This is a genomic window from Mesorhizobium sp. YC-39 (assembly GCF_025753795.1).
Lineage (GTDB): Bacteria > Pseudomonadota > Alphaproteobacteria > Rhizobiales > Rhizobiaceae > Mesorhizobium.
On sequence record NZ_JAOWPS010000002.1, the window covers coordinates 450,287 to 560,811 of the forward strand.

A 110,525-nucleotide genomic window follows, 5' to 3' on the forward strand; every position below is an offset into this window, starting at 1 on the left:
GCCTGACGCGCTTTTCGGTGGGTCTCGACCGACGAGAGCAATTCCAGGAAGAGTGTGAAGCGGTTTTCCCGGGAAAAGCGCGTAGCGCTTTCCCTAGGGAATTGCGTCAAAGCAAACAGACAGACCGGGCATTCTTTCCCTTTTCCCGGTAGAGCAGGTTGAGTTGAGGTTGAACCGGTCATCCTGCTCTAGGTCTTTATTTTTCGCATAATCTTGTCCGAAAAGTCTGCAACTTTTCGGGATCATGCTCTATTGACGCGATGGGCCAAAAGTGGTGTATGCGCGGCTTCGGATGGGCGTGTAGCTCAGCGGGAGAGCACTGCATTGACATTGCAGGGGTCACAGGTTCAATCCCTGTCACGCCCACCATCCGGTCCAGCCTTCATCGCATCGTCTGTTGCCGCTGCCTCCCGGCTTGCACGATGCCGCCGGCCTATCTCCTCCAGAACGCCCATCCGGGTTTCTTGCGCGCCCGGTTTCCCATTGGATTGACCGCCGCCGGGAAGTTGTTCCGGTCGCCGGCCTCGGCGAGAAACCGCCGCCGCCAATCGTCGTTTTGCGCGTTGCGCTGCTGTTGCATATCCACCTGTGCCGTCGCGGGCATGGGAGCTTCAAGACCCAGAAGCGCGCCCATGCGCTGGCAGGCGCTGTCGAAATCATCGCGGATGTCTTCGTAGAAAATACGCACCGGTTCGATGCCGATTCTGGCGAAATAGGCTGACCAGCGCCCGTTGCCGGCAATGATCTTGGCAAGTGCTGCCTCTATCCCCTCCACCGTGTATTCGGCGTCTTTTACCGCAGGCTCGCCACTGGTCCACGCCCGATCCTGCATCGCCTTGGCCAGCGAAATGGCCTGGCCGAGCAGATCGCGCCTTTCAAGATGGACCCATACCGGGTCGGGAAACCATTGCGTGAGACGAATATCCTTTTGCAGCCTGTCGAAATGTTCGGGAAACAGCTTGAAAGCGACGACGCCATTTTCGGTTTTGCCCTCGCTGGCCGCCAACAGACAGCGATCCACCGTCGTTACCTCAGGAGTATCCCAATGACGGAAATATTCGCCCGGATTGCCCAGCACGCCGGTGCTCGAAACCTTGTCGCAAAGAAGATTGCTGCCGCTTCGCGGCGTGCTCGCTATGATGAGCGTCTTGCGAGGTCGTTCCCAGCTTTCAGGCGGGCTGATCGGCATGTCTGGCAGATAATCCCGGGAGAATGGCGGAGTCCATCCAGCGCGGGTCGGTCCCGAAGCACAAACCTTCCCGGCGCGAGCCTAGATCCTGATCCCGGCCCTCCAAAGCTGCGTCCGTGCTTTCGGCAGCAGGCCGGACTTCGGTGGGGTGATCGGCCGTATCGACCTTCTGATTTTCTTGAACAATGTATTTGTCGGTTCCGCATTCATCGACTGTGCGATCATGTGCAATGCAGGTTTCAGCTCGCCAAATGCACGGTGCAAGATATGAGCCGAACACGCCGCGGCATAGGGGCAGCCCGCCCGTGCCGCCGCAAAGAAAGGCTCAAAATCCTTTGCCATGACATGACCGCGCCACAACCGGACGGTCAGAACCCGCATGGCTCTCAGAGGCATTGCAGAAGAGACGAGAAATTCCTTCGTCATAAGGGACTTCAGAATTGCCTCGCCTGAACGATAGTCGTTCTCGCGAAAATAGGACGCAACTATCTTCAGGGCGTAGACATCGTTTTCCGGATCAAGCCCGTAGGCCTTCTCGAGAATTTCTCTCGCCTGCGCCGAACTGATCCGGTCTTCCAGAGTGAGGAAAGCGGCTTGATAGCCGAATGCAGCCTCTAGCGGATGATAGTCCGACTGATGAGTCTCCAATTCGCCCAGGATGAGCTCCGCGGCTCGGGAACTGTCGAACAAGGTTGTTGTCTTGGTGGAGGGAATATCACCCATCATCGACGCCACCGTCGCAAAGACGCTGCTCCCGGCATAGATTTTCTGGCATCGCGCCATGAGACCCATCTCAAAAAATGCCTTGAGTGTCGGATCGTCGAATTGCCGCGCTCCGAAATCATCGGTCAGCAAAGCTCCGGTTTCGGATCTCAGATATTCGAGCGTGGCGCGGTCCTCGCCGATCAGCAGGGTCGAGAGGCCCTTCGACGAGAGTTCCGACACGATCGACTTGGCCAAGGTGGAAGGGATCACCTTGTTCGCAAAATCCAGACTTGAGCGGTACTTGCCGCGGACGATATCGCCACTACGAAGATGCAGTGCAGCCATCGGCCTGGGAAAACGGCACTTGTCGGCGGCGTCGAGCGCCTGTCTCACATCCCCGGAGAAGCCAAAACCCCGCAAGGTCTCGGATCTTCGGATCGTTTCAGTGCCCTCGTCCCGAAACTCCTCCAGAATGCGAAATTCGTTGCAAATCCAGCCCCGGAAATTCCCCTTTACTGCAGCAGCATCCAGGCTGGACCGTGTGAATGGCATCTTTTCGAGAATGGCGAAATCGGATCTTTTGATCTTCTCGCCCAGCCAATATTTCTCGATGAAATCGGCTGAAAAGATCTTCTCAACCGCGTCGATGACATGGAACTCTTTGTCTCTGATGGCCTTCCAGGTGAACCCAAAACGATAGCCAAGCGCGTCGGCGAGCGCCTTTGCATTGGCCATGGCCAGAAGCCGGCCGCCCAAGCCGTCATCTCTGGTGGCGGCAATCAGCGTTGATTGAGGATCAGGCCGCCCCGAGGCGGAGATCACCTGTCTCAATATGCTGGAGAAACCACGCATAAGTCTGTTCCAAGCCGCTGCGAAGCGAATAGCGCGGACGCCAGCCGGTGGCAAACAGGCGCGACACATCCATCAGCTTGCGCGGCGTGCCATCCGGCTTCGTCGAATCGAATGTGAGCACGGCGTTGGCGCCGACGACGGAGAGCATGGTCTGGGCCAGCTCGGCAATGGTGATATCTTCGCCCGAGCCGACATTTACATGGCTGTCACCGCTATAATTCTTCAGCAGCCAGACCAGAGCGTCGGCGGCGTCGTCGACATGCAGGAACTCGCGCATCGGCGTGCCCGATCCCCAGACCTCCAGGGTCTTGTCGCCGGCACGCCTGGCCTTGTGCGCCTTGCGCATCAGGGCGGGCACGACATGGCTGGAATCGAGGTCGAAATTGTCGCCCGGACCGTAGAGATTGGTCGGCATCGCGGAGATGTAATCGACGCCATGCTGGCGCCGATAGGCCTGGCACAGTTTCAGCCCGGCGATCTTGGCAATCGCATACCATTCGTTGGTGGGTTCGAGCGGACCGGTCAGCAAGGCGTCCTCGGAGATCGGCTGGGCCGCGAACTTCGGATAGATGCAGGACGAACCGAGAAACAGCAATTTCTGCACGTCGTTGCGGAAAGCACTCTCGATGACATTGGTCTGCATGACGAGATTGTCCTGCAGGAAATCGACCGGCAGCCTGTTGTTCGCCAGGATGCCACCGACCTTGGCCGCCGCCATCACCACCGCATCCGGTCTGCGGTCGGCCATCCAGCGCCGCACGTCGGCCTGGTCCTGAAGATCGAGTTCAGCGCGGGATGCCGTCAGGACCTCGCAATCCTCATCAGCCAGCCTGCGCAGGATGGCGGAGCCGACCATGCCGCGATGCCCGGCCACGAAAACACGCTTGCCCTGAAGTTCGAAACTCATTGGCGTATCCCTATGCAGAACGGCAGCCAGGCCATCGGCGTCGGCGCCATTCGACCTTGCGTCGGACGCATAGCGCATACGGATTTACCCAGACAAGGCAAATCGCCAAACAAGGCAAAATCAGACGCCTGCCACGGCACACAGACTCTTCATTCTGGCGATGGCCAGTTCCGGGTTGGCCAGCAATCCCGCCTGATCGGCAAGGCGGAAGACATCGGCATAGTGGCGGATGCCGCGCGCTGATTGCATGCCGCCGACCATCGAGAAATGCGCCTGGTGGCCGTTCAGCCAGGCCATGAGGACGATGCCGGCCTTGTAATATTCGGTCGGCGCCTCGAAGATCTTGCGCGACAGAGGCACGGTCGGCGCCATCAGCGCGTCATAGCCGGCGCGGTCGCCATCGGCGAGCTTCGTCAGTGCTGCATTGGCGACCGGCGCGATGGCGTCGAAAATGCCGAGCAGCGCGTGCGAGTGTCTTTGGCCGTCGCCGGCGATCAGTTCGGGATAATTGAAGTCGTCGCCGGTGAACATGACGACGCCTTCCGGCAGCCGGTTCCTCAGCGCGATTTCCTTGTCGGCATCGAGCAGCGATATTTTTATCCCCTCGACCTTGCCGGCGTGGCGTTCGATGATGGCGACGACGGTGTCGAGTGCTGCCTCGAAATCGTGGGCGCCCCAATATCCCTTCAGCGCCGGATCGAACATATCACCCAGCCAGTGCAGGATGACCTTGCCGGAGGCTTGTCCAAGGATGCGGTTGTAGACCTTGACATAGTCTTCGGAACCCTTGGCCACGGCTGCGAGCGCACGGCTGGCCATCATGATCGCCTTGCCGCCCAGACCTTCGATGAAGCCGAATTGTTCCTCATAGGCCGCGATGACGTCATCGAGATCCCTGGCGGCGCGCGGCGCCAGATGGTCGGTGCCGGCGCCGGAGGCGAGATCGGCACCCGGCACGGTCCGTGCCTCGGCGATAGAGCGCCGGATCAGTTCCCTGGCGTTTGCCCAATCAAAACCCATGCCACGCTGCGAGGTGTCCATCGCCTCGGCGATGCGGAAGCCGAGCCGCCACAGATGATGGCGAAACGCCATCGTGCGCTCCCAGTCGACCGCCGGCCTGGACCAGGGATCGGTCATACAAAGAGGATCGGCAACGACATGGGCAGCAGCGTAGGCGATGCGCGAAAACCGCGCGCCGATCACCGGCTGAGCCGGCTGGCCGACGAGGCGGTAGCGGGTACTGCCGCCGCCCTCCCCGGGCAAGATAATATCCATAGCTCTCTCCCTTGATGGCGCTATTAAATGGAACGTTCCAATAAATCAAGAACCTTTACGATTCTCGATCTCCCATGGCTCAATGTTGCACCGCAGCACCAAAAGCCTTGAGGACCAGGGCATTTAGTTGCCGTGTGTCAATTTTCGAAGCCAGAAGAAAATCCCGATTGACTCAAATCCGCCTTAAGGATTAGAACGTTCCAATAAATTCGACCCAGAAAATGCCGGGAGGACGTATCTGGATGGCCAGCCGGGCCAAGGCGACGATACTCGACATTGCCCGCGAGGCGGGCGTGTCCAAGTCGACCGTGTCGCTCGTGCTTCAGGGCAGCGGGCTGATCCGGCCTGAAACCGCGGTCAAGGTTCGCAAGGCGATCGAGGATGTCGGCTATGTCTATAACCGCGGCGCCGCCAATCTGCGCAAGGCCCATTCCAACGTCATCGGCATGGTCATCAACGACCTCACCAACCCCTTCTTTGCCGAAATGGCTGTCGGCATGGAACGCGTCTTCCAGTCGGCCGGCATCGTGCCCTTCATCGCCAACACGGCCGAGAATCCGGTGCGCCAGGAAGAAGTGCTGAAGTCACTGATGGAACAAGGCGTCGCCGGGCTCATCGTCTCACCGGCGCGCGGCACGACGTCTGGCGCCTTCCGGCGACTGGAAACCGCAGGCCTTCCCGTCGTCTTTGCCATGCGCCGCTTGCCTGAAAGCCGTATTCCCGTGATTGCGCCCGACAATCATCGGGGCGCCTGGCTCGCCACCGCGCATCTGATCGGCAAGGGCCATCGCCGGCTGGCTTTCTTCGGCGGCTCGTCCGATCTGGTGGTCTATCACGAGCGTCTCGGCGGTTTTCGCGAAGCGTGCGAGGCGCTCGGCATCGCCAAACGCGATACGATCGTCGTCGAGGGCGAGACCAGCCGCAAGGGCGGCATTGCCTGCCTGGACACGGCTCTTGCGGCGGCTGAGCCACCGACGGCGGCCCTGTGCTTCAACGATGCGGTCGCCTTCGGCGTCATGCTGGCGCTGCGCAAGCGCGGACTGGAACCCGGAGCGGATTTCGCCGTCGTTGGCTTCGACGACGTCATTGAGGCTCAGCATTACATGCCGGCGCTGACCAGCGTCGCGGTGGATTCAGCAGGCCTTGGCGAGCGCGCCGCCCATGTCATGCTGAAGATGATCCAGTCGCGCACGACGCGCGCCGAGGACCATATCGGCGCGGTCAATCTTGTGGTCAGGGACAGTTGTGGGCCAAACCGGCGGGCGGAAACAGGAGACGCTGCGTGAGCAAGCTCGTCTCGGCGGCTGAGGCCGCCAGCCTGATCAAGGACGGCATGGTCGTGTCGGTGTCGTCGTCGAGCGGCCTCGGCTGCCCGGACGCCGTGCTCGCCGCTGTCGGCGAACGCTTCGATGCGGAAGGCCATCCGAAGGGTATCACGACGCTGCACCCAATCGCCGCCGGCGACATGTACGGCATCAAAGGCATCGATCATCTGGCCAAGCCCGGCCTGCTGAAGCGGACCTTGTGCGGCTCTTATCCCTCCGGCCCGTCATCCTCGGAGCCGCCGCAGATCTGGAAGATGATCGGCGACAATTCGGTCGCCGCCTACAACGTGCCGTCAGGCATATTGTTCGACATGCATCGCGAGGCCGCCGCCAAGCGGCCTGGCGTTTTGACCAAGGTCGGTCTCGACACCTTCGCCGACCCGCGCCATCAGGGCTGCGCCATGAACGACGCCGCCAGCGAACCGATCGTGTCCGTGCAGCAGTTCGACGGCGAAGAATGGCTCTATTTCCGCTCGATCGTGCCGCATGTTTCGATCATCCGCGCCACGACGGCCGACGAGCGCGGCAACCTCACCTATGAACATGAGGGCGCCTATCTCGGCGGGCTGGAACAGGCGCTTGCCGCCCGCAACAATGGCGGCATCGTCATCGCTCAGGTCAAGCGCGTCGTCGAGAACGGCACGCTGAAGCCGCATGACGTTCGCGTGCCGGGCGTTCTGGTCGACCATATCGTCGTCGCACCCGACCAGTTGCAGACGACGCTGACGCCTTACGACCCGGCAATCTCGGGTGAGATCTTCCGGCCGCTGTCGAGCTTCCGCAATGCCGAGATGAACGTCCAGAAGGTGATCGCCCGCCGCGTCGCCATGGAACTCAGCGACGGCATGGCCGTCAACATCGGCTTCGGCATCTCCGCCAATGTGCCGCGCATCCTTCTCGAGGAAGGCCAGCACGGCAAGGTCACCTGGGTGATCGAACAGGGCGCGGTCGGCGGCGTGCCGCTGCTCGACTTCAAGTTCGGCTGCGCCTCGAACGCCGAGGCGATCATGCCTTCACCGCACCAGTTCATCTATTTCCAGGCCGGCGGCTTCGACGCCTCGCTGCTCTCCTTCCTGCAGATCGACCGCCACGGCTCGGTCAATGTATCGAAGCTTTCGGCCAGGCCGCATGTTACCGCCGGCGCCGGCGGCTTCGTCGACATCACCGCGCGGGCAAAAAAGATCGTCTTCTCCGGCTTCTTTAATGCCGGAGCCAAGCTCTCATTGGCCGATGGCGCGATCCGCATCGACCGGGAGGGCAAGGTCAAGAAAGTGGTCGGCGAGGTCGAGCACATCTCCTTTTCAGGCAAGCGCGCGGTCGCGCAAGGACAGGATATCACCTACGTTACCGAACGCTGCGTGATGAAGCTGACGCCCGCAGGTCTGATGGTAACGGAACTAGCACCCGGCATCGACCTCGAGCGCGACGTGCTGGCACAGGCCGAGATTGCGCTAGCCGTCGCCAACGACCTTAAGGTGACACCGTCCGCACTCTATCAGGATCGGCCGATCGGCCTGTCGCTGAATGGCGGCGCCTCGCTCGGAGGCGCGCATGTCTGAGCCTCTCGTCACCTTCGAAACCGATGGCGCCATCGGCATCGTCACGCTGCGCCGCCCGGAGAAATTCAACGCACTGGATATCCCGATGTTGCGGGCGCTGGAGGCTGCGCTCGACGCGGCGGAGGCCGCGGACGGCGTGCGCGTCGTGCTGCTCTGCGGCGAAGGCAAGGGCTTTTGCGCCGGCGGCGATGTCGAGGCCTGGGCCGCCATGAGCGCCGCCGATTTCCAGGTGCAATGGGTGCGCTACGGCCATCGTGTCTTCGACCGGCTGGCGCGGCTCAGGCAGCCGACCATCGCCGCGCTCTCCGGCCACGCGCTGGGCGGCGGACTGGAACTGGCGGCGGCTTGCGACTTCCGTGTCGCCGAAACGCAGGTCAAACTCGGCTTTCCCGAAACCTCGATCGGCGTCGTCCCCGGCTGGTCCGGCACGCAGCGAGCGGTGCGCCGCTTCGGCGCCCAGACGGTCCGCCGCATGGCGCTTGGCTGTGAGATTTTTCTCGCCTCCGAGGCGCTCGCTCTGGGCATCGTCGACCGAGTTGTGGAGGCCGGCAAGGCAGTCGCCGAAGCCAAAACCTGGGGCGAAAGAATCGCCGAGCGCGGGCCACTGGCGACCGAAGCCGCCAAGCTGATGATCGCAATTGCCGAAGGCGAGGAAAGTGCTGCCGCGACAGAGGCGCTGGCCAGCGGCTTCATCGCGCTGACCGGCGATCTCAAGGCTGGCGTCGGCGCTTTCAAGACCAAGCAGAAACCAGCGTTTTCAAGATCTTAGAGTCACAGGCGGAATCTAGAAATCACATGAACTTGCCCCTCAACATTGCCATGCCCGCCGAGGCAGCCGCAGCGCCGAAGAACTACCGGCTGCTGATCGACGGCAAGCATGTCGACGCCCGCGACGGCCGCACGATTGCGCGCAACAGCCCCGGCCATGGCTTCGCCGTCTCCCACTATGCGCAGGCTGGCGAGGCGGACGTCGAGGCGGCGGTGGTTGCTGCGCACAAGACCTTCGAGACTGGCCCCTGGCCGCGCATGAAGGCGGGCGAGCGTGCCGCCATCCTGCTCAAGGCGGCTGACCTGATCGAGGCCCGGCTGGAGCAGATCGCCCGGCTCGATGCGCTGGAATCCGGCAAGCCGATCGCCCAGGCGCGTGGCGAGATCGGCGGCGCCGTCGACATCTGGCGCTACGCCGCATCGCTTGCCCGCACGCTCTCCGGCGACTCCTACGCCAATCTCGGCGACGCCATGCTGGGCGTGGTGCTGCGCGAACCGATCGGCGTCGTCTCGATCATCACGCCATGGAATTTCCCCTTCCTCATCGTCAGCCAGAAACTGCCCTTCGCACTCGCCGCCGGCTGCACGGCCGTCGTCAAGCCGAGCGAAATGACGTCCGCCTCCACCTTCGTGCTTGGCGACATCCTGATGCAGGCCGGCTTGCCCAACGGCGTCGTCAACATCCTCGCCGGCTTGGGCAGCGATGTCGGTGCGCCCATGGTTAGCCATCCGCTGGTCGAGATGGTGTCGTTCACCGGCTCCACCCGCGTCGGCAAGATGACCATGGCCTCGGCCGCGCAATCGCTGAAGAAGGTCTCGATGGAGCTCGGCGGCAAGAACGGCCAGATCGTCTTCCCAGATGCCGATCTCGAAGCCGCCGCCGACGCGGCGGTGTTCGGCGGCTTCTTCAACGCCGGCGAATGCTGCAATGCCGGCAGCCGGCTGATCGTGCATGAGGCGATCGCCGATGACTTCCTCAGCGCGGTCAAGGCGCTCACCGCCAAGGTGACCGTGGGTGACCCACTGGACGACCGCACCAAGGTCGGCGCGATGATTTCGCCGGACCATCTGGCCAAGGTAGCCGGCTATGTAACGGCGGCGGCCAGCGACGGCAGCGATATCTACAGCGGCGGCAAGCAGTTGACGTCCAACGCCGGCCAATACCTCGACCCGACCATCATCCGTGGCGTAACCGAAGACATGGCCATCGCACGCGAGGAAGTGTTCGGTCCGGTGCTCTCCGTGCTGACCTTTGAAACGATTGAAAAGGCGTTGCACATCGCCAACAACACGCCCTATGGTTTGTCGGCAGGCGTGTGGAGCGCCAACATCGACACCTGCATGTCGGTGGCGCGGAATGTGCGTTCGGGAACCGTTTGGGTGAACACGTTCATGGAAGGTTATCCCGAACTGCCTTTCGGGGGCTACAAGCAGTCCGGTCTCGGACGCGAACTCGGCAAACGCGCCGTCGAGGACTATACCGAGGAAAAGACGATCCAGTTTCATCGCGGCCAGCGCACCGGATGGTGGCTCGGCTGAGTTGGGAAGTACCCGGCGGGCATCCGCCGGTTATATGTAAGCAACAAGGGAGGAAGTACATGTTGCGCAAACTGCTTATCGGAACGGCTCTCGCATCGGGCCTTGCATTCGCCGCCCATGCCGAGGACGTCAAGGAAGTGCAGATGCTGCACTGGTGGACGTCGGGCGGCGAAGCCGCTGCCCTCAACGTGCTCAAGGAGGATCTGTCCAAGGAAGGCTATGCCTGGAAGGACGTGCCGGTGGCCGGTGGCGGCGGCGACGCCGCCATGACCGCGCTGAAGGCGATGGTCGCGGCCGGCAATTATCCGACCGCATCGCAGATGCTCGGCTACACCGTGCTCGACTATGCCGCAGCCGGCGTCATGGGCGATCTGACCGAGACGGCGGTAAAGGAAGGCTGGGACAAGTCCGTTCCGGCCGCCCTGCAGAAATTCTCGGTCTATGACGGCAAGTGGGTCGCGGCTCCGGTCAACGTCCACTCGGTCAACTGGCTGTGGATCAACAAGGCCGTGATGGACAAGATCGGCGGTACCGAGCCGAAGACCTTCGACGATTTCGTGGCCCTGCTCGACAAGGCCAAGGCGGCTGGCGTCATCCCGCTCGCTCTCGGCGGTCAGAACTGGCAGGAAGCCACCATGTTCGACTCGGTTGTGCTGTCGACCGGCGGACCTGAGTTCTACAAAAAGGCCTTCAACGACCTCGACGAGGAAGCGCTGAAGTCCGACACGATGAAGAAGTCGTTCGACAACCTCGCCAAGCTCGTCACCTATGTCGACCCGAATTTCTCGGGCCGCGACTGGAACCTCGCCACCGCCATGGTCATCAAGGGCGATGCACTGGTGCAGGTCATGGGCGACTGGGCCAAGGGCGAATTCAATGCCGCCAAGAAGGCCCCGGGCACCGACTTCCTGTGCTATCGCTTCCCCGGCACCGATGGCAGCGTGATCTACAACTCCGACATGTTCGGCATGTTCAACGTTCCGGACGACCGCAAGGCCGCCCAGGTAGCACTTGCCACCGCCACTTTGTCGAAGAGCTTCCAGTCGGCCTTCAACGTCGTCAAGGGTTCGGTTCCGGCTCGTACCGACGTGCCTGATACCGACTTCGACGCTTGCGGCAAGAAAGGCATGGCCGACCTGAAGGCCGCCAATGAAGGCGGCACGCTTTTTGGCTCGCTGGCCCAGGGCTATGGCGCCCCTCCGGCAGTTGCCAATGCTTACAAGGATGTCGTCTCGAAGTTCGTCCACGGCCAGATCAAGACCTCGGACGAAGCCGTGACCGAATTGGTCAAGGCGATCGACGACGCCAAGTAAGGCACGCGCCACATAACAGGCCTTCCCCGCCAGCGGGGAAGGCCGCCCTTGGGGCATGGTGGCGGCTGTCCTGGCCTGCACGCCTGTGTGCCGGGCCATCCGCAATCCCAGGGCTCCGCTTGCGCTATCCTGTCCTTCCCCCTGGTCTGGGCAGGCGCACGATATGGGATGAACCGATGAGCACTGTTGCTGAAACCAGTATGACGCTGACGCCGGAGCATGAGACCCGCCCAAGCGCCTCGGTACGCTCGCGCCTGCAGGACGCCTTGCCAAAGATCGTGCTGGCACCGAGCTTCGCCGCCACCATCGTCTTCGTCTACGGCTTCATCCTATGGACGATCTATCTGTCCTTCACCAATTCCAAGACCTTCCCGTCCTATGCCATCACCGGGCCGCGCGCCTATCAGCGGCTGTGGCGCTGGACCTTCGAGAGCGATCCGCCGTCGAGCTGGTACACCTCGATCACCAACATGGGCATCTTCGGCTTTCTCTACATCTTCATCTGCCTGGCGCTCGGCCTGTTCCTGGCGATCCTGCTCGACCAGAAGATCCGCGGCGAAGGCATGCTGAGGCCGATCTATCTCTACCCGATGGCGCTGTCCTTCATCGTCACCGGCGTTGCCTGGAAATGGTTCCTCGACCCCGGTCTCGGCCTTGAGCAGACGTTGCATCAATGGGGCTGGACGAGCTTCCATTTCGACTGGATCAAGAACAAGGATTTCGTCATCTACACTGTGGTCATCGCCGGCGTCTGGCAGGCCTCCGGCTTCATCATGGCGATGTTCCTGGCCGGCCTGCGCGGCATCGACGGCGAGATCATGAAGGCGGCGCAGATCGATGGCGCCACCACTTTCCAGCTGTACCGCCGCATCGTCATCCCGTTGCTTAGGCCAGTGTTCCTCTCGGCATTCATCGTGCTCGCGCACCTTGCTATCAAGTCCTATGATCTGGTCGTAGCACTCACCAGCGGTGGCCCGGGCGGCTCGGCCTGGCTGCCGTCCAACTTCATGTATGAATACACTTTCAAGCGCAACGAGATGGCCGTCGGCTCGGCCAGCGCTGTGATCATGCTGATGACCATCACCGCGATCATCGTCCCCTATCTCTATTCCGAGCTCAGGGAGAAGCCGCGATGAGCGTCGTCACCACGCCCGTTCGCCAGGATATTGGCGGCACCGGCGCCAAAACCCTGAACCGCATCGTCATCTACGGGCTGCTGGCGCTGTTCGCGCTGTTCTACCTGATGCCGCTCTTCGTCATGCTGGTGACCTCGTTCAAGACCATGGACGAAATCCAGAACGGCAACATGCTGGCGCTGCCGCGAGCGCCAACCCTGGAACCGTGGTTCAAGGCTTGGGGCGAGACCTGCGTCGGCCTGACCTGCGCCGGCATCAAGGGCTATTTCTGGAACTCTATCAAGATGGTGGTTCCGGCGGTGCTGATCTCGACGCTGCTCGGCGCGCTCAATGGCTACGTCCTGACCAAATGGCGCTTCCGCGGCCACACGCTGGTGTTCGGGCTGATGCTGTTTGCCTGCTTCATCCCGTTCCAGTCGGTGCTATTGCCGATGGCGACGATCCTTGGCAGTCTCGGCCGCTTCGGCGTGACGCTGCAGAACGCAACGGGCTTCTCGTTCGGGTTGGGCAATCCGACGGTCAACCTCGTCTTCGTCCACGTCGTTTACGGGCTCGGCTTCACCACGCTGTTCTTCCGCAACTATTACGAAGCCTTCCCGACCGAACTGATCAAGGCGGCGCAGGTCGACGGCGCCTCCTTCTTCCAGATCTTCCGGCGCATCATGCTGCCGAACTCGATGCCGATCTTTGTCGTCACCGTGATCTACCAGTTCACCAACATCTGGAACGACTTCCTGTTCGCCTCCGCCTATGCCGGCACTGGCGACTCTATGCCGATGACGGTGGCGCTGAACAACGTCGTCAACACCTCGACCGGCGTCGTCGAATACAACGTCAACATGGCGGCCGCGATGATCGCCGCACTCCCCACCCTTCTCGTCTATGTCGTTGCCGGCCGCTACTTCGTGCGCGGGCTGATGGCCGGTGCGGTCAAAGGATAATCTGATGGCTTTTCTTGAAATTGATGGGCTGAAGAAGCGTTTCGGGACGGTCGAGATTCTCAAAGGCATCGACGTCGATCTCGAAAAGGGCGGCTTCCTCGTACTGGTCGGTCCGTCCGGCTGCGGCAAGTCGACCTTGCTCAACACCATCGCCGGACTGGAAACCATCACCGAAGGTGAAATCCGCGTCGATGGACGCACGATCAACAATCTGCATCCGTCGAAGCGCGACATCGCCATGGTGTTCCAGAGCTATGCGCTCTATCCGAACATGACAGTGGCCGGAAACATCGCCTTTGGCATGGAGATGCGCGGCGTGCCGGCCGCCGAACGCCAGAAGGCGATCGACAAGGTGGCAAAGGTGCTGCAGATCGGCCACCTCTTGCAGCGCAAGCCGAGCCAGCTTTCCGGCGGCCAGCGCCAGCGCGTCGCCATGGGCCGGGCGCTGGTGCGCGATCCCAAACTGTTTCTGTTCGACGAACCTTTGTCCAATCTCGACGCTAAGCTGCGCGTCGACATGCGCATCGAGATCAAGCGCCTGCACGCGACCACCGGCACTACGATCGTCTATGTCACCCATGACCAGATCGAGGCGATGACGCTGGCCACCAAGATCGCGGTGATGCGCGATGGCGAGGTGCAGCAGTTCGGCACGCCGGCCGAGATCTACAACAACCCGACCAACATCTTCGTCGCCGACTTCATGGGCTCGCCAGCGATGAACCTGGTGCCGGTGACGATCGGCGGCAATGGCAGCGGGCTGTCGGTGGTGCTGCAGCGCGACGGGCGCGAGCCGATCTCGCTGCCGCTCGCCAATCCACCGGCGGGCCTCTCGGCGTTCCAAGGCAAGCCGGTCATCTTCGGTGTCCGCCCCGAAGCGCTCACCGATCCCGAAGGGGCCGAGCGCAACGCCTCCAACATCGCCACCGCTGATTGCCATATCGAGGTGATCGAGCCGGCCGGTTCCGACACTTTCGCCGTCACCAATCTCGGCGGCAAGGCCGTGGTGGCGCGGCTGCGCGCCGACGCCAAGATCCAGCCGGGAACGGTGACACCGCTCGCCTTCAACCTGACCAAGGCGGTGTTCTTCGATCCGGCGACCGAGAACCGCATCCTTTAGCGCCATGAGCAACCCGGACATCGTCATCATCGGCTCCGGCATCGGCGGCGCCACGATCGCCTCCGGCCTTGCCGGCAGCGGTGCCTCGATCCTGATGCTGGAGCGCGGCGAGCCGCTGGCGGCGACACCGCATACACGCGACACCCGCGCCATCTTCGTCGACGGCCATTACCGGCCTAAGGAGATGTGGCGCGAGGCCGGCGGTGCCGCCTTCAACCCCGGCAATTATTACTATGTCGGCGGCAATTCGAAGTTCTATGGCGCGGTACTGATCCGCTACCGCCGTGAAGATTTCTCCGCCATGGAGCATTTCGGCGGCGTCTCGCCGGCCTGGCCGTTTTCCTATGATGAGTTCGAACCCTGGTATTCGAAAGCCGAGCAATTGTTTCGCGTGCGCGGCGCGCTCGGCGAGGACCCGACCGAGCCGTTCCATTCGATCCCCTATGCGTTCAAGCCGGTGCCCGACGAGGCACCGATCGCACGTGCCCGCGCCGAACTGAAAGGCCTTGGCCTGCATCCGGCCTCGCTGCCGCTCGGCGTTGACATCGATACCTGGCTGAAGGACGGCAAGACGGGCTGGGATGCTTTCCCCAACACCGGCACGGGCAAGATCGACGCACAGTCCGGACCACTCACGGCGGCGCTGACAGACACCAATATCCGGCTCAAGACCGGCGCCTATGTCGAGTATCTCGAAGCCTCGGCGGACGGCAAGAACGTTGCCGCCGTTCACTACCGCCAGAGTGGAGCGCTGAAGAAAGTATCGCCGAAGCTGGTTATCCTTTCGGCCGGCGCGGTCAATTCCGCTGTCATCCTGTTGCGCTCGCCCTCGCCCAACAACGGCAAGGGCCTCGCCAACCGTTCCGACCAGGTCGGCCGTAACTTCATGAACCACAATTCGAGCGCCATGCTGGCGATCGATCCACGCCGCAGGAACGATGCCGTCTACCAGAAGACGCTGATGCTGAACGACTATTATCTGTCCGACGGCAAGGGCGGCAAGCCGCTCGGCAACGTCCAGCTTCTCGGCAAGATCGACGGCAACATCCTCAAGGCCAATGTCAAATTCGCACCCAAATTCGCGCTCGATTTCATGGCCGGCCATGCCGTCGACTGGTACTTGATGTGCGAGGACCTGCCCGATCCGGAAAGCCGCATCATGGTCGACGGCAAGGACATCGTCATGCAATGGCGGCGCTCCAACATGCAGTCGCTCGACGGGCTGACCAAGGAGATGCGCCAGAATTTTCGCGCCTGCGGTTACCCGATCGTGCTCTCTCGCGCCTTCGACAAGCGCACGCCTTCGCACCAGTGCGGCACGGTGAAGATGGGCGACGATCCGGCGACGTCGCCGCTCGATCCGTTCTGCCGCTCGTTCGACCATAAAAACTTGTTCGTCGTCGACGGCAGCTTTCTGCCGAACTCGGCCGCTGTGAACCCGGCCTTGTCGATCGCCGCGCAAGCACTGCGCGTCGCCGACCATATCCGCAAGACGGAGCTTGTCGCATGACCCGCCCGGCGGCCATCGTCACCGGCGGCGCGCGCGGCATTGGGCTGGCCTGCGCCGAGGCGCTCGCAGATGCCGGCTTCGACATCATGGCCGCCGATCTTGCCGACGACCCCGCCAAACGGCTTATAGAGAACATCACAACGCGTGGTGCAGCGTTCGGCTACCATCGCTGTGATATTGCCAACCTTTCGGATCACGCAACGCTTGTCGGTGCCGCCATGCGCGCCTTCGGCCGCATCGACTGCCTGGTCAACAATGCCGGCGTCGGCGCGGCCGTGCGCGGCGACCTGCTGGAGCTGAAGCCAGAGAATTTCGACCGCACGCTGAGCATCAATCTGCGCGGCACCGTCTTCCTCAGCCAGGCCGTCGCCAAGGCAATGCTTGCCACGTCAAGCGATCATGCGAAATCGATCATCACCGTCACCTCGGTCAGCGCCGAAATGGCTTCGCCGGAACGGTCCGACTACTGCACTTCCAAGGCCGGGCTTTCGATGTGGGTGAAGAACCTGGCGCTCAGGCTCGCACCCGAAAACATCGGCGTATTCGAAGTGCGGCCCGGCATCATCCGCACCGACATGACCGCCGGTGTCACCGCCAAATATGACGCGCTGATCGATGACGGGCTGGTGCCGGCCAGGCGCTGGGGCGAGGCTTCCGATGTCGGCGCAGTGGTCGCGGCACTCGCCAGCGGGAAATTCGGCTTTTCGACTGGATCGATCATCAATGTCGACGGCGCGCTGTCCGTGCCGAGGCTGTGAACAGGTGACGCCATGACCGACTACATCATCGTTGGCGCCGGCCCGGCCGGTTGCGTTCTCGCCAACCGGCTGAGCGAGGAGCCGTCGAACTCCGTGCTGCTGCTCGAGGCCGGCGGCAAGGACTGGCATCCGCTGATCCATATGCCGGCCGGTTTTGCCAAGATGACCAAGGGCATCGCCTCCTGGGGCTGGTCGACCGTGCCGCAAAAGCACATGAAGGACCGCGTCTTCTGGTACACGCAGGCCAAGGTGATCGGCGGCGGCTCTTCCATCAATGCCCAGATCTACACGCGCGGCAATGCCCGCGACTACGACGCCTGGGAGAAGGACGAGGGCCTTGCCGGCTGGAGCTATCGCGACGTGCTGCCCTATTTCAAGCGGGCCGAGAACAACCAGCGTTACGCCAACGATTTTCATGGCGACCAGGGGCCGCTCGGCGTTTCCAACCCGATTGCGCCGCTGCCGATCTGCGAGGCCTATTTCCGCGCCGGACAGGAGATGGGCATCCCCTTCAATCCCGACTTCAACGGCGCCAGCCAGGAAGGCGTTGGCTACTACCAACTGACCCAGAAGGATGCGAGGCGTTCCTCGGCCTCTGTTGCCTATCTCAAGCCGATCCGCGAACGCAAGAACCTGACGGTCAGGACCGACGTGCTGGTGACGCGTATCGTCGTCGAGAAAGGCCGCGCCATCGGCGTCGAGATCGTCGACAGGCCGGGCGGCGAGAAGAAAATCCTGCGTGCCGAGCGCGAAGTGATCGTCTCGTCCGGCGCCATCGGTTCGCCGAAGCTGCTGATGCAATCAGGCATCGGCCCGGCCGATCACCTGAAGTCGGTCGGCGTCGTACCGGTCCATGACCTGCCCGGCATCGGCTCCAACATGCAGGACCATCTAGACCTGTTCGTCATCGCCGAATGCACCGGCGACCACACCTACGACAACTACGCCAAGCTGCACCGGACCGCCTGGGCCGGCCTGCAATATCTGCTGCTGAAGAAGGGACCGGTGGCGTCCAGCCTGTTCGAGACCGGCGGCTTCTGGTACGCCGACCCCACCGCCGCCTCGCCCGACATCCAGTTCCATCTCGGCCTCGGCTCCGGCATCGAGGCCGGCGTCGAGAAGCTGAGGAATCCCGGCGTGACATTGAACTCGGCCTTCCTGCGCCCGCGCTCGCGCGGCACGGTGCGGCTGAAAAGCGCCGACCCGGCCGACCACCCACTGATCGACCCGAACTACTGGTCGGACCCTTACGACCGCGACATGTCGATCAAGGGGCTAAGGCTGGCGCGCGAGATCATGCGGCAGAAGGCGCTTGCCCCTTACGTGCTGCGCGAAGTGCTGCCGGGCCCTGGCCTGCAGAGCGGCGACGAGTTGTTCGACTATGCCTGCCGCAGTTCCAAGACCGATCACCATCCTGTCGGCACCTGCCGCATGGGCCACGACGATATGGCCGTGGTGACGCCCGACCTCAGGTTGCGCGGCATCGAGGGCTTGCGGGTCTGCGACGCCTCGGTGATGCCGCGCATCCCCTCCTCCAACACCAATGCGCCGACCATCATGGTCGGCGAAAAGGGCGCCGATCTGGTTCTTGGCCGCGAGCCGCTGCCGCCGGCGGTCTTCTCAGGCAACTACAGCGCCGCGCGTCCTATGGACGCGCAAAGGACGCTGTAGCACTTTGATTTTGCGCATGATCCTTTCCGAAAACCGATTCCGGTTTTCGGGGTCATGCGCTGCGCAGCGTAGGGAGTAGAAAATGATCAGGCATTGTGTTTTCGTCAAATTCCGCAACGACGTTTCCGACGCCGAGCGCGCGGCGATCCATGCCGACCTCGAAGCGCTGCAGTCGGTGATCTCAGGCATGGCCGAGGTCGAGTTCAGCGCCAATGTCAGCCCCGAGCCGTTCGCACGGGGTTTCGGCCACGGCTTCACCATCGACTTTCGCGACACCGCAGCACGCGATGCCTATCTCGTGCACGAAGCGCATCAGCGGGCCGGCGCACGACTGGTCGCGGCGCTCGAAGGCGGCACCGATGGGCTGATGGTGTTCGATCTCGATCTTACGGAAAAGTGACCGCCGGTTTATCGAAAACCGGCTGACAGGCCGTTCTCTTTTGCAAACCGGGCGACATATCGTGCCTCCGGGTGGCAAAGGAGCAACGCCTTGAACCTCAATTCGCAGCAGAGGAAAACCGTCCTGGCGTCGTTTCTGGGCTGGACGCTCGACGCCTTCGATTTCTTCCTTCTAACATTCCTGCTCACCGATATTGCAGCTGAGTTTCGGACCGACGTACCGGCGGTCTCCAAGGCGCTGTTCCTGACCCTGGCGACGCGCTTCATCGGCGCATTCTTCTTCGGCATGCTTGCCGACAAATATGGGCGCAAGCCCATCCTCATGCTCAACATCGTCAGCTATTCGGTGATCGGCGCGTTGGCCGCCTTCTCGCCCAATCTTGGTATATTCCTGGCGCTGCGTGCCTTATTCGGCATCGCCATGGGCGGCGAATGGGGGCTCGGTAGCTCGCTGGCCATGGAGTCCATTCCGCCAAGCGCCCGCGGCATGGTTTCGGGGATCCTGCAATGCGGCTATCCGGCCGGCTACCTGCTGGCGGCTGTGGTTTATGGCCTGCTCTATCAACACACGATCGGTGGCTACACTATCGGCTGGCGCGCCATGTTCCTGCTCAGCTTCGTGCCGGCGCTGATCGTCCTTTTCATCCGCTCGCATGTGCCGGAATCGCCTGCCTTCGTCGACGCGCGAAAGACAACCAGACCGGGGCTCATCGAGACGCTTCAAAAGCACTGGGGCGTCGCCCTTTATGCCGTCGTGCTGATGATGTTCTTCAATTTCTTCAGCCATGGCACGCAGGATCTCTATCCAACTTTCCTGAAGAAGCAGCACGGTTTTGACCCTCATACGGTGAGCTGGATCACCATTGTCGCCAACATCGGCGCCATCGTCGGCGGCCTGGCGTTCGGTGCGCTTTCCGAGAAGATCGGCCGCGTCAATGCCATCACCATCGCTTGCCTGATCGCCTTACCGTCGATTCCGTTATGGGCCTACAGCACCACGCCTTTCATGCTCGCCATCGGCGCCTTCGTCATGCAGGTCGCGGTCCAGGGTGCATGGGGCGTCATCCCGGTCCACCTCAACGAGCTTTCGCCGGGCGCGGTGCGTGCGACCTTGCCGGGCTTCATTTACCAGGCCGGCAATCTTGCGGCGTCCTATGGCGGTCCCTATCAGGCAGGCATCGCCGAAGGTCCGGGTGGCAGCTACGGCTACGCGTTGGCGCTTTTCGCCGGCGTGGTCGCCGTCTGTATCATCGTCGTCATCCGCTTCAGCCCTGAAAGGCGCGGCCAGGTGATGACGGTGCTCAGTTGAGGAATCAGGCGACTAACCCAGCCTGAGCGCAACAACGCCGGCGACGATGCTGAGCACGGCGGCACCGCGCCATGCCGTCATCTTCTCGCCCAGCGCGAACACCGAGATCATCATGGCGAACAGAATCGATGTCTCGCGCAACGACGCCACCGAGGCGATCGGCGCCTTGGTCATCGCCCACATCACGATCCAGTAGGCAGCACCGCTGAGCACGCCGGTATACGCGCCCGCCTTCCAGTCGCGCGCCAGCACCGGCAGCGCCTGTGGTCCGCGGAAAATAACGCACAGCACCAGCGCCCACAGCGCATCGCAGACGAACAACCATGCCGCATAGCTTGAGGCCGTCGCGGCCAGTCGCGCGCCGCTGCCGTCGGACAGCGTATAGCTGGCGATGAAGATCGATGTGCCCAGCGCAAAGCCGACGGCGCGCAGGTTCAGGCGCTCCAGATGCGCGCCGCCGCGAAACGACAGCACCAGCGTGCCGGCCGACAGAAGAACGATGCCGATGATGGCCAGCGGCGCCGGAAGCTCGGCAACCACCACAATGCCGCCCAGGGCAGTCAGCAGCGGTGCGGTACCGCGCGCCAGCGGATAGGTCTGGGCGAAATCGCCGGCCTTGTACGCGCCGATCAGGAACGTCCTGTAGCCCATGTGGAAGATCACCGAGGCGATGATGTAGGGCCACACTTCCGCCCTTGGGAACTCGACAAAGGGCAGTGCCACCAGTGCTGCCGCGCCCATACCGAGTGTCATCAGCGTGATCGACAGGAAGCGGTCGAGATGGACCTTGACCAGCGCGTTCCAGATCGCGTGCATGGCGGCGGCGGCAAGCACCGCGAAGAAGACGAAGAGCGTCATTTCAGGCTCATCCGCCGCCGGCCATTGCCAGCGGCGTTTCCAGGTCGATGTCGACACGCAGGGGAAAATGGTCCGAGGCGATTTCGCCGATATCGGCACTGACCGAGCGCACGCGATCCGCAAACATCCCGCCGACGAAACAATGATCGAGGCGGCGCTTTGCCAGCCTGCCGTCGATGGTCTTCACATGGGTGTGGAAATCCATCGCCGGCTCGGCGGCAACAGCGGCGGCACCGACGAAACCGTCGAGATAGGCCGCACCCCGGTGATAGGGCGTACCGCCGACGATACGCCGGTATTCGGCGCTGTCCGGCTCCATGTTGAAATCGCCCATCCAGATCGCCGCCAGCGGGTTCTCCGGCTCCAGCTCGCCATTGCTCCAGTTGCGCGCGGGCTCGTCATCCGCACCGCTCCACGGACCGCCCTCGGACGGCGCACGGCGGTGCTCGGCAAGCAGATAGTCGATCTGCTCCAGCCGCTCCTCGGAAGCGATGTGCGCCAGATGCAGCGAGAAAAAACGCACCGGGCCGGCAGGTGTGCGGATCATGCATTCAAGCGCGGCGTTGCGAGTGTTGAGCGGGCGCAGCGTGCGCTGCATCGGCAGCGTATGCAGGCGCGACCAGACGATCGGCAGCTTCGACAGGATCATCGTGCCGAATTGCCGCCGCCGGTTGACGATGCGGCCGTCGCGCCGTTCGCTGGCATCCATGTCGAAGGCCGGACCATAGACCCAGTAGTACCCGGGCAGCAGTTCGGAAAGGAGCGCCGGCTGGTCGGCGAAATTTGTGCGCTGCCAGTGGCGCTCCACCTCCTGCAAGGCGATGATGTCGGCACCGGCAACCACCTCGGCACAGCGCGCGAGGTCGTAGCGGCCATCGCTGCCGAAACCATACTGGATGTTGTAGCTGACCAGCTTCATTGTTTATCCGGCTCAATTTCGTGATGGCAGTAGCGGTTCAACGAACACCTCGCAATGGACCGCAGCGGCACCAAGAGTAGGCCAACTACCGCTGCGCTAATAGGTTGTTGAGAACCTAGGTCGTCAGCGGCTGGAACCGCCCCGCCGGCGATGCCGCCAGTTCCGACCAGTCGATCTCCTCCTCCAACCGGTGATAGGCTTCGTCGCCGATCGTCCCGTTACGGCGCAGTTCTTCCAAAGCGTCGCGCTGGCGGTTGATGGCATAGAGGCGCAGCTGGTCGTATTCGGTCGCCGCCTGTGCGTCCTCCGGGTTTTCCGCGACTATGCGCTGAGCCTCATACTGCTCGCGCACCACAGCGGCCGCTGCCGACGTCTTGCGGCTCAACACGTCAAGCGCGGCCTGCATGATGGCGACACGCGCCTGTGCCACTTCGCGATCGACTGTCGTGTCCGGATCGAAGTTGAGCAGGCGCAGCAGCGGCTTCAGTGTCATGCCTTGCAGCACCAGCGTGCCGAGCACGACGGCGAAGGCGGCAAGCACGATCGGATCGCGGCCGGGGAAGCCGGCCGGCAGTGCAATGGCCACCACCAGCGTCACCAGCCCCCGCATGCCGCACCAGCCGACGAGCACGGCACCGCCAAATGTCGGCATATCCCGCCTTTTGTCCTCGCCGTCGAAGCGGGCAAACCATCTTATGATCGCAACGTAACTCGTCACCCAGACGAGGCGCGCCACAACGACGGCGACCAGCACCGTTACGGCGAAGAGAAATGCATCGCCTTGCCCTTCGCCGGAGAGCCGGCCGACAATCGACCGGGCCTGCAGGCCCATCAGCACGAAGGCCAGCACGTTGAGTACGAACACCGCCGACTCCCAGACCGAATAGGTGCTGACGCGCCTTCTGGCCGACATGCGGCGGGGCGCCCTGCGCGCGATGGTGATGGCATAGACGACGATGGTGATGATGGCTGAGAGGCCAAGCCTGTCGGCAATGATCCAGACAGCAAAGGTTCCGGCAAACTGCACCACCGTGCTGCTTGCCGCATCCTCGATCCGCGTGAGCGTCAGCAGCGAGAAGCGCCCGAACAGGTAGCCGGCGGCAACGCTGCCAACCGTTGACAGCAGGATTACGGGCACTGCGTCCTTCAGCATGACCGAGCCGATGGCAGCCGAAACCGCGATCCGGTAGATCAGCAGCGCAGTGGCATCGTTGAGCAGGCTCTCACCCTGCAGGATGGCGGTAATGCGGTGCGGCACCTTGAACTGACCGAGCACGGCGCTCGCCGCCACCGCGTCCGGCGGTGCGACGATGGCGCCGAGCGCGATCGCCGCCGCGATCGGCAGACCCGCCATCTTCCAGCCGACGAAGGCAACCACCACAGTGGTGAAGACAACGGCGCCAAGCGCCAGCAGTGCCAGCGACAGCCGGTAGCGCTTCAGGTCGCGCAGCGAGGTGTCATAGGCGGCATCGAGAAGCACCGGCGCGATGAACAGAGCAAGCGCCAGTTCCGGATCGATCTCGATAGTCGGTGCGCCGGGCACAAAGGCGATCCCAACCCCGGCCAAGGCCAGCAGCGAAGGATAAGGTATCTCCAGCCGTCGCGACAGCGCCGTCAGCGCAACGGCGATCAAAAGCAGGACAAGGGTTAGTTCGAAAAGCGCCATGTCTCATCGTAGCGACGAAACGCGATTGTTGGCAGTGGCAAAGCGGCAAGATGCTGTTGATTGTCCAGCAGGCACGGGATGCCTGGCCGTATGCGCCGGACAGGTCTTCGGGTACAGATACGGTCATGATCCTCATTGGCCAGTATGACTCGCCTTTTGTTCGCCGCGTCGGCATCGCGCTGACGCTCTACGGCCTGCCATATGCGCATCGTCCTTGGTCGACTTTCAGCGATGCGGACAAGATCCGGCCCTACAATCCGCTGACGCGCGTGCCAACCCTGGTGCTGGACGATGGCGAGGTGCTGATCGAGAGCCACGTCATGCTGGACTATCTGGACAGCCTCGTCTCAGCCGATCGCAGGATGTTTCCAACCACGGAGCCGGCGCGCCATCAGGCGCTGAAGATCGCCGCTTTGGCGACCGGGCTCGGCGACAAGGCAGTCAGCCTGTTCTACGAGAGGCTGCTGCACGAGACAGTCTCAGACCTCTGGGTCGAACGCTGCCGCAAGCAGATACGGGGAGCCATGGCTGCGCTGGAAGCCGATCGCAGCACAAGGTCTGAAACCTACTGGTTCGGCGGCGATCGGATCGGCCATGCCGACATCGCAGTTGCCGCCGTGCTGCGCTTCCTTGGCGAAGCGCATCCCGAACTGGTTTCACTGGCCGACTTCCCGGCGCTCAGCGCCCATGCCGAACGGATGGAGGCCTTGCCGGTCTTTCAGGCAATCTCGCAACCATTCATCCCGCCGGCTTGACGCTGCAGCTCAAGCCACGCGACCTTCAGTGCAGCACCAGCATGTCGCCTGAGGAGAACGAAATTTCGGCCTTTTCGCCAACGGCGGGCGGCGGTGTCGCCGGGCTGTTGAACGTGTCGAGCGACACCGTGTTGCCGCCGATGCCGACGCGCACGCGGATCACCGAGCCGAGGAAATGCACCTCGGAGATTTCACCCGAAAGGCTCGAATCACGGCCGGGCTGGCGGCCGAGCGAAATCGCTTCCGGCCGCAGCGCCAACGACAGCGTATCGCCGGATTTCGAACCGTTGAGCTTGCCCTTGAGCGAGACTTCCTGCGTGTTGACTTGCACCTTGCCGGACGCGGCATCGGTGACCTTGCCTTCGAGCACGTTCAGCGTGCCGACGAAATTGGCGACGAATTTGGTCGCAGGACGGTTGTAGATCTCGAACGGCGTGCCGACCTGCTCGGCCTTGCCGCCATACATCACGGCAATACGGTCCGAGATCGACAGAGCCTCTTCCTGATCATGCGTCACGAAGATGGTGGTGATGCCGAGCTTCTTCTGGATCGAACGGATTTCCTCGCGCAGCGACACCCGCACCTTGGCGTCGAGCGCCGACAACGGCTCGTCGAGCAAAAGCAGCTTCGGCTTCGGTGCGATCGCGCGCGCCAGCGCGATGCGCTGCTGCTGGCCGCCCGAGAGCTGGTAAGGGTAGCGGTCACCCATCTGCGGCAACTTGATGATGTCGAGCATCTCGGCGACGCGCCTGTCGGCATCGGCCTTGGGCATGCCGGCGACCTTCAGCCCGAAGGCGATATTCTGCGCCACCGTCAGGTTCGGAAACAGCGCATAGGCCTGGAACACCATGCCGACATTGCGCTGGTTGGGCTTCAGCCTTGTGATGTCCTTGCCGGCCACGACGATCTTGCCGGCGGAGGGCTCCTCGAAGCCGGCGACCATGCGCAGCACCGTCGTCTTGCCGCAACCCGACGGTCCTAGAAAGGAGACGAATTCTCCCGGTTCCACATCGAGGTTGAAGTCCTGCACCACAGTGGTAGCGCCGAAGGATTTTCGCACATGCTGGATGGAGAGGAACGGGTCGGCCATGGCTTTGACTTTCAGTTCGGGCGGTTCGCCGATCGCGGCGCGAAGCGGGACAGGATCTGGATCAGCGACATGCAGCCCCAGGTGATGACAAAGGCGATGATGGCAAGCGCTGCCGGCTCATAGGCGCGGTTGGCGCCGATATTCTGCAGGTAGGGACCGAAGGCCGGCCGGTTGAGCAGGCTTGCCATGGTAAACTCGCCAATGACGATCGCGAAAGTCAGGAACGCCCCCGACAGCACCGCGATCAGCACATTGGGCAGGATGACGCGGGTGATAATTGTTCCCCAGCCGGCGCCGAGAATCTGCGCTGCTTCCGTCAGTGTGCGCACGTCGATCGTGCGAAGACCGGTGTCGACCGCCCGGTACATGTAAGGCAGTGCCAGTGTCGCATAGCCGATCACCAACAGCGCATTGGTGCCCGTATCGCTGCCCAGGAACGGCAGCGGCGAGTTCGAACCATACATTCTGATGTAGCCGAAGACGATGACGATGGCCGGAATGACCAATGGCAGGAGCGTGATGAACTCGACGATCGGTCTGATCTGCGGCAGCCGAAGCCGGATCCAATAGGCGGCGGGCACCACGATCAGCACGCCGAGAATGATGGTGAAGATGGCGGCGATCACCGAGTACATGAAAGTCGCCTGGAAGCGGGGGTCGCCCAGCACGATCTGGTAGGCGTCGAAAGAATAGGCGCCGCGCCGCATGCGCATGGAGAATTCCACTGTCGCTATCAGCGGAATGAAGAAATAGGCCGCGCCGAGGATGAAGACGACCCAGGCCCAGAATCTGCCGCCCTTCATTTGAGCCACCTTTCGGACCGGGTCCGGAACCAGATGTAGAAGACGTTGGCGAGGCCAGTGATGACGATCATGCCAAAGGCGATCGCATAGCCGAGATGCGCGTTGTGCAGCACGTCACCGCGGATCTGTGCGTAGAGCAGGATCGGCACGATATTGAGCGACGAGCCGGTCAGCGCATAAGCGGTGGCGATGGCGCCGAACGCATTGGCAAACAGCAGGATGACGGTGCCGAGAAAACTCGGCCAGATCACCGGAATGACGACCATGCGCCAGTATTGCGCGGTGGTGGCGCCCAGGGTAGCGGCGGCTTCACCCCATTCCTTCTTCAGCCCATCTATCGCCGGCGTGATGATGACCACCATTAGCGGAATCTGGAAATAGACATAGGTCAGCGTCAGGCCCCAGAACGACAGGATGTTGAAGCCGTGCGCGTAGATGTTGAGGCCGAACACGGTATTCAGGATCACCGTCGCGAGGCCGAGGCGGCCGAGCGTGGCGAGGAAGGCGAAGGCCAGCGGCACGCCGGCGAAATTGGAGGCCACACCGGAGAAGGTCAGCGTCGCGGAGCGTATCCAATTCGGCAGGCCGCCCCGCACGATGGCAATGGCAATCGCTAGGCCGGCAAATGCGCCGATTAGCGCCGAGGCAAGGCTGACCTTGATCGAGATCCAGTAGGCAGCAACGATGGAGGGTTGCGCCAATGCCGCGATGTTCTCGAGCGTGAACTCGCCGGCATCGTTCTGGAATGCACCGAGCATCAGATAAAGCGTCGGCAGGATCAGGAACATGATGGCGAAGATGAAGAATGGCGCAACACCGAGCCATTGCGTCGGTAGCCTGAGGCTACGCACTTCGGCGGGAGGCGCGGCTTTCCCCGCCATGGTCTGATTGGAAAGCGAGAGATCGGTCATACGCCGGCTACCGTCTTATCGCATCGGCCCGAAAATCGAATTCGATTTTCGGAAAGCACGATGCGAACATTTGAGTTCTAGAGCGTACTTTGTGTGTCCAAGTGGACGCACGTCACTCTAGTGGAAATCCGGGCGACCCTGCGGCCGCCCGGATTGATTTCGCAACTTACTTGACGTTGGCGCCGACGACGGCGTCCCAGTTCTTGGTGATGGCTTCCTTGGCCTTGCCCTGCTCATCGAGCGTCGGAAACACCGCGGCCGCATAGGACTCGGCCGGCGGCATCTTCGCCATCACGTCCGCTGGGAGCTTGCCGTTCTTGGCGAGATCGTTAAAGCGGATCGGGTGGCAATAGCCCTTCAGCCAGCCGATCTGGCCTTCGTCGGAATAGAGATATTCCAGCCAGAGCTTGGCGGCGTTCGGGTGCGGCGCGTAGGCGCTGATCGCCTGCACGTAGACACCGGCGACGACACCGGTCTTCGGCACGACGACGTCGACCGGCGGGTTGCCTTTCAGGGTGTCGCGGCCGGCAAGCGCATTGTAGTCCCAAGTGACCAGGATGGGTGTCTGGCCCTGAGCCAGCGTCGCGGACTTGCCGATGACCGGCACGAAATTGCCGGCGGCGTTGAGCTTCTTGAAGAAGTCGAGACCAGCGGTGCCGGCGGCTTCACCGGCAGCCGCTCCGCCAGAAAGGCCGGCGGCGTAGACAGCCTGGATGGCCTGGTTCGAGGCGCGCGGATCACCGGCGAGAGCGACCGAGTTCGCGAATTCCGGCTTCAGCAGATCAGCCCAGTCGGCGGGCGCTTCCTTGACCAGATCCTTGTTCACTTCGAAGGCGAGCACGCCGTAATAGTCGCCGGTCCAGTAGCCCTCGGCATCCTTGGCGCTGTCGGGGATCGAGTCCCAGGTCGAGACCTTGTAGGGCTGGATCAGGCCGTCGGCCTTGGCGGACGGACCGAAGGAGAGGCCGACGTCAATGACGTCAGGCGCCTGCGGGCCCTTGTTGTCCTTGTTAGCCTTGATCGCCTCGATCTCGTCGCCGGAGCCGGCATCGGGGTTGAGCTCGTTGATGGTGATTTCCGGATACTTCGCCTTGAAGCCGGCGATGACGTCGCCATAGCCGCACCAGTCATGCGGCAGCGCGATCGTGGTAAGCTGACCCTCTGCTTTCGCGGCCTTGACGAGATCGTCCATCGCATCGGCGGACGAAATCACCGTCGACGCAAGCAGCGCCGCGGCCGAAAGGGAAAGCAGTCTCCCCGTGAAATTGAACATGTGTTCTCTCCGTTGAACTGACGCCGTTGGACGCCTGCGATGCGGTATCGTTTTCGTGTGACAGCCAGATGAAAGCTGTGTGAAAGCGATGCCCTGCAGTACGAAAAAGTAAACTCTTTTTAACCGGCCGTAGCAATCGCTCCGCGATTCTTTTTCCGGCTAACTAGTTTCTGCCTTGCCTTTCATCCTTTCCCCCTTTCTTTGCCTCTGTTCCCAAGTCAATTTCCGATGCGAAAACCGCCTCAGACGGTGCCGGCGATGGCGTTTTCCAGCAGTGTCAACGCCGCCTTCTTGGTCAGCTTGACCGGGTTGCCGCCGGCGGTCGGATCGACAACCGCCATGTCGGCGATCAGCCCTTTGCGTTTCTTGTCCATGTCGAGCCCCTTGATAAGGCCCGGCAGCGCATGCGGCACCTTCAACTCCTTGCGCAGCTTGATGATGGCCTTGGCGAACCCGTCAAACCCGCCCTTGATACCGCAATAGGCGGCAAGCCTGGCGATCCTCTCGTCAATGGCGTCGCGGTTGAAGGCCAGCACATAGGGCATGAACACGGCATTGGTCATGCCGTGATGCGTGTCGTAGAGCGCGCCGATCGGGTGTGACAGCGAATGGATGGCGCCCAGCCCCTTCTGGAAGGCGGCGGCACCCATGGCTGCGGCACTCATCATATGGGCGCGGGCGACGAGGTCCTTGCCGTTGGCATAGGCTTTTGGCAGGTTCTCGAAGACCAGCCGCACACCTTCCACCGCGATGCCATCGGCCATCGGATGGTAGCCCGGCGCGCAATAGGCTTCGAGGCAGTGCGCGAGCGCGTCCATGCCGGTGCCGGCAGTGATGAAGCCCGGCATGCCGACCGACAGTTCCGGATCGGCAATGACGATGGCCGGCAGCAACTTCGGATGGAAGATGACCTTCTTGGTGTGCGTCGCCTCATTGGTGATGACACCGGCGCGGCCGACCTCCGACCCGGTGCCGGCCGTGGTCGGCACGGCGATGATCGGCGCGATCGCATCGGAGTTGGCACGCGTCCACCAGTCGCCGACATCCTCAAAATCCCAGACCGGCCGCGTCTGCCCGGCCTGGAAGGCGATCAGCTTGCCAAGGTCAAGCGCCGAACCACCGCCAAAGGCGATGACGCCATCATGCTTGCCCTTTTTGAACACCGCGATGCCGGCGGTCAGGTTGGAATCCACGGGGTTCGGCTTCACCTCGGAAAACACCCCGTAAGGCACCTTGGCGTCATCGAGGATCTTCAGCGTCGAGGCGACGACCGGCAACTTCGCCAGCCCCGGATCGGTGACGAAGAGCGGCCGCTTGATGCCGGCGGCTTCAAGGACCTCGGGCAATTCCTTGATGCGCCCGGCGCCGAAGCGGACGGTGGTCGGGTAGTTCCATTTGGAGATGAGCTTGGACATTTTTATCTTTCGAGATCAGATGGCTTCGCGCAGGTGATATGATTTCGGCCGGGTCAGATTGTCGTAGCCGATGGCCGAAAGGGAGGCGCCCTTGCCGGTGTCCTTGACGCCGGTCCACACCAGCGCCGGGTCGAGATAGTCGCAGCGGTTCATGAACACGGTGCCTGTCTCGACGCGGTCGCCGATCGCGACCGCGTGGTCGATGTCACCAGTCCAGATCGAAGCGGTCAGCCCGTAGGGGCTGTCGTTCATCAGCGCGATCGCCTCCTCGTCGTTGCGCACCTTCATGATGCCGACGATCGGCCCGAAACTTTCCTCACGCATGACGCTCATCTGGTGGTCGACGCCGGTCAGCACTTCCGGCGCCAGATAGGGCGAGCCGGCCATGTCGTTGGCCACCTTCATGTTGATCTGCGCCTTGGCGCCCTTGCGCAAAGCTTCGGCCTTCTGCTCGCGGATCAGGTCAGCGAAGCGCGCCTGCGCCATCGGCCCCATCGTCGTCGCCTGTTCCAGCGGGTTGCCAACGACATAATTCCTGGTCTCGGCGATGAAGCCCTCGACGAATTCGTCATAGACTTTCTCGTGCACATAGACGCGTTCGATGCCGCAGCAGCACTGGCCGGAATTGTAGAAGGCGCCGTCGACCAGATTGGCGACGGCATGGTCCATCTTGGCGTCGGGCAGCACATAGGCCGGATCCTTGCCGCCAAGCTCGAGGCCGAGCGTCATGAAAGTGCCAGCCGCCGCCTTTTCAATGGCCCGGCCGCCCGCGACCGAACCGGTAAAATTGACATGGTCGATCTTGCCCGAACCAAGCAACTTTTCGGTCTGGGCGTGGTTCATGGCCAAGTTCTGGAACAGGCCCTTGGGCAGGTCGGCCTTGTCGAACGCCTGTTGGAAACGCTCGCCGACCAGCAGCGTCTGCGCCGCGTGCTTGAGGATGACGGCGCTGCCCGCCATCAGCGCCGGCACGATGGTGTTGACGGCGGTGAGATAGGGATAGTTCCACGGCGCGATCACCATGACGACGCCAAGCGGAACCTTTTTCACATAGCGGCGAAACCCGTCCTTCGGATTGGACGCCATGACCGGCTTCAGTGCGACTTCCGCGATCTCGACCATGTAGCTGACGCGTTCCTTGACGCCGCCGAACTCGCCGCCGTAGCGCACAGGGCGTCCCATCTGCCAGGCGATCTCTGGCACAATCTCGTCACCCATCGCCACCAACGCTTCGAGCATGGCCAGCATGTATTTGCCGCGCTCGACGACCGGCGTCTCGGCCCATTTCTCCTGCGCCGCCCGGGCGCGCTCGACCGCAGCGTTGATCGCCTGGTCCGTGGCGATCGGCCGCTCGGCATAGATCGAACCATCGACGGGGGATTTTATCTTGACCGTTTCGGTCATTCCTTCAGTCCTCGCACTTTATGAAATCTTGGTCTTGATACCGGCCGCCATTCAGATGATGGCCGCTGAAGGCCGGCCCTTGTGTCGTCTAGTACCGCTCGAACCCCCTGTGCAGCTCCCAATCCGTAATCCGGCGGTCATATTCGAACTGTTCCCAGCGTGCCGTGTGCACGTAATGTTCGAGCACGTCCTCACCGAAGGCCTGCTTCAGCATCTTCGACTTGGCCAGCGTCTCTGTCGCATCGCGCAAGGTCTTCGGGATCTCCGGCAGGCGCGACGCCTGGTAGGCATCGCCGACGAAAGGTTTTTGCAGTTCCAGCTTTTCGTCGATGCCGGCAAGGCCTGCTGCGATCAGCGCCGCGAAAGCCAGATAGGGGTTGAGGTCGGCGCCGCCGATGCGGCACTCCATGCGGATGCCCTTGGTGCCCTCTCCGCACAGGCGGAAGCCGGCGGTGCGGTTGTCCTCGCTCCACATGATCTTGGTCGGCGCGAAGGTGCCGGCCTGGAAGCGCTTGTAGGAATTGATGTAGGGCGCCAGGAACCAGGTGAATTCCTTGGCGTATTTGAGCTGGCCCGCGGCCCATTGCTGGCCGAGCGTCGACAGCGTCCAGTCAGCCTTTTTGTCATAGAACAATGGCGTCTTGCCGTCGGCGCTCCACAGCGAATTGTGGATGTGGCTGGAATTGCCGGCCAGCGCGTAATTGTACTTGGCCATGAAGGAGATCGCCTTGCCTTCGGACTCGGCAATCTCCTTGGCGCCGTTCTTCAGGATGACGTGGCGATCAGCCATGTCGAGTGCCTCGGCATAACGCACATTGATCTCTTCCTGGCCCGGCCCCCATTCGCCCTTGGAGTTCTCGATCGGAATGCCGGCGGCTTCCATCTCGTTGCGCAGCCGGCGCATGACGCCCTCTTCCTTGGTGGTGATGCCGATCTGGTAGTCGCCGATATAGGGCGAAGCCGTGTCGAGACCTTGCCAGTGCTTCTTGCGCGCTGAATCGTAGGTCTCGCTGAACAGGTAGAATTCGAGCTCGGAGGCGAAATAGCCGATATAGCCGCGGTCACTTAGCCGCTTGATCTGCTTCTTCAGCATGGCGCGCGGCGAATGCGCGAGATCTTCATGGTCGTGGTGGTCGAGCACGTCGCAGATCACCAGCGCGGTCTTTTCCAGCCACGGAATGCGCCGCAGCGTCGAAAGATCTGGCTTCATGACGAAATCGCCATAGCCTTTCGACCAACTCGCCACCTTGTAGCCCGGCACCGGTTCCATATCGATGTCGGCGGCCAAGAGGTAGTTGCAGCCATGCGTCTCGTCATGCGCGGAATCAACAAAGTACTGCGCCAGGAACCGCTTTCCCGCGAGCCGCCCCTGCATGTCGACGATGCAGGCCAGAACCGTGTCGACCTCGCCGCTGGAGACTGCTTTCTTCAACTGATCGAACGAGAAATTTCCGGCCATTCTTGTGGCGCTCCAGTGCTTGTCGATTGAGAGGGGCAAACGAAAACCATGGCCGGCGCGAGGCCGGCCATGGCCTTGATGGTGGAGTCAGTGGCCGGTTTCGCCGACGGCCTGTTCCGCTGCCCTGATAGCGGCCTGGCGCTTCGCAATCTGGTCACCGATCGGCGGGCCCTGGAAGCGGCGGTTCTCGACCGCAAACCAGAGAACGGCAGCCAGCGCAATGAAGGCGATGGTGATGCCGAGAACCTTGTCGTTCGGCGGCTGGACGGCGATGAAGATGATGATCGCCATGCCGATGATCGACAGCACGCAGAACAGCTTGAAGAGCCCAGCGCCGAGGTTCCACGGGCCGGGATTAGGCCACTTCGCCGTGCCGAACGTTACCATACCGAGCGCGATCGGAATGGTGAAGGAGAGGAACAGGAAGATCAGCGTGGAGTTGACGACGATGGTGTAGATGTTCGTGCCGCCGATCGAAATGAACTGCGCCAGGAACACGTAGAGTATTTCAAGGATCGCCGCCGTCCAGATGGCCGTCACCGGCGTGCGGTATTTCGGCGAGACCTTGGCGAGGGCGGCGGAACCGACCGGCATGCCACCGTCGCGAGAGAAAGCGAAAAGCATACGCGAAGCGGAAGTGACCGTTGCAAGCCCGCAGAGGAACTGGGAGATCAAGATCGCCAGATAAAGCAGCGTCTTTAGCCATCCCGGCAAGATCGCGTTCATGGTTTCGAAGAACACGGCCCAGCCCTGCTTGGCACCTACCGCCATATCCGGAATTGCCAGCACGATCGCGCACAACATGGCCCAGCCGATCAGCGACGACCAGAGCACCGACGAAACGATCGCCCGCGGAACCGAATGCGCCGCCTTCAGCGTTTCTTCCGACGTGTGCGCCGACGCGTCATAACCGGTGATGGTGTAGACCGGCAGAAGCAGGCAAAGCAGGAACAGGTAGACCATGGAATCGGACTGCGGGAAAACGCCGCCGCCTGCGTCACCCGAGTAGTTGGTGAACGTCCACAGCCGGGTAATGTCGATTGCTGGAGCAAACACCAGGCAAGCGACGATCAGAACGGCCGTCGCTCCGAGAATCAGGAAGCCGGAAGCATCCGTCAGCATGGCGGTCAGCTTGATACCGAAATGGTTGAACAGCGCCTGAAGGACCGTGATAATGGCCACGAAACCTACGACCTGGCCCGGAGACGCCACACCGTCGGTGGTAAATCCTGCGCCGAAGGTGCCGTAGAAAAACAAAGACGTGCCGATGTTGATCGCGCCCAGCACGGTGATCAGGCCGAGCAGGTTGAGCCAGGCTGTAAGCCAGCCGGTGAAGCGGTTTCCAAGGATGGAGGACCAGTGGTAGAGGCCGCCGGCTGTTGGGAATGCCGAGGCGATCTGAGCCATGGCAAGGGCGAAAAACCCTGAAACGCAGCAGCCGACGATCCAGCCGATGCCGGCGCCCGCGCCGCCGATGGACGACGTCGCCTGCGCGAAGGAATTGATGCCGCCGGACAGGATGCAGATGATCGAGAACGAGATCGCGAAATTCGAGAAGCGGCTCATGCTTCGCGACAGTTCCTGGGCATAGCCCATTCCGTGGAGAACCTTCAGGTCCTCCTTCTTGTCAACGTCTGTATAACCCGGTGCTGCCATTGGAAGTCCCCTTTTGGTTCTTAGCTGGCCGATTGTACTGACTTTCCCACTACGCTTGGTCGGGAGCCGCTGGCCTCGTCGGGCTCCAGATTCGAAAAGATGCCGGTGAGCAGATCCGCCCATTTCCGCTGCCCGATCTCGCCGGATATCTCGTCGTTGCGGATTTCGATCATCGCGCAGGGCAGCCCGCGCGAGCGCGCGTGGCGTTCCAGTGTGAAATAGACACGGTCGGCCGGCGAGTAGGGTTCGTTGGCGCCGACGGTGACGCGGGCGAGGCGCCGCAGCGCGGCAATGAGTGGGGCCGCAAGCCGGCGGTCCTCGTCATGGATGATGCCGATATGCCACGGCCGGCTCTCGCCCTTGTAGATCGGCGTGAAGGAGTGGACGGACACCAGCCGCGTCTCTTGTCTGCGTGCCAGCCTTTTGTAGATGACGTGTCCGACCGCGTCATGGAAGGGTCGCCATGACAAGGCGATGCGCCGGGCACGCTGCTTGTCCGACAGGCCCGCATTGCCGGGAATGGCCGTTGTTTCGCTGACAGACGGCACCAAGTCCGGCGCGTCGAGCGGCCGGTTGCAGTCGATGACGAGGCGCGAAATACAGGTCTCGACCAGCGTGGCATCGAGCGCTTCGGCCATACGGCTGGCGACAGGAAGCGCGCCCGGATCCCAGGCGATGTGGCGGGTGAGGTCTTCCGCGGGCAGGCCGAGCGTTCCGAATTCGGCAGGCAGGAAGTTCGAGGCGTGGTCGCAGGTGAAGACGAAGGGGCTCGATCCGCCGGGGTTGGTCACCCTTACGGTCTCAGATGGTGCAAGGCTGGCGGGCCGTGCTCTCTCCATATCGTCCCCGGGGAGCGCTGTATCGTATGTTACGTATTTTGCCTCATTGCGTCCCTGTGAATGATTTCATACAGTTTGTCTGGTTTTGTCAAACGTGTTTTCGGTTGGCCGGACCAAGAGCGGGGGAAAACATGATTTCCAGCATTGGCGAACTGATCTCGGACCGCATCGGCACGATGCCGGCCGGTGAGCGGCGCGCCGCGCAGACGCTGATCGCCAACTATCCGCTGATCGGGCTGAAGACGGTTGCTGAGTTCTCCGCGGCAGCCGGCGTGTCGTCGCCGACGATCCTGCGTTTTGTCGCCAGGCTCGGCTTCCAGAACTATCCGGAATTCCAGTCGGCGCTGCAGGACGAGCTGGCGGCGCAATTGCAGTCGCCGGCGTCGCGCACGCTCAATCCATCGTCGCCGGGTGGCGGTGCGGTGTCGCCGATGCTGGAGGCGACGCTCGACAACATGCGCGAGACCTTCAGGCACCTGTCCGACAAGCAGCTTGCCGACATCGTCGCGAAGCTCGCCGACCGGCGTGGCAAGACATTCCTGATCGGCGGGCGCTTCACCGATCCGCTGGCGCGCTACATGGCGGCCCACCTCGCCATCGTCCAGCCCAACGTCTTCCATCTGGCGGGGCAGGAAAGCATCTGGCGCGACCGGCTGATCGACATGGGCAAGCGTGACGTGCTGATCATCTTCGACATCAGGCGCTACCAGGACAGCCTCGTGCGCTTTGCCGAGACCGCGCATCAGCGCGGCGTTCAGATCGTGCTGTTCACCGATCAGTGGCTGTCGCCGATCGCCCGCTTCGCCCGCCACGTCATCGCCGGACGCACCGCCGTGCCTTCGGCCTGGGATTCCTCGGCGGCGCTTTTCGTCGTCGCCGAAACGCTGATCGGCGCCGTCACCAGGCAGCTCGAGGCCGACGGCGCCAAGCGCATCCGCGAGCTGGAAAGCCTGCGCTGATGCTGTCGCTTTGTCGTTCCCGCTCCATTGAGTCTATCTAACCTTACGCAGATTTAATGTGCATGGCGGCGGCAGAATTGCCATAAAGCCATGATATGGCGTGGCTTCGCACGTACCGGGTGCGTCGCTGCGTTTTTATGCTTGGGGAGCCGGTAGACGTTTTGCCAACCGGAGTGCCGATGGCCGCCTGGAAACAAATAGTCTTTGCGCTTGTGATCCTCGTGGCGGCGGCTGCCGCCTGGGTTCGCTTCTTTCCCGGTGCGCCGGATGTGCTGGCGCGTTGGGGCATCGACTGGGCTTATGCCGCGACGTCTCCGGCCGCGATGGGCGCAGTCAGCAACGCCAGGCAGGCAGGCGGCCGAGACGGCGCCGGCCAGTTGGTGACCATCGTCGCCTTGCCGGCGGCGAAGGCAGTCATCAATGATCGGCTGCAGGCGATCGGCACGGGTCGCGCCAACGCGTCGGTGACGGTCAATCCCTACAGTTCCGGCCGCCTCATCGAATTCCTGGTCAAATCCGGCGCCCATATCGAGAAGGGTGAGATCATCGCCACCCTCGATTCCGAAACCGAGGTGATCGCCCAGAACCGCGCCAAGCTTGCCTTGCAGGACGCACAAGCCAAGCTCAATCGGGTCAGATCGCTCAGGGCTTCCAATGCCGCGACATCGGTCGCCGTCGCCGATGCCGAGGTGGTGCTGGCCAATGCCAAACTGGCGCTCAGCGATGCGGAACTGGCCTTGCAGCGCCGTTCGATCGTCGCACCGATATCGGGCACAGTGGGCATCCTGCCGATATCGGCCGGCAATTACGTGACCAGCCAGTCGGCGATCACCACCCTTGACGACCGCTCCAGTATACTCGTCGATTTCTGGGTACCAGAGCGCTTCGCCGCCGCCGTCAAGGTCGGCGCGCAATTGTCGGCGACGCCGATCGCCAATCCCAACCAGACCTACACCGGCACGGTTTCCGCCATCGACAACCATATCGACGAGAAAAGCCGCACGCTTCTGGTCAAGGCCAAGATCGCCAATCCGGCCGATTCGCTGCGTGCCGGCATGTCGTTCCAGATCACCATGAAGTTTCCTGGCGACAGCTATCCGGCCGTCAGCCCGCTGGCCATCCAGTGGGGCTCCGACGGAGCCTATGTCTGGGCGGTGCAGGACGGCAAGGCCAAACGCGTTGCCGTGCGCATCATCCAGCGCAACACCGAGACGGTGCTGATCGACGCCCCGATCGTCAGCGGCGACATGGTGGTGACTGAGGGCACCCAGAACGTCAGCGAGGGCGGCGAGGTCCGCATCGCCGGCGAAGAACAGCGCGCCGCCGAGGCCGACGGCTTATGACCGGGACCAACAACGGCGCCAGCGAAACCGGCTTCACTGCGCTGTTCATTCGTAGGCCGGTGATGGCCTTCGTGCTGAACACATTGATCGCGGTTGCCGGCCTTGCCGCCTTCTACGGCGTCGAGATCCGCGAACTGCCGGATGTCGACCGCCCCGTCATCACCGTTAACACGACCTTTGAAGGCGCCGCATCCGAAACCGTCGATCGCGAACTGACCGACGTGATCGAGGGCGCGGTCGGCCGCGTCTCCGGCGTAAAGTCGATCTCGTCCACCTCGTCCTTCGGCACGAGCCGCGTCACCATCGAATTCAACGACGGGGTCAACCTCGACGTCGCCGCCTCCGATGTGCGCGACGCCGTCGGCCGTGTCGCCAACCAGATGCCGGATACCGCGGATCCACCGCGCATCGTCAAGGCAGATGCCAATTCCGAGCCCGTGATGCGGCTGGCCGTCACCTCTGACACGATGTCGGTGCAAGACATGACGGTGGTCGTCCAGGACCAGATCGAGGACGAACTTGCCGCCGTCCCCGGTGTTGCCGACGTCCAGGTCTCCGGCGACCGCGACAAGATCTTCCGCATCGACGTCAACCAGACCAAGCTCGCCAGCCAGGGCTTCACCGTCGCTGATCTGCGAGCAGCGCTTGCCTCGGTCGCCTTCGATTCGCCAGCCGGCTCGATCACCACGACCAACCAGGATCTGATCGTGCGCACGACGGCGGACGTGACCACGCCGGAAGAGTTCGAGAACATTATCGTCGGTGGCACGACGCGCATCCGCGATGTCGCCACCGTCACGCTCGGCCCCGACATCGGCCAGACCACTTTGCGTTCCGACGGCAAGACCGGCATCGGCCTTGGCATCATTCGTCAGGCGGAATCGAACACGCTGGATATTTCGACCGGCGTGAAGGCCGCTATCGCCCAGATGCAGGACAACCTGCCTCAGGGTATGTCGATCAAGGTCACCAGCGACGATGCGGTCTTCGTCAATGGCGCCGTGCACGAGGTCGAGATCGCGCTCGGCCTGTCTGTCTCCATCGTGCTGATCGTCATCTACGTCTTTCTCCTCGACTGGCGCGCCACGCTCATTCCGGGCCTGTCGATGCCGGTCGCCATGATCGGGACGATCGCCGCGATCTACCTCGCCGGCTTCTCGGTCAACATATTGACGCTGCTCGCTTTGGTGCTGGCCACCGGCCTTGTCGTCGACGACGCCATCGTCGTGCTCGAAAACATCGTGCGACGACGCAACGAAGGCATGGGTCCGCGCGCCGCCGCCGTGCTCGGCGCCCAGGAAGTCTTCTTTGCCGTCATCGCCACGACGCTGACGCTGGTCGCCGTCTTCGTGCCGATCTCCTTCCTGCCCGGCCAGACCGGCGGCCTGTTCCGCGAATTCGGCTTCGTGCTCGCCATCTCGGTGCTGCTGTCCTGCGTGGTGGCGCTGACCCTCTGCCCGATGCTCGCCTCTCGCATGCTGTCGAGCGCGCCCCTTCACCACGAGGCTAGCAGCGGCGTTGGCGCCCGCATCGGCGGCGCGCTCAATGCGCTCTATCGGCGCTGCCTGCACGCCTGCCTCGACGCGCCGTGGATCGTGCTTCTGGTCGCGGTGCTGTTCGCCGCCACCGCCTTCACACTGTTCGGCACCATCCGTCAGGAACTGACGCCGACAGAGGATCGCGCCGTCGTGCTGCTGCGCATCAATGCGCCGCAAGGCGTCAGCCTCGACTATACGACGCAGCAAATGCAGAAGATCGAAAGACTGATCCAGCCGCTGCGCGATTCCGGCGAAATTCGCAGCACCTTCGAAAATGCCGGCCAGAACGGCGCCTACAACAGCGGCTTCATGGTGATGACGCTGGCGCCATGGGACGAGCGCACGCGCAGCCAGCAAGAGATCATGGCCGACATCAACCGGCTCACCAAACAGGTGCCCAGCGTGCGTGTCTTCCCGGTGCAGCCCAACAGCCTCGGCATCCGCGGCGCCGGCAACGGCCTGCAATTCGCGCTGGTCGGCAATGATCGCAAGGCGCTCGGCGATGCCGCGGTCAAGATCATCGCCGAGATGCAGAAGGACCCGCGTTTCCAGTCACCGCGGCTCTCCGTCGATCCGACGCAGCCCCAGCTTTCCGTCGCCATCGACCGCGAGCGCGCCTCCGACCTCGGCATCGACATCACCGGGCTTGCCGATACCTCGCAGGCCATGCTCGACGGCAATGATGTCGTCGACGTCTACATCGCCGACCGCAGCTACGGGGTGAAGCTCGTCTCGACGACCAATCCGATCAACGATCCCACCGACCTGGAGAACGTCTTCCTGAAAACGGGCGATGGCCGCTTCGTGCCGATGTCGACCATCGCCACGCTGACCGAGCGCGCGGTGCCGCCATCGCTGACGCGCGAGCAGCAACAGCCTTCGGTTGCGATCACCTCCAATCTCGGCGGCGATTTCGCGCTTGGCTCGGCACTGTCGCGCGCCGAGGAAATCGCCACGCCGCTGCTGCCGCCGGGCAGCCGCATCCTGCCGCTGGCCGAGGCCGCGACACTCGGCGAAACCAACAGCGCCATGATCACTATCTTCGGCTTTGCGCTGGTCATCATCCTTCTCGTGCTCGCCGCCCAGTTCGAGAGCTTCGTCAGCGCCATCATCATCATGGCCACGGTGCCGCTCGGCCTTGCCTGCGCGATCTTTGCGCTTTTGCTCAGCGGCACCAGCCTCAACGCCTACAGCCAGATCGGCCTGGTGCTGCTTGTCGGCGTCATGGCCAAGAACGGCATTCTGATCGTCGAGTTCGCCAACCAGTTGCGCGACCGGGGACTCGGCGTGCGCGAAGCGATCGAACAGGCTTCCATCATCCGGCTGCGGCCGGTGATGATGACGATGATCTGTACCGTACTCGGCGGCGTGCCGCTGGTGCTGGCGAGCGGCGCCGGCGCCGAGGCGCGCATCGCGCTCGGCTGGGTGATCGTCGGCGGGCTGGGCCTGGCCACCATCTCGACGCTGTTCCTCACCCCGGTCGCCTATCTCCTGCTCGGCCGCTTCGTCACACCGAAGGTGGAAGAGGAAAGCCGGCTGAAGCGCGAACTCGAGGAAGCCGCCTACGCCAATATCGAGCCGGCGGAATAGTTAGCTCTCCTCAGCCCGTAACGGGGCGAAGGGAAGTCCGCGCCTACGGCTTGATGAACACCTTGCCATTCGGCTTGGCCAGTTCGGCAGGTACGCGCCCCATCGCCTCGGCCAGCGGCACGACCGCCGTCACGTCGGTCGACCAGCGCCCATCGGAAAAACGTTGCTGCGCCTCCATGATCGCCGGTCCGCGGCGGTCGCGGAATTGGCGCATCCATTCGCTCAGCCAGAAACCCTCGATACGTTTGTGCTGGAAGATCAGTTGCCCCGGCTCGCGGATCACCGTGGTGTCCGGGTCGAGCCGCCCGTAGACGATCCAGCGCGAACGCTTCGGCATGGCATCGAAGATGGAAGAGGCCAGCGAGCCGGTCACCGCGTCGAGGAAGATGCGCGGTTGCTCGGCCTTGATCACCTCGCGCAGCGCGGCCTTAAAGTCCGGCGCTTTCTCGTTGAGCACATGGGCTGCGCCGATCTCCTTCAGCAGCGGGATCTGCTCGTCGCGGCGCACGGTGACGATCGGCCGAAACCCTTCCTCCTTGGCCAGGCTCGATATCAGCTTGCAGAGCTGGCTGGCGCCGGCGGTCATGATGAAGGCTTTCTCGCCCTCCTGTTTGACGATGTCGAACATTGCGAGCGCGGTGAGCGGGTTGACGATCATCGCTGCACCATCCTCGTCGCGGACGGTGTCGAGCAGCGGAATGCAGACGACCGCTTCGGCGACGGCATATTCGGCCCATGAGCCCCAATTGCTGACGCCGGTGGCAAAGGCGACGCGCTTGCCGACCAGGCTTTTGGTATAAGGCTCGTCGCCGCTGGCGACGACGATGCCGACACCCTCGAAGCCGGCCGGCTGGCCCTTGACGCGCGGCTGGCCGTACTGGCCTTTGATGAAGGCGACGTCGGACGGGTTGATCGAGGCAAGGCTGACCTTGATCAGCACTTGGCTTTGCCCAGGCGCCGGCACTGCGATCACCCCCGGCTGCACATAGGGTTCTAGGGTCTCCAGCGCGCTGCCGGAAGGTGTCCTGGTGTAGCCGTCGCCGACGAGCAGGAGTGCTTCATCTCTGATGGAACGTCCATCGCTCTTCACCCTCTCACGAACGCGTGGGCACTTTACCCGTGGCAAGGATGACCGTACTTCGGGTAGCCTTGTCAACGCGAGCCCCTCACCCGGATGGCGAGAAGGCGCGGAGGAGTTGCTATGAGCTATCTGGACGAGCTGTTTTCGGTCGCCGGCAAGACCGCGCTGATTACCGGAGCCGCGACCGGCATCGGCCGCATGGCGGCGACCGCCTTGGTCCAGGCCGGCGCCAGCGTCATGATCGCCTCGCGCAAGGGTGAGGATTGCATCAGGGTCGCCGGCGAATTGAACGACTTCGCCGCCTCCGGCCGGGCGGAAGGCTTTGCCGGTGATGTCTCCAGCGAGGCTGGCATCGCGGCTCTCGTCGCCGAGGTCAGGGCGCGGACCGACCGGCTGCACATCCTGGTCAACAATGCCGGCGTCTCCTGGGGCGCCCCGCTGGAGGACTTCCCATACCACGCCTGGGCCAAGGTGTTCGGCGTCAACGTTACCGCCGTTTTCCATCTGACCCGCGAGCTTCTGCCGCTGCTCGATGCCGCCGCCAGTGATGCCGATCCAGCCAGGGTGATCAATCTGGGCTCGGTAATGGGCACCCAGCCGCTCGCCGACGACGCCTATTCCTACACCGCCTCGAAAGCCGCGGTTCACCATCTGACGCGCACGCTGGCGATCGAGTTCGCTACGCGCCGCATCACCGTCAACGCCTTCGCCCCCGGCCCGTTCCAGAGCCGGATGACCGCTTTCGCCACCGCGACCGAGGAACAGGCGAAACATGTCGGCGGCCATGTTCCGCTGCGTCGCATCGGCACACCGGATGACATTGCTGGCGCAACGATCTATTTGTGCAGCCGTGCTGGCAGCTATGTCACCGGCGCCATCCTGCCGATCGACGGCGGGCAGTCGGTGCAGCATGGGTTGACACTGTTCAAGGAATGAAGCCGCCCGGGCGGCTGAAATGGAGGACATCAGCGTGGAACCGATCAGTCTCGATGTGCTTCTGGCCAGCGTCGGCAAGGAAGTCGGCGTGTCGCCGTGGCGGGTGGTCTCGCAGCGCATGATTGACCAATTCGCCGACGCCACCGACGACCACCAGTTCATCCATTGCGATCCGGAGCGTGCCAAGCGCGAGACGCCATTCGGCGGCACCATCGCGCATGGCTTCCTGTCGCTGTCGCTGTTGTCGGCGATGACTTTCGAGACCATGCCACCGCTTGAAAACAGCAAGATGGGCGTCAACCACGGCTTCGATTCGCTGCGTTTCCTCGCACCGGTGAAGACCGGCTCGCGCATCCGCACCCGTTTCGTGCTCGCCGACGTCAAGGTCAGGCCGTCGGGCTGGGTGCAGACGGCGCATGACGTGACCATCGAGATCGAAGGCTCGAAAAAGCCGGCGCTGACCGCGCGCTGGCTGACGCTGACACTGATCGAGCGTCAGCCAGAGGCGGCATGAGGATTGCCGGCAACTGGGCCGCCGCAAAGCCAGTTCGATGCCGCCTTGCCCGATTCCGTACAGCGTATATAATTTAGCCAGCCACCAACAACCGAAGGCAGGAAAAATTGCCGCTGAGCGTTCAGACACGCCGCGAGAAGCAAAAGGCCGAACTGCGCGCCGAACTTGTCGAGGCGGCGCACAAGCTTGTGCAGGAACAAGGCTATGAGGGCCTCACCATCCGCAAGCTGGCCAAGCGCGTCGGCTATGCGCCGATGTCGGTCTATTCCTATTTCGCCGACAAGCAGGACATATTGTTCGCACTGGCCGAGGATGCCTTCGAGACTTTGGCCAGGCGTATCGAGGAGCATCCGTCCGACGATCCGATCGAGGCATTGCGGGCGGTCATGACCGAATATGCCGCCTTCGGGCTTGGCAATCCCAACGAATACCGCACCGTGTTCATGACCGAAAAAACCAGGCCGCCAGAGGGCAAGACCTTCGTCGAAATGCACGAAAGCAACCCGGCCATGAAGGTGCTGATCAGCAGGGTCGAGGCCTGCGTCGCCGCCGGCAAGCTCCAAGGCGATCCACGCGCCATCGCCACCACGCTATGGGCGGTCGGCCATGGCACAATCTCGCTGCTGATCACCTTTCCCTTCTATCCATTCGGCGACCCCCAGGCTTTCGTGAAGCGAATGTGCGATTTCGCGCTAGCCGGTCTGATGACGCAAGATGTCCCGCCGCTGACCGAAACGACTAATTGCTAACCGGGCTGCCTGCATTCCACACAGTTTGATCGGGCCGGCGCTTTGTGCGTGTGGCTCCAAGGCTTGAGCCGGGGCTCGCAGCGGTTTTGGGATGCGACACGCTACGGCGCGACACCTCATCTGGTCTTCAGCAGCGCGGCGTTTTAGGTGCGTCCTGAGACATCTTAGCTTTTTAAGAAAATTTGATCGTACATGTACGATTTCTGACTTGAAGCCTCGATCTCCCGGGCGTATATGTACATTGCATCGTACATGTACGGAACAAATTTGAACCGGAGACAGATGATGAAAAAGACAATTCTCGCCCTCGCGGCCGCGCTGGCATTCTCGGGCGCGGCAATTGCCGGCCAGCATACCAAGCAGGCGCACGCTGCGGTCTGCGTCGACACCAGGACTAACGTCAAGCTCGATTGCGGCGCAACCGGATCGGTCGAAAAGACAGGTGTCGCGACCAAGACCGGCTCAGCCGACGGCAAGGGCCCGAAACTCGGCATCGACGTCAATCCGTGGATCGTGCCCAGCACGTTCTAATGCATGTCGCCCTAAAGTGTGCAGCGGTTTTGGGACAACGACATGCAAACGACATGCATAAAAACAAGAACTTAAAGCGCGTCGCATGAATCCCATTACACGCGACGCGCTTTAAGGTTCGGTAACCGACCCGAACGGTTGTGACGACCCGATATGACGACAAAGGGCGCAAGAGATCCTGGCCACCCGTTTTCTTGACCATCGAACTACAGCTTCGCCGCGCCGGACGGGTTATTTCTTGCGCTTTTTCATTCCCGCTACGGTCTTGGCTTTGCCCGGTCTTGCGGGAGCGCCTGAAATGGACGTCGAGGTGATTGACACCGGATCGCTCGCCGGGAACGTGTCCTCGAGACCTTCCTCGAGTTCCTCTTCCGCACTCACATCGTGACGTCTCTCATGTTCGAGCGAGCGCACGGCCGACGTCTTTTTAGCCTGTGATTTTGGTGCGGGTTTCGACGGCATCGGCGTTCTCCCTCGACGTGCTCTGGCAAACGATCCAGCGAGACGATTGTTCCTGGGCTCACGCTGCCGCGTCGCCTGCCGCCTCCGACAGGAAAGTAAAGACATAGTCGGAGAAGGAACGCCAGCACTCGACCCGGAACGCGTCCTCGGCGGTGCGCAACAGCACGATCTCGACCTTGCCCAGGATGGTGCGCGACGCCGCCGCCACCGGAAAGGCGTCGAGCGACAGGTCCTGTGGACAGCCTGAATTGATCGCCGAGGCAGCCGCCGGACCGCTGACTGATATCGCGACGTTGCGATGCGAGATGCCGACGGCCGAATGCAGCGCTGTCACTTTGGCGCAGTCGGCGAGTGGGTCTTTGCCGGTTTCGTCGATGACCAGCCATTCGTCCGGTCCAAGCCACAATGCCGTGCGGCCGGCCTTGGACGCCGAAGTCTTCGGCTTTCGTGGCAAGATCACGCCAAGCGCCTTCGAAAGCGCTGCGACGGATGCCTCCGGTACACGCAGCGAAATGCGTTCGGCAGGTGGCAGCACGGCAAGCTTGACACCGGTGGCGGAAAGTTCCTGGCCGGCGAGTGCGGCGCGGCGTTCAGCCGACGGCGTCGCGGCGGCAGTTTTCTTCGCGGCAGCCTTAGCCATTGAGGCGCTCCCCCTTCTCGTCGAAGAACACCATCCCGGCGACCTCGACTTCGATCGTCCCGTTCGGCATCGGCACGTATAATGTCTCACCCATGCGGTCGCGACCGCCGGCGACCAGCGCCAACGCGATCGAGCGGCCGCAATTTTCCGACCAGTAGCTGGATGTGACGTGGCCGATCATTTTCATCGGGATCGCCTGCTTCGGATCGCCGACGATCTGCGCGCCCTCTTCCAGCACCACTTTCGGATCCTTTGTCTTCAGGCCGACGAGCTGCTTGCGGCCCTTGGCGACCAGATCCGTGCGCGACATGCCGCGAATACCGACAAAGTCGGTCTTCTTCTTGCCGACCGCCCAGTCGAGACCGGCATCGTTCGGTGTCACCGTACCGTCCGTGTCCTGGCCGACGATGATGTAGCCTTTTTCGGCGCGCAGCACGTGCATCGCCTCGGTGCCGTAGGCGCAAGCGCCATGCTTCTGGCCCTCGGCCCATAGCGCTTCCCAGACCGCCTGGCCGTAATCGGCCGGCACGTTGACCTCGAAGCCGCGCTCGCCGGTGAACGACATGCGGAACAGCCGCGTCGGCACGCCGCAGATCTTGCCTTCGCGCACCGACATATGCGGCAGCGCTTCGTCCGACATGTCGATGCCTTCGACCAGCGGCGCGATGATGTCCCGCGACTTCGGCCCTTGCACGGCAATGACCGCCCATTGTTCGGTGATCGAGGTCAGCCAGACATTGAGATGCGGGAACTCGGTCTGGAGATAGTCCTCCATATGGTTCATAACGCGCGGCGCGCCGCCGGTCGTCGTCGTCACATGGAAGCGGTCCGCCGCCAGCCTGCCGACGACGCCGTCATCATAGATGAAACCGTCCTCGCGCAGCATGATGCCATAGCGGCAGCGGCCGGGCTCCAGCTTCTCCCACGGATTGGTGTAGAGCAGCTCCATGAACTTGGCCGCGTCAGGCCCCACGACCTCGATCTTGCCCAGTGTCGAGGCGTCGAACAAGCCGGCCGTCTTGCGGACGGTGACGCATTCTCGGTCGACCGCGGCATGCATGTCGTCGCCCGCTTTCGGGAAATACCAGGCGCGCTTCCATTGGCCGACATCCTCGAACACGGCGCCCTGAGCCTCGGCCCAGGGATGGATCGCCGTCTTACGGGTCGGATCGAACAGCTGACCGCGCGCGTGTCCAACGATCGAACCGAAGGTGACCGGCGTATAGGGTGCGCGGAACGTCGTCAGCCCGACTTGCGGGATCGGCTTGCCCAGCGTCTCGGCGGCAATCGCCAAGCCGTGCATGTTGGAGGTCTTGCCCTGGTCGGTCGCCATGCCATTGGTGGTGAAGCGCTTGACATGCTCGATCGAGCGCATGCCCTCATGCACCGCCTGGCGGATGTCCTTGGCGGTGACGTCGTTCTGGAAATCGACAAAGGCCTTGACCGTCGTGTCCGGGCCGGCGCCGGGTGCCGCACCCAGCATGCCGCGCGACCAGCTTTCACTGGCATCGACTTTCGGCTTCGTACCCTTGGCGGCCTTGGCGCCGGCATCCTTCGCCGCCTTGGCGCCAGCCGCATAGGCTTCGTCGATCGTCGCCGACAGCCCGTCGGTGCCGTTGCAAGCGCCGACGGAGACACAGTCCTGCGCATAAATTCCGGGCACGAAGCGTTTGGTCTCGTCGTTGAATGCGACCTTGCCGCGCGATTGCGAGAACAGATGCACCGACGGCGTCCAGCCGGCCGACATCAGGATCGCGTCGACGGGAACCGTGCGCTCGCCGCCGCCATTCTTCGGCTGCACAGTCATCGACGACACCCGCAACTTGCCGCCGGCGCGGATCACCGCACGACCAAAATTGATCTCGATGCCGAGCGCCCTTGCCTCGTCGATCGCTGGCCCGGTCGGATTGTCGCGCAGGTCGACGATGGCCGCCACGTTTACGCCGGCCTTCTTCAGATCGATCGCCGCCGCATAGGCGGAATCATTGGCCGTGTAGACGCCAACATTCCTGCCGACGGCGACGCCATAGTGATTGAGATAGGTGCGCGCCGCCGATGCCAGCATGATGCCCGGCCGGTCATTGTCGGCAAACACCATGTGGCGCTCGATGGCGCCGGTCGCCAGCACCACGCGCTTGGCGCGGACCTGCCACAGCCGCTCGCGCGGCAGCTCGCGGCCCGGGTTTTGCAGATGATCGCTGACGCGCTCGACCAGCCCGACGAAATTCTGCGCGTAATAGCCGAAAGCCGTGGTTCGGGCGAGCAAACGGACATTGTCCATGGCCTTGAGCCTTGTGATGGCCGCTTGCGCCCAGGCGAAGCCGTCCCGGCCGTCGATCTTCGCGCCAGATTCGAAGCGCAGGCTGCCGCCGAACTCCGCCTGCTCGTCGGCAAGGATGACGCGCACGCCGGTCTCGGCCGCGGCAAGTGCGGCCGCAATCCCGGCAGCGCCCCCACCCAGCACCAGCACGTCGCAATGGGCGAAGCGCGCCGAATAATGGTCGGGGTCGGGCTGGTCGGGAGCGACGCCAAGGCCTGCCGCTGCACGGATCTTCGGTTCGTAGAGGCTTTTCCACGCAGCCTTCGGCCACATGAAGGTCTTGTAGTAGAAACCCGCCGAAAACAGCGGCGAAGCGATGTCGTTGACCGCGCCGACGTCGAAGGCAAGCGACGGCCAGCGGTTCTGCGACTGCGCGGCGAGCCCATCATAGAGCTCCTGGACTGTCGCCCGCACATTCGGCGTCTTGCGCGCCGCGTCGCGCTTGATCTCCACCAGCGCATTGGGCTCTTCAGCGCCGGCCGACAGGAAGCCGCGTGGCCGATGGTATTTGAACGAACGGCCGACCAGATGGACGCCGTTGGCGAGCAGCGCCGAGGCCAGCGTGTCGCCTTCGATGCCGGAATAGGACTGGCCGTCGAAGCTAAAGCGCGCCGTCTTTGCTTGGCTGAGGCGCCCGGCACCGGAAATGCGGAACGCGCCGCTCATTTGGCAACTCCCGGCAGCTTCACAGGCTTCGGCTCGCCAGCCTTGTAAGTCATGATGAACTTGTCGCTGATAGTGTCGCGCACGGCGTTGAAGAAGCGCGCGCAGCCATGCATGTGCCGCCAGCGCTCATAGATGATGCCCTTGGGATTTGAGCGGATGAAGAAGAACTTTTCGAAGTCGTCGTCGCTCTCGCCGGCAATGTTGGCCGAACGCGCGATATGGGCCTCGCCGGCGTTGCGGAATTCAAGTTCCGGACGCTCTTCCTCGCAATAGGGGCAGCGGATGAGAAGCATGGTGTTTCCTACAATTCGCCGTGGCCGACGCGGGCGCCGGCCGGTTGGTCGCAAAGCCGCTGGCCCATCGTGACGAAGGGGGCGACAAGCCGTATGCGCTCCTCGACGCTCGTGGCGGGGCGAAACAGCTCGCGGGTCGCCATGTTGCCGATGGTGAGCTGAATCGGATCGGTCGTGACGATGACACCGCGTGGCTGGAAGGCCTCGTGCTCGTCCAGGTCAGACGGCCTGCTTTCAAAGAAGAAGACGATCCTTTGCCCACCGCTCCAGACGCAGGTCAGCATCCCGTCGTCGATGGAAAACGGCCATCCGGTCTCGTGTTCGGCGCGACTGATCGGCTGGATGCGCACCTCGTCCGGCGACGGAAAATGAAACAGGTTCTGCTCGCCGGCGAGCATCAGCGGCATGGCCACGGCCATCTCGGCCATCATCAGTGCGCCACCGCCGCCGCTGCCGCCTCGTCGATGAGACGGCCGGTGCGGAAGCGCTCGATGGTGAAGGGGGCGTTGATCGGGTGCGGATCGTCCCTGGCGATGGTGTGGGCAAAGACATGGCCCGAACCCGGCGTCGCCTTGAAGCCGCCCGTGCCCCAGCCGCAATTGACGTAGAGACCGGGCACCGGCGTCTTGGCCAGGATCGGCGAGCGGTCGGGCGTCACGTCGACGATGCCGCCCCACGAACGCAACATCTTCATGCGCGTGAAGATCGGGAACATCTCGCAGATCGCGTCGAGCGTGTGCTGCAGGATGTGCAGGCCACCGGTCTGCGAATAGGAGACATACTGGTCGGTGCCGGCGCCGATCACCAGCTCGCCCTTGTCGGACTGCGAGATATAGGCATGCACCGTGTTCGACATCACCACGCACGGCACCACCGGCTTGACCGGCTCCGACACCAGCGCCTGCAGCGGATAGCTTTCAAGCGGCATGCGCACGCCGGCCATGTTCATGATGACGGACGAATGGCCGGCGGCAACGACGCCGACCCTTTTGGCGCCAATGAAACCGCGCGTCGTCTCGACGCCGGTGACCGCGCCGTTGGCCGCCCGCTTGACGCCGGTGACCTCGCAGTTCTGGATGATATGGACGCCGCGCGCCGACGCGCCGCGCGCATAGCCCCAGGCAACCGCATCGTGACGGGCGGTGCCGCCGCGGCGCTGCAGCGCAGCACCCATCACCGGGTAGCGGGCCTGCTTCGAGATATTGAGCGGTGGGCAGAATTCCTTCGCCTGCTCGGGCGTCAGCCACTCATTGTCGATGCCGTTCAGGCGATTGGCGTGGACGTGGCGTTTCAGCACTTGGATGTCGTGCACATTGTGGGCGAGCATCATGACGCCGCGCGCCGAATACATGACGTTGTAGTTGAGCTCCTGGCTGAGCCCATCCCACAGCTTCAGCGCATGATCGTAGATGCCGGCGCTCTCGTCATAGAGATAGTTGGAGCGGATGATGGTGGTGTTGCGACCGGTGTTGCCGCCGCCGAGCCAGCCCTTCTCCAGCACCGCGACATTGGTGATACCGTGCACCGTGGCGAGATAGTAGGCGGTGGCCAGGCCATGACCGCCGGCGCCGACGATGATGACGTCGTAGTCCTTCTTCGGCTCGGGCGAGGACCACTGCTCTTCCCAGCCTTTGTGGCCGCGCATGGCCTCGCGGGCGATGGCGAATACCGAATATTTTTTCAACGCTCAAGCCTCGCAGATACCGGCCGGGCATCCAATCGAGCGCCGGCGCGCGAGGTGTATCACTAGCGAAACAGCGCTGCCACCCTTGCGCTGTTTGCGACGGCGCTTGCCGTTTTGCGCCGCGACGGAGCAGCGCATCCGGAGCGATGAGGCAATCAGATCAGCCAATCAGATCAAATGCCGGCGCTTCGCAGGTATCGGGTGGCTCGCGCCACCCCAACCTGCGATCAAACATCCCGATTGCCGGCGAAGCTGGCGCGAAGAAAAGGATGAAAAAATGTTCGCACTGACCAACAAGGTCGCCGTCGTCACCGGCGCCAGCTCCGGCATCGGCCGAGCCACAGCAAAACTCTTCGCCGAGGAAGGCGCCAAGGTGGTCGTCGCCGGCCGTCGCCAGGCCGAGCTTGATGTGCTTGTCGCGGAGATCGCGGAGGCAGAAGGCGCGGCAATCGCGTTTGCCGGCGACGTCAGGGATGAGGCCTATGCCAAGGCGCTTGTCGATCTTGCCGTGGGCAGGTTCGGCGGGCTCGACATCGCCTTCAACAACGCTGGCTCCGTCGGCCAGATGGGGCCGGTTCCCGACATGTTGCTGGAGACATGGCACGAGACCATCGACACCAACCTGACCGGCGCCTTTATCGGGGCGAAACACCAGGTGCCGGCGCTGCTGGAGCGCGGTGGCGGTTCGCTGATTTTCACCTCCAGCTTCGTCGGCCACACCGCCGGCATGCCGGGCATGGCGGCCTACGCTGCCGCCAAGGCCGGCCTGATTGGACTGACACAGGTTCTTGCGGCCGAATACGGAGCACAAGGGTTGCGCGTCAACGCGCTGCTGCCGGGCGGCACCGACACGCCGGGGGCGACGACGACCACGCCGGAGGCCCGGGCTTTCGTCGAAGGTATCCACGCCTTGAAGCGTATGGCACAGCCGGAAGAGATCGCCCGCTCGGCCCTCTATCTGGCATCGGACGCGTCGAGCTTCACCACCGGGACGGCGCTGTTTGCCGACGGCGGCGTCTCGATCAACCGGACGTGAATTGTTCGGCGGCGACGCATGTCCGCTAGCCGAAATGTCGCAAGACCGCCCTTGATTTCCGGTGAGATTTGACGATTTCGTTTTGTCGTCGAAAACGAGCCGGAAACCATGCTGCTGATCAGAACCTATATCGCCCAGAGTGCAATCGAAGGCGTCGGTGTGTTCGCCGCCGAACCGATCAGGAAGGGGGCGTCGATCTGGCGCCTCGATCCGGACTTCGATCGGCTGATCCCAATGGAAAAATACAAGGCAGCACCCCCGCACCTCAAGGAATTGCTCGACCGCTATGCCTATCCAAGTCCCGACCGCCCGGGCTTCATGGTCTATGAAGTCGACAATGGGCGCTTCATGAACCACGCCGAGCGGCCGAACACGGACTTTTCGCAATATGGCGGGGCGACCGCCACCCGCGACATCGCGGCGGGCGAGGAAATAACCTGCGACTATGGCGAATTCTTCGAAGGTTTCGAGCAACTTCACCTGGCCACGGCATAGAGCATGATCCCGAACCGCAGGTCCGCGTCAGCGAAAAGTGGGAACCGGTTTTTGCTTACGCTGACCTTCGGTTCGGAAAAGATCATGCTCAAACAAAAAGTCGTCTCGCGACAATCGACGGCGGTTTGGCCGCCGGTCTTCATTCGCTGTGGACAGCGCGGCCTGATTCTGCTATCAGCCGCCACAATTCGTGGTGTGAACCGCCGCGGAGGCTAGTGGCTATGGCCGCTTGCCCATTGATATCAAACCCGAAAGACAGGATTGCCCGTGCAGGTACTCGTCCGCGACAACAATGTTGATCAGGCGCTTCGCGCGCTCAAGAAAAAGATGCAGCGCGAAGGCATTTTCCGCGAAATGAAGATGCGCGGACATTACGAGAAGCCCTCCGAGAAGCGTGCTCGCGAGAAGGCCGAAGCCGTTCGCCGCGCCCGCAAGCTGGCCCGCAAGCGCGCCCAGCGCGAAGGCCTGCTGCCGATGACCCCGCGCCCGGTCGCGGCCGGTGCTGCTGGTGCAGCGCGTCCGCCGCGCTGATACCGCCAATTTTTCGTCCTTTTCGAAGGATACCCAAGGTGGCGCGATGCGGAATCGCCGCCACTTTTTTGTTTAGAGCGACCTGCATCCACTTGGACGCACAAAGTACGCTTTAACGCTTGGTGACAATTTCGACCCGGTTCGGAGGGGAAACGGACCTGACGGCGCGGCTGCAGTAAGGACAGAGCAGACATGAACGCAAATACCGTGGAGCGCAGAACCGCATTGCACGGCTTTGCACTGACGGCAGCCCTGCTTTGCGGCTTGGCGCTGGCCGGTTGCCAGACGGCCCCGACCGGCGAATTCAACAACATCGACAAGGCGCAAGGCTCGACCGAGAACATCTCCTCGCTCTCGGCCGTGATCCAGCGCAATCCTCAGGATCCTGAAGGTTACAACGTGCGCGGCTCGGCCTATGGCCGTGGCGGCCAGTATCGGGCGGCGTTGAAGGATTTCGACACCGCCATCCAGCTCAATCCGAATTTCTACCAGGCCTATTCGAACCGCGCCCTCATCCAGCGCTTCCTCGGCAACCAGGAAGCGGCCCTTGCCGACTACAACCGCGCGATCCAGATCAATTCGAGCTACGACGCCGCCTATATCGGCCGCGGCAACCTCTATCGCAAGGCCGGCCGCACCCAGGAAGCCTTCAACGATTTCCAGAAGGCGATCCAGCTCGACACCACCGATGCCCGTGCCTATCACAATCGCGGCCTGATCTATCAAAGCCAGGGCCAGCACGCTTTCGCCATCGAAGATTTCTCGACCGCGATCTCGCTGTCGCCGGATGCTGCCGAGCCCTACAACGGCCGCGGTCTCTCCTACCTGGCCATGAACGATGAGGACAACGCCTTCGCCGACTTCAACATGGCCATCAAGCTCGACGGCAAAAACGCCGAAGCCTGGTCCAATCAGGCGCTGATCTACGAGCGGCGCGGCGACAAGGCCAGAGCCGCGAAATCCTACCGTGAAGCGGTCCATCTCGACCCGACCTACCAGCCGGCCAAGGACGGCCTGGCGCGCACCAACGCCGGCTAATCGAAGGCGGCGTTCCAGCCAGGTGTGGCAGGCCTGCCGCTTGGCATGGCTTCGAAACCAATCGGTAATGCCATATTAACTCTTGCCTTGATCGCGCCAAGTTTTCGGCGGAACGCTCGCAGCATTCAGCCGTTTAATCCAGGCAATTGCGAAAGGACTGTCCCATGATCAACAAAATCGGCTGCGCCGCGGCGCTCGCCACGACCCTGCTTGCCGTTCCCGTCAACGCCGGAACGCTCCGGCTCGGCACGCTTGATTGCACCATCGACGGTGGCGTCGGCTATGTCATCACGTCAAACAAGGGCCTGTCCTGCACCTTCCGCCCCTATGATCACGGGCCGTCCGAGAAGTACACCGGGGTCATCTCCAAGCTCGGTGTCGATGTCGGCCAGACGCATCAGGGGCAACTGGCATGGGCGGTTCTGGCCGCCACCCGCAGCCGTGACGAGGGCGACCTTGCCGGCAGATATTATGGCGTCAACGCCGAGGCGAGCGTCGTCACCGGTGGCGGTGCCAATCTCCTGGTTGGCGGACTGGGCGGCGCCTTCATGCTGGAGCCGCTCAGCGTCCAGGCGCAGACCGGCGTGAACCTGGCGGTGGCGGTCGCCTCGTTGGAGCTGATCCACTCCTTCAAGTAAGCGAGCATATTTGCTCCCTCTACGCACGGCGCGGAACAGGATACTGTTTCGCGCCGTATGCTTTTATGCATGTCGCCCAAAAGTGTGTAGCGGTTTTGGGATAACGACATGCACACGCGCTTCGGGGGACCGCCGTGCAGAAAACCATCATCGCCGCTGCCATTGTCGCCATCTGGGCAGGACAGGCTCATGCGCGCGACCAGGGTGTCGAGCTCGGCGTGCTGGACTGCGCCATCGACGGCGGCACCGGCTTCATCTTCGGCTCGAGCAAGGATCTGAGCTGCACCTTCACGCCTGCCGACAAGACGTTTGCGCCGGAAGCCTATTTCGGTGTGGTCAACAAATACGGGCTGGACATTGGCACCACCAAACAGAGCGTGATGCAGTGGCTGGTGCTGACACCGCTGAAAAACATCTATGCGCCAGGCGCGCTGGCCGGCGACTATGTCGGCGCCAGCGCTGAAGTGACGGCCGCGGTCGGCGCCGGCGCCAACCTGCTGGTCGGCGGCTCCTCGCAGGCTTTCACGCTACAGCCACTAAGCCTGCAGACACAGACCGGCGCCAACATCGCCATCGGCGTCAGCCAGTTCCGGTTGCGCAGCACGGCCGATTGAGTCAGGAGGATCGCGCTGCGCGCAAAAAACCGCTTGAGCTCAATCGCGGTTGAGGTTCTACAAAGCCTTCCCTGTGGGAACAGGGCGCGTCTTCTCAACGCCGACGCTCCGGCACTTTTACTGGCAAGTCGGGAGGTCGAATTGGTCACAAGCGGCAGCAACAGGGTGGACTGGCGGGCGCTGTGGGCGAGCGGCGATCTGGCACGCTTCTGCTTCATCAGCCTCGGCATCCTGCTGCACGCCACCAACGAGACGATGGTGGCGACGATCATGCCCGCCATGGTTGGCGAACTCGCCGGCGTGCAATTGGTCGGCTGGTCGCTGGCGGTCTACGAGCTCGGCGCCATAGTCGCCGGAGCGGCCGCCGGACGGCTGGTGAGCTTTGTCGCGCTGCGCACCAACATGGTGGTTGCCGCCCTGCTCTACGCAGCCGGCGCCCTGGTCTGCGCCACCGCGCCCTCCATGCCCCTGTTCTTGACCGGGCGCCTGATTGAGGGATTTGGCGGCGGCGCTCTGGTGTCGCTGGCCTTCGTCTCGGTCGAACGGCTGTTTCCACGCGCCATCTGGCCACAGCTTTTCGGCGTGATGTCGGCGATCTGGGGCGTCGCCGCTTTCAGCGGGCCGATGCTGGGTGCGTTGATGGCCGAGTTGCTGTCCTGGCGCTGGGCCTTCGGCATCTTTACGCTCGGCGGCACGGCCATGGCGCTGGCGAGCTTCATCGTGCTCGACACGCCGCAAGCGACCAGGCCGCAAGCGATCACCGGCACGGCGCCACCCTTTCCCTTTGCCGCGCTTGGCTGCCTTGCCGTCGCCGTTGTGCTGATCGCCACAGCCGGCGTCGACATTGCGTTGCTGCGCTCGTCCCTGCTCCTGGCCCTCGGCCTGATCGGCCTCGCATTGTTCGTCCGCATCGATGCGTTGAAGCCGCGCTCGCGATTGTTCCCGTCGCGGCTGTTCTCATGGCGCACGCCGGTCGGCAGCGGCATGACCATGATCGCCGCCTTTTCGGTGGCGACCTGCTCCTTCGGCGTCTACGGGCCGCTGCTGCTGACCAGCCTGCACGGCATTCCGATCCTGACCACCGGCTACATCATCGCCGCCGAATCGATCGCCTGGTCGATCCTGTCGATCCTGGTCGCCAATGCACCGCCGGAGCGCGAACGACTGATCATTACCGGCGGCGCAGTGATGATCGCGGCCGGCATCGCCGGTTTCGCCTATGCGGTGCCAGTGGGGTCGATTCCGCTGATCCTGTTTTGCGCTTTGTTGCAAGGCGGCGGCTTCGGCATCGCCTGGCCCTTCGTCACGCGGGTGATCGTGGCATCGGCCAGGGATGGCGAGCAGACGATTGCTTCCGCCGCTGTGCCGACGATGCAGCGCATCGGCTATGCGGTGGGTGCCGCATTGACCGGCATCGTCGCCAACGCCAGCGGCTTTTCCGAAGGCCTTAACCGCGAGGCGGCGGCGAGCGTCGCAAGCTGGCTGTTCCTCGCTTTCGTGCCACTCGGGATTCTGGGCTGCCTTGCCGCACTGAGGATTTCAGTCATATCAGATCAACCTCAGGAAGCTGTCCCGTAGGATCTAGGCATGATCCCGAAAGTGCAGACTTTTCGGACAAGATCATGCGCAAAAACAAAGATTTAGAGCAGGATGACTGATTCAAATTTCAATTCATCCTGCTCTAGACGACAATCGTCTTCAGCCGTTCAGCGATCAGCGCGGCGAGCCGCGCCGCCACCTCGTCCTTGGTCATCTCCGGCCATTGCTCGACGCCGGTCTTGGAGACGATCCGCACCTTGTTGCGGTCGCCGCCCATCACGCCCGACGGACCGACGCCGCTTTCATGCGACACATCGTTGGCGACGATGAAGTCGGCGCCCTTCTTCGCAAGCTTGGCCTCGGCGTTGCGGATGAGATCCTGCGTTTCGGCGGCAAAGCCGACGACCAGCCCCGGCCGCTGCTTGTGATGGCCGACCCCGGCCAGGATGTCCGGGTTTTCGACCATCTGCAGCGCCGGCGGCCCTTCGCCTGCCACCTTCTTGATCTTCTCGCCGGCCGCATCGGCGGTGCGCCAGTCGGCCACCGCCGCGACAAACACCGCCGCATCCGCTGGCAACAAGCTTTCGACCGCATCCTTCATCTCGGCCGCGGTTTCAACATGCAGCGTCGTGACGCCGGCCGGATCGGCAATCGACACCGGACCGGAGACGAGGCGGACATCGGCGCCCAGCCTGGCAAGTGCGGCCGCGATGGCATGGCCCTGCTTGCCGGACGAGCGGTTGGCGATGTAGCGCACCGGATCGATCGGCTCATGTGTCGGCCCCGAGGTGACGATGATCCTTCGGCCCGAAAGCGGCTTGGGCCTGGTATCGAGCAACGCCTCTATGGCAGCGACGATCTCCAGCGGCTCCGCCATACGGCCCTCGCCCGCCTCGTTGCTCTCGGCCATCTCGCCCTTTGCCGGGCCGATGAAGGCGATGCCGTCCTTGGCAAGCGTTGCGCGATTGCGGCGGGTCGCCGGATGCGACCACATTTTCGGATTCATGGCCGGCGCCAGCAGGACTGGCTTGTCGGTAGCGAGAAGCACGGTCGAGGCAAGGTCGTTGGCGTGGCCATTGGCAAGTTTTGCCATGAGATCGGCGGTCGCCGGCGCTACGACCAGCAGGTCGGCCTCGCGCGACAGCCTTATATGCCCGACATCATGCTCGTCATTGCGATCGAACAATTCGGTGAAGACATGGTCGGCGGAGAGCGAGCCGACCGAGAGCGTGGTGACGAATTCCTGCGCGGCTGATGTCATCACGACACGCACCGCAGCGCCCCGTTCGCGCAGCCGGCGGATCAGGTCGAGCGCCTTGTAGGCGGCAATGCCGCCGCCGATGATCAGCAGGATGCGCTTGCCGGAAAGGCCGCCGCGCGGCAAGACCTTGCCCGATGCAACGGCGATGGGTACTGTTGGACTGTGCAAACTCGTCAGTACGCGGAGGGTTTTCTCGATCTGGTCGATGCGGCCAGTCGGACCGAGCTGGCCTTCGACCGCGGCCCGGATCATGACCCGCGCCTGCTCTTCCATCGACCGGTCGTTCTCCGCCGCCAGTTGGCGCAGCAGTTCCTTGACCTCATCGTCAAGGTTGCGAATGGTGATGCTGGCCATGTGATTGCACTTTGGTTCGCAATTGCCGAATGCAATGATAGCAATGCAATCAATTGAGAGCAAGGCATGTACGAGCTGTCGGATAATCGGCTCTAGAAAATCCGCCAGGCGATATAAAGCAGCGTCAGCGCGATCACCCACAGCGCCAGCCGGCCGGACCTGGTATAGCGCGCCTCCGCCTTGCCGATGGCGCGCGCGGTCGTCTTGTCGAAGCGTAGCCCGTGCTCGGCCATCAGGTCGATCTCGCGTGACAGCCGCTCCGTGCGAGCGGCAAGGTCGGGCGCCTGGCGGGCCAGCGCCAGCATCGCCTTGGCGCCATCGCGCGCATCGGTGAGCAGGCCGCGCGGCCCGAGATTGCCAGCGATCCAGTCGCCGACCACCGGCTCGGACGTCTTCCACATGTTGAAGGCCGGATCGAGCGTACGGGCGACGCCTTCGACCACCACCATCGTCTTCTGCAGCAGGATCAGTTCCGGCCGCGTCGCCATGTCGAACAGCTCCGTCACCTCAAACAGCAGCGTCAACAGCTTGGCCATCGAGATGGTCTCAGCCGGCTGGCCATGGATCGGCTCGCCAATGGCACGGATCGCCTGCGCGAAGGCGGCGACATTGTGCTGGCGTGGCACATAGCCGGCCTCGAAATGCACTTCGGCGACGCGCAGATAGTCACGGGTGATAAAACCGTAGAGGATTTCGGCGAGGAACCGGCGTTCCTTCTTGCCGAGCCGCCCGGCAATGCCGAGATCGACGGCGACGATGGTGCCGTTGGCCTCGACGAACAGGTTTCCCGGATGCATGTCGGCATGGAAGAAGCCGTCGCGCAGAGTATGGCGCAGAAACGCCTGGATGAGATTGGCGGCGATCGCCCTGAGATCATGACCGGCATCAGTGAGGCCGGCGATGTCGTTCATCTTGACGCCATCGACCCACTCCATGGTCAAGACGTCGCGGCCCGTCCGCTCCCAGTCGACGGACGGCACGCGAAAGCCGGGATCGTCCTTGGTGTTCTCGCCAAGTTCGGAAAGGGCTGCCGCCTCGAGCCTGAGATCCATCTCGATCTTGGTGGTCTGCGCCAGTGTCTCGGTCACCTCGACCGGCCGCAGGCGGCGTGACGACGGGATATACTTTTCCTGCAGGCGAGCGGCGAGGAAATAGCTTTCGAGATCGTGGAAGAAACGACGGCGCACGCCCGGCCGGATTACCTTCACCGCCACTTTCGAAGCAACGCCGTCATGGACGGTTTCGGCAGAATGGACCTGGGCGATCGAGGCGGCAGCGACGGCATCGCCGAAACTGGCGTAGAGATCGCCGATCTTGCGCCCGAGCGAGGCCTCTATCGCCACGATGGCCTCGGCCTGCGGAAAGGTGTGCATCTTGTCCTGCAGCATGGCGAGATCGAGCGCCATGTCGTTGCCGACGACATCAGGCCGCGTTGCCAAGAACTGGCCAAGCTTGACATAGGATGGGCCAAGCCGCACCACCGCCTTGGCCAGCCGGTCGCCGCGTTCATAGGCAAGCGCGCGGCGGCGCGTGAACAGCCGCGCCAGCCGCCAGCCGAATTTCGGCAAGCCGGAAAGCTCGTCGCCCGGCAGAGCCGCGACGACGCCTTCGCGAACCAGCACCCAGCCCGCCCGTGCGAGTCTGAAAGCAGCGCCGACGCTGCTCATGGCCGCGCGTATCCCGCTGGTTTCCTAGACCGGCGAAAGGCATGTCGGGTGCGAAAAATACGGGCCAGCCTCAAAGCTTCCAGCCCGAATGCAGCGCGGCAATGCCGCCGGAATAGTTGCGGAAAGAGGCGCGGTCGAAGCCCGCGCGGGTGATCATGGAAGCAAAATTCACCTGATTGGGAAATTTACGGATCGATTCCACGAGATAGGAGTAGGGTTCGTCGTCGCCGGTGACCGCCTTGCCGATCCTGGGGATGGCATTGAACGACCAGGCTTCATAGGCCTTGTCGAGCAGCGGCATCTCGACCTCGGAAAATTCGAGGCAGAGAAAGCGCCCGCCAGGCTTCAAGACGCGATAGGCTTCGGCAAGCGCGACATCGATGCGCGGCACGTTGCGGATGCCGAAAGCGATCGTATAGGCGTCGAATGTGGCGTCGGGGAACGGCAGTTCCTCGGCATTGGCCTCGACAAAATCGGTATTGTCGGACAGCCCTTTTTTCTCGGCCCGGTCGCGGCCGACGGCAAGCATCGAGCCATTGATGTCGAGGACCGTGGCGTGGGCATGACCGCGGCTCGCCTCGACGATACGAAAGGCGATGTCGCCAGTGCCACCGGCAACATCGAGAACCTTCCAGCCCGGTCGCTTCGGCGGATTGAGCCATGTCACCATGGCGTCCTTCCACAACCGGTGCAGCCCGGCCGACATCAGGTCGTTCATCAGGTCGTAGCGGTTGGCGACCTTGTGGAAAACGTCGTTGACCAGGGACTGCTTGTCGCCTGCCCCTACGCGCTTGAAACCATAGGAGGTTTCCATGCCGCCCGCGGCCGTGGTTCTCTCAACTGACATTATTTTGATCCGTCATAAAACCGGCGGGACCATAGCCGATCGATGGTGCGGGCGCTATTGTTTAAGGCGCGGTGTTCGGCCGCGCTTCTGGTGCGGCTTTGAATCCCACACCAGACGGATCTGACGGGATGACTGCATGCCATTGAAAGCAGAACTGCACTGCCACATCGAAGGGGCAGCGGCGCCCGAGCTTGTCATCAGTCAGGCACAAAAATATGGCAAGGACACCTCGCCCTACATCCGGGACGGCTCATTCGTCTGGCACGATTTCAGCTCCTTCCTCGCCGCCTATGATTTTTCCTCCGACCTGTTCCGCACGGAGGAGGACTATGCGCGGCTGGCCGATCATTATCTGACCAGCCTCGCCCGCGACGGCGCCATCTACTCCGAAGTCTTCACCTCGCCCGATCACGCAACGAAGGCCGGCCTGTCGCCCAAGGCCTATACGGACGCGCTTGGCGAAGGCATGGCCCGCGCCAAGGCCAAGACCGGCATAGAGGGCCGCATGATCGTCACCGGCGTGCGCCATATCGGCGTCGAGGCGATCGAGCAGGCGGCGCGTTTCGCGGCCCGCTGCGGCCATCCGCTGGTCACCGGCTTCGGCGTCGCAGGCGACGAGCGGATCGGCGACCTGGAAGACTATGTCAGGGCCTTCGAGATCGCCCGCGAGGCCGGTCTCGGCATCACCGTCCATGCCGGCGAACTGATGGGCTGGGAGAGTGTGGCGGCAGCGCTCGACCACATCCGCCCCTCCCGCATCGGCCATGGCGTGCGCGCCATCGAAAACCCCGACCTTGTCAGGCGCATCGCCGACGAAGGCATCGTGCTTGAATGCTGCCCCGGCTCCAACATCGCGCTGAAAGTCTTCGACAGCTTTGCCGACCACCCTTTTCCGGCACTCAAGGCGGCGGGCTGCAAGGTGACGCTCAACTCCGACGACCCGCCCTATTTCTGGACGTCGCTGAAGCGCGAATATGACATTGCCGCCGAACATTTTGCGATGAACGACAAGGCTCTCACCGCCGTCACCAGAACGGCGATAGAAGCCGCCTTCGTCGACAGGAAGACCAGGGCGACGCTGCTCGCCCGTCTCAACGGCGCCGCGCGCTGATCTCTTTACCGGTCGATTTCCGGCAAAAACTGTGGTCGGGGACGGCCAGGCGGTTCCTTGCCCGGCGCATTGCCGATAGTGTTTGCGCAAGCAGCCGGAATTTCAGGAGAGCACCATGCAGGGCGTCACCGTCGTCGACCATCCGCTTGTCCAGCACAAGTTAACCATCATGCGCAAGAAGGAAACCTCAACGGCCGGCTTCCGGCGGCTGCTGCGCGAGATCTCGCTGCTTTTGGGCTACGAGGTCACCCGCAACCTCGAATTGACGACGACCACCATCGAAACGCCGATCGAGACGATGGAAGCGCCGACGCTGGAGGGCAAGAAGCTGGTCTTCGCCTCGGTGCTGCGCGCCGGCAACGGTCTGCTCGAAGGCCTGCTCGACCTGGTGCCGGCGGCGCGCGTCGCCCATATCGGCCTCTACCGCGACCACGAGACGCTGGAGGCGATAGAATATTTCTTCAAGGCGCCGGGCGATCTTGCCGACCGGCTGGTGATCGTTGTCGATCCGATGCTGGCCACCGCCAATTCGGCGATCGCGGCCATCGACAAGCTGAAGGGACGCGGCGCCACCAACATCCGCTTCCTCTGCCTGCTGGCGGCACCGGAGGGCATAGAGCGCTTCACCAAGGCGCATCCGGATGTTCCGGTCTTCACCGCTTCCATCGACCGTCAGCTCAACGAGAAAGGCTACATCATGCCCGGCCTCGGCGACGCCGGCGATCGTATGTACGGGACCAAGTAGCTGGCCGTTTACCGATCGTTTACGAAAAGGCACGGTTTCGGCACGCGTTAAAGCGGCAAATACCGTGTCCGCGCTAACATGGACGCTCAAGACAAACGGATAGAGCGGGATGCCTGGTTCAATTTGGACCATCCCGCTCCGGGGGCCGATCCATGTTGCGCAGGCTTTTATTCCTTGGCGCGATTGCCGGGACATCGGTGTGGATCCCGATGCTCTATCAGTCCAATCCGCGGCTCATCGAAAGCCTGCTGAAGCCGGCGGCTTCGACCGGGCCGGTTGCCGATGCACAGCCGGACCTGACCATGGCGGCAGTTCCAGAAAGGCCGGCGACCCCACAGCCGCTTGGCCGCAAGGTCGTCGTCGCGGCGGACGCGCGCGGGCATTTCACCTCGGCCTTCAAATTCAACGGTCGTCAGGTCGACGGCATGATCGATACCGGCGCAACGTTCGTCGCCATCAACACCTCCACCGCGCGCCGGATCGGGATTTCGCTGAATGCCTCCGACTTCCGCCAAAAGGTCAACACCGCCAATGGCACGATCAACGCCGCCCTGGTGACGATCGATCGCCTGCAGATCGGCAAGATTTCAGTCGAGAGCGTCCAAGCGGTCGTGCTCGACGACAAGGCGCTGCGCATCAACCTGATCGGTATGAATTTTCTCCAGCGGCTCGAAAAGTATCAGGTCGAAAACGGCGCGCTGTTGCTCGTGCAATAGAGGCAGCTGTGTGGCAGAAGAACTATCCGCGCGGCAGGACCCGCCGGATGACAGATTTTTCCGCCGCCGGCTTCGAAGGTCCGGTCGTATAGGCCGAAAGCACGGCGGCCGCTGCCACTTCAGCATCCGCGGCATTGCGGGCATGGACCAGCGCCAGCGCTTCACCAGTCCGCACCTCCGCGCCGATTGGCAACAGCCTGGTGATGCCGACCGCGTGGTCGATCCTGTCGTCCGGATGCTTGCGGCCGCCGCCGAGGCCGACAACGGCAAGTCCGATGTCGCGGGTCGCGATGCCGGTGACAAAACCGTTTCCGGCCGCCTTGACCGCAAGTTCCACCGCCGCCTTCGGCAGGTATTTGTCCGGCTTTTCGACGAAGTCAGCCGGACCGCCGAGTGCCGCCACCATGCGCCCGAAGACAGAAGCCGCGCGGCCGCCGGCAAGCGTCTCGGTGGCGCGGCGCATGCCGTCCTGGTTGGATGAGGCAAGGCCTGCCGACTGCAGCATGTCCGCGGCCAGCGCCAGCGTCACATCTTCGAGCCGCCGGTCACGAAAACGGCCGGTAAGGAAGTCGACGGCATTGCGCACCTCGACCGCGTTGCCGGCGGCTGACGCCAGCGGCTCGTTCATGCCGGTGACCAGCGCCGAGGCCTTCAGCCCCGCACCGTTGGCGACTTCGACCAGGCTGTTCGCCAGCGCCGTTGCGTCGCGCGACTTCTCCATGAAGGCGCCGTTGCCGACCTTGACGTCGAGCACAAGTGATTGCAGGCCGGCGGCCAGCTTCTTCGACAGGATCGAGGCGGTGATCAGCGGCACAGATTCGACCGTTCCCGTCACGTCGCGGATCGCATAGAGCCTGCGGTCGGCGGGCGCCAGATGCGCGGTTTGGCCGATGATGGCGCAGCCGGTTTCGAGCACTGCCTTGTGCAGGCGCGCCACATCCGGCTGGCTGATATAGCCGGGGATCGCATCCATCTTGTCCAGCGTGCCGCCTGTATGGCCGAGACCTCTGCCCGATATCATCGGCACATAGGCGCCGCAGGCGGCAACGATCGGCGCCAGCATCAGCGAGACATTGTCGCCGACGCCGCCCGTCGAATGCTTGTCGGTGACCGGGCCTGGCAGGTCCGACCAGTCGAGCACCCCGCCGGAATCGCGCATGGCAAGCGTCAGCGCCACTGCCTCGTCGCGGTTCATGCCATTGAAGAACACTGCCATGGCGAAGGCCGCGGCCTGGCCGTCCGACACCGTACCCGACGTCAGGCCGTCGATGAAACTGGCGATCTCCTGCGCCGACAGCCTCTGGCCATCGCGCTTGCGGCGGATGATTTCCTGGGGAAGCATCAGCTCTCCGGCAACCCGTCCTGGAACACACGCTGGAGAATGGTCGCCAGCCGCGCGCCGCCGACCGGCGCCATGTCCTTGGTTTCCTGGTGCGAAAGCTCCGCTCCGGTCATCCCCGCGGCAAGGTTGGTGATGACCGAACAGGCGGCGACGCGCAGGCCGAGGAAGCGGGCGAGGATGACCTCCGGCACGGTCGACATGCCAACGGCGTTGGCGCCCATGATCCGCGCCATGCGGATCTCGGCCGGCGTCTCGAAGCACGGCCCCGAGAACCACATGTAGACGCCCCGGTGCAGCGCCGTGGCTGTCGCCGCCGCCGCCTTCTCGATCGCCTTGCGAATGCCGGCATCATAGGCTTCGGTCAGGCCGACGAAGCGGCGATCGCTCGGCTCGCCGATCAGCGGATTGGAGCCCGAGAAATTGATGTGGTCGGTGATCAGCATCACCGAGCCCGGCCCCATCTCCGGATCGACCGAACCGGCCGCATTGGTGAGGATCAGCTTGGTGACGCCGATGCCGGCGAGCACCTCCAGCGCCGGGCGCATCGCGGCCGCATTGCCGTGTTCGTAATAATGCGCGCGGCCGGACAGCATCAGCACCGGCGCACCGGCAAACAGCCCCGCCACGACCTCGCCGGCATGGCCGCTGACGCCGCTTCTGGGAAAACCCGGCAAGTCGGCATAGGAGATGCGAACGGCGTCCTCGACCTGGTCGACGAGGCCGCCAAGGCCCGAACCGAGCACCAGCGCGGTTGTCGGCGCCAGCCCGTCCAGCCTTTCGACGAGATGATCGAGTGCTTTTTCTGTCATTTCAGGCAGGTCTTCATTTCAGAATATCGCCTTGGAAACTGTAGGGCAGCATGTCGCCCATCGTCACGGTCTCGACCACGCCGGTATTGTCGCAGAGATAAAGTTTTGTTTCGGGCTGGCAGAACTCGGCCAGCCGCTGGCGGCAGCCGCCGCAGGGCGAACATTTGGCCGCACGCTCGGCAATGACGGCGATCTCCGTGATCTTGCCGCCGCTGCCCATGATGTAATGGCCGAGCGCGGTGGTCTCGGCGCACCAGCCTTCCGGATAGGACGCGATCTCGACATTGGCGCCGGCAAAGACACGGCCGTCCTCGGTGCGAAGTGCCGCCCCCACCGGGAATTTCGAGTAGGGCGCATAGGCCTTGGCCATGGCGGCCTTGGCCGCTTCGAACAGATCATGCGACATTCGGTTCTTCTCTCGGATGATCTTGTTCAAAACCCGGCGCTTCCTTTCCCCGCGATGCCGATCCACATTTCAGGATCAGTTCAGCGTTCCTTGACGTAGGGCACGCCGCCGGCGCGCGGCGGGATCGCCTTACCGATGAAGCCGGCAAGCAGGATCACAGTCAGCACATAGGGCAGCGCCTGCATGAATTGCACCGGCACCTTGCCGATGACCGGCAGCGGCGTGCCTTGCAGACGGATCGACAGCGCGTCGAGGAAACCGAAGAGCAGGCAAGCGAACATGGCGTTGACCGGCTTCCACTTGGCGAAGATCAGCGCGGCAAGCGCGATATAGCCCTTGCCGGCGGTCATGTCCTTCACGAAGCCGCCATTCTGCACCATCGACAGATAGGCTCCGGCAATGCCGGTCAGCACGCCGGTGCAGATCAGCGCCCGGTAGCGCAGCCAGGCGACGGAAATGCCTGCGGTGTCGACGGCCGCCGGGTTCTCGCCGACGGCGCGCAACCGGAGGCCGAAGCGGGTACGAAACAGCACCCACCAGGTGAACGGCACCATCAGGAAGGCGATATAGACCAGTATGGAGTGGCCGGAGATCAGTTCCGCATAGATCGGTCCCAGGATCGGCACGTCCCTGAGTGCATCGGCGCCGGGCCAGGTGATCGCCTCGAAGCGTTCGCCGGGCGCCAGCGCCGGCGTGCGGCCGCCTTGGCTGAACCAGGCCTGGCCGAGCATGATGGTCGAGCCGGCGGCGATGAAATTGATCGCCACGCCGGAGACGATCTGATTGCCGCGATGGGTGATCGAGGCAAAGCCGTGGATCATGGCGAAGGCGACTGAGATAAGGATGGCCATGCCCAGCCCGATAAGGGCAGAGTGGAAGACCGATGCGGCGGCGGCACCGGCGAAGGCGCCGACCAGCATCTTGCCCTCGAGCCCGATATCGAAGACGCCGGCGCGCTCCGAATAGAGGCCGGCGAGGCAGGCCAGCAGCAGCGGCACCGACAGGCGGATGGTCGAGTCGAGTATCTGGATGATGGCGTTGAACAGGTCCATCTCAGGCGCCCTTCCCCTTGGCCGCTTCGATGCCGACCGACCGCGGACTGAACGAGGCGAACAGCGCCTGGACATAAGGGCGGAACATGTGCTCGAGCGCGCCGGCGAACAGGATGACCAGACCCTGGATGATGACGATCATGTCGCGCGAAATCGCCGGCATCTCGAAGGCGAGCTCGGCGCCGCCTTGGTAGAGCATGCCAAACAGGATGGCGGCGAGCACGATGCCGACCGGATGCAGGCGCCCCATCAGCGCCACCGCGATGCCGACAAAACCGGCGCCCGAGACGAAATCGAGCGCGACATTGTGCTGATCGCCCATCGTCGGGTTAAGCGCCATCATGCCGGCCAGCGCGCCCGAGATCATCATGGCGATGATGATGATGCGGGTTTCCGAAATGCCGGCATAGCGTGCCGCCTTCGGGCTGTGGCCATAGGTGCGCATCTCGTAGCCGAGCCTGGTGCGCCAGATCAGCAGCCAGACCAGCAAGGCCATGACCAGCGCCAGCAGGAAGCAGATGTTGAGCGGCGCCGAGCGTATCTTGGCGCCGAACAGTTCGATGACCCAGTTGAGCTTCGGCAGTTGCGCACCCTCAAGGAAGGTGCGCGTCTGCGGCGCCATCGAACTCGGAGGCTTCAGGAACCCGACCAGCGCATAGACCATGACGCTGGCGGCGATGAAATTGAACATGATTGTGGTGATGACGATGTGCGAGCCGCGCTTGGCCTGCAGATAGGCCGGGATCAGCGCCCACAGCGCGCCCATCGCCGCCGAGGCGACGATGGCGATTGGAAAGGTGAGCCACCAAGGCAGCACGCTGTCGAACGCCAGGCAGACGATGCCGATGCCGAGACCGGCAATATAGCCCTGGCCCTCGCCACCGATGTTGAACAGGCCGCAATGCGCCGCCACCGCCACCGAAAGCCCGCTGAAGATGAAGGTGGTGGCGTAGAAAAGCGTAAAAGCGATGCCCTGCCCCCTGCCGAATGCGCCTTCGACCAGGATCACGGCCGCGCGGAACGGGTTCTCGCCGACCAGCATGACGACGAAGCCGGCGACCACAAAAGCGACGGCGAGATTGATCACCGGGATCAGCCCGTAATCGGCCCAGGCCGGCAGCTTGGCGTAAGGCGTGCTCATTCCGCAGCCTCCCGCTGCTCGACACCGGCCATCAGCAGGCCGAGTTCGCCTTCGCTCGCCTCGGGACTGCGCTCGCCGACGATGCGGCCGGCAAACATCACCAGGATGCGGTCGGACAGCGAACGGATCTCGTCGAGCTCGACCGAGACCACCAGCACCGCCTTGCCCTGATCGCGCATGGCGATCAGCCGCTTGTGGATGAATTCGATGGCGCCGACGTCGACGCCGCGCGTCGGCTGGCCAACGATCAGCACGCCCGGATCCTGTTCCATTTCCCGCGCCAGCACGATCTTCTGCTGGTTGCCGCCGGAGAAATTGGCGGTCTTGAGCCGGCAGTCCGCCGGGCGGATGTCGTATTTTGTGATCTTGTCCTTGGCGTCGTTGCGAATGGCATCGATGTCAAGGAAGGGGCCTTTGAGATAGCGCTCGTCGTCGTGATAGCCGAGGATCGAATTCTCGTTCTCCTCGAAGGCCAGCACCAGGCCGACATGATGGCGATCCTCTGGCACATGGGCGAGCCCACGGTCGCGCAATTCGCCGGGATCGGCGGCCCCGGTGAGGTCGATCGGCTTGCCGTCAAGCATGACGGAACCGGAGACGGCGCGCCTGATGCCGGAGATCGCCTCAAGCAGTTCGGACTGGCCGTTGCCGGCCACACCCGCGATACCGACGATCTCGCCGGCACGCAGTTCGAAGGAGATATCGTCGACCATGGTCACGCCACGCGAATCCTTCACCGTCAGGTTCTTGACCGCGAGCTTGACGGCGCCGGCCTCCGCTTCGCCCTTCTCGACCCTCAAGAGCACGCGCCGTCCGACCATCAGCTCGGCCAGTTCCCCGACCGTGGTCTCTTTTGTCACCCTGGTCGCCACCATCGTGCCCTGGCGCATGACCGAGACGGTGTCGGTGATCGCCATGATCTCGCGCAGCTTGTGGGTGATCAGCACCACCGTCTTGCCCTGCTCCTTCAACTGCTTGAGGATGCGGAACAGATGATCGGCCTCGGCCGGCGTCAGCACGCCCGTCGGCTCGTCGAGGATCAGGATCTCGGCACCGCGATAGAGCGCCTTCAGGATCTCGACGCGCTGCTGCAGGCCGACCGGCAGTTCCTCGATGATCGCATCGGGATCGACCTCTAGCCCGTATTCGCGCTCAAGCCGTTCGAGTTCGGAGCGCGCCTTGGCGATGCTCTTCTTCAGCAGAGCATCGCTTTCGGCGCCAAGAATGACGTTTTCCAGCACCGTGAAATTGTCGACCAGCATGAAATGCTGGTGCACCATGCCGATGCCCAGCGCGATCGCATCGTTGGGCGTCTTGATCGAGGCAGGCTTGCCGCCGACGCGGATTTCGCCGCTGTCGGCCTGGTAGAAACCATAGAGGATCGACATCAGCGTCGACTTGCCGGCGCCGTTCTCGCCGACAATACCGTGGATGGTGCCGCGCACGATCTCCAGGTTGATGTCGCGGTTGGCGCGAACGGCGCCAAAACTCTTGTTGATGCCGATCAGCTCGATTGCGGCTTGCGCCATGCAGCCATTCCCACTCTTATTTTTTATCGCTTGGTCAAAACGCCTAGCATGACGCCTCGCCTGTGCCAATTGGCTGGAACAGCATCCACTCTCGACAAATCCCGGCGCGCTTGTCAATTTCGAACGTGGCCGCAGCCTTCACATTCGCTAATATTGAATTCCGCATCACTTTGGGGCTGCACAGCCAAGATCCGAGGATTTTCGAATGATCATGCCCGCCGACCGGCTGACGACGCTGGAAATCCGCGCCGCAGAGCAGGAGAAGACCATCGAGGAATTGTCCGACCAGATCGCCGAGCAGTGGAAGGTGATCGAGCGCATGCAGCGCAAGCTCGATGCGCTGACCGACCGCTTCCTGGTGCTGGAGGAACAGGCCGCGCCCGACGTGCCGGTGACCAAACCGCCGCATTGGTAGGGGAGCAACGGCCATGGCAGATGGAAGCGGCGGCAGCGGCCATGACAAGGCAAAACCGCCGGTGATCGACAGCTTGCGGCGGCCGCCTCATGGCATCGGCCTGCACACGCTCGGCGGCCGGCGTGGATTTGCCGTCGCCATCGGGCTGATTGTGGCCTTCGCGCTAGGCTATCTGGCGGCGTTGTGGTCGGGCGCCGCAATTGTCGCGCTGCCATGAGCCCAGGGCAGGCAACTACGTCAGAGCGAAGTGGGTCCACCCTAGCCGACCGGGGAATGGATAAAGCAAAGCCGCCGGGTTTTCACCCGGCGGCTTCGATCGGATCAGCGGTGTCGCGATCAATATGGGCAGGCGTTGTCCGACATGTAGTCGTGCACCTTGATGGTGCCGGCGATGATGTCGGCCTTGGCCTTTTCGACCGCCGCCTTCATCGCATCGTCGACAAGCGCCTTGTTGTTGTCGTCCATGGCATAGTCGACGCCGCCTTCCTTGAGGCCAAGGTCGTTGATGCCGGCGGTGAACTTGCCGTCCTTGGCGTCCATGAAGGTGTTGTAGACGGCAACGTCGACGCGCTTGACCATCGAGGTCAGCACCTTGCCGGGTTGCAGACCGTTCTGGTTAGAGTCGACGCCGATGCCGAGCTTGCCTGCGTCCGCCGCTGCCTGCAGCACGCCGACACCGGTGCCGCCCGCCGCCGCGTAGACCACGTCGGCGCCCTGGTCGATCTGTGTCTTGGCGATTTCGCCGCCCTTGGCGGGATCGTTCCATGCCGCCGGCGTGTCGCCGGTCATGTTCTGGAAGACTTCGGTAGCACCTGCCGCCTTGGCGCCGCCGACAAAACCACAGCCGAACCTGCGGATCAGCGGAATGTCCATACCGCCGATGAAGCCGACCTTCTTGGACTTGGAAGCCATCGCCGCCATCACGCCGACGAGGTAGGAGCCTTCCTGCTCCTTGTAGACCAGGGAGCGGACATTGGGCTTGTCGACGACCATGTCGATGATGGCGAATTTGGTGTCGGGAAACTCCGTCGCGATCTTGTCCAGCGCGTCCGACCAGGAAAAGCCCGCCATGACGATCGGATTGCGACCGTCCTCGGCGAAACGGCGCAGCGCCTGCTCACGCTGGGTGGCGTTGGAGACCTCGAATTCCACATAGGGGATGCCGGTCTCGGTCTTGAACTTTTCGGCACCATTGTAGGACGCTTCGTTGAACGACTTGTCGAACTTGCCGCCCAGATCATAGAGAATCGCGGGCTGGATGTCCGCGGCGAAGGCCGGAAGAACCATTGCAACTGCGGCCAAGAGGCCGAGAACGATACGTTTCATGTGATCCACACCCTGTCGGTTATTTTTTCCGTTACGCACCGCCTGCCTACCCGGTTCTCCGGCAGGCATGCGGCATCAGGCAGGAGTGTCTTCCTCCCGCTTGGGGCCAATCTGGCACGGCCCGAAACAAAATTCACGCGGAATTTTGACCTCTTGGAAAAGCGTGGCGCCGCACATCGGCGCCACGATAATTCCTTTTGCCAAAGGTCTCAGGCCTTCGCCAAAGCCCTCAGGCGGAGACGGCAGCCGGAATGGCGCAGGCGACGCCGGTGCCCTGCAGATTGCAATAGCCGTAGGGATTCTTCGCCAGATATTGCTGATGGTCTTCCTCGGCGAAGTAGAACTCGGGCGCCGGCGCGATCTCGGTGGTGATCTTGCCGTGATTTGCGCCACGCAAGGAGGCTTCGTAAGCGTCGCGCGAGGCGATCGCCGCCTGATATTGCGCGTCGCTGTAAGTGTAGATCGCCGAGCGGTAGGTGGTGCCGACATCGTTGCCCTGGCGCATGCCTTGCGTCGGGTCATGGCTCTCCCAGAACAGCTTCAAAAGCTCCATGTAAGACACGATCTTCGGGTCGTAGACGACGAGCACGACTTCGGCATGACCGGTGAGGCCGGTGCAGGTTTCCTGATAGGTCGGGTTGGGGGTGACGCCGCCTGCATAGCCGACCGCGGTGACCCAGACACCTTCGGTCTGCCAGAACAGGCGCTCAGCGCCCCAGAAGCAGCCCAGCCCGAACATCGCCGTCTCCAGCCCCTCGGGATAAGGTCCCTTGAGCGGCCTCTTCGAGACAAAATGCTTGGATGCCGTCGGGATCGCCTTGGCGCGGCCTGGCAGCGCCTCGGCGGGCTTCGGCAGATTGAGCTTCTTGTTCAGCACATCGCTGAGAAAAAACATGCGCAGTCTCCCTTTCTCTTTATTGGGATTATTTGGGATTTCTCTTCGTTTGGGGACGCCGGAAGATCACTGGGTCATTACGTCGGGGCAAACCGCCCGGTCGGCCGCTCTCGTCTGTAGCCGATCATGTAGAGAATGAAGGCAAGCACCGCGAACACCGCAAAGCCTGGCTGGTTGAGCACGAAGGCGATGACGCCGTCCCACAGCAGCGAGCTGACCTTGTCGCGGACGAAGCTTTCGAAGGCGCTTCGCGTATCGGGCGAGACGGCGAGCCAGCTAATATTGAGCGGCGTCAGCACCAGCGCAGAGGCCGCTACCGACCGTGTCGTGTCGAGCACTGCCATGATGACGGAAACCGAAAGCGCCACCATCGCCGCGAGACGGAAAAGAAAGCGGAGCATCCAGACCTTCCCTCCCCAAGGACTTCCATTTGTCTGTTTCGGACTGAGAGATAGTGCGCGCGCGCCTTGTTCGCAATCGCGACACGCGAAATTGAAGCGTCTGAACAATCGGCACTCACGGATCGGCGGCCCTGTCGCGCATCGCGGGCGCAGCCTCGGCTGCGCGGCAAAACCACCTTTGCCCGGCAAAGCGAATAGAGAGCCGTTATGGCTTGGCATTCGACGCCGGATCGACTAGATGAGCCCCGCGCCTGTTGCTTTGACGGCTTGGGCGCCAAGGGCACGCCGCTGGTTGACGGCGTCCACGGTGCGGAGATTCCGGACCGGATTTCAAGGGAGTTGCATGTTCCCCAACCCGCGCGGTGAAACCGGCCGATGCGACATGCCAAGACGGAGAGGTGGCCGAGTGGTTGAAGGCGCACGCCTGGAAAGTGTGTTTACGGGAGACCGTAACGCGGGTTCGAATCCCGCTCTCTCCGCCATCCTGCTTCGCTCTTCGAGCTTCGCAGGACTGGCTCGATCTTTCGGACGAAGCGGGATGACCTCCGAAGCTTTAGCGTAGGAGGTCGTCTCAGAAGCCGAAAAACTCCTTGCGCAATGCGTCCTCGTCTAGAACCCTGCCGCGCACCTCATCCTCATTAAAATGCGCAGCTTCCCATTTGTCGCCCTTCAGCAACTGAATGATTGACAGAGACCAGTTCCTCTTCCTGCCTTATCGCCGCGATCCATTCCTCCACCGCAGCTTTGCAGGCGCTCTGGAGCTGGTCGAGATCGGATGTATCGACTGGCGCGACACCGACATTCAGGGCGCGTCGGCAAGTATCGTCTCGCGATTATCAATTTCCAAAGTGGTAGCTTGATACCTGTTCCCGGCATAGTGTCCTCGCTTGCCGGTGACATTTGGAACGGTCGCAGCCTGGCATAGGAGATCAGTCTTGAACCGGCGCGTCCCGACAGGACTGAAAGCCAGGCTGCAGGCGATCATGAACGCGAGGCTGGATACGACCCGCCCAACCTTTGATGGCCAGTCCTTCGAGAGCCGCTCCGCAACTGCTAGCAGTTGGCTAAGAGCCGGGTTGGCGTTTGTCGCCGACCAGACCGCACTTGAGACGAGCACGTCGCGCTCGCCAGCGATCGGGCGGAAACAGATGCCCTCGACATCTTGGCGTAGCGTCGATGTACTGGTGAGCGTCAGCCCGAACCCCAACGCCACCAGGTTCTCACGAGAAACGTCGTGCACATCGATGCGGGGCCTGAAGCCGCTGCGGGACAGCATCCGGATAAGATAGTCCTGAATCTCGGAGCCTGGCCCGCCGTGGCTCACGATGAAACTTTCCTCCCGCAACTCGTCCCAGGCTACGACGTCCTGGCGCGCTAGCGGATGGCTGTCCGGGATCACGACATAGACGGTCTCATTCCAGAGAATTTTGGAGCTGTATCCATCCTCAAATGTCGTGCTGGCCGGTGGCGAACGAGATGTCTAGCTCGCCGGTATCGAGCGCGTGGAGCATCTCCAGCGAGATTCCCTCCCGCAGCAAGATCTGAGGGTTCGGCTGCGTTTCCCGCAAGCGGCGGAGGACACAATGGAGGAAAACCGTCGTCGGTGAGGCGAGGATGCCAACTCTCAGGACACCCCGCTATCCCTTGTGGGTCGGGGCTGCAAGTTGGGCGGCGCGCTGAGTTGATGTACGCCACTGATAGCGTTGGCCAGAAAGTCGGAGCCCGCAACTGTCAATTTCACGCCACTCCGTTCACGCAGGAACAGGGGAAATCCCAACTGGCTTTCCAGTATGAGGATCCGGCGAGTGACGGTAGATTGCGGCACGTCGAGAGACAGAGCCGCCTTGCAGAAACTTCCGTGCCCAGCCGCTGCGATAGCGTCGCTAAGATACCTGAGGTCGAGCGAAACGTCCGGCATCGCGCTCACTCTGTTACGCAAATGGGGTGGAGAGCGGCCGGTCGACGTGGTGTCCGCGCTTCGAAGGCCACTCCGGCCGTGTCACCTGTCTTCTTCGACCTCCGATGAGTCGAAGCGCAGCGATCGCGGCCGGAGTGCCCTGGGCGGGACGGTTCTCGCCACGCGCTCCAAGGCATTCGTCCGGGTCACCGGCCTTTCGCCTGAGGAGACACTGTCGAGGACCTCGGTCATCGCCGGCCCGGATCAGGCGGCGGAAATGACCGGAGCGGTGAACTCCTCGACCTTGCCGCCGGTGTAGCCGGCTCGAGCGCCTTCGAGGACGTTGTAGGGGAAGGCCGTCGGGATCGCGCTGACCTTGTCGAGCCGAGCAATCTGCTCGGCCGACAGGGTCACGTTCGCGGCGGCGAGGTTGGAGTTAAGCTGCTCGATGGTGCGCGGGCCGATGATCGGCAGCGTGCCCTTGGCAGCGACCCATGCAATCGCGGCTTCGCCCGGCGCGACGCCCAGCTCCTTGGCGACTTCGATCAGGGTGTCAAGAATCGCCGTGCGCTGCGGCGAATTCTCCTGCTGGAAGACGTTGCCGCCCATCCCTTCCTTACGGCCGGTCTCACCCTGGCGGTACTTGCCGGTGAGGAGGCCGCCACCCAGCGGCGACCAGGAGACCATGCCGAGGCCGAGCGACTGGCCGACAGCAAGCAGCTCCTGCTCACTGGAGCGGACCACCAAGCTGTGCTCGAACTGGAGGCCGGCAATCGGGGCTGCGCCGCGCAGCTCGGCGATCGTGACGGCGCGCGCGGCGCGCCACGCCGGGAAGTTCGACAGACCAGCGTAGAGGATCTTGCCCGCACGCACGAGGTCGTCGAAACCGCGCACGATCTCTTCGGCCGGCGTGACACCGTCGGACATGTGGACGAATAGGATGTCGATGTAGTTGCTCTTCAGCCGCTTCAGGCTGTCCTCGACGGACACGATCATCGCCTTGCGGCTGTTGCCGGTGACGAGGATGCCACCCTTGGCGCCGGCGGGCATCGTGTACTTGGTGGCAACGACGAAATCGTCACGGCGGCCGATCAGCGCGTCGCCGATGATTTCTTCCGACTGACCGCCCTGATAGACGCCGGCCGTATCGATGAAGTTGCCGCCTGCATCGGCATAGGCGTCGAGAATGCGGCGCGACTCGTCACGCTCCTGACCATAGCCCCAGCCCGTGCCGAACATGCCGGTGCCGAGCACTAGCTCGGAGACCCGCAGACCCGTGTGCTCACCGAAAAGTTTGTAACGCATGCTTGTTTCTCCGTTGGGAATCTTTTAATGGCGACCGCAATCAATCGTCATGGGCAGCATCTAATTGACTTTGATGGCGATCGCAACTAAAAAAATGAAAATTCTGGCTCGGAGGTTCGAGAATGCGTGTTTCCAAGGAGAAGGCGGCGGAGAACCGGGAGGCTCTCCTGCAGGCGGCGAGCCGCCTGTTCCGCCAGAAAGGCATAGACGGCGTCGGCGTGGCCGAGATCGCCAAGGAGGCCGGCCTTACCCATGGCGCGCTCTACGCTCACTTCTCATCGAAGGATGAGCTTGCGGCCGCTGCCTTCTCCTATGGCTTCGCCGGGAACATGAACGACACTCGCGAGTGGGTGGGCGATCGCAGCCTGGGCTTCACCGATTACCTAGACGGATACCTGTCGCCCTACATGCGCGACAAGGTGGAGACCGGTTGTCCGATGGCGGCCTCCGCAAGCGAGATCGGTCGTCATGACAGCGCCGTTAGCGAGAGCTTCAAACGCGCGTTCGAAGAGATGGCGACGATGCTGGAGGACTCGCTGGAGGACACGATCCCTCAGGCTCAGAAGCGCCGCCTCGCCATCGCTGCGGCGGCGGCAGAGATCGGCGGCATCGCCGTATCTCGTGCGGTCGCTAAGGCAGACGCCACGCTTGCGGAGGAGGTGCTGGAAGCGATCCGCGCAACCTTTGCAGCTGCTCACGAAGTGGAGAAGGCGCACCCCGGATAGGCCGTAAAGCCTCCGCGCCGCCTCACCACCAAAATTCCGCGAACAAAACGCCGCTTGTTGGAGCAGGCGCGACGGCTGGCGCTCGTCTCAAGCCAATCCCACTCAACTTAAAAGGACTTTCTTATGCCCGACAATGACTTAGCACTCACTACCACTGAGGATTTACCTCCCATCAGCCCGGCGAAGTCCATCGACGCGATCTGGAGCTACCACGCGCACATCTACTTGACGGCCCCGGACAGACGCGCATTGCAGCGACTTTGCGCGAGGAGATCGCCCGGCGTTTCCCCGTCGTCATGGGTCGCTGGTGGGACCAACTCATTGGGCCGCATGCAGGGCCGATGTACCAGGTCGCGTTTCCGCCGATCGAGTTCCCGCGCATCGTGCCCTGGCTCATGATCAATCGTCGCGGGCTGGCAATTCTGATCTATCCGAATACTGGCGAGCCCAAGCCCGATCACCTCAGCAATGCGATATGCGCAGCCGCGGCGTGAAGAAGCGCTCGCGCACCAGCCCGACCTGGTTCTCGACTTGCCCCTTCTCCCAGCCCGACGCCGGCGTGCAAGCGACCGGCTGCACCAGATAGTGACTGCACATCTGAAGGAAGCGGCGATGTATTGCCGGTCCTTGCCGACGAACACCGTCTCCGCCGCCGTCTTCATGTTGTCGTAGATGCCGCGCGTGCAGGTGCCATCGAAGAAGGCAAACGCCTGGTCGTGGGCGTCGAACACCATCTCCTGCGTCTCGCGCGGATAGGCCCTGACGAACATCATGCGGCTGTGGCAGAGCCGGACATGGGCGACCTTCACGGTCACGGTCACGCCGTTGATCAGGACGATCTCGTGGCTCCAGTCGAACTGATAGGCCTCCCCCGGCGCGAACAACAGCGGCACATAGGCTTCCGCCGTTGCCGATCCTTGCTCCTTCGCCCAGCCTTTCGCGTATCGACGGACCGCATCGTAACTCCCTTCATAGCCGAGCCCGCGAAACTCCTCGTAAATCCGGATCAGAGTTAGCCGCTCGCGCGCCGCCTTGCCGTGGTTGCAATCCGAAAGCCCGTCGAGCTGATCCTGCCAAGGGCCGATCTTTGGCATCGGCTGATGCTCACGCTCGTAGCGGAACTCTGTCGCGTCTGACCGAAGCACTTTCCGGAAAACGTTCCGCGATATCCTCAACTCGCGGCAGATCTCCTCGATCGACTTCCCCTGGACCAGCGACAGCCGACGAATCTTCGCAATCGTCTCCACAACCAATATCCAAAACAAATGCCTCCGATAAAACCGAAGGCAGTGTGACAACCCTGCGTTACAGGGGTCTTTTTTGGACGCCGATCACCCCTGACACGGGGTCCTTATTCCACGCCGAAACACAGACCTGCGGTCGGGGATATGATTGCCGACCTTACAACCACATCCGCTCAAGGTGCTTTCGTCAAATTGGGATGGGCGCTATCGCCACCGCCTCACATGGTCGACGAGTGCCCGAAGCTTTGGAGCGAGATTGCGCCGGCTGGGATAATAAAGAAAAAAGCCGGCAAAGAGGGGGCAATACTCCTGAAGGAGAGGGACTAACTGACCAGATTCGACATAGGGTTTGAAGGTGTCCTCCATCCCGAAGGTGATGCCGCCGCCGGCACAGGCTGTGCGGATCATAAGCCACATGTCGTTGGTGGTGATCTGCGGGTCGACAGCCACGTCGAACTCGCGGCCATGCTGGCCGAATTCCCAACGATAGGGTGCGCTGTGTGGCGCTGGACGCCAGCCGATACAGCGGTGGGCGGAGAGTTCCGAAGGATGTTCGGGCTTGCCAAAACGTTCGATGTAGGACGGCGCAGCGAAGGCGCCCTGGCGCTGCTCGCCCGACACCGGAACGGCAATCATGTCCTGATCGATGACTTCGCCCAGTCGTACCCCCGCGTCATAGCCTTCCGCGACAATGTCGAATTCCTCGTCCGTGACGGTCACGTCGATCTGAACGGCGGGAAAGGTGTCCGCGAAACGCGCCAGAAGCGGCCCGGAGATGAACTGCTCGGCGATGGATGACACCGCCAGCCTTAACAGTCCGCTCGGTGCGCTGTCGCGGTCCGCCGTCGCATCGAGCGCCAGTCCGACTTCGGAAATAGCCGGCGCCACCCGCTGATACAGTTGTTCGCCGGCTTCTGTGAGACTGACGCTGCGCGTCGTGCGCTGAACGAGCGCGACGCCCAGCCGATCTTCGAGACGGCGGATGGACTGGCTGACGGCTGGCCGTGTGACGCCCAATTTCTCCGCGGCCACGCGAAAGCTCCGCGCTTCTGCGACTGCCAGGAAAACAGAAATGCCGTTCAGATCGATTGCCATTGGTTAGAATGAATTACCACGGTGGTCATCATTGGGCAAGTTGTTCGCTCTTATCGACGCGTCTACCTTGGATCTCACAACGAGGAGACAGCCGACATGACGGTTGATCACTACAAACTTCTTGGACGGTCGGGCTTGCGAGTTTCGCCGTTGAGCCTCGGAACGATGACCTTCGGTTCCGACTGGGGATGGGGGGCGGACGGCGACGAGGCCCACCGTATCTTCGATCTCTATGTCGACCGGGGCGGCAATTTCGTCGACACGTCGGTAAATTACACCGACGGCCGCGCCGAGCGCCTGCTCGGGACCTTCATCGGCGACAAGCGCGAGCGGATCGTTCTAGCGACGAAATTTACGATGGCGCGCGAACCAGGCAACCCGAACTCCGGCGGCAACCACCGCCTGAACATGGTGCGGTCCGTCGAGCAGAGCCTGACGCAGCTCGGCACCGATCGCATCGACCTCCTTTATCTCCATGCATGGGACATGACGACCCGGCCGGACGAGGTCATGCGAGCGCTCGACGACCTCGTTCGGTCGGGAAAAGTGCTCTATCTCGGCATCTGCAACACGCCTGCATGGCGCGTTGCACAGATGCAGACGCTCGCAGACATCCGCGGCTGGTCTCCTTTCGTGGCGCTGCAGATCGAATACAGCCTCGTGGAGCGGACCGTCGAGCACGAGCTACTGCCTGCGGCTGCGGCTTTGGGCCTTGGGGTGCTTCCGTGGTCGCCGCTCGGCGGTGGCGTGCTCACGGGCAAATACTCCCTTGCCGACGTCGAGGATTCGCAAGAGGCGACCGTGTCTGCCAGCCGGAGGGGTGTCATAGCTTCGTCGGGGCATCTGAACGGACGTGCGATCGAAATTGCGGACGAGGTTCGAGCCGTCGCCGAGGAGGCCAACTCCACACCATCTCGGGTGGCGCTTGCCTGGACGCTGGCCAATCCGACCGTCGTCTCCCCCATCATCGGCGCTCGCACGCTCGCCCAGGCCGAGGACAATCTCGGAGCTCTGGATCTAGTGCTTACGCCGGAACAACTGGATCGTCTGAACCGGATCAGCGCACCGAACCCCGTCTTTCCCGCTCGCTTCACGCAACGTCCCCTCGTCCAGCAACTGATCTTCGGCGGCGCCACGACCGCACGCCGCGACTGACCGTCAAAACGACGCGAGGCCTGTCGACGGTGCACGCAGCTTCATTGCCGGTCGATGGGCCTATCAAGCCCTCAGCCACCAGGAAAGGACCGATATCATGACCACTCTCCCGATACGCCACCGAGTCGCCGGCGCGAGCCGAACAGCTCTGATCACACTGGCATTACTGTCGCTCGCCCTGCCGGGTGCAGCCATTGCCACCACTGCGGCAACGCAGGTGCAGGCTCCGGACAGTGCCGCGATAGAACGCCAGAACAGGGCGATCGTTGAAGCCGCCTTCGAAAAATGGCGCGGAGGTACCTACGTTTTCGCGGAACTTCTCGCTCCCGACGTCGTGTGGACGATCCATGGCTCCGGGCCGGTCGCCGGCACCTATCGCAACCAGAAGGACTTCATCGAACATGCATCACTTCCTTTGACCAGCCGTCTCGCGACGCCGGTCGTGCCGGAGGTGCACGATATCTTTGCCGACGGCGACACGATCATCATCCGCTTCGACGGAACAGCGACGACGACGTCGGGCGCACCTTATCGCAACCAGTTTGTCTGGATATTCGAGATGAAGGACGGCCTCGTCGTCAATGCGGAAGCCTTCCTGGACCTCGTTGCCTATCAGCAGGTTGTCGACAACAACGCCCCGCGTTCGCAATGACCGACGCACCCGGCCTCGGCAGAACTTAGTGCCTGCCGAACCGGCACTGCGCACACATGCGCTAACGCCTCCAAACCGGGAACAGCAACGCTTGACGGAGCCAGACCATGCGACAGGCATTTGCAGCACTCATCACCGCCACCCTTTCGACTCACCCCGTAGCAGCACAGGAGCCCAATTTGCAGCCGAACCATCCTTACGTTGGCATGTGGGTCACCGACGACAACCGAGTTCGTCATGAACTTCTGCCGAGTGGACGCTATGTCGAGGCCCGCGGTCAGCGCGAGCGAGCCTATGAGGGCCGCTACGAAGTCGACGGGACGCATATCGAGTACTGGGACGACACGGGCTTCACTGCTGACGGCGATTTCGTCGATGCGAACACCTTGCACCATGGCGGCATGATCTTGCGACGCAAGCCTGCGACGCCTTGACAGGCCGGGCAAGCATCCGCGATGCGGAAACGGCTAAAAGCGATGGGTGCCGCAATTCTTCCTGAATCCATCTGATAGGGTCGGTCGCGCCATTCACCGTCGCCCGTCATCGCGTCCTGTCCACTTGTCTCAATATGTCGATGAATGCGCGAAGCGGGGACGGGATGTGCTGGCTGCGCGGGTAATAGAGGGCCAGACCAGGCGTGGGCGGGCACCAGTCATCGAGCACGGTCACGAGTTGGCCGGATCCCAGAAACGGTCGTGCGAAGTGTTCGGGCACATAGGCGATGCCGCGCCCGTCCGCCGCCGCCTGCACGAGAAGATCATTGTCATCGAGGGTGAGGTTGCCCGGGACGTCGACCGCGATCTCGGCCCCGTGTTTGGAAAACTCCCAGCGGTAGCGCTTGCCGCTGGGCAGACGCTGGCGGATGCAGCAATGGGCATGCAGGTCATCAGGCGTGTTCGGCGTTGCTCTACCGTCCATATAGGAGGGAGCCGCCACGGCGATAAATCGGACGTCGCCTCCGAACGTCACCGCGACCATGTCTCGCGGGACGGCCTCCAGCAGGCGCACACCGGCATCAAAACCCTGTTCCACGATATCGACGAGCCGACCTTCCGAAACCAGATCAAGCTCTACGTCGGGATAGAGATCCAGGAACCGCGGCACGATTTCTCTTAGGAGGATGCAGGCACCGCTCTTGTTCGCATTGATCCGCAGTGTGCCGCTGGGAGTGCCGCGTTCTTCCGAGAGGGTATCGAGCGCCTGGTCGAGATCCTGAAGAACCGGATCGAGCCGCGCGAGCAGGCGTGCGCCAGCCTGCGTCAGCGACACGCTGCGTGTCGTCCGGTTGAAAAGCCGGACGCCCAGTTTTGCCTCCAGACCGATGATCGCGTGGCTGAGGGCGGAGCGCGAAACACCCATGACGTCAGCCGCTCTGCGGAAGCTCCGGTGGCTGGCTACCGCCGCGAAGGCGGCCAGATCGTTCAGACTGGGACGCACCATTCGTGAATTATCCTCACCATCTTATCTCACATTGACAATCTTATATCACCAATTCCGCTAAGCTACATTCGGAGATGAATAGATAAGGATTACATGCCAAAGACATGGTTCATCACCGGCGCTTCTTCGGGGCTCGGTCTCGAGATGACGCAGCAGTTGCTCGCGCAGGGACACAAGGTGGTCGCAACGATCCGCCGCCCGGGGACGCTGACGCAACTCGAGCAGGCATACCGCGAACGCTTGGATGTCGTCCCGCTCGATCTGGTCGAGGCGGAGAGCATAACATCGGCCGTTAAAGGAGCCTTCCAGCGGCATGGCCGGATAGACGTGATCGTCAGCAATGCGGGCTATGGCCTGTTCGGCGCGGCGGAAGAGCTGACGAACGAAGATATCGACCGGCAGATTGCCACCAACCTTGCCGGATCCATCCATCTGATCCGTGCCGCATTGCCCCTTCTTCGACGGCAAGGCGGCGGACGTATCGTCCAGGTTTCTTCCGAAGGTGGGCAGATCGCTTATCCGGGCTTCAGCCTCTATCACGCGTCCAAGTGGGGTATCGAAGGCTTCGTCGAATCCGTCGCACAGGAAGTGGCTCCCTTCGACATCGACTTCATCATCGCCGAGCCGGGACCGACCGGCACGAATTTCGGAGCCAATCTCGTCCGCGCAGAACCCATGGATGCCTACGAGGAAACCCCTGCCGGCGTCGTTCGCCGTGCGATCAGCGATGGTAGCTTCGAGATCAAGGGCGACGCGGCGCGAACCGTGGCCGCAATCATTTCGGCCGCCGAGAGCGAGACGCCGCCATTGCGGTTGGCGCTGGGTAGCACGGCCTATTCCTCAATCTCACGCGCGCTTTCCGTGCGCCTGACTGGCCTTGAGGCGCAGCAGGAGGTGGCGAATTCCGCCGACCGACAGGATCTGTGAGCAGCGGAAACGGCCCAGAAACACAGACATCATGGACCGGGAAGGAAACAAAATGTCCATTCGACCAGTAATATTGGCTCTCGCCGTCAGCATTTCGTCTTCGCCCGCCTTCGCGCAGACCGTCGCAGCAAACCAGGTTATAGGCACCTGGAAGTTGGTGTCGGCGACGATTGATCCGGGCGGGCAAAACATTCCGGCCTATGGCAAGAACCCCAATGGTCTCCTCGTCTTCACTCCGGACATGCACTTTTCGGCAGTCATCACCGATGCCGATACCCCGCGCTTTGCCTCCGGTGCTCGTGGTGAGGGAACGGACGACGAAAACCGCATGGCCGTATCACGCAACATCGGTTTCTTCGGCACCTACACCGTTGGTGACGACGGCGAATTCAGCGGCAACCGCGTCGAAGGGGCGACCTTTCCGAACTGGGTTGGCAGCGTCCGGACCCGTGATGACCTGACGCTGGTCGTCGCCGGCGACCGCATGACGGAACATTTTCGGCGACCGGAAGGGACCGAAATCAGGATCGAATGGCAGCGCGTCAAATGAGGCCATGAAAGGCGGAAGGTCTGGGCAAGGTCTCGGGCCTTGGTCCGCGGAACTTCCGCCCTTCGACCACGATCACAACGAAACCGAGCTATCTGGAGGACCAAGCCATGCTCTTCAATCGCCGTTCCACACACCCGGTCACATGGCGTTCCTGCTGGAATCGGCAGGCCGCTACCTGCTGTTGACGGGCGATACGGCGAACCATTTCGTCGCGTCTCTTCAGAAGCCGGATTGGGGGGTTTCGTTCGACATGGACAAAGGCGCTGCTGCCAGCAGTCGCAAAAGGATCTTTGCCATGCTGGCTGTAGAGAAAATGCCCTTTATCGGCTATCACATGCCCCACCCATCAGTCGGCTTTGTCGAGCCGCTCGAAGCAGGGTTCCGCTTCGTGCCGGCGAGCTATCAATTTCTGATCTGACGGCGGCCGACCAGTGGGCGCTGCGGCGATGCGATCAGTCCCTCGCCTGCCAGTCATAATTCCTCATGTAATCGAGAAACGCTCGCATGGCGGCGCTCGGCAGGCGGCGGCTGGGGTAATACAGAAACCAGTGCGGCAAAGTTGGACTCCAATCGGAGAGAAGCTCCACCAGCCGACCACTCAGGATATGGGGTTTGGCATAGTCGTCGAAAACATGGGCTATTCCTCTGCCGGCCAGGGCCGCCTGCAGCTCGTTGTGCGCCGAACTGACCGTCAGGCGGCCCGTGGGAGTGACCTCTATCTCTTCGTTCCCGTCGGCAAACCGCCAGGTGACCAGAGTGCCGCCAGGAAATCTGCGCTTGATGCAGTCATGACTGACGAGATCGTGCGGTACCTGCGGCTGACCGTGCCTTTTGACGTAGTCCGGTGAAGCGATGATCGTATAGCGAAGCGCGGGTCCAAGCGGGAGTGCGATCATGTCCTGCGCCAGTTGCTTGCCGAATCTGACGCCGGCATCGAAGCCCTGTTCCACGATGTCGATCACCGCCGCATCGCTGATGATTTCAACCTTCACCTCGCGATAGGCATCCATGAAGTCGAATGCCAACGGGCAGAGAAAATGATCGACCGCCGGCGCCGGGGCGTTGATCCGGAGCGTTCCGGATGGAGTGTCCCTCAACTCGTCGACTTCCGCGATCGCCAGCCTGATGTCACTCAATGCGGGCGCCAACCGTTCAAGGAGGCGTTTGCCGGCTTCCGTGGGAGACACGCTTCTCGTCGTGCGATTGAGGAGCCGGATGCCGAGGGTCTCTTCGAGCGCGTTCATCGTTTGGCTCAGGGCCGATGAAGACACGCCGCGCTCGAGCGCCGCCGCGCGGAAGCCACCGCAGCGGACGATAGAGACGAACACATCAAAGCTGTCCAGCCGAACAGGGCTCATTGGGAAGTAATTCTAACCAAGCTGATCATCGTTGCGCATCTTATCGGATCAATTGTCCCATGTCATGGTAGGCGCAAAGTTAACTATCGCGCCCTGTCCGCTTCCTTTCGCCGGTCATTTCCGGCCCCGTACAATTGAAAGAAGCGGGAGCGTGCCCCACGAAGAAGGGAAAACCGATGAATGCCTTCACTCTCGATAGACGCGCTATCATGCTGTCCGCTGTCGCAGGCGCATCAAGTATGCTCATCCCAAGCCTGAGCGGCTCCGGCAACGCCAATGCCCAAACCGCGTCCTTGTTGAGTGGCAACGCCGGTCGCTACCGCATTCGAGTCGGCGAGATCAGCGCGACCGTCTTGAGCGACGGCCTTATCGGCGGCCCTCCTCGTGTCTATGCCAGCGACGCGCCGGAAGCAGAGCTTGAAGAGGTGCTGCGGCGAGCATTCCTTCCGACCGACCACATGACGCTCAACCTGAATACGCTTCTGATCGAAACCGGCGGACGGCGGATTCTAATCGAGGCTGGCGCCGGCAAGACGATGGGTCCGAACGGCGGCCGCATCTTTGAAAACCTGGCAGCGATCGGCCTCGGCCCCGCTGACATTGACGCGATCGTCATTTCGCACACCCATCCCGACCATGTCGGCAATCTCCGCACAGAGGACGGCAGCAAGGCCTTCCCCCGCGCGACGGTCTTCGTCCCGAAGGCGGACTGGGACTTCTTCGTCCGCACCGATCCGGATCTCTCCTACATGCCCGTGCCGGAGGAATTTCGTGTGCGCTTCGCCGCCGCGATCAAGAACAGCCTCGAGCCGGTCATGAACGATGTCGAGTTCTATGAAGCCGGCGCCGAGATTGTGCCGGGCCTCACGACCCTCGTCGCATCCGGTCACACGCCGGGCATGGCGACCTTCCTCGTCCACTCTGGAAGCGACCAACTGCTGCTGACGGCGGACCTTGCCTATCACCCGGTCGTCAACGTCGACAATCCCTGGCTTCCAGGCCCTGACCGCGACAAGGAGACTGCGCTCGCGTCGCGCCGGCGCATCTTCGACAGGGCGGCAACCGACCGCATCCCGGTGCTCGGCTTCCACTTCCCGTTCCCCGGCCTCGGCCGGATGCTGAAGACCGATGGCGGCTACATCTGGGTCCCCGCCAACTGGCAGTTTTGAATTCAAGAATAATCGAGCAGGAAATCTCTCACGGACCAGTCAAAGATCAATCGTCGCGGTTTTCTCGGAACGGTGGGAGCCGCGGCAACCGGGCTGGCGCTCGCCGGCCAGACCACCGCCACGGCGCAGGCCCAGGACACGACCTCCGCAGCCTCGGACTCCAATCCCGAGGTGCTGACCCGTACCCTGCCCCGCACCGGTGAACGGGTGACCACGCTGGGCCTCGGTACCTTCCTCACCTTCGACCTGAAGCCCGGCGATCGTCGCGACGCTCTTCGTCAGGTCTTCGAACGCTATGTCGCCGCCGGCGGTCGCGTGGTCGACACCTCACCGCTCTATGGCTCGGCCGAGGTCAGCGTCGGCCAGTTCATGGGCGAGTTCGAAGGCTCGGACGAGATGTTTCTCGCCAACAAGGTCTGGGCCACGGGCGAATATCTCGGCGACGAAACCCATGCCGAGGAAAGCTTCCGGCAGTCGCGGATGCGCACATGGCGCGACACGATCAATCTCATGCAATGCCACAGCATCACCAATGCATCGGTCACCATCCCGCTTATGAAGGCATGGAAGCAGGAAGGACTGATACGCCATGTCGGCATCACTCATCATGAGTCGGCGGCGCAGGACCAGTTGCTGGCGATCGTCGAACGCGACGACGTCGACTTCATCCAGACGAACTATTCGATCTTTAATCGCGATGCCGAGCGCCGCCTGCTTCCCGCGGCTGCCGAGAAGGGCGTCGGTGTGCTGATCAATCTACCGCTCGAAAAGGCGCGACTGATGAAGGTGGTCGAGGGGCAACCGCTTCCCGGTTTCGCGGCGGAGTTCGGCGCGACGAGTTGGGCGCAGTTCTTCCTCAAATGGGTCATGGCGCATCCCGCCGTCACCAGCGTGTTGTGCGGCACCTCGAACCCCGATCACATGAGCGACAACGTCCAGGCGATGACCGGACCGCTTCCCGACGAGCGCATGCGCGCCCGCATGGTCGCGCACATGGAAACGATCCCCGGCTTCGGCTCCATCGGTTCCATGCCTTGGTATCCCGGCAAGGAGGATATGTATTCCGGTCTCATCAAGGAGGCTCAGGCGAACGCCGTGAGGCGACTTCAGTGACCGGCCACAGCCAGCCGAGATACCAGTGAATTCGACACTTGGAGACCGACCTTGCCTTCTAGCCGACGCTCCCTATTGATCGCATTTCTAACGCTGCCTCTGATCCACGCAGCCAGGACCAAGGCATTCGCGCAAGCAGGCCCCGAACTCCCTCTGACCCTGGAATGTCGCGACGGAGACGACCTCACTCTGGAGCGGGAAGCCGGTCCGTTCTTCAAGCCGAACTCGCCGCGCAATCGGAAACTCCATGCGGACGCCCTCCACGGTGAACGGATAACGGTTGCCGGACTTGTCCTCGACAAGCGCTGCCGACCGCTCGCCGGAAGCCTCGTCGAGATCTGGCATGCGGACGAAAACGGCGATTACGACAGCATCGGTTTTCGCCTGTGCGGGCACCAGTTCACCGACGCGCAGGGGCGCTGGTGGTTCAACACTATCGTGCCCGCGCTTTATCCTGGCCGAACGCGTCATTTCCATTTCAAGGTCCAGCGCCCAGGTGGACGCGTCCTCACCACCCAGCTCTATTTTCCCGGAGAGCCCGGAAATGTCGGAGATCGGCTCTTTCACGAGACACTCCTCCTCGACATGAAGCAAACCGGCGACGGACGGTTCGGACGGTTCGATTTCGTAGTTTGAATGAACCAAGTCCGTTTGATCGGAAGCAAGTGCGCCAGTTGCGGAGTGCAAGCAGCATGACTGCAGCTCACCCGGCGACTGGCCAGTGGTGGTGGGGCTTAGCTCAGGCGTTGAAGCCGGCGTCTACACTGAGAACCGCACCCGTAATCAGACTTGCAGCGGGGCCAGCAAGGAACGCGACAGCGCCGGCGACTTCACGGGGCTCGCCCACGTCAGGGATTGTCCGCGGTAGGACGTACCCGAATCTCGGCGATGCGCAGGATCTTGCGACGCTGAATGCGGTAGACGGCAGCCGGAGGCACGTTTGCGAAGGTGCCGCCCAAATAGGTGGCCTTGAGGCCCAACCGGTCGAGCAACGGACGCGATACCGGACAGCGCGGGCCATACGTGAACTGATAAAACGCACCGTTGGTGCGAAGGTGCGCGAAAGCGCCCTCCAGGATGGAATAGACCGTGCGGGGCGGCATCGACAGAAGCGGCAGGCCGCTGATGACAGCCCCTGCCGGGGTGTCGTCGAATAGCTCAACGCTACGCAATCGCGCCGCATCCATGCACAATGTCTTCGCACGAGGGAAATCGGCATTCAGTTTTGCGGCAAACTCCGAACCGAATTCGATGAGCGCGAGTTTCTCCTCGGCAACCCCCCGCGCCAACAGCGCGCGCGTGAACACCCCCGTTCCGGGACCGAGTTCGAGGATTGGCCCGGTTTCCGCAGAAACCTCCGATACGATCAAAGCCGCCAGCGCCCGTCCGGATGGTGTGACGGCCGCAACCCTGAGCGGGTCGGATAGCCAGGCGCGGAAGAACTGGAGGGTCTCTGATGACCTGTTCAGCATGCTTGATCCTCCGAGGAGGTCCGGCGCCAATTGCTTCGCCCAAGCAGTCGCCAGATCAGCACGGACAACGTCTCGACGCCAAGAACGAGGAGCAGGAACTTAATCGCCAAGGCTGATGCATTGAGGTCGGGGATCGACCGTGCGGCCGTGTAGCCCGCGGCGAGGAACAGACCATTCCACAGGGCAGTGCCCAGTAGAGTGCCGGCAGCAAAGCGCCACGCATCCAGGCGAACAAGCGCAGCGGCCAGCGGCGCGACGAACCGAACTGCCGGGATAATTTGCGCAATCAGGGACAGGCTCCTGTCGCGCGCTCGGAAGGAGGTCAGCATCTTGTCGATGCGCCTCGGCGGCAGACCCAAGAGCCGTCCACTTACATACAAAAGCTTGGCGGATATATCTTGTCCGACAGCCCGGACGACGAGGAACAGTACAACACTGGCGAATACACTTCCGCAGGTCGTCATGATGAAAGCGGCCGGCAGCGACCAACTGTCTTCGGCCGCAGCCATGCCGATTGCGACCAGCATGCCATGGGAAGGCAAAGCCGGGACGAAGCGTTCCGCCAGTCCGGCAGCGAACAAACCAAGCATTCCGAAAAGAGCAATCCAGTCGACGAGACTTGCGAGCGGGTCCATCCCTCAAGCCTCCGCGGGAACGCTGGGTCCATCTAGACCTGTGCGGAGAGGTGTCGCCGCAGCAGCGCCGAAATCGACGCCCGCCAGCTTTTCCGAGACGTCCCAAAGCCGGCGGGCGACATGCAATTCCAATGCATCTGCGGGAATTGCCGCCTCGCTCGGATGGCCGCGTGTCTCCGAAAGCCTGTTAGGACCGTAGTACCTGCCTCCGCGGGCATCCGGTGACGTCGCCGCGAACAATGTGGGCAGAGCTCCCTGCGCCGCCGGCTGAAACAGAAACCACAGGACCGATCGCAAAAGTCCCTGAGCGCTGTGTCGACCCGGGGCGTTGTGCAGAAGGTCCGTCCGCGAAACTCCGGGATGGGCCGCAATACTTGTCAGGCCCCAGCCGGCTTCGTCACTTCTGCGCTGAAGTTCGAGGGCGAACATGAGGCAGGCGAGCTTGGATTGGGCATAGACCGGCATCGGCTTGTAGGCCCTTTCGGCCTGCAAATCGTCGAAGTCGATGGCGGCATTCCGGCGCACCGCGATACTGGAGAGGGTGACCACACGAGGATCGTGTCCTCGCCTGAGCAGGGACAGGAGATGTGCTGTCAGCGCAAAGTGACCGAGATAGTTCGTTCCGAACTGAAGTTCGAAACCATCGGTCGTCGCCTTGCGCTGGGGTGGCGTCATGACACCGGCGTTGTTGATCAGTGTATCGATGCGATCGCGGCTCTCGCGCAACCGCTGCCCGAATGCGGCGACAGAGGCCAGATCTGCGAGATCGACGGGTTCGAAGCTCACGCTCGCGTGCGGGACGGACTGTCTGATGCCGGCGATGGCTTCGCTTCCCTTGCGAGGGTCTCGTCCGGCCAGAATGACGTCGCCTCCTGCGCGCGCAAGCGCAAGCGCGTCCTCGAAGCCGAGGCCGCCTGTGCCGGTGACGACGATGGTCCGACCGTGCTGGGACGGCATGTCCTGGCTGGTCCAATTCTTACACATCCTGAAAATCCTCCCGTAGCCTTCAGGAGGAAGCCGTCTGGAGAGGCTGCAATACCGCCTCAGCCAGCGCCGCCTCGCGCATCGGGGTTGCCCTGTCCCGATATTCGGCGTCCATCACCATGTCGGCGAAAGCCCTGCGGTTGGGATAGCGGACGAGAGCCACCGCGTCCCAAGCCTGTCCGGGCTCCGCCGAAAGCGCCGGGAGGCCATTGCCCACATAGACGATTTCCGCCCCGAAACGCGCGACGATCGGCGAGGCGACGGCCAGGTACTCCGTGTACCGCTCCCTGCCGCCGTCCTCTCGGAACCGCAGGAGATTCAACATGACGATGGCTTGTCCGTCGTCTTCAGCCAGGAAGTTTTCGAGTGCATTTTCAATGAGCGTAAGCATAGCAACCTCGGATCTGGGGTGATGGAAAGGGACCGGCCTGAGTGCTGCCGTTCCTTCGGCAGTTATTTTTGAAGGAAATCTGCGACCCTTTGGTTCGCGACCAGAAAGGCGAGACCGGCCAAGGCGCTGCCGAGCGGTACGATCAACAATCCGAGCCCCAAGCCGTTAGCAATGTTCGCCTCGGTTGCGGTGTCGCTGATGATGCCGACAAGGATTGGTCCGAGTGCCGGGCCCACGAGGCCGGTGCCGATCATCACAAGACTGGACGCCTGCGCCTGCAGGCCAGGACCGGCAACGAGATGCGCGGCGCCGAACCCCCAGGGCAACATGAAGGAGAAGGACAGCATGGAGGGAACGAGAAATGCGATCGACATCCACCCTGTGGGCATGAACAGCGCGGCCGTCGTCGTCAGACTGGCAAGCAGCAGGAGAATTGCCGGCGGCCCAAGAACTCTGCCCGTGCCGGATCGTGCCGCGCTGTCGAACCAGCGGCCGCCACCCAGCGCACCGAGGATGCCCATCAGCCCTTGGAGAAGCCCGAAGGCGAGGCCCACTTCGCTGGCGGTGTAGCCGTAGGAGCGGATGAGAAACGGTGCGATGAATGCATAGAACGGTGCGGCAGCGAAGCCGAGGAAAATGGCGCCGACGAACATCCAGCGAAACGCCGGGGTGGCGAGCAGATTGAGGGCGGTACGCAAGAAGGGCTCATTGTCGCTCGCCGAACGTCTGAGGGGCGGAGTCGGACCGGCGACAAGGATCGTCACGAGCCCGATCACGATGCCGATCGACCCAGCGCCGATCAACGCTGTACGCCAACCCAAGGTATCTGCGATTGCGCCGCCGGCGGCAAAACCGGCCATCGTGCCGAGCGGGATTCCCATGGCGAATAATCCGATCACGAATCCGCGCTGTTCGGGCCGGATCTTTCTCGCGATCAGCGCATGCCCGGCGGGAACCGCGCCGGCCTCGCCGAAAGCGACGCCAAATCGGGTCAGGGCCAAAAACAGGAAGCTTGCTGCAAAACCGCCGAGTGCAGTCATCACGCTCCAGACCAGGATGCAGGAAACGAGCACAAATCTCGGTGATCCGCGATCGGCCGCGCGTGCAAGTGGCAGTGATAGAAGCGCATAGCAGACGGCGAATGCCAGGCCGGTGAGCAGGCCCATCTGTGTATCGCTCAAGTTCAGATCAGCTTTGATGGATTCAGCCAGGATGAAGGGAAGAATTCTATCAATCTGCGAGAACGCGTTGATCAGAATCAGAGTGATGCACATGGACGCAACGCGCCAACCTTCAACATATGCATCGCTGGTATTTTCAGCGTGATATGGTCGCGTGATCGTTAATGCGGTTGACTGCGCTGACGTCTCTGTCATTCCTGAGCTGCTCCTCGCTTGTTGGCATAATCAAGCTAAATGGAGCGCCCAATGATCAGAATGCCCGAACCTTCAAGAAATTTGCCTAATCCTGCAGATGGCGATAGTCTGTCGAAGGGTCAGGTGTTGCTCTGGCCGGATAAACGACTGGAGGCGCACATGACGTCATCGCTTCTGGCGGCGGTCAACGCATATATCGAGGAACAGGGTGGCGGCCAGGGCTTGTTCCCGACGCTGATCGAAGGATTCAACATCGTCCGCTCGTTTCAGGCCATGTTGCCGGTCCGGGCAATTTACCGGCCGTCGCTCTGCGTCGTCTTGCAAGGCGCCAAGGAGATTCACTTCGGCGACGATCGCCTCGATTATGGCGCCATGGACTGCCTGGTCGTGAGCGTCGAACTCCCGGCAACGGGACGGATCGTCGAGGCCAGCGCCGAAGCTCCTTATATCGGTGTTGTCATCGATTTCGATGTAGCTGTGGTGCGCGACGTCCTTGAGCAACTGGAAGAACCGCCTGAGCCGATCGCGGAGTCTGGGCCCTGCGTGTTCGTGGGTAGAGTGGACGAGACCTTGGTTGACTGTGTCATGCGCCTCATGCGCATGACGGCTTCGCCCAAATCGATCCCTATCCTTTACCCTTCGGTGATGCGCGAGATCTGCTACTGGCTGGTCAGCGGGCCGCGTGGCGGGGAGTTGCGTAAGCTGGTATTGCCGGAGTCGAATGTAGAGCGGGTCGCCAAGGCGATCTCGGCATTGCATCTCAACTTCGCTCGGACCTTGCGGATAGAACAGCTCGCCGAACTGGCCGGGATGAGCCCATCGTCGTTTCATCAGCACTTCAAGGCACTGACGTCCATGACGCCGCTGCAGTTCCAGAAGCAATTGCGTTTACTCGAGGCTCGTCGATTGATGGTGTCGGAGGCGGCAAATGTCAGCGACGCGGCTTATCGGGTGGGTTACGAAAGCGTTTCGCAATTCAGCCGAGAATATTCGCGCGAGTTCGGTATCGCACCAAAGCAGGATGCCCTCAATCAGCAGCGTCTTTACAAAACCTATGCCAGCCGCAGCGTGCGGACAGCTTAAGTGCGATCCTGGCGCGGAATTGGCTGGGCTCCTAACTGCTTTGCCCGGGAGCGCTTTCTGGACGAGCTGGCCCAGCGCGCAGGCTCAGACCCGGTAAGCTATTGGCGCAGACTGCTGGCCGGGGTCGCCACGTGCCTTGGCTGTCCTCGACGCGGCCGTGGAGATGGCCGATTTCGGGAACGCGCCCGAGGGGCAGGCCCATGGCCTTGGCCTTCGCGGGCTACAAAGCGACCCGGCGCATGGTCATGGTCTGACCAAGCAGCGACGTACCGACATATCCCCGCAGCTCGAGCTTGCCTTTCACCAGCGATGCCCGGCCGGAATAGGTGCGCCCTGACGAACCGTCGTAAAGTGTACCGCCCTCCCAGCGACGATCGCGGGGGTCCCATTTGAGGTTGTTCACGAACACAATGCCCTGCAGCGAACGCGATCTGAGCTTCGGATCGGGATTATGAATGTCCTTTTTGAAGGTCTTGCCGTCAGCTTCAACCACCCGATTGCCATAGACCATTCGGGCGGCGTAAATCCCACCGGCGTCGAAAATCTCAAGCTTCAAGCTACCGTCTTCAGCTTCCCACAGGCCGACGATCTCGCTTGGAGAAGACGCCTGAGCGGAGGCATTTCCAGTGGCGAGGCCGCTCATCCCCACCATCACGGCGGCTGCAAACAGAGATCCTTTAACCGATTTGCGCATTCGTCTGTTCCTTTCTAAAGCCTATGGCAGGCGCAAACACAGCACGTTGCTTGCCGCCGCATTGCGACTATCGCGCGGGCTCCTGAGAGCCTTCGAGCGAAGGGGCAACTCAGGTGACCGCTCAAAACTGTTCCCAAGTTTAGGCTTTGCATGCTAAGTATGGGCGTCGGCGACGCGAATGCCCGAAATCTCAAATTTCGTGCCTGATCATGCAGTCGCCCTGTAAAGAGCGCCCGATAACCGCATCTACGCTGCCGGCGCAACTGGCAGCGTCACAAAACTTGTGCCCACGTCAGCGCTCGAGATCTCTCCCCTTGTAAACGTCCACGTCTCGCCAGGGCGATGGAGGGGCTCATGTGAGGCATTCGAGAATAACTACGCGCTGAATTTCGAGCAAGGTGTGACCCAAACGAAACGACCTTCGGCATACCCAAGGCGGTTCGTGGAGGCTCCGTCAACTCAGCTGCCAATACCTGAAGGGCCGTTTTCAGAAGACGTGGATAGGTGGCATCCATTCGAACTGCCGATCGAGACGTTTCGCTCCGTGACGCGAATAACGGCGGCGGTCTGCTGGGCATCCACAAACCCGACCGTTTCGCCGCCTCCCGGTACGGTAAGCGAGGCGGTACTGAGGATGGTCGCCACGACGCCTGCGCTCACCAGAAACTGCATCGGAACGTTGCTGACCGCCGACAAACGATCCGACACGTAACGCGGACTCTCTGAACCGGACAAATGACGCATTTCTGAGCTCCGTTTTTGAAAGGCACCTTCGGTAAGCAACGGTGCCGACTGATGAGGACCACCATAGGCCGAGCATGTCGCAGGGGTTTGTCAGGTACGGCCGAAGTTGTATCAGTCTGTCACAGGGTAGCTGTCGGATCAGCTTCTGTAGCCATTGGCTGGGGCAGGCGTCTTTCTTTCCAGCTGCGTTTCTGCTGTAGCGACTATTCAGCCGCCGCTCCGCAACGCGGGAAAATGCGGAGGTTGAAGCTTTATCTCAGCCAACCGGCGTCATGGCCGTACGGCCGGCGTCTCTATCGGCAGGCCCTGGGCCTGTTCCATGAGGTAGAGTTCCAGTTCGACGAGTTCGGGCGCACCGAAGGCGAAGGGTTCGGCCCTGACCCCAACCATGCAATTGCGCAGGCGCCGCTGCAGCGAGCCGACGCCCTGCCATTCCAGCCGGTAGAGCGGATAGCCGTTCGGATGCGCCTGCGGGATGACGCTGCCGCCCAGCCGCTTGCCCCAATTGGTGTGATGGCAGGAGGCGCATGAAAGATCGAGCTGGCCGATCCGGCTCTGGAACAGCCGTCGGCCATTGTCACGGAACGGCGCAAGCCGGGCGTCGGTCGCCGGTGGAATCGGCATGCCGCGTGACTGGTGCGCAACATAGGTCGTCAAGGCGAGCAGCGCGTCAGACTCCGGTGCCAGCGGCTCGGCCTCTTGTCTTGCAGCCCGGCAGGAATTGATGCGTCCGACAAGGTCGGTCGGGCGCCCTGTTGCTTCATCATAGGCCGGGTAGCGGGCCGCTACGCCGCGCATCGTCTGGCTGGCCTCGCCATGGCAACCGGCGCAGGCGATTTCCGCCTTGCCCTCCGCCTGGTGCCAGAGTTGCTCACCCTGCAGCACCCACAGCATGCCGGGATTTGCCATGTCGTCAGCCTGCAGCGCTTGCGTCTCTCGCGTCATGAAATCGAAGCCGGACCGCTTCTCGCCATCCTTGATGCCGGCGGCGGCGACCATGCTGCAGGTCAAGGCGCCGACGACGCCGGCAAGGCCCCAAAGGGCGCGCATCAGCTCACCGTGATCTCGGCCGACGCCGTCTGCGTCTCACCGGCATCGTCCGTCCAGGTGAACGCGATCGTGCCGCTCGTCGAAGCGACGAGCGTGAAGGCGATGAAGGGATTGGCCGACACTGCCGGATAGAGATCGGCCCAAAATACCTCCTCGCCGCCATAGCTGCAGGCGAAGCGGCGGATGATGTCGCGAGGTATGTTGGTCCCGTTCGGGCCGACACGGTAGCCGGTTTCCATCGGATGCGCGATCATTGCCTTGATCTCGACGACCTCGCCCTGCTTGACCGCTTTCGGCACATTGACGAGCGCCCGCGCCGTCACGACAGATCCTCGATGCAGGCGGCCAGCGTGACGATCGCGCTCGCCCGGCTCGACCAGAAGCTGCCGTCGCTCATCTCCGCGACCGCGACGACCACTTGGGAGGTCGCGAGCCGGATGCGCGTTGAGACTTGCGCGCGGCCCGAGCGTGGCCCGAGATGGAAGACGATGACATTCGCTTCCGGGTTCTTCTCGTTGAAGATGCCGATGCGGCGCACATGATTGTCAGCCGTCATCGGGCTTTCCGCATTGACCGTGATCCCGACCGCATTGCCGTTCTCGACCAGCGGCGGAAGCTCGAGCCGGACGCGGCCGTCCTGCGCGTCGGCGCCTCCGGTGAAGGTTCGGATCGCCTCTTGGAGGCTCGGTCGCGCAAGAACCTGCCGCGGCAGGCTGACCACCATCAGTCCCGCGATCCCGGCCGCGAGCAATTGCCGACGTCCGACAGGGAGAAAGAGACCATGATTTGGGCGTGAACCGTTCATCGTCATCCTTTCAGCGTGGTGAGATAGGCGACGATATCCTCGATATCGGCACCGGTCAGGATCGGCTTGCTGCGCCAGACGGTGGCGACACGCCGGCCTTCCTCATCCGCGACCCGGTAGTAGGAAGGCATGATCGTGTTCGGCGCGAGCCGCTTCATGTCGACCACGCGCAGCCGGATCTGGCCTTCCGAAAGCCTTGCCCCGACGCCGGTCAGGTCGGGCGCCAGCGTGCCGTGCAGATGCGCATCGGGAAAGGGCCCGCTGTGGCAGAGCGTGCAGAGGCTGCGCTGCCGGTCCGAGATCAGCGCGTCGCCGCGCGCCGGATCACCTTTGCCGCCAACCAGAGGCTCCATGATCGCATCGCCGGTCACGACGTAGGATCCCACCTCCTCGCCGGCACCGGGCGAGGCCGCAAGCAGCAATCCCGTAAGAGCGAGGCAAGCCATCTTCATCATCCGAACACTTCACTGGTGATCGTCCGGAACCAGTCCTCCGCATAGGCCGCTTCCAGTTCGCGAACGGAAAGCGGTGCTTCGAGCGGGCTGGTGCCGCCCGCACCTTCCACCTCGGCAAGCAGACCGTCGCGCGGCTGGTAGACGCCGGCGATCGAGATGCCGTAGCCGGGCGCGACCAGACTGTAGCAGGTGTTGATGAGCTTCGGCGACGCCGGCTGCCGCTCCCTGACCAGCGCGGCTACCGCCGCAGCGCAGGCTTTTGCCTGGGCATTGGCGCTGAAGGCGGATTTCGGCATCGCCCCGCCGATCGCCGCGTCGCCGACGACGTGGATCGCCGGCTGCAGGCGGGACTCGAAAGTGATCGGGTCTATCGGGCACCAGCCCGTCTGATCCGCGACACCGGCCGACTGCGCGATCCTGCCCGCGCGCTGCGGCGGGATTACGTTGGCGATATCGGCCTTGTGGCTGCCGAACTCGGTCACCAGCGTCCTTGTCGCCGGGTCGACTTCCGTCACCCTGCCGCCCGAGGACAGCGGCACCCATTCGATCAGGCCGGGATAGAGCTCTCGCCAGGCCGCTTCGAACAGCCGCTGCTTCGAAAAGGCGTCCTTGGCGTCGAGGATGATCAGCTTCGAGCGCGGCTTGCTGGTCTTGAGGTAATGCGCGATCAGGCTTGCCCGCTCGTAGGGGCCGGGCGGGCAGCGGAACGGATTGGCTGGCGCGGAGAGGATGACGACCCCACCGTCCGGCATCGCCGTCAACTGGTCGCGCAGCAGCAGCGTCTGCGGCCCCGCTTTCCAGGCATGCGGCATGACCTCCGCCGCCGCCTCGTCGTAGCCCGACAGCGCGTCGAAGCGCAGATCGACGCCGGGCGCCAGCACCAGACGCGCGTAGGCGATGTCAGTGCCATCGTCCAGCCGGACGCGCCGGCGCCCGGCATCGAAGGCGACAGCGCCCTTGCGGATCAGCCCGATGTCGCCGAACCGGTCATAACCGAAGGTCTGCGCCTCGATGCCGCGCAGCCCTGCAAGCACGGCATTGCTGAACGGGCAGGCCAGATAGGCCGCCTCTGGCTCGATCAGCGTCACGGCAAGGTCGCGATCCAGTTGCTTCAGTGCGCGGGCGCAGCTTGCCCCGGCAAAGCCGCCGCCGACCACGACCACTTGGGGCTGCACCTGTGCGCGCGCATGCGGCGCGGCAAGGACGGTCGCGGCGACGCTGGCCGCCGCGCCGCCGATCAAGGCTCTACGGCTGGGCATGGCGTGCCGCCTCCGGTTTGGCGAGCCATTCGGCGATGGCACGCGTCTCCTCCTCGGTATATCCCCTGGCGATGCGGTCCATGACCGTCGCCTTGCGCTCACCGGAACGGAAGGCTTGCATCTGGGCGACGATGTCTTCCGCCGCGTGGCCGTCGAGCGAGGGGATGGCTGAGCCGAGCGCCGCCGGCCCGTGACAGCCGGTGCACGCCGCAGCACCGGGCGCCGCGTCGGCCCACCCCGGCGTGCTGGCCGCGAGCACCGCAAGCAGGACGGGCGCCGCAAGCAGGGCGGGCGCGGGCGATCGTCCGCCGCGCCTGTCCTTCGAGGATCTCAGGTCATGCGAGGTCATGGTTCTTCAGTGGCAGTGTGCGGATGCGCTTTCCAGTGGCGGCGAAGATCGCATTGAGGACGGCCGGCGCGGCGACCGCGATGGTCGGCTCGCCGACGCCGCCCCAGAAGCCGCCGGACGGCAGGATGATCGTCTCCACCGCCGGCATATCGGCCATGCGCACGACCTCGTAGCTGTCGAAGTTTTCCTGCTCCATGCGGCCGCCATTGACGGTGCATTCGCCGTAGATGCAGGCGGATAGGCCATAGACGAAGGAACCTTCGACCTGCCGCTCCACCTGTGCGGGGTTGACGACATGACCCGGATCGGTGGCCGCCACGATGCGGTGGATCCTAAGCTGCCCGTCGGCGACCGATACCTCCGCTGCCGCCGCCACATAACTGCCGAAGCCCATGATCTGCGCCAGGCCGCGGTGAACGCCAGCCGCGGGCGGGGTATCCCAGCCGATCCGTTCGGCGACCGCCTCCAGCACGGCGAGGTGCTTCGGATGCTTGGCCATCAGCTTGCGTCGGAAGGCGAGCGGGTCGACGCCGGCCGCATGGGCGAGTTCGTCCATGAAACACTCAACGTAGAGCGCGTTCTGGTTGAGGTTCACGCCACGCCAGAAGCCTGGTGGGATCGGCGGGTTGCGCATGGCATGGTCGACAAGCAGATTGTCCACCGTATATCCCAGCGTGCCTTCCGTGCCATTGAGGACGAGGCCCTGGAAGACGACCGGGTCCATGCCGTTCTGCATGCCTTCCGGCCGCACCGCGGCAAGGATCGACTGGCCGGATATGCGCATGTGCAGAGCGGTCAGGTTGCCGTCCGAGTCGAGCGCGCCCGTCAGCCGGCATCGCGTGGTCGGGTGGTAGGCGCCGTGCAGCATGTCCTCCTCGCGCGACCAGACGAGCTTTACGGGCGCTCCTGGCACCTGCCTGGCGATTCTGACCGCCTGGCGCACGTAGTCCTGGAAATTGCCCCGCCGGCCGAAGCCGCCGCCGAGATGTATCTTGTGCACCTCGCATTGCTGCACCGACAGGCCGGCGGCCTCGGCCGCCGCCGCAAGGCTCGCCTCGCCATTCTGGGTCGGCACCCACACCTCGCAACGCTCCGGCGTGTAGAGCGCCGTCGCGTTCATCGGCTCCATGGTCGCGTGGTTCTGATACGGGAAGGCATAGGTCGCCGTGACCGTCCGGTCGGCGGCCGACAGGGCAGCACCAACATCGCCTTGCTCGGCGCCAATAAAGGCGTCATTCGCGCCGAGCCCCTCTTCGAGCATCGCCGCGATCGAGGCGCTGGTGACCTGCCTGTTGGGACCTTCGTCCCAGACGACCGGCAGGGCATCGAGAGCGGTCTTCGCCCGCCACCACGTATCGGCGACAACCGCAACGGCGGTCTCGTCGACCTGAACGACGGTGCGCACGCCGGGCATTTCAGCCACCGCCGCCGCGTCGAAGCTCTCCACCTTGCCGCCGAAATACGGGCAGGCCCGGATCGCCGCGTTGAGCATGTTCGGCAGCTTGAGATCGGCGCCGTAGACCTGGCTGCCGTTGAGTTTGCCGGCGGTGTCGAGCCGCGGCAGCGGCTTGCCGGCTATGGTCCAATCCTTCGGGTCCTTCAGTGTGACATTGGCGGGCGGTGTCATCCGCGCGGCGGCGGCGGCCAACTGCCCATAAAAGGCAGCGCGATCTGATACTGCATGTGTGACTACGCCCATCGTTGCAGTGCATTCGCTGGCCGGCACCCCCCATTCGGCGGCCGCAGCGGCAATAAGCATCTCGCGCGCGACGGCGCCACCAATGCGAACATATTCGTGCGATTCGCGGATGCCGCGGCTGCCACCGGTCGAGAAATTCCCCCACACGCGGTCGCGCGCGAGATTCTGGGCTGGCGACGGATATTCGGTCGTGACCTTGGACCAGTCGCAATTCAACTCCTCGGCGACGAGTTGCGCCAGGCCGGTCAGCGTCCCCTGCCCCATCTCGGAGCGGGCGATGCGGATGACCACCGTATCGTCGGGCCTGATCACCACCCAGGCATTGATCTCCGGCGCCGTCTCGGCGCCATCGGCAAGCGCAGGCTTGATGAACGGCACGTTGAATCCGAGGGACAGACCGCCGGCCGTGGAGGCCACCCCGATGATGAAGCTGCGGCGGGAGATGGAAATTATGGCGTTCATGACTGTTCTCCTCAACCGCGTTGCGTGGCTTCGCCGCCATTTGCGGCCAGCTTGATCGCGGCACGCACCCGGTTATAGGTGCCGCAGCGGCAGATGTTGGTGATCTCGGCGTTGATGTCCTCGTCCGCAGGGTTCGGGTTCTGCATGAGCAGGCTCGCCGCAGCCATGATCATGCCGGCCTGGCAGTAGCCGCATTGCGGCACATCGAGCGCCAGCCATGCCTGCTGGACCGGATGCGAACTGTCCGGCGAAAGCCCCTCGATCGTGGTGATTTGCTGGTCCGGCTCGACCGCGCTCACCGGAAGCACGCAGGAGCGCGTAGCGACGCCGTCTATATGGACGGTGCAGGCGCCGCAGGCGGCAACCCCGCAACCGTACTTCGTCCCGGTAAGCCCGATCTGCTCGCGGATCACCCACAGCAGCGGCGTGTCCGGATCGACCTCGATGTCACGTGGCGTGCCGTTGATGATCAATCTGGCCATTGTGCAATCCTTTCGATCAAAGGCTGGCGAGGACCACCGTCCGGATGCCCCGCGGCATGGCCCGGCGGCAAAGACCGGAAGTCCCGGCTAGCGACGAGGCCAAGTTAGCCAGGAGCTGTCGCAGAACCTTGTCCCGATCAGCGGTAGTTCATGGCAAGTTGTCGCAGGCGCAGCGCTCTGTTACACTTCGTTACACTTCTCACGCTTTGTTGATGCCGCGTGAGATTGCCGCCATGGTGCGGAAGGTGATCATCCATGTAGACGCAAACTAGACATCGTCGATGTCTATACTGGCCGGCTATTTAGCGGCGGCTTTGGAGCATTGCATGGAAGTGGCGCAGCACATCGCGGTCGTGGACGACCACAGGGACATCCGCGATCTCGTGGGGAAATACCTCACCCAGCAGGGTTATCGCGTCAGCATCGCCGACAGCACGGCTGCGCTCAAGCGGCTGCTCGACCGCAGCCTGCCCGATCTCATCGTCCTCGACGTCATGATGCCTGGCGAGGACGGCATCGCCGCCTGCCGGCACGTGCGCGCGACGGTCGACGTTCCGATCATCTTCCTTACGGCTATGGCCGAGGAGGTCGACCGGATCGTGGGCCTCGAGATCGGGGCCGATGATTACCTGACCAAGCCGTTCAATCCGAGGGAACTGTTGGCGCGGATCAAGGCCGTGCTCAGGCGCGTCCACAGCCTGCCGCCGCAGCGCGGTCGTCTCAAGTCGAACGCGCTTCGGTTCGACCGCTGGACGCTGAATGTCGGACGCCGCGAGCTGGTCGGGCTCGACGGCGTGGCGGTCGCGCTCAGCACGGCTGAATTCCGCCTTCTCACCGCCTTCATCGAGCATGTCGGGATCGTGCTCAGCCGGGATCAGCTGCTCGACCTCACGGTCGGGCGCATCGCCGACAGTTTCGATCGGGCCGTCGACAACCAAGTGAGCCGGCTGCGGAAGAAGATCGAGGTGGACCCGAAGAGTCCGATGCTGATCAAGACGCATTGGGGTGGCGGCTACTGCTTCACCGCCGAGGTGGCCCAGGCATGATGCTGTTGTGGAGACGCAGCCTGGCGGCCCGCTTTCTCATGCTGGTGCTGTTTGCGCTCGCTTTGTCGCAGGCGATCACCTTCCTGATCTCGTGGGACGAGCGCGGACAGGCCCTGCACGCGGCGGCCAAGGGCGAGTTCGTCAGCCGCACGTCATCCCTTGCCCTTCTGCTGGACACGACGCCGCCCTCGCTTCGTCCCGACATCCTCAACGTCAGCGGCACGGCCTATACGCGCTTCTGGACCTCCGACGACGGACCGAGCAATCCCCTCGCCTGGCAACGGGAAGCCCTGACGCAGCTCGCCAAGCCGCTGCCCGGGATTGCCGGCAAGTATGCCGCCTACATGAACGGACAGGCCTCGACCGCAGTCGATGCCGCCGATCCTTCCGTGCCGCCGCGCATGCTGGATTTGTCCGGCAATGGCATGCCCTTCTCGCGGCCGGCCAAGTTTCTTTATATGGACGGCGCCCCAAACGGTATGGGCCTTTCCGTCCGCCTCGACGACAGCACCTGGCTGAATGCCGCCTACGCCAAGGCAATGCCGAACGCCTTCTGGACGACTCAATCGGCGATATCGCTGGCGCTCACCGCACTCATCCTGTCCGCCATAGCGATTTTCGGGGCGCGGGCAATCGCGCTTCCGCTGCGACGGCTCGCCAATGCCGCTGAACTGTTCGGCCGCGGCGAGGCTGTGCCGCGGCTGCCGGAATCGGGGCCGGACGACATCCGCCTGACCGCCGAAGCGTTCAACCGCATGCAGGAGCGCCTGCAGCGCTTCGTCGAAGACCGCACGCGCATGCTGGCGGCGATCAGCCACGACCTGCGCACGCCGCTGACCTCGCTCCGGCTGCGCGCGGAATTTGTTCAGGATCACGATCTCCAGGAAAAGATGTTGAAGACCATCGAGGAAATCCAGACGATGACGGAGGCGGCGCTCGCCTTCGCGCGCGAGGACGCCGCGGTAGAGGCGACGCGGACCGTCGATCTTTCGGCGCTGGTCGGCAGCCTCTGCGACGATCTGGCAGAGCTGGGCCAAAACGTCACCGTCAGCGACGGGCCCAAGGTGCTGTATCGCTGCCGGCCGGACTCCCTGCGTCGGGCGATCCGCAACCTCGTCGAAAATGCCGTCCGTTACGGCGGGCAGGCCAAGGTGAGCCTGATCAGGAGTGCCGACAGCCTGGACATCGTAGTCGAGGACGCCGGACCCGGCATTCCGCAAGGCGATATGGAACAGGTGTTCGCCCCCTTCTTCCGCCTGGAGCAGTCACGCAACCGGGAGACCGGCGGCGTTGGACTCGGCCTGTCAATTGCCCGCGCCATCGCGCGTCACCACGGCGGCGACATCGCACTGGAAAACCGGAGCCGGGGCCTTCGCGCGGTGATCAGGCTGCCGTTGATCGACATGGCCAAGCAGCTTGCCCCGGCGCCTGTGCCTGAGACGAGCCCTCCGAACGGACTGCGATCCTTGCCGGTTTGACCGAAACCCGTCCCGCGATCCGAACTCACGCGCTGCCACGCCACGATCAAATCATCGCCGTCGCAACGAAGGACAAGTCACCACCCGCATCCTCCCCAGCATCCTTAGCCCTGGCCGCCGCTCTCGCTGTGAGCGGCTGGTCCTCCCGGAAGCTTCGGGCCACCAGCAAAGCCCTCCCCTTAACGTTCCGCAGAGGTCATCCGATGAACCATTCACACGCCACGACACGCGACCACGTTATTTCCACCGGAGTTGCGACCGCATCCCTGGCGACGTCTATCACGCGAGCGCGTGCGTTCCTGGTTGGGCTTTTGGCCGCCGGCCTGCTATTGCCGGCCGCCGCTTCCGCGCAGCAGGCAGACGGCGAGCGGCTGTTTCGCCAGCGCTGCGGCACCTGCCACAGCCTGGAGCCTGGCCAGAACAGGGTCGGCCCGCATCTGTCGGGCATCATCGGCCGCATGGCCGGCAGCGTCGAGGGTGCCCGCTATTCGGCCGCGTTGCGGGAGTCGGGCATCGTCTGGGACAGCCAGTCGCTCGATACCTTCCTTGCGGCGCCGCGCCAGAGGGTGCCGGGCACGTCGATGACAGTGGGCGTTCCCAATGCCGCCCAGCGCGCCGCAATCATCTCCTATCTGGAAGCCGCTAGCGCGCAATAGCGGCTGCCCAACGCGCGCCATACGATAGCCGCTAGCAGTTTGGCTAAGCAAGCTTGTCGGAACCTTGACGCCAACCACAAGCGCAGCCAGTCTTAGTGGACGGCATGTTCCGGAAGTCAGGCTTATGGAGGAGCGGCGCGGGCACGCGCTGGCGCGCAGGTTCAGCTCACTTGAGCGGAGTCACGGTAGCGGAGAGTCCTAATTTTGTCTTCTTGCGACGCATGGTGCAGGTCGCTATGCCTCAAGTTTGTTCGAAGACAGTCTGCGCGAGGAACGCGGCACCGAGGCTGGGGCACATGCGTTCCCTACCTTGCAAACTCGGCCTTGCAAACTCGGATGCCAAATGCTGCCGCCCAAGACATGCAATTCAGTCAGACTTGGCGGCGCAATCTTTCTTGCGCCGCCTGTCCAACCACACCCTCATGGCATGGCGGTTGAACTTCTACGCTCGAGGGAGAACTCCGTGCGTCAATTGCCGGCCCATGGGGCACGATCGGCGGGGCCGCTTTCGGGCTGCGCCTGGCTGTGTTCGGGAACGACGAATTGAGGCAGAGATGCCGCATGCTTGGTGGAAGAAGTAATCTGGCTGTCGACACCGGTCACGAATCCGCGGGTCGGGTCGCGGTCCGGGTTCTGGTTCGCAGCGAAGGAGATGCCTGTCGTTGCGACGAGGATCATCAGGGCGGTTACAAGCTTAGTCATCGTATTTCCTTTCTTGGAATGAGCAGATCCACCGATCGACGCCACAACGGAATATTCGTTCCCGGCTTGGCAAACATTTCCGGCTTCCGGTCACATCACCGTGATGAGACTTCCTGCTTACCCGTGAGATCTAAACTGCACATGTCGCAGGGGTTTGCCCGGATTCGATGAAATTGTATGAAAATGTACCCGGCGGCATCGCGGCACTGGACTTCTGTCGCTTCGGCATATTTGGCGACAATCTTGCTCGCCGGGGTGGCCGACCGCCCAACCATCCGCGCAAGCCGTTACCGGGTCCGTCGGACGGACGGCGGTGAGGGCTGTGCCGGGTGCCACGGCCGGGAAAATCAATGCGGACGCCTTGGTGCGGCTGGCGAATGCACCAAGGCGAAGAACTTGTCTTGAAAGCAAATTGCCGAGAGGCCGGGGCAGCGGTCAGTCGCGGCATGCGCCGGTTGCTCATCGACATAGTCGGCTTTCCTGGACGGATTGAACAGCTTGCGGGTCGTGACAAAGAGCAACGGAATGAACAATACCCCCAGCACGGTCGCGGAAATCATGCCGCCCATGACACCGATGCCGATCGAATTCTGGCTTCCCGATCCCGGACCCTGCGCGATCGCCGGTGGCAGCACGCCGAGAATGAAGGCGAGCGACGTCATCAGGATCGGCCGCAGCCGCTGACGGGACGCTTCGAGCGCCGCCGCCACCAGCTCCTTACCGGCCTTCTGCTGATCGATCGCAAATTCGACGATCAGGATGGCGTTCTTGGCGGCAAGGCCGATCGTCGTCAGCAGGCCGACCTTGAAATAGACGTCGTTGGACTGGCCGAACAACATTGCGGCGGCCAGCGCGGCGACACGATCCGCTTCTTGCGGCAATTTCGCTGCTGAAACGGCTCTATGCCGAGAAGCGTCGGACGCTCCCGGAGCGCGTGCCGGTCACCCACCTCCAAGCGGATCGACGGCTTATCCTCGAACAGGGAAAGCCTGATCGTCGTCTCTACGAGATCACCACACTCGCGGCCTTGCGAGACCGGCTTAGATCTGCGGACATTTGGGTCGACGGCAGCCGATCCTTCCGGCCGATCGACGAGCATCTCATGCCTAGGGCGACATTCACCAAAATGAAGGAGTAGGATCGCCTCGGACTGGGCGTCCAGGCTGATGGCGCGCAGTGGCTTGCCGAAGCGCGTCAAATGCTCGACTTCAACCTGAAGCGCCTCGCGCACAGAGCACGGTCCGGAAAGCTCGACGGTGTTCGTCTTAAGGCCGGGACGTTGATCGTGACTCCAACGGCCGGCGAAGTCCCGGCGGCGGCCGAGGAACTGAATGCCGAAATCAGCGATATGTATCCAATGGTTGAGGTGCCAGACCTGTTGAGGGAAGTGCACGACTGGACTGGCTTCGCCGATCACTTCACTCATGTCCGCACCGGTGACGTCCCAAGAAATGTCTCGGCCATGCTGGCCGGCGTACTGACGTCGACACATGCCAGCGAACTGAAAAATGGCAGATCGGGCCGGTTGGAAGCTGTGCGCGAGCATCGCGAGAAACGCCCACAATCCGGCGCGATCACCCGCCGAGCAGTATTCCGGCAACATGAACTGCGGATGTGGCACGCTCTGTGCTCGTAGCCTACCCGCAGCCAGCCGAAACGCCCGTTCGCCGCCGAAATGGGCCGAATCCCGGACACTCTGCCACGATGCGAAAGCCCCTCGTGTGTCTGCGTTGCATCACCTTTCTGACTCAAGTGTATGTGCTCAGACGTGAGTGTCTATAACTCGTCGATTCCGTCAAATCGGGTGGATTGAGCGGCCGAAAGTAGAAGCACCGAGCTTGGACCGATCGCAAGTGGTTGTGCAGTCGTGTAACAAACTGTGTAACACACAACGATAAAAGATGAATATTTTCAATGTCATAGGTATAAATTCGAAAGACGCTCTCTCCGCCATCCTGCTTCGCTCTTCGAGCTTCGCAGGACTGGCTCGATCTTTCGGACGAAGCGGGATGACCTCCGAAGCTTAGCGTAGGAGGTCGTCTCAGAAGCCGAAAAACTCCTTGCGCAATGCGTCCTCGTATTTTCTCTTCAACTCCAGAACCCCGCCGCGCACTTCATCTTCTTAAAATGCGCAGCTTCCCATTTGTCGACCTCTGCAACTGAATGATTGACAGAGACCAGGTCTTCTTCCTGCCTGATCGCCGCGATCCATTCCTCTACCGCAGCTTTGTAGGCGCTCTGGAGCTGGTCGAGATCGGACGTATCGACTGGCATGGCACACTCCATCGTTGGTGCCATTCTTGTAGGTCAGCCCGATGGACAAACTAAGACAGCTTGTGGGGGCGCGACGCCGACATTCAGGGCGCGTCGGCAAATGTCGTCTCGCGATTATCAACTTCCAAGGTGGTAGTGTTCCCGACATAGTGTCCTCGCTTGCCGGTGACATTTGGAACAGTCGCAGCCTGGCATAGGAGATCAGTCCTGAACCGGCGCATCCTTGTCATCAATCCCAACAGCAACGAAGCCTTTACCGCCGGCATGGACCGCAGCGTTGGACGGCTCCGATTTGTCGACGGACCAGAGATCCACTGCCGCACCTTGGCCGAGGGACCATTCGGTATCGAAACGGCGCGGCAATCGCAGGAGCTGATCCCCTCCCTTTACAGGCTCATCGAGCGTGAGAAGGACAATTATGATGCATTTGTTGTCGCCTGTTTCAGTGATCCTGGCGTCATCGGAGCGCGTGAATTTTCGGCCAAGGCCGTCATCGGGCTGTGCGAAGCTGGTGTGGGCTTCGGCCCTGAGCTTTGGCGAGCGTTATGGCATCCTCACCAACCTCGACGACGACATCAATGGCGAGCTTCGCCTGTTGAGAACCCTGGGATTGGAAGCAAGGCTGGCCGGCATCGAGGCGGTCGGCATAAAGGTTCCGGATCTTGTGGACACCCCTGAGGTCTTTGAAGCGTTGCTCGCCGGCGCGCGTCGCCTGGAGCGGCGCGGAGCACGCGTGGTCGTGCTGGGCTGCGCCGGCATGACGCCCTTCGCACAGCGTCTGCGACAGGAGACCGGTCTTTGGATCATTGATCCCCTGATGTCCGCTGTCGGGTTGGCGACGGCAGCCGTATAGCAGCGCCGCCGCTCGAGAGGTTTCGGCGTCCTGGACCACCGGCTGTGCAGTGACATCTCACTGGAGAGTCGCCACCCTGAAACCGAAGGGCTCTTCATCCACATCGGGCCTCTGGTCGGACCACCATTTCGCTGGCGAAAACCCACATTCGGCGTATCATTCCTGTGGGAGAGGGTTCATGGCGGGAGAAGCCAATGAACGCAGCGCTGAGTGTGCCTGTCATAGACCTGACGGCTCAGGAACTTGTTTCATCTACGCTTTCAAAATTCCGCGCCGGCGACACCATATCGACCAGGGCGGCATTGGACGCCATCCGTCGGATGAGCCCGGCTTGCCAGGACAGCGACGACGATCTGGTCGAGCTTGTCGTGATGACGGCAATTGGTAAGACCATGGGTGTCGTGTTCGACCATCGGGCACGCTAATGCATGTCGCGCAAAAGCATGCCCTCGGCTTGACCCGAGGGTCCGCAGCGGTTTGCGATAACGACAAGCATCGCCGTTGCGCCTGCCATCGGCAGCGCGCGATGAGTCCCACCATCTGGCCAGCTATCCCTCGCCTGGACTGATCCGATCGAAACCTCGCGCATTACGCGTGGCTGTCTGTGGGTTGCGGTGCGGCACCTGCCCGTCCGCCCCCCTTCATCCGGCCGATTTCGCAACGCAACCAAGCCTTTACCTTCTAGCCAGTTTGGCGTTGCCCCAACGTCATCTTCGTGGTCCGCTACAACCAGGGCGCTCATTGCGGCCGCTTTACCGACCGTTCAGGCAATTACAGGAGATAACAATGGGCATTTTCGACAAGATCAAAGGCGCGATTTTTGGCAGCGAGGTTGCCGCAGAGCAGCCGGTAATCCGGGGATCGGCCGCGCCTGCATCGCCGCCTGCTTCGAGCACGACCCCTGACGTAACCCCAACGACGACGGCTACCGGGTCCGGGCCGGTGGTGGACAGCACCGCCGCTGCGGCGCCGTCCGCGCCGTCCGTGCCGAGCACAACGTCCCCGATCCCCGATGTCGCCGCCATCCTCAACCAGGCGGTTGCCGCCAAGGGGCAAAAGCTCAACTGGAAGAGCTCGATCGTCGACCTGATGAAGGCTCTCGACATCGACAGCAGTCTCGCCGCGCGCAAGGAGCTTGCTCGCGATCTGAACTACACCGGCGACATGAATGATTCCGCGACCATGAATCTGTGGCTGCATGGCGCGTTGATGAAAAAACTGGCCGAGAATGGCGGCAAGATTCCGGGTGACCTGGCGGCCTAATTCGGCCTGCCCCGAACCTGGGGTTCGGACTTGGGTCAAACCTGAACAACGGTCCATCCCGCTCGGCCGGGATGGATCTGGCTCAAGGGAACCCTGGAAAATCTTCGCCGTTATGCTCTCGGTCGAAACGAGGAGAGCCGCCATGGCAGAGGACAAGACCAGGACCGACACAAGCGACCGCTCAGAGATAGCCGACGAAGATGTGCGGCATTTCGCCGAGGAAGCTGGCATCACGCTCGACCAGGCCCGGACCCTGATCAAGCGCCACGGCAGCGACCGCAAGGTGCTGGAAGAAATAGCCGAAAGCATAAAAGGATCGTAACAGCGTGATAGCCGTGAATCCTGGGACGCTTTTATCGGTTTTCTAACAAATTCGGCCTATTCCCATTCTGATCGTGGGGAGTTGGGCTTTTGGTGCAAACAGACAAGATCGCCGCGCGACATGCCATTGCGCTGTCCGTTGTGGTGCCGTGCTACAATGAGATCGGCGGGATCGCCGAGCTCTACCGGCGCGTGACAGCCGTTTGCCAAGCACAGGCCGGCCATTCCTACGAGATCGTGCTGGTCATCGACGGCGCAACCGACGGCACCCGCGAGGCCATTTTCGAGCTCGCCAGACAGGACGGCCACGTCGTCGGCATCGATCTTGCCCGCAACTACGGCCACCAGATCGCGCTCAGCGCCGGCCTGGAGTTTTGCCGCGGCCAGCGCGTTCTCATCCTCGATGCCGATCTTCAGGACCCGCCGGAACTGCTCGAAGCCATGCTGGCGAAGATGGATGAGGGCTTCGACGTCGTCTATGGCCAGCGGCTGAAGCGCCAGGGCGAAAGCTGGTTCAAGCGCGGCACCGCCGCATTGTTCTACCGCCTGCTGCGCAAGATGGTCGATGTCGACATGGCGCTCGATTCCGGAGACTTCCGCCTGATGAGCCGGCGCGCGCTCGATCATCTCAATGCGATGCCGGAGCGCTATCGCTTCATTCGCGGCATGGTGAGCTGGATCGGCCTGAAGCAGGTGGCCTTTCCCTATGAGCGGCATCAGCGCTTCGCGGGCACCACGCACTATCCATTGAAGAAGATGGTGCTCCTGGCGATGGATGCGATGACCAGCTTCTCCATCGTGCCTTTGCGGTTTGCCTCGCATCT

The 110,525-nt window shown here is 62.7% G+C and carries 112 protein-coding genes, 2 tRNA genes and 6 pseudogenes (2 of these 120 running past the window's edge); 58 read left to right on the forward strand and 62 right to left on the reverse strand.

Features of this window, described 5'->3' with window-relative positions:
• Both cpdR and OHD62_RS11520 read left to right on the forward strand, forming a co-directional pair.
• A protein-coding gene (gene cpdR / locus OHD62_RS11515; RefSeq protein ID WP_006199474.1) for a cell cycle two-component system response regulator CpdR crosses the window boundary here: on the forward strand, positions 1-6 show its final stretch. The gene continues 357 nt to the left of window position 1, outside the view; only the last 6 of its 363 coding nucleotides appear in the window; its start codon lies off the left edge, out of view; it ends in the stop codon at positions 4-6.
• Between the two features lie 288 nt (positions 7-294).
• Positions 295-369: transfer RNA gene (locus OHD62_RS11520), tRNA-Val, on the forward strand.
• Between the two features lie 64 nt (positions 370-433).
• Here the strand turns inward: OHD62_RS11520 and OHD62_RS11525 are convergent.
• The 4 genes from OHD62_RS11525 to OHD62_RS11540 form a co-directional block, all read right to left on the reverse strand.
• Complete coding sequence (locus OHD62_RS11525; RefSeq protein ID WP_263782817.1) at positions 434-1,189, reverse strand: Stf0 family sulfotransferase; 756 nt, start codon at positions 1,187-1,189, stop codon at positions 434-436.
• A gap of 81 nt (positions 1,190-1,270) precedes the next feature.
• A complete protein-coding gene (locus OHD62_RS11530; protein ID WP_263782818.1) occupies positions 1,271-2,746 on the reverse strand; it encodes a hypothetical protein in 1,476 nt (491 codons plus the stop codon).
• Positions 2,691-3,653, reverse strand: a complete 963-nt coding sequence (gene fcl, locus OHD62_RS11535; RefSeq protein ID WP_263782819.1) for a GDP-L-fucose synthase — start codon at positions 3,651-3,653, stop codon at positions 2,691-2,693. The genes OHD62_RS11530 and fcl overlap by 56 nt, the downstream gene beginning before the upstream one ends.
• A 120-nt stretch (positions 3,654-3,773) precedes the next feature.
• Positions 3,774-4,928, reverse strand: a complete 1,155-nt coding sequence (locus OHD62_RS11540; RefSeq protein WP_263782820.1) for a dihydrodipicolinate synthase family protein — start codon at positions 4,926-4,928, stop codon at positions 3,774-3,776.
• A gap of 242 nt (positions 4,929-5,170) precedes the next feature.
• Here OHD62_RS11540 and OHD62_RS11545 point away from each other — a divergent pair, with 242 nt between their 5' ends.
• From OHD62_RS11545 to OHD62_RS11605, 13 genes are all read left to right on the forward strand, one after another.
• Positions 5,171-6,214 carry a LacI family DNA-binding transcriptional regulator gene (locus OHD62_RS11545; protein ID WP_263782821.1) on the forward strand — a complete coding sequence of 348 codons (1,044 nt, stop codon included), beginning with the start codon at positions 5,171-5,173 and terminating at the stop codon, positions 6,212-6,214.
• Positions 6,211-7,812 (forward strand): acyl CoA:acetate/3-ketoacid CoA transferase, encoded by a 1,602-nt coding sequence (locus tag OHD62_RS11550; protein WP_263782822.1) that lies wholly within the window; start codon positions 6,211-6,213, stop codon positions 7,810-7,812. The genes OHD62_RS11545 and OHD62_RS11550 overlap by 4 nt, the downstream gene beginning before the upstream one ends.
• Positions 7,805-8,581, forward strand: coding sequence for an enoyl-CoA hydratase/isomerase family protein (locus OHD62_RS11555; RefSeq protein ID WP_263782823.1), 777 nt, complete (start codon positions 7,805-7,807; stop codon positions 8,579-8,581). Before OHD62_RS11550 ends, OHD62_RS11555 begins: the two co-directional genes overlap by 8 nt.
• Before the next feature lie 26 nt (positions 8,582-8,607).
• Positions 8,608-10,119: an aldehyde dehydrogenase family protein gene (locus OHD62_RS11560; protein ID WP_263782824.1), complete on the forward strand. Its 1,512-nt coding sequence runs from the start codon at positions 8,608-8,610 to the stop codon at positions 10,117-10,119.
• Positions 10,120-10,178: 59 nt separating this feature from the next.
• Positions 10,179-11,432 (forward strand): ABC transporter substrate-binding protein, encoded by a 1,254-nt coding sequence (locus OHD62_RS11565; RefSeq protein WP_263782825.1) that lies wholly within the window; start codon positions 10,179-10,181, stop codon positions 11,430-11,432.
• A gap of 176 nt (positions 11,433-11,608) precedes the next feature.
• Positions 11,609-12,568 (forward strand): carbohydrate ABC transporter permease, encoded by a 960-nt coding sequence (locus OHD62_RS11570; RefSeq protein ID WP_263782826.1) that lies wholly within the window; start codon positions 11,609-11,611, stop codon positions 12,566-12,568.
• A complete protein-coding gene (locus tag OHD62_RS11575; protein WP_263782827.1) occupies positions 12,565-13,509 on the forward strand; it encodes a carbohydrate ABC transporter permease in 945 nt (314 codons plus the stop codon). Before OHD62_RS11570 ends, OHD62_RS11575 begins: the two co-directional genes overlap by 4 nt.
• 4 nt (positions 13,510-13,513) lie before the next feature.
• Positions 13,514-14,629 carry an ABC transporter ATP-binding protein gene (locus OHD62_RS11580; RefSeq protein ID WP_263782828.1) on the forward strand — a complete coding sequence of 372 codons (1,116 nt, stop codon included), beginning with the start codon at positions 13,514-13,516 and terminating at the stop codon, positions 14,627-14,629.
• A 4-nt stretch (positions 14,630-14,633) separates the two neighbouring features.
• Positions 14,634-16,139, forward strand: a complete 1,506-nt coding sequence (locus tag OHD62_RS11585) for a GMC oxidoreductase (RefSeq protein WP_263782829.1) — start codon at positions 14,634-14,636, stop codon at positions 16,137-16,139.
• Positions 16,136-16,897: a 3-ketoacyl-ACP reductase gene (locus tag OHD62_RS11590; protein ID WP_263782830.1), complete on the forward strand. Its 762-nt coding sequence runs from the start codon at positions 16,136-16,138 to the stop codon at positions 16,895-16,897. Before OHD62_RS11585 ends, OHD62_RS11590 begins: the two co-directional genes overlap by 4 nt.
• 12 nt (positions 16,898-16,909) lie before the next feature.
• Positions 16,910-18,568 (forward strand): GMC family oxidoreductase, encoded by a 1,659-nt coding sequence (locus tag OHD62_RS11595; RefSeq protein WP_263782831.1) that lies wholly within the window; start codon positions 16,910-16,912, stop codon positions 18,566-18,568.
• An 82-nt stretch (positions 18,569-18,650) separates the two neighbouring features.
• The gene (locus tag OHD62_RS11600) at positions 18,651-18,968 is read left to right on the forward strand and encodes a Dabb family protein (RefSeq protein ID WP_263782832.1); all 318 of its coding nucleotides are present in this window, start codon (positions 18,651-18,653) and stop codon (positions 18,966-18,968) included.
• A 90-nt stretch (positions 18,969-19,058) separates the two neighbouring features.
• Positions 19,059-20,276, forward strand: coding sequence for an MFS transporter (locus tag OHD62_RS11605; protein WP_263782833.1), 1,218 nt, complete (start codon positions 19,059-19,061; stop codon positions 20,274-20,276).
• Between the two features lie 12 nt (positions 20,277-20,288).
• On the opposite strand, the gene OHD62_RS11610 is transcribed toward OHD62_RS11605, so the two are convergent.
• The 3 genes from OHD62_RS11610 to OHD62_RS11620 all read right to left on the reverse strand — a co-directional run bounded on the left by OHD62_RS11610 (position 20,289) and on the right by OHD62_RS11620 (position 23,719).
• Positions 20,289-21,134, reverse strand: coding sequence for an EamA family transporter (locus OHD62_RS11610; RefSeq protein WP_263782835.1), 846 nt, complete (start codon positions 21,132-21,134; stop codon positions 20,289-20,291).
• A 7-nt stretch (positions 21,135-21,141) separates the two neighbouring features.
• On the reverse strand, positions 21,142-22,053 hold the full coding sequence (locus tag OHD62_RS11615; RefSeq protein ID WP_263782836.1) for an endonuclease/exonuclease/phosphatase family protein: 912 nt from the start codon (positions 22,051-22,053) through the stop codon (positions 21,142-21,144).
• 115 nt (positions 22,054-22,168) lie between these two features.
• Positions 22,169-23,719, reverse strand: a complete 1,551-nt coding sequence (locus OHD62_RS11620) for a cation:proton antiporter (RefSeq protein WP_263782837.1) — start codon at positions 23,717-23,719, stop codon at positions 22,169-22,171.
• Between the two features lie 125 nt (positions 23,720-23,844).
• Here OHD62_RS11620 and OHD62_RS11625 point away from each other — a divergent pair, with 125 nt between their 5' ends.
• Positions 23,845-24,474, forward strand: a complete 630-nt coding sequence (locus OHD62_RS11625) for a glutathione S-transferase family protein (protein ID WP_263782838.1) — start codon at positions 23,845-23,847, stop codon at positions 24,472-24,474.
• Positions 24,475-24,499: 25 nt separating this feature from the next.
• On the opposite strand, the gene OHD62_RS11630 is transcribed toward OHD62_RS11625, so the two are convergent.
• The 9 genes from OHD62_RS11630 to OHD62_RS11670 all read right to left on the reverse strand — a co-directional run bounded on the left by OHD62_RS11630 (position 24,500) and on the right by OHD62_RS11670 (position 35,324).
• On the reverse strand, positions 24,500-25,564 hold the full coding sequence (locus OHD62_RS11630; RefSeq protein WP_263782839.1) for an ABC transporter ATP-binding protein: 1,065 nt from the start codon (positions 25,562-25,564) through the stop codon (positions 24,500-24,502).
• Between the two features lie 11 nt (positions 25,565-25,575).
• Complete coding sequence (locus OHD62_RS11635; RefSeq protein WP_263782840.1) at positions 25,576-26,367, reverse strand: ABC transporter permease; 792 nt, start codon at positions 26,365-26,367, stop codon at positions 25,576-25,578.
• The gene (locus OHD62_RS11640; RefSeq protein ID WP_263782841.1) at positions 26,364-27,278 is read right to left on the reverse strand and encodes an ABC transporter permease; all 915 of its coding nucleotides are present in this window, start codon (positions 27,276-27,278) and stop codon (positions 26,364-26,366) included. Before OHD62_RS11640 ends, OHD62_RS11635 begins: the two co-directional genes overlap by 4 nt.
• A gap of 166 nt (positions 27,279-27,444) precedes the next feature.
• Positions 27,445-28,551 carry an ABC transporter substrate-binding protein gene (locus tag OHD62_RS11645; RefSeq protein ID WP_263782842.1) on the reverse strand — a complete coding sequence of 369 codons (1,107 nt, stop codon included), beginning with the start codon at positions 28,549-28,551 and terminating at the stop codon, positions 27,445-27,447.
• A gap of 242 nt (positions 28,552-28,793) precedes the next feature.
• The gene (locus OHD62_RS11650; RefSeq protein WP_263782843.1) at positions 28,794-29,966 is read right to left on the reverse strand and encodes an iron-containing alcohol dehydrogenase; all 1,173 of its coding nucleotides are present in this window, start codon (positions 29,964-29,966) and stop codon (positions 28,794-28,796) included.
• A 15-nt stretch (positions 29,967-29,981) separates the two neighbouring features.
• The gene (locus OHD62_RS11655) at positions 29,982-31,370 is read right to left on the reverse strand and encodes an aldehyde dehydrogenase family protein (protein ID WP_263782844.1); all 1,389 of its coding nucleotides are present in this window, start codon (positions 31,368-31,370) and stop codon (positions 29,982-29,984) included.
• A gap of 88 nt (positions 31,371-31,458) precedes the next feature.
• On the reverse strand, positions 31,459-32,829 hold the full coding sequence (locus tag OHD62_RS11660; RefSeq protein WP_263782845.1) for a glutamine synthetase family protein: 1,371 nt from the start codon (positions 32,827-32,829) through the stop codon (positions 31,459-31,461).
• Positions 32,830-32,916: 87 nt separating this feature from the next.
• Complete coding sequence (locus tag OHD62_RS11665; protein ID WP_263782846.1) at positions 32,917-34,485, reverse strand: amino acid permease; 1,569 nt, start codon at positions 34,483-34,485, stop codon at positions 32,917-32,919.
• A 20-nt stretch (positions 34,486-34,505) separates the two neighbouring features.
• Positions 34,506-35,324 carry an N-formylglutamate amidohydrolase gene (locus OHD62_RS11670; protein WP_263782847.1) on the reverse strand — a complete coding sequence of 273 codons (819 nt, stop codon included), beginning with the start codon at positions 35,322-35,324 and terminating at the stop codon, positions 34,506-34,508.
• Between the two features lie 131 nt (positions 35,325-35,455).
• Here OHD62_RS11670 and OHD62_RS11675 point away from each other — a divergent pair, with 131 nt between their 5' ends.
• From OHD62_RS11675 to OHD62_RS11685, 3 genes are all read left to right on the forward strand, one after another.
• Positions 35,456-36,283, forward strand: a complete 828-nt coding sequence (locus OHD62_RS11675; RefSeq protein WP_263782848.1) for a MurR/RpiR family transcriptional regulator — start codon at positions 35,456-35,458, stop codon at positions 36,281-36,283.
• A gap of 179 nt (positions 36,284-36,462) precedes the next feature.
• Complete coding sequence (locus tag OHD62_RS11680; RefSeq protein ID WP_263782849.1) at positions 36,463-37,626, forward strand: efflux RND transporter periplasmic adaptor subunit; 1,164 nt, start codon at positions 36,463-36,465, stop codon at positions 37,624-37,626.
• On the forward strand, positions 37,623-40,754 hold the full coding sequence (locus OHD62_RS11685; RefSeq protein ID WP_263782850.1) for an efflux RND transporter permease subunit: 3,132 nt from the start codon (positions 37,623-37,625) through the stop codon (positions 40,752-40,754). Before OHD62_RS11680 ends, OHD62_RS11685 begins: the two co-directional genes overlap by 4 nt.
• 43 nt (positions 40,755-40,797) lie before the next feature.
• Here the strand turns inward: OHD62_RS11685 and OHD62_RS11690 are convergent, their stop codons facing one another.
• Positions 40,798-41,844: a zinc-binding dehydrogenase gene (locus OHD62_RS11690; protein ID WP_263782851.1), complete on the reverse strand. Its 1,047-nt coding sequence runs from the start codon at positions 41,842-41,844 to the stop codon at positions 40,798-40,800.
• Positions 41,845-41,955: 111 nt separating this feature from the next.
• Here OHD62_RS11690 and OHD62_RS11695 point away from each other — a divergent pair, with 111 nt between their 5' ends.
• From OHD62_RS11695 to OHD62_RS11710, 4 genes are all read left to right on the forward strand, one after another.
• The gene (locus OHD62_RS11695) at positions 41,956-42,771 is read left to right on the forward strand and encodes an SDR family oxidoreductase (protein ID WP_263782853.1); all 816 of its coding nucleotides are present in this window, start codon (positions 41,956-41,958) and stop codon (positions 42,769-42,771) included.
• Between the two features lie 19 nt (positions 42,772-42,790).
• Complete coding sequence (locus OHD62_RS11700; RefSeq protein ID WP_280954153.1) at positions 42,791-43,285, forward strand: MaoC family dehydratase; 495 nt, start codon at positions 42,791-42,793, stop codon at positions 43,283-43,285.
• A gap of 107 nt (positions 43,286-43,392) precedes the next feature.
• Complete coding sequence (locus OHD62_RS11705; RefSeq protein ID WP_263782855.1) at positions 43,393-44,034, forward strand: TetR/AcrR family transcriptional regulator; 642 nt, start codon at positions 43,393-43,395, stop codon at positions 44,032-44,034.
• A gap of 285 nt (positions 44,035-44,319) precedes the next feature.
• Positions 44,320-44,565, forward strand: a complete 246-nt coding sequence (locus OHD62_RS11710) for a DUF680 domain-containing protein (RefSeq protein ID WP_263782856.1) — start codon at positions 44,320-44,322, stop codon at positions 44,563-44,565.
• Positions 44,566-44,796: 231 nt separating this feature from the next.
• Here the strand turns inward: OHD62_RS11710 and OHD62_RS11715 are convergent, their stop codons facing one another.
• From OHD62_RS11715 to OHD62_RS11740, 6 genes are read right to left on the reverse strand one after another with little or no spacing between them, the layout of a single operon-like run.
• Positions 44,797-45,027 carry a hypothetical protein gene (locus OHD62_RS11715; protein WP_263782857.1) on the reverse strand — a complete coding sequence of 77 codons (231 nt, stop codon included), beginning with the start codon at positions 45,025-45,027 and terminating at the stop codon, positions 44,797-44,799.
• Between the two features lie 58 nt (positions 45,028-45,085).
• Positions 45,086-45,667: a sarcosine oxidase subunit gamma gene (locus tag OHD62_RS11720; protein WP_263782858.1), complete on the reverse strand. Its 582-nt coding sequence runs from the start codon at positions 45,665-45,667 to the stop codon at positions 45,086-45,088.
• Positions 45,660-48,653, reverse strand: coding sequence for a sarcosine oxidase subunit alpha (locus OHD62_RS11725; RefSeq protein ID WP_263782859.1), 2,994 nt, complete (start codon positions 48,651-48,653; stop codon positions 45,660-45,662). Before OHD62_RS11725 ends, OHD62_RS11720 begins: the two co-directional genes overlap by 8 nt.
• Positions 48,650-48,946 carry a sarcosine oxidase subunit delta gene (locus OHD62_RS11730; protein WP_263782860.1) on the reverse strand — a complete coding sequence of 99 codons (297 nt, stop codon included), beginning with the start codon at positions 48,944-48,946 and terminating at the stop codon, positions 48,650-48,652. Before OHD62_RS11730 ends, OHD62_RS11725 begins: the two co-directional genes overlap by 4 nt.
• A gap of 8 nt (positions 48,947-48,954) precedes the next feature.
• Positions 48,955-49,377 (reverse strand): hypothetical protein, encoded by a 423-nt coding sequence (locus tag OHD62_RS11735; protein WP_263782861.1) that lies wholly within the window; start codon positions 49,375-49,377, stop codon positions 48,955-48,957.
• Complete coding sequence (locus tag OHD62_RS11740; RefSeq protein ID WP_263782862.1) at positions 49,377-50,630, reverse strand: sarcosine oxidase subunit beta; 1,254 nt, start codon at positions 50,628-50,630, stop codon at positions 49,377-49,379. The genes OHD62_RS11735 and OHD62_RS11740 overlap by 1 nt, the downstream gene beginning before the upstream one ends.
• 277 nt (positions 50,631-50,907) lie before the next feature.
• Between OHD62_RS11740 and OHD62_RS11745 the strand changes: the two genes are divergently transcribed.
• The 7 genes from OHD62_RS11745 to OHD62_RS11775 all read left to right on the forward strand — a co-directional run bounded on the left by OHD62_RS11745 (position 50,908) and on the right by OHD62_RS11775 (position 56,560).
• A complete protein-coding gene (locus tag OHD62_RS11745; RefSeq protein ID WP_263782863.1) occupies positions 50,908-51,666 on the forward strand; it encodes an SDR family oxidoreductase in 759 nt (252 codons plus the stop codon).
• A 108-nt stretch (positions 51,667-51,774) separates the two neighbouring features.
• A complete protein-coding gene (locus OHD62_RS11750) occupies positions 51,775-52,161 on the forward strand; it encodes an SET domain-containing protein (protein WP_263782864.1) in 387 nt (128 codons plus the stop codon).
• A gap of 267 nt (positions 52,162-52,428) precedes the next feature.
• Complete coding sequence (rpsU, locus tag OHD62_RS11755) at positions 52,429-52,692, forward strand: 30S ribosomal protein S21 (RefSeq protein ID WP_008874389.1); 264 nt, start codon at positions 52,429-52,431, stop codon at positions 52,690-52,692.
• Positions 52,693-52,884: 192 nt separating this feature from the next.
• On the forward strand, positions 52,885-53,730 hold the full coding sequence (locus OHD62_RS11760) for a tetratricopeptide repeat protein (RefSeq protein ID WP_263782865.1): 846 nt from the start codon (positions 52,885-52,887) through the stop codon (positions 53,728-53,730).
• 164 nt (positions 53,731-53,894) lie between these two features.
• Positions 53,895-54,368, forward strand: a complete 474-nt coding sequence (locus tag OHD62_RS11765; RefSeq protein WP_263782866.1) for a DUF992 domain-containing protein — start codon at positions 53,895-53,897, stop codon at positions 54,366-54,368.
• Between the two features lie 134 nt (positions 54,369-54,502).
• Entirely contained in the window at positions 54,503-54,982 is a 480-nt protein-coding gene (locus tag OHD62_RS11770) for a DUF992 domain-containing protein (RefSeq protein ID WP_263782867.1), read from the forward strand.
• Between the two features lie 141 nt (positions 54,983-55,123).
• Positions 55,124-56,560, forward strand: coding sequence for an MFS transporter (locus OHD62_RS11775; protein WP_263782868.1), 1,437 nt, complete (start codon positions 55,124-55,126; stop codon positions 56,558-56,560).
• Positions 56,561-56,663: 103 nt separating this feature from the next.
• Here the strand turns inward: OHD62_RS11775 and coaBC are convergent, their stop codons facing one another.
• From coaBC to ubiE, 3 genes are all read right to left on the reverse strand, one after another.
• Positions 56,664-58,136, reverse strand: coding sequence for a bifunctional phosphopantothenoylcysteine decarboxylase/phosphopantothenate--cysteine ligase CoaBC (gene coaBC, locus OHD62_RS11780; RefSeq protein WP_263782869.1), 1,473 nt, complete (start codon positions 58,134-58,136; stop codon positions 56,664-56,666).
• Positions 58,137-58,228: 92 nt separating this feature from the next.
• Complete coding sequence (gene ubiB / locus OHD62_RS11785) at positions 58,229-59,803, reverse strand: 2-polyprenylphenol 6-hydroxylase (RefSeq protein ID WP_263782870.1); 1,575 nt, start codon at positions 59,801-59,803, stop codon at positions 58,229-58,231.
• Between the two features lie 70 nt (positions 59,804-59,873).
• On the reverse strand, positions 59,874-60,650 hold the full coding sequence (gene ubiE / locus OHD62_RS11790) for a bifunctional demethylmenaquinone methyltransferase/2-methoxy-6-polyprenyl-1,4-benzoquinol methylase UbiE (RefSeq protein WP_263782871.1): 777 nt from the start codon (positions 60,648-60,650) through the stop codon (positions 59,874-59,876).
• A 136-nt stretch (positions 60,651-60,786) separates the two neighbouring features.
• Between ubiE and OHD62_RS11795 the strand changes: the two genes are divergently transcribed.
• The 3 genes from OHD62_RS11795 to OHD62_RS11805 all read left to right on the forward strand — a co-directional run bounded on the left by OHD62_RS11795 (position 60,787) and on the right by OHD62_RS11805 (position 63,222).
• Complete coding sequence (locus OHD62_RS11795) at positions 60,787-61,761, forward strand: adenosine deaminase (RefSeq protein ID WP_263782872.1); 975 nt, start codon at positions 60,787-60,789, stop codon at positions 61,759-61,761.
• A gap of 115 nt (positions 61,762-61,876) precedes the next feature.
• Positions 61,877-62,506 (forward strand): uracil phosphoribosyltransferase, encoded by a 630-nt coding sequence (upp, locus tag OHD62_RS11800; protein WP_097573010.1) that lies wholly within the window; start codon positions 61,877-61,879, stop codon positions 62,504-62,506.
• Positions 62,507-62,658: 152 nt separating this feature from the next.
• The gene (locus OHD62_RS11805; RefSeq protein ID WP_263782873.1) at positions 62,659-63,222 is read left to right on the forward strand and encodes a TIGR02281 family clan AA aspartic protease; all 564 of its coding nucleotides are present in this window, start codon (positions 62,659-62,661) and stop codon (positions 63,220-63,222) included.
• Between the two features lie 22 nt (positions 63,223-63,244).
• Here OHD62_RS11805 and deoA read toward each other — a convergent pair whose 3' ends face one another.
• The 6 genes from deoA to OHD62_RS11835 form a co-directional block, all read right to left on the reverse strand.
• The gene (gene deoA / locus OHD62_RS11810; protein ID WP_263782874.1) at positions 63,245-64,564 is read right to left on the reverse strand and encodes a thymidine phosphorylase; all 1,320 of its coding nucleotides are present in this window, start codon (positions 64,562-64,564) and stop codon (positions 63,245-63,247) included.
• Entirely contained in the window at positions 64,564-65,373 is an 810-nt protein-coding gene (locus OHD62_RS11815; RefSeq protein ID WP_263782875.1) for a purine-nucleoside phosphorylase, read from the reverse strand. Before OHD62_RS11815 ends, deoA begins: the two co-directional genes overlap by 1 nt.
• A gap of 13 nt (positions 65,374-65,386) precedes the next feature.
• Entirely contained in the window at positions 65,387-65,779 is a 393-nt protein-coding gene (cdd, locus tag OHD62_RS11820; protein ID WP_263782876.1) for a cytidine deaminase, read from the reverse strand.
• A gap of 80 nt (positions 65,780-65,859) precedes the next feature.
• The gene (locus tag OHD62_RS11825) at positions 65,860-66,831 is read right to left on the reverse strand and encodes an ABC transporter permease (RefSeq protein ID WP_263782877.1); all 972 of its coding nucleotides are present in this window, start codon (positions 66,829-66,831) and stop codon (positions 65,860-65,862) included.
• A gap of 1 nt (position 66,832) precedes the next feature.
• Positions 66,833-67,972, reverse strand: coding sequence for an ABC transporter permease (locus OHD62_RS11830; protein ID WP_263782878.1), 1,140 nt, complete (start codon positions 67,970-67,972; stop codon positions 66,833-66,835).
• Entirely contained in the window at positions 67,969-69,501 is a 1,533-nt protein-coding gene (locus OHD62_RS11835) for an ABC transporter ATP-binding protein (protein WP_263782879.1), read from the reverse strand. The genes OHD62_RS11830 and OHD62_RS11835 overlap by 4 nt, the downstream gene beginning before the upstream one ends.
• A 208-nt stretch (positions 69,502-69,709) precedes the next feature.
• Here OHD62_RS11835 and OHD62_RS11840 point away from each other — a divergent pair, with 208 nt between their 5' ends.
• Positions 69,710-69,916, forward strand: coding sequence for a SlyX family protein (locus OHD62_RS11840; RefSeq protein ID WP_263783861.1), 207 nt, complete (start codon positions 69,710-69,712; stop codon positions 69,914-69,916).
• A 13-nt stretch (positions 69,917-69,929) separates the two neighbouring features.
• Positions 69,930-70,133: a hypothetical protein gene (locus tag OHD62_RS11845; RefSeq protein WP_263782880.1), complete on the forward strand. Its 204-nt coding sequence runs from the start codon at positions 69,930-69,932 to the stop codon at positions 70,131-70,133.
• Between the two features lie 119 nt (positions 70,134-70,252).
• Here the strand turns inward: OHD62_RS11845 and OHD62_RS11850 are convergent, their stop codons facing one another.
• From OHD62_RS11850 to OHD62_RS11860, 3 genes are all read right to left on the reverse strand, one after another.
• The gene (locus OHD62_RS11850) at positions 70,253-71,242 is read right to left on the reverse strand and encodes a BMP family lipoprotein (RefSeq protein WP_263782881.1); all 990 of its coding nucleotides are present in this window, start codon (positions 71,240-71,242) and stop codon (positions 70,253-70,255) included.
• Between the two features lie 229 nt (positions 71,243-71,471).
• On the reverse strand, positions 71,472-72,137 hold the full coding sequence (gene msrA, locus OHD62_RS11855) for a peptide-methionine (S)-S-oxide reductase MsrA (RefSeq protein ID WP_263782882.1): 666 nt from the start codon (positions 72,135-72,137) through the stop codon (positions 71,472-71,474).
• A 77-nt stretch (positions 72,138-72,214) separates the two neighbouring features.
• The gene (locus OHD62_RS11860; RefSeq protein WP_263782883.1) at positions 72,215-72,538 is read right to left on the reverse strand and encodes a hypothetical protein; all 324 of its coding nucleotides are present in this window, start codon (positions 72,536-72,538) and stop codon (positions 72,215-72,217) included.
• A gap of 392 nt (positions 72,539-72,930) precedes the next feature.
• Between OHD62_RS11860 and OHD62_RS11865 the strand changes: the two genes are divergently transcribed.
• Positions 72,931-73,020 (forward strand) — tRNA-Ser (locus tag OHD62_RS11865).
• A 320-nt stretch (positions 73,021-73,340) separates the two neighbouring features.
• On the opposite strand, the pseudogene OHD62_RS11870 reads toward OHD62_RS11865, so the two are convergent.
• The 4 genes and pseudogenes from OHD62_RS11870 to OHD62_RS11880 form a co-directional block, all read right to left on the reverse strand.
• Positions 73,341-73,970 (reverse strand): annotated as a pseudogene (locus OHD62_RS11870) (LysR family substrate-binding domain-containing protein); the annotation flags it as partial.
• Positions 73,971-73,983: 13 nt separating this feature from the next.
• Positions 73,984-74,166, reverse strand: coding sequence for a LysR substrate-binding domain-containing protein (locus tag OHD62_RS35715; protein WP_412177383.1), 183 nt, complete (start codon positions 74,164-74,166; stop codon positions 73,984-73,986).
• Positions 74,163-74,456, reverse strand: coding sequence for a helix-turn-helix domain-containing protein (locus tag OHD62_RS11875; protein WP_263782884.1), 294 nt, complete (start codon positions 74,454-74,456; stop codon positions 74,163-74,165). Before OHD62_RS11875 ends, OHD62_RS35715 begins: the two co-directional genes overlap by 4 nt.
• A 243-nt stretch (positions 74,457-74,699) precedes the next feature.
• On the reverse strand, positions 74,700-75,740 hold the full coding sequence (locus tag OHD62_RS11880) for an aldo/keto reductase (protein WP_263782885.1): 1,041 nt from the start codon (positions 75,738-75,740) through the stop codon (positions 74,700-74,702).
• Between the two features lie 122 nt (positions 75,741-75,862).
• Between OHD62_RS11880 and OHD62_RS11885 the strand changes: the two genes are divergently transcribed.
• Both OHD62_RS11885 and OHD62_RS35720 read left to right on the forward strand, forming a co-directional pair.
• Positions 75,863-76,465 carry a TetR/AcrR family transcriptional regulator gene (locus OHD62_RS11885; RefSeq protein ID WP_263782886.1) on the forward strand — a complete coding sequence of 201 codons (603 nt, stop codon included), beginning with the start codon at positions 75,863-75,865 and terminating at the stop codon, positions 76,463-76,465.
• A 260-nt stretch (positions 76,466-76,725) separates the two neighbouring features.
• A complete protein-coding gene (locus tag OHD62_RS35720) occupies positions 76,726-76,959 on the forward strand; it encodes a DOPA 4,5-dioxygenase family protein (RefSeq protein ID WP_412177384.1) in 234 nt (77 codons plus the stop codon).
• Positions 76,960-77,055: 96 nt separating this feature from the next.
• Here OHD62_RS35720 and istA read toward each other — a convergent pair.
• Both istA and OHD62_RS11895 read right to left on the reverse strand, forming a co-directional pair.
• Positions 77,056-77,712: pseudogene (gene istA / locus OHD62_RS35725) on the reverse strand (IS21 family transposase); the annotation flags it as partial.
• Positions 77,713-77,913: 201 nt separating this feature from the next.
• A complete protein-coding gene (locus OHD62_RS11895; protein WP_263782888.1) occupies positions 77,914-78,804 on the reverse strand; it encodes a LysR family transcriptional regulator in 891 nt (296 codons plus the stop codon).
• Between the two features lie 96 nt (positions 78,805-78,900).
• Between OHD62_RS11895 and OHD62_RS11900 the strand changes: the two genes are divergently transcribed.
• The 3 genes from OHD62_RS11900 to OHD62_RS11910 all read left to right on the forward strand — a co-directional run bounded on the left by OHD62_RS11900 (position 78,901) and on the right by OHD62_RS11910 (position 81,045).
• Positions 78,901-79,959, forward strand: a complete 1,059-nt coding sequence (locus OHD62_RS11900) for an aldo/keto reductase (protein WP_263782889.1) — start codon at positions 78,901-78,903, stop codon at positions 79,957-79,959.
• A gap of 97 nt (positions 79,960-80,056) precedes the next feature.
• On the forward strand, positions 80,057-80,611 hold the full coding sequence (locus OHD62_RS11905; protein WP_263782890.1) for a nuclear transport factor 2 family protein: 555 nt from the start codon (positions 80,057-80,059) through the stop codon (positions 80,609-80,611).
• 107 nt (positions 80,612-80,718) lie between these two features.
• A complete protein-coding gene (locus OHD62_RS11910) occupies positions 80,719-81,045 on the forward strand; it encodes an Atu4866 domain-containing protein (RefSeq protein WP_263782891.1) in 327 nt (108 codons plus the stop codon).
• 106 nt (positions 81,046-81,151) lie between these two features.
• On the opposite strand, the gene OHD62_RS11915 is transcribed toward OHD62_RS11910, so the two are convergent.
• Positions 81,152-82,051, reverse strand: a complete 900-nt coding sequence (locus OHD62_RS11915) for a LysR family transcriptional regulator (RefSeq protein ID WP_263782892.1) — start codon at positions 82,049-82,051, stop codon at positions 81,152-81,154.
• A gap of 93 nt (positions 82,052-82,144) precedes the next feature.
• Here OHD62_RS11915 and OHD62_RS11920 point away from each other — a divergent pair, with 93 nt between their 5' ends.
• From OHD62_RS11920 to OHD62_RS11930, 3 genes and pseudogenes are all read left to right on the forward strand, one after another.
• A complete protein-coding gene (locus OHD62_RS11920) occupies positions 82,145-82,978 on the forward strand; it encodes an SDR family oxidoreductase (RefSeq protein ID WP_263782893.1) in 834 nt (277 codons plus the stop codon).
• A 31-nt stretch (positions 82,979-83,009) separates the two neighbouring features.
• Entirely contained in the window at positions 83,010-83,528 is a 519-nt protein-coding gene (locus OHD62_RS11925) for a lipocalin-like domain-containing protein (RefSeq protein ID WP_318528595.1), read from the forward strand.
• 127 nt (positions 83,529-83,655) lie between these two features.
• Positions 83,656-83,946: pseudogene (locus OHD62_RS11930) on the forward strand (MBL fold metallo-hydrolase); the annotation flags it as partial.
• A 34-nt stretch (positions 83,947-83,980) separates the two neighbouring features.
• Here OHD62_RS11930 and OHD62_RS11935 read toward each other — a convergent pair.
• The gene (locus tag OHD62_RS11935; protein WP_263782894.1) at positions 83,981-84,886 is read right to left on the reverse strand and encodes a LysR family transcriptional regulator; all 906 of its coding nucleotides are present in this window, start codon (positions 84,884-84,886) and stop codon (positions 83,981-83,983) included.
• A 176-nt stretch (positions 84,887-85,062) separates the two neighbouring features.
• Here OHD62_RS11935 and OHD62_RS11940 point away from each other — a divergent pair, with 176 nt between their 5' ends.
• The 3 genes from OHD62_RS11940 to OHD62_RS11950 all read left to right on the forward strand — a co-directional run bounded on the left by OHD62_RS11940 (position 85,063) and on the right by OHD62_RS11950 (position 87,804).
• Positions 85,063-86,055 (forward strand): MBL fold metallo-hydrolase, encoded by a 993-nt coding sequence (locus OHD62_RS11940; protein ID WP_263782895.1) that lies wholly within the window; start codon positions 85,063-85,065, stop codon positions 86,053-86,055.
• 72 nt (positions 86,056-86,127) lie between these two features.
• Positions 86,128-87,168, forward strand: a complete 1,041-nt coding sequence (locus OHD62_RS11945; RefSeq protein WP_263782896.1) for an aldo/keto reductase — start codon at positions 86,128-86,130, stop codon at positions 87,166-87,168.
• 51 nt (positions 87,169-87,219) lie between these two features.
• Complete coding sequence (locus OHD62_RS11950; RefSeq protein ID WP_263782897.1) at positions 87,220-87,804, forward strand: intradiol ring-cleavage dioxygenase; 585 nt, start codon at positions 87,220-87,222, stop codon at positions 87,802-87,804.
• A 103-nt stretch (positions 87,805-87,907) separates the two neighbouring features.
• Here OHD62_RS11950 and OHD62_RS11955 read toward each other — a convergent pair whose 3' ends face one another.
• From OHD62_RS11955 to OHD62_RS11980, 6 genes are all read right to left on the reverse strand, one after another.
• Positions 87,908-88,015: an SDR family oxidoreductase gene (locus OHD62_RS11955; RefSeq protein ID WP_412177370.1), complete on the reverse strand. Its 108-nt coding sequence runs from the start codon at positions 88,013-88,015 to the stop codon at positions 87,908-87,910.
• A gap of 1 nt (position 88,016) precedes the next feature.
• Positions 88,017-88,640, reverse strand: a complete 624-nt coding sequence (locus OHD62_RS11960; protein WP_263782898.1) for a class I SAM-dependent methyltransferase — start codon at positions 88,638-88,640, stop codon at positions 88,017-88,019.
• Entirely contained in the window at positions 88,634-89,275 is a 642-nt protein-coding gene (locus OHD62_RS11965) for a DedA family protein (RefSeq protein ID WP_263782899.1), read from the reverse strand. Before OHD62_RS11965 ends, OHD62_RS11960 begins: the two co-directional genes overlap by 7 nt.
• A gap of 3 nt (positions 89,276-89,278) precedes the next feature.
• The gene (locus tag OHD62_RS11970) at positions 89,279-90,259 is read right to left on the reverse strand and encodes an SDR family oxidoreductase (protein ID WP_263782900.1); all 981 of its coding nucleotides are present in this window, start codon (positions 90,257-90,259) and stop codon (positions 89,279-89,281) included.
• Between the two features lie 22 nt (positions 90,260-90,281).
• Complete coding sequence (locus OHD62_RS11975; RefSeq protein WP_263782901.1) at positions 90,282-90,650, reverse strand: DUF1330 domain-containing protein; 369 nt, start codon at positions 90,648-90,650, stop codon at positions 90,282-90,284.
• Between the two features lie 62 nt (positions 90,651-90,712).
• Complete coding sequence (locus tag OHD62_RS11980) at positions 90,713-92,026, reverse strand: MFS transporter (RefSeq protein ID WP_263782902.1); 1,314 nt, start codon at positions 92,024-92,026, stop codon at positions 90,713-90,715.
• A gap of 159 nt (positions 92,027-92,185) precedes the next feature.
• Here OHD62_RS11980 and OHD62_RS11985 point away from each other — a divergent pair, with 159 nt between their 5' ends.
• Positions 92,186-93,109, forward strand: coding sequence for an AraC family transcriptional regulator (locus tag OHD62_RS11985; RefSeq protein ID WP_263783863.1), 924 nt, complete (start codon positions 92,186-92,188; stop codon positions 93,107-93,109).
• Positions 93,110-93,329: 220 nt separating this feature from the next.
• On the opposite strand, the gene OHD62_RS11990 is transcribed toward OHD62_RS11985, so the two are convergent.
• From OHD62_RS11990 to OHD62_RS12035, 10 genes are all read right to left on the reverse strand, one after another.
• Positions 93,330-93,803, reverse strand: coding sequence for a DUF2147 domain-containing protein (locus OHD62_RS11990; RefSeq protein WP_263782903.1), 474 nt, complete (start codon positions 93,801-93,803; stop codon positions 93,330-93,332).
• Between the two features lie 459 nt (positions 93,804-94,262).
• On the reverse strand, positions 94,263-94,547 hold the full coding sequence (locus OHD62_RS11995; protein WP_263782904.1) for a hypothetical protein: 285 nt from the start codon (positions 94,545-94,547) through the stop codon (positions 94,263-94,265).
• Positions 94,548-94,817: 270 nt separating this feature from the next.
• Positions 94,818-95,597 carry a sulfur oxidation c-type cytochrome SoxA gene (gene soxA, locus OHD62_RS12000; RefSeq protein WP_263782905.1) on the reverse strand — a complete coding sequence of 260 codons (780 nt, stop codon included), beginning with the start codon at positions 95,595-95,597 and terminating at the stop codon, positions 94,818-94,820.
• On the reverse strand, positions 95,597-95,920 hold the full coding sequence (soxZ, locus tag OHD62_RS12005) for a thiosulfate oxidation carrier complex protein SoxZ (protein WP_263782906.1): 324 nt from the start codon (positions 95,918-95,920) through the stop codon (positions 95,597-95,599). The genes soxA and soxZ overlap by 1 nt, the downstream gene beginning before the upstream one ends.
• On the reverse strand, positions 95,917-96,402 hold the full coding sequence (locus OHD62_RS12010; protein ID WP_263782907.1) for a SoxY-related AACIE arm protein: 486 nt from the start codon (positions 96,400-96,402) through the stop codon (positions 95,917-95,919). The genes soxZ and OHD62_RS12010 overlap by 4 nt, the downstream gene beginning before the upstream one ends.
• A 2-nt stretch (positions 96,403-96,404) precedes the next feature.
• Positions 96,405-96,857: a sulfur oxidation c-type cytochrome SoxX gene (soxX, locus tag OHD62_RS12015; RefSeq protein WP_412177371.1), complete on the reverse strand. Its 453-nt coding sequence runs from the start codon at positions 96,855-96,857 to the stop codon at positions 96,405-96,407.
• Positions 96,854-98,116 (reverse strand): NAD(P)/FAD-dependent oxidoreductase, encoded by a 1,263-nt coding sequence (locus tag OHD62_RS12020; RefSeq protein WP_263782908.1) that lies wholly within the window; start codon positions 98,114-98,116, stop codon positions 96,854-96,856. Before OHD62_RS12020 ends, soxX begins: the two co-directional genes overlap by 4 nt.
• Complete coding sequence (locus tag OHD62_RS12025; protein ID WP_263782909.1) at positions 98,103-98,465, reverse strand: c-type cytochrome; 363 nt, start codon at positions 98,463-98,465, stop codon at positions 98,103-98,105. Before OHD62_RS12025 ends, OHD62_RS12020 begins: the two co-directional genes overlap by 14 nt.
• Positions 98,452-100,626, reverse strand: a complete 2,175-nt coding sequence (locus OHD62_RS12030; protein WP_263782910.1) for a xanthine dehydrogenase family protein molybdopterin-binding subunit — start codon at positions 100,624-100,626, stop codon at positions 98,452-98,454. The genes OHD62_RS12025 and OHD62_RS12030 overlap by 14 nt, the downstream gene beginning before the upstream one ends.
• Positions 100,627-100,637: 11 nt before the next feature.
• Positions 100,638-101,108, reverse strand: a complete 471-nt coding sequence (locus tag OHD62_RS12035) for a (2Fe-2S)-binding protein (protein WP_263782911.1) — start codon at positions 101,106-101,108, stop codon at positions 100,638-100,640.
• A 326-nt stretch (positions 101,109-101,434) separates the two neighbouring features.
• On the opposite strand from OHD62_RS12035, the gene OHD62_RS12040 reads away from it, so the two are divergent.
• The 3 genes from OHD62_RS12040 (at position 101,435) to OHD62_RS12050 (ending at position 104,288) form a co-directional block, all read left to right on the forward strand.
• Positions 101,435-102,154 (forward strand): response regulator, encoded by a 720-nt coding sequence (locus OHD62_RS12040; protein WP_263782912.1) that lies wholly within the window; start codon positions 101,435-101,437, stop codon positions 102,152-102,154.
• Positions 102,151-103,632 (forward strand): ATP-binding protein, encoded by a 1,482-nt coding sequence (locus OHD62_RS12045; protein WP_263782913.1) that lies wholly within the window; start codon positions 102,151-102,153, stop codon positions 103,630-103,632. The genes OHD62_RS12040 and OHD62_RS12045 overlap by 4 nt, the downstream gene beginning before the upstream one ends.
• A 203-nt stretch (positions 103,633-103,835) precedes the next feature.
• Complete coding sequence (locus OHD62_RS12050; RefSeq protein WP_263782914.1) at positions 103,836-104,288, forward strand: c-type cytochrome; 453 nt, start codon at positions 103,836-103,838, stop codon at positions 104,286-104,288.
• 468 nt (positions 104,289-104,756) lie between these two features.
• On the opposite strand, the gene OHD62_RS12055 is transcribed toward OHD62_RS12050, so the two are convergent.
• Together OHD62_RS12055 and OHD62_RS12060 are read right to left on the reverse strand one after the other, a co-directional pair.
• Positions 104,757-104,990, reverse strand: coding sequence for a hypothetical protein (locus tag OHD62_RS12055; protein WP_263782915.1), 234 nt, complete (start codon positions 104,988-104,990; stop codon positions 104,757-104,759).
• 491 nt (positions 104,991-105,481) lie between these two features.
• A pseudogene (locus OHD62_RS12060) lies at positions 105,482-105,844 on the reverse strand (efflux RND transporter permease subunit); the annotation flags it as partial.
• On the opposite strand from OHD62_RS12060, the pseudogene OHD62_RS12065 reads away from it, so the two are divergent.
• A pseudogene (locus tag OHD62_RS12065) lies at positions 105,835-106,470 on the forward strand (Tn3 family transposase); the annotation flags it as partial. The pseudogenes OHD62_RS12060 and OHD62_RS12065 sit on opposite strands and share 10 nt — an antisense overlap.
• Positions 106,471-107,078: 608 nt before the next feature.
• On the opposite strand, the gene OHD62_RS12070 reads toward OHD62_RS12065, so the two are convergent.
• Positions 107,079-107,264: a hypothetical protein gene (locus tag OHD62_RS12070; RefSeq protein ID WP_263782916.1), complete on the reverse strand. Its 186-nt coding sequence runs from the start codon at positions 107,262-107,264 to the stop codon at positions 107,079-107,081.
• Between the two features lie 264 nt (positions 107,265-107,528).
• Here OHD62_RS12070 and OHD62_RS12075 point away from each other — a divergent pair.
• The 6 genes and pseudogenes from OHD62_RS12075 to OHD62_RS12100 all read left to right on the forward strand — a co-directional run.
• Positions 107,529-107,690, forward strand: a pseudogene (locus OHD62_RS12075) (Asp/Glu racemase); the annotation flags it as partial.
• 1 nt (position 107,691) lies between these two features.
• Positions 107,692-108,117, forward strand: coding sequence for an aspartate/glutamate racemase family protein (locus OHD62_RS12080; protein WP_263783865.1), 426 nt, complete (start codon positions 107,692-107,694; stop codon positions 108,115-108,117).
• 194 nt (positions 108,118-108,311) lie between these two features.
• Complete coding sequence (locus OHD62_RS12085) at positions 108,312-108,542, forward strand: hypothetical protein (RefSeq protein WP_263782917.1); 231 nt, start codon at positions 108,312-108,314, stop codon at positions 108,540-108,542.
• A 361-nt stretch (positions 108,543-108,903) separates the two neighbouring features.
• The gene (locus tag OHD62_RS12090; RefSeq protein ID WP_263782918.1) at positions 108,904-109,380 is read left to right on the forward strand and encodes a DUF3597 domain-containing protein; all 477 of its coding nucleotides are present in this window, start codon (positions 108,904-108,906) and stop codon (positions 109,378-109,380) included.
• 142 nt (positions 109,381-109,522) lie between these two features.
• Entirely contained in the window at positions 109,523-109,702 is a 180-nt protein-coding gene (locus tag OHD62_RS12095) for a DUF3606 domain-containing protein (RefSeq protein ID WP_263782919.1), read from the forward strand.
• Positions 109,703-109,791: 89 nt separating this feature from the next.
• A protein-coding gene (locus OHD62_RS12100; RefSeq protein ID WP_263782920.1) for a glycosyltransferase family 2 protein crosses the window boundary here: on the forward strand, positions 109,792-110,525 show its 5' portion. Its footprint extends 316 nt past the window's final position; 734 of the gene's 1,050 nt are visible here — the first part of the coding sequence; its start codon is at positions 109,792-109,794; its stop codon lies beyond the right edge, outside the window.

Excerpts from the sequence above, each read along its gene's own strand:
- OHD62_RS11525 (WP_263782817.1), bottom strand. The coding sequence starts at position 1,189 with ATGCCGATCAGCCCGCCTGAAAGCTGGGAACGACCTCGCAAGACGCTC.
- OHD62_RS11530 (WP_263782818.1), bottom strand. The coding sequence starts at position 2,746 with ATGCGTGGTTTCTCCAGCATATTGAGACAGGTGATCTCCGCCTCGGGG.
- fcl (WP_263782819.1), bottom strand. The coding sequence starts at position 3,653 with ATGAGTTTCGAACTTCAGGGCAAGCGTGTTTTCGTGGCCGGGCATCGC.
- OHD62_RS11540 (WP_263782820.1), bottom strand. The coding sequence starts at position 4,928 with ATGGATATTATCTTGCCCGGGGAGGGCGGCGGCAGTACCCGCTACCGC.
- OHD62_RS11545 (WP_263782821.1), top strand. The coding sequence starts at position 5,171 with ATGGCCAGCCGGGCCAAGGCGACGATACTCGACATTGCCCGCGAGGCG.
- OHD62_RS11555 (WP_263782823.1), top strand. The coding sequence starts at position 7,805 with ATGTCTGAGCCTCTCGTCACCTTCGAAACCGATGGCGCCATCGGCATC.
- OHD62_RS11560 (WP_263782824.1), top strand. The coding sequence starts at position 8,608 with ATGAACTTGCCCCTCAACATTGCCATGCCCGCCGAGGCAGCCGCAGCG.
- OHD62_RS11565 (WP_263782825.1), top strand. The coding sequence starts at position 10,179 with ATGTTGCGCAAACTGCTTATCGGAACGGCTCTCGCATCGGGCCTTGCA.
- OHD62_RS11570 (WP_263782826.1), top strand. The coding sequence starts at position 11,609 with ATGAGCACTGTTGCTGAAACCAGTATGACGCTGACGCCGGAGCATGAG.
- OHD62_RS11575 (WP_263782827.1), top strand. The coding sequence starts at position 12,565 with ATGAGCGTCGTCACCACGCCCGTTCGCCAGGATATTGGCGGCACCGGC.
- OHD62_RS11580 (WP_263782828.1), top strand. The coding sequence starts at position 13,514 with ATGGCTTTTCTTGAAATTGATGGGCTGAAGAAGCGTTTCGGGACGGTC.
- OHD62_RS11585 (WP_263782829.1), top strand. The coding sequence starts at position 14,634 with ATGAGCAACCCGGACATCGTCATCATCGGCTCCGGCATCGGCGGCGCC.
- OHD62_RS11590 (WP_263782830.1), top strand. The coding sequence starts at position 16,136 with ATGACCCGCCCGGCGGCCATCGTCACCGGCGGCGCGCGCGGCATTGGG.
- OHD62_RS11595 (WP_263782831.1), top strand. The coding sequence starts at position 16,910 with ATGACCGACTACATCATCGTTGGCGCCGGCCCGGCCGGTTGCGTTCTC.
- OHD62_RS11600 (WP_263782832.1), top strand. The coding sequence starts at position 18,651 with ATGATCAGGCATTGTGTTTTCGTCAAATTCCGCAACGACGTTTCCGAC.
- OHD62_RS11610 (WP_263782835.1), bottom strand. The coding sequence starts at position 21,134 with ATGACGCTCTTCGTCTTCTTCGCGGTGCTTGCCGCCGCCGCCATGCAC.
- OHD62_RS11615 (WP_263782836.1), bottom strand. The coding sequence starts at position 22,053 with ATGAAGCTGGTCAGCTACAACATCCAGTATGGTTTCGGCAGCGATGGC.
- OHD62_RS11620 (WP_263782837.1), bottom strand. The coding sequence starts at position 23,719 with ATGGCGCTTTTCGAACTAACCCTTGTCCTGCTTTTGATCGCCGTTGCG.
- OHD62_RS11625 (WP_263782838.1), top strand. The coding sequence starts at position 23,845 with ATGATCCTCATTGGCCAGTATGACTCGCCTTTTGTTCGCCGCGTCGGC.
- OHD62_RS11630 (WP_263782839.1), bottom strand. The coding sequence starts at position 25,564 with ATGGCCGACCCGTTCCTCTCCATCCAGCATGTGCGAAAATCCTTCGGC.
- OHD62_RS11635 (WP_263782840.1), bottom strand. The coding sequence starts at position 26,367 with ATGAAGGGCGGCAGATTCTGGGCCTGGGTCGTCTTCATCCTCGGCGCG.
- OHD62_RS11640 (WP_263782841.1), bottom strand. The coding sequence starts at position 27,278 with ATGACCGATCTCTCGCTTTCCAATCAGACCATGGCGGGGAAAGCCGCG.
- OHD62_RS11645 (WP_263782842.1), bottom strand. The coding sequence starts at position 28,551 with ATGTTCAATTTCACGGGGAGACTGCTTTCCCTTTCGGCCGCGGCGCTG.
- OHD62_RS11650 (WP_263782843.1), bottom strand. The coding sequence starts at position 29,966 with ATGTCCAAGCTCATCTCCAAATGGAACTACCCGACCACCGTCCGCTTC.
- OHD62_RS11655 (WP_263782844.1), bottom strand. The coding sequence starts at position 31,370 with ATGACCGAAACGGTCAAGATAAAATCCCCCGTCGATGGTTCGATCTAT.
- OHD62_RS11660 (WP_263782845.1), bottom strand. The coding sequence starts at position 32,829 with ATGGCCGGAAATTTCTCGTTCGATCAGTTGAAGAAAGCAGTCTCCAGC.
- OHD62_RS11665 (WP_263782846.1), bottom strand. The coding sequence starts at position 34,485 with ATGGCAGCACCGGGTTATACAGACGTTGACAAGAAGGAGGACCTGAAG.
- OHD62_RS11670 (WP_263782847.1), bottom strand. The coding sequence starts at position 35,324 with ATGGAGAGAGCACGGCCCGCCAGCCTTGCACCATCTGAGACCGTAAGG.
- OHD62_RS11675 (WP_263782848.1), top strand. The coding sequence starts at position 35,456 with ATGATTTCCAGCATTGGCGAACTGATCTCGGACCGCATCGGCACGATG.
- OHD62_RS11680 (WP_263782849.1), top strand. The coding sequence starts at position 36,463 with ATGGCCGCCTGGAAACAAATAGTCTTTGCGCTTGTGATCCTCGTGGCG.
- OHD62_RS11685 (WP_263782850.1), top strand. The coding sequence starts at position 37,623 with ATGACCGGGACCAACAACGGCGCCAGCGAAACCGGCTTCACTGCGCTG.
- OHD62_RS11695 (WP_263782853.1), top strand. The coding sequence starts at position 41,956 with ATGAGCTATCTGGACGAGCTGTTTTCGGTCGCCGGCAAGACCGCGCTG.
- OHD62_RS11700 (WP_280954153.1), top strand. The coding sequence starts at position 42,791 with ATGGAGGACATCAGCGTGGAACCGATCAGTCTCGATGTGCTTCTGGCC.
- OHD62_RS11710 (WP_263782856.1), top strand. The coding sequence starts at position 44,320 with ATGAAAAAGACAATTCTCGCCCTCGCGGCCGCGCTGGCATTCTCGGGC.
- OHD62_RS11715 (WP_263782857.1), bottom strand. The coding sequence starts at position 45,027 with ATGCCGTCGAAACCCGCACCAAAATCACAGGCTAAAAAGACGTCGGCC.
- OHD62_RS11720 (WP_263782858.1), bottom strand. The coding sequence starts at position 45,667 with ATGGCTAAGGCTGCCGCGAAGAAAACTGCCGCCGCGACGCCGTCGGCT.
- OHD62_RS11725 (WP_263782859.1), bottom strand. The coding sequence starts at position 48,653 with ATGAGCGGCGCGTTCCGCATTTCCGGTGCCGGGCGCCTCAGCCAAGCA.
- OHD62_RS11730 (WP_263782860.1), bottom strand. The coding sequence starts at position 48,946 with ATGCTTCTCATCCGCTGCCCCTATTGCGAGGAAGAGCGTCCGGAACTT.
- OHD62_RS11735 (WP_263782861.1), bottom strand. The coding sequence starts at position 49,377 with ATGATGGCCGAGATGGCCGTGGCCATGCCGCTGATGCTCGCCGGCGAG.
- OHD62_RS11745 (WP_263782863.1), top strand. The coding sequence starts at position 50,908 with ATGTTCGCACTGACCAACAAGGTCGCCGTCGTCACCGGCGCCAGCTCC.
- OHD62_RS11750 (WP_263782864.1), top strand. The coding sequence starts at position 51,775 with ATGCTGCTGATCAGAACCTATATCGCCCAGAGTGCAATCGAAGGCGTC.
- OHD62_RS11760 (WP_263782865.1), top strand. The coding sequence starts at position 52,885 with ATGAACGCAAATACCGTGGAGCGCAGAACCGCATTGCACGGCTTTGCA.
- OHD62_RS11765 (WP_263782866.1), top strand. The coding sequence starts at position 53,895 with ATGATCAACAAAATCGGCTGCGCCGCGGCGCTCGCCACGACCCTGCTT.
- coaBC (WP_263782869.1), bottom strand. The coding sequence starts at position 58,136 with ATGGCCAGCATCACCATTCGCAACCTTGACGATGAGGTCAAGGAACTG.
- ubiB (WP_263782870.1), bottom strand. The coding sequence starts at position 59,803 with ATGAGCAGCGTCGGCGCTGCTTTCAGACTCGCACGGGCGGGCTGGGTG.
- ubiE (WP_263782871.1), bottom strand. The coding sequence starts at position 60,650 with ATGTCAGTTGAGAGAACCACGGCCGCGGGCGGCATGGAAACCTCCTAT.
- OHD62_RS11795 (WP_263782872.1), top strand. The coding sequence starts at position 60,787 with ATGCCATTGAAAGCAGAACTGCACTGCCACATCGAAGGGGCAGCGGCG.
- upp (WP_097573010.1), top strand. The coding sequence starts at position 61,877 with ATGCAGGGCGTCACCGTCGTCGACCATCCGCTTGTCCAGCACAAGTTA.
- OHD62_RS11805 (WP_263782873.1), top strand. The coding sequence starts at position 62,659 with ATGTTGCGCAGGCTTTTATTCCTTGGCGCGATTGCCGGGACATCGGTG.
- deoA (WP_263782874.1), bottom strand. The coding sequence starts at position 64,564 with ATGCTTCCCCAGGAAATCATCCGCCGCAAGCGCGATGGCCAGAGGCTG.
- OHD62_RS11815 (WP_263782875.1), bottom strand. The coding sequence starts at position 65,373 with ATGACAGAAAAAGCACTCGATCATCTCGTCGAAAGGCTGGACGGGCTG.
- cdd (WP_263782876.1), bottom strand. The coding sequence starts at position 65,779 with ATGTCGCATGATCTGTTCGAAGCGGCCAAGGCCGCCATGGCCAAGGCC.
- OHD62_RS11825 (WP_263782877.1), bottom strand. The coding sequence starts at position 66,831 with ATGGACCTGTTCAACGCCATCATCCAGATACTCGACTCGACCATCCGC.
- OHD62_RS11830 (WP_263782878.1), bottom strand. The coding sequence starts at position 67,972 with ATGAGCACGCCTTACGCCAAGCTGCCGGCCTGGGCCGATTACGGGCTG.
- OHD62_RS11835 (WP_263782879.1), bottom strand. The coding sequence starts at position 69,501 with ATGGCGCAAGCCGCAATCGAGCTGATCGGCATCAACAAGAGTTTTGGC.
- OHD62_RS11845 (WP_263782880.1), top strand. The coding sequence starts at position 69,930 with ATGGCAGATGGAAGCGGCGGCAGCGGCCATGACAAGGCAAAACCGCCG.
- OHD62_RS11850 (WP_263782881.1), bottom strand. The coding sequence starts at position 71,242 with ATGAAACGTATCGTTCTCGGCCTCTTGGCCGCAGTTGCAATGGTTCTT.
- msrA (WP_263782882.1), bottom strand. The coding sequence starts at position 72,137 with ATGTTTTTTCTCAGCGATGTGCTGAACAAGAAGCTCAATCTGCCGAAG.
- OHD62_RS11860 (WP_263782883.1), bottom strand. The coding sequence starts at position 72,538 with ATGCTCCGCTTTCTTTTCCGTCTCGCGGCGATGGTGGCGCTTTCGGTT.
- OHD62_RS11875 (WP_263782884.1), bottom strand. The coding sequence starts at position 74,456 with ATGCCGGACGTTTCGCTCGACCTCAGGTATCTTAGCGACGCTATCGCA.
- OHD62_RS11880 (WP_263782885.1), bottom strand. The coding sequence starts at position 75,740 with ATGCGTTACAAACTTTTCGGTGAGCACACGGGTCTGCGGGTCTCCGAG.
- OHD62_RS11885 (WP_263782886.1), top strand. The coding sequence starts at position 75,863 with ATGCGTGTTTCCAAGGAGAAGGCGGCGGAGAACCGGGAGGCTCTCCTG.
- OHD62_RS11895 (WP_263782888.1), bottom strand. The coding sequence starts at position 78,804 with ATGGCAATCGATCTGAACGGCATTTCTGTTTTCCTGGCAGTCGCAGAA.
- OHD62_RS11900 (WP_263782889.1), top strand. The coding sequence starts at position 78,901 with ATGACGGTTGATCACTACAAACTTCTTGGACGGTCGGGCTTGCGAGTT.
- OHD62_RS11905 (WP_263782890.1), top strand. The coding sequence starts at position 80,057 with ATGACCACTCTCCCGATACGCCACCGAGTCGCCGGCGCGAGCCGAACA.
- OHD62_RS11910 (WP_263782891.1), top strand. The coding sequence starts at position 80,719 with ATGCGACAGGCATTTGCAGCACTCATCACCGCCACCCTTTCGACTCAC.
- OHD62_RS11915 (WP_263782892.1), bottom strand. The coding sequence starts at position 82,051 with ATGGTGCGTCCCAGTCTGAACGATCTGGCCGCCTTCGCGGCGGTAGCC.
- OHD62_RS11920 (WP_263782893.1), top strand. The coding sequence starts at position 82,145 with ATGCCAAAGACATGGTTCATCACCGGCGCTTCTTCGGGGCTCGGTCTC.
- OHD62_RS11925 (WP_318528595.1), top strand. The coding sequence starts at position 83,010 with ATGGACCGGGAAGGAAACAAAATGTCCATTCGACCAGTAATATTGGCT.
- OHD62_RS11935 (WP_263782894.1), bottom strand. The coding sequence starts at position 84,886 with ATGAGCCCTGTTCGGCTGGACAGCTTTGATGTGTTCGTCTCTATCGTC.
- OHD62_RS11940 (WP_263782895.1), top strand. The coding sequence starts at position 85,063 with ATGAATGCCTTCACTCTCGATAGACGCGCTATCATGCTGTCCGCTGTC.
- OHD62_RS11960 (WP_263782898.1), bottom strand. The coding sequence starts at position 88,640 with ATGCTGAACAGGTCATCAGAGACCCTCCAGTTCTTCCGCGCCTGGCTA.
- OHD62_RS11965 (WP_263782899.1), bottom strand. The coding sequence starts at position 89,275 with ATGGACCCGCTCGCAAGTCTCGTCGACTGGATTGCTCTTTTCGGAATG.
- OHD62_RS11970 (WP_263782900.1), bottom strand. The coding sequence starts at position 90,259 with ATGTGTAAGAATTGGACCAGCCAGGACATGCCGTCCCAGCACGGTCGG.
- OHD62_RS11975 (WP_263782901.1), bottom strand. The coding sequence starts at position 90,650 with ATGCTTACGCTCATTGAAAATGCACTCGAAAACTTCCTGGCTGAAGAC.
- OHD62_RS11980 (WP_263782902.1), bottom strand. The coding sequence starts at position 92,026 with ATGACAGAGACGTCAGCGCAGTCAACCGCATTAACGATCACGCGACCA.
- OHD62_RS11985 (WP_263783863.1), top strand. The coding sequence starts at position 92,186 with ATGACGTCATCGCTTCTGGCGGCGGTCAACGCATATATCGAGGAACAG.
- OHD62_RS11990 (WP_263782903.1), bottom strand. The coding sequence starts at position 93,803 with ATGCGCAAATCGGTTAAAGGATCTCTGTTTGCAGCCGCCGTGATGGTG.
- OHD62_RS11995 (WP_263782904.1), bottom strand. The coding sequence starts at position 94,547 with ATGCGTCATTTGTCCGGTTCAGAGAGTCCGCGTTACGTGTCGGATCGT.
- soxA (WP_263782905.1), bottom strand. The coding sequence starts at position 95,597 with ATGCGCGCCCTTTGGGGCCTTGCCGGCGTCGTCGGCGCCTTGACCTGC.
- OHD62_RS12010 (WP_263782907.1), bottom strand. The coding sequence starts at position 96,402 with ATGAACGGTTCACGCCCAAATCATGGTCTCTTTCTCCCTGTCGGACGT.
- soxX (WP_412177371.1), bottom strand. The coding sequence starts at position 96,857 with ATGATGAAGATGGCTTGCCTCGCTCTTACGGGATTGCTGCTTGCGGCC.
- OHD62_RS12020 (WP_263782908.1), bottom strand. The coding sequence starts at position 98,116 with ATGCCCAGCCGTAGAGCCTTGATCGGCGGCGCGGCGGCCAGCGTCGCC.
- OHD62_RS12025 (WP_263782909.1), bottom strand. The coding sequence starts at position 98,465 with ATGACCTCGCATGACCTGAGATCCTCGAAGGACAGGCGCGGCGGACGA.
- OHD62_RS12030 (WP_263782910.1), bottom strand. The coding sequence starts at position 100,626 with ATGAACGCCATAATTTCCATCTCCCGCCGCAGCTTCATCATCGGGGTG.
- OHD62_RS12035 (WP_263782911.1), bottom strand. The coding sequence starts at position 101,108 with ATGGCCAGATTGATCATCAACGGCACGCCACGTGACATCGAGGTCGAT.
- OHD62_RS12040 (WP_263782912.1), top strand. The coding sequence starts at position 101,435 with ATGGAAGTGGCGCAGCACATCGCGGTCGTGGACGACCACAGGGACATC.
- OHD62_RS12045 (WP_263782913.1), top strand. The coding sequence starts at position 102,151 with ATGATGCTGTTGTGGAGACGCAGCCTGGCGGCCCGCTTTCTCATGCTG.
- OHD62_RS12050 (WP_263782914.1), top strand. The coding sequence starts at position 103,836 with ATGAACCATTCACACGCCACGACACGCGACCACGTTATTTCCACCGGA.
- OHD62_RS12055 (WP_263782915.1), bottom strand. The coding sequence starts at position 104,990 with ATGACTAAGCTTGTAACCGCCCTGATGATCCTCGTCGCAACGACAGGC.
- OHD62_RS12070 (WP_263782916.1), bottom strand. The coding sequence starts at position 107,264 with ATGCCAGTCGATACGTCCGATCTCGACCAGCTCCAGAGCGCCTACAAA.
- OHD62_RS12085 (WP_263782917.1), top strand. The coding sequence starts at position 108,312 with ATGAACGCAGCGCTGAGTGTGCCTGTCATAGACCTGACGGCTCAGGAA.
- OHD62_RS12090 (WP_263782918.1), top strand. The coding sequence starts at position 108,904 with ATGGGCATTTTCGACAAGATCAAAGGCGCGATTTTTGGCAGCGAGGTT.
- OHD62_RS12095 (WP_263782919.1), top strand. The coding sequence starts at position 109,523 with ATGGCAGAGGACAAGACCAGGACCGACACAAGCGACCGCTCAGAGATA.